Genomic DNA, 115343 nt, shown 5'->3' on the forward strand with positions numbered 1-115343 from the left:
CAATGGGTGGAAAAAGAGTTCCGTTATCCCGACGTCATCTACGACAATACCCGCCGCCGAGGCCATCCGTGGTTCGAGGAAGCGTACCGCAAATTGGAACATGTTCCGATGGGACATACGCTCGGCAGCCGCTCGATGGGCAAAACGAAAGTCTACAATATGATCCGCGGCGACGCAGAACTCAAAAAGCATCTGATCCCGTTCATGACGCTGCGCGATCCGGAAAAAGGGTGGGCATTCATCGAAAAACATAAACGCGTAATTCTCAAGCCGGACGGCGGCTTTATGGGCAGGGACGCGTTTACCGTCGTATTGAAAAAAGACGGGAGCATCGAAATGTCCGATCAGCAGCATCTGCATCGGCTCGACCGGCAGCAAATGCTCGATTTGCTCGCCAAGATGATCCCGCTCAACTACTGCGCGCAAAAAATGATCCGCAGCGTAACGCCGCACGGTTTTCCTTTTCATATCCGCGTGCACGTCTCCAAAAACGGACAAAATCAATGGACCGTGCCGTACAAATCGGTCACGCTGTCATTGATGCCGCAGGTCAAAGTGACCAACAGCGATTTTACGTACCGGGGAACCAGCACCTGGAAAGATTTTCTGCAACAGCAATTCGGCGAAGAAGAAGGCGGGCCGACGGACGAAGCGTTAAAAGAGTACGGCTTGAAGCTGGCGGCGTTTTTGGAAGAGCGGATCGAAGGCGAATTTCATGAAGTGGGGTTGGATCTCGGCGTAGACCGCAAAGGCAAGTTTTGGTTATTCGAAGCCGTGCTCGGCCTGCCGCGTTCGCCTTATTACCAAATGCAAGGCTCGCTTCCGGCGATCGCCTACACGCTGTACGTGCTCAAACGGCATCGCGGGGAAACGGTGCAGGACGCGATTCAAAACGGGGAGGAACGCGAATGAATCGGAAACCTCTGATCGGCATGATGCTGGGATGGGACGTCGGCATTCAATTATTGCGCGCTTGCGCGGTGGCGGCGGCGTATCACGGAGCCGACTTTTACGTTTTTCGCACGTCCGGCATCGGCGAGCATTCCATTAGCGGCATGAAGCTCGAAAACGACGAATGGGTTGACGGCGAGTTTCCGTATCCCGACGCGATCTACGACTATACGCGAAGACGCGGCATTGCCAAGTTTCAAGAAGCGTACCGCAAGCTCGAAGGCATCCCGATGGGACATACCCTCAAAGGGCGCTCCATGACCAAAAGCAAAGTGTACCGCATGATTCAGGGCGATCAACGACTGAACCAAAGCCTGATTCCGTATATGACCGTACGCGACCCGGAAAGTCTCATGACGTTCATCGAGCGGCACGGGAAAGTCATTTTCAAAACGAACGGCGGTTACCTGGGGCGCAACGCGCTGACGGCCGAATTGAAAAACGACGTGATCGAAGTGTTCGACCAACAGTATCTGCACCGATTCGCGCGCGAAGACCTTCCCCGTTTGACAGGGTTGCTGACCGCCAAGCGCTACTTCACGCAAAAAATGATCCACAGCGTCACGCCGCAAGGAAATCCGTTCCATGTGCGCGTTCATTTATCCAAAAACGGCCAAAACCGTTGGACCGTGGCTTTCCATTCGATCGGTTTGTCGCTGACTCCGCACGTCACCGTGACCAACTCCGAGCTTACGTATCGCGGTACCAGCACCTGGGCGCACTTTTTGCATAATCAGTTCGGGGAAAAAGAAAACGGTCCGCTGCACCGGCGGATCGACGATTACGGCCTGCGCTTGGCCGAATATCTGGAATCCGTCATCGGCGGCGGATTTCAGGAAATCGGACTGGATCTCGGAATCGACGAACACAACCGGATCTGGTTGTTCGAAGCCGGAATCGGCCTGCCGGGAACGTCGTATTACCAGCTTCAATTGGCTCTTCCGGCGATGGCGTATACGCTATATTTGCTGAAGAAGAAAAGCTCGTGAGCAATCAAGCCGAGAGCTGTGTTTCGGCAATTCACGTTGCAAGGTCGACTGACTCGACCTAAGCCGACGCTTCCCATGCGGAATCATATCGTTCACGAACTTCAAATCACTAAACGGCAATCGGATTGCATGATTCTGAAGTTGCCGCTGAATCTCAATTAACAGTGATTGATCAATCACACGATCTCTCTTACCTTTCCGTCTTTTCCCTTTAATCCACTCTCCAAATGAAAAAAGACCGCTCCAAGAAGCAGCCTCTACGTGTCGAGAAACTCCAACGTAACCGGAAGCGAGAAGACGGAGAGAAAAATTCAGTTCAAGACGCCTTTGAACTTGGAAAACTTCCACTAAAATTTCATCCGAGTTTTCCAAGTGAGACAGCGAATTGAACGAATTTTTCTCGCAGTCTTCTCGCTTCCCGCACCCACGTAACTTTCTCCACAAGTAGGAAGGCCGCTCCGAAGAGCGGCCTTGTTTTCATTTCCTTCATTTCCCCACCGAAGACAAAAACTTCTCCAGCGGCGCTTTATCCGTGATGCTATGGTTGCAAGCTTCATCATCCATGCAGATATACTGTCCGACCGACGAGAAATTATCCGGCGAACTGCCTTTGAGTTTCACGTTGAAGAATCCCAGTTCCTGATGCCGATTGCAGAACATGCAGAACCCTTTTTTATTCGTCGGCGTGATCCGTCCTTCGATTCCGACAAACTGATCCTGCTGCTCGTACACGATAAACAAACGATTCGTCGCGATATCGACCCATCTCAGATACGTCGTATGCGCGTAATCCAATCGTTCGAGATCCGGAAGTTTAAGCTTTTTCACTTTCGGGAACAGCTTCTGTGCTTGCTTGGCGGTCACTTCGGGAAACGGTACCAGATACGGCTCCAGTGAATTCAGATAATCCTGAACATGCTGGGCTTCTTCTTGATCGGCCAAGCGCTCCAACAATTTTTTCTGCTCGGCGGTCAATTCGTCGAATACGTCCATCGCTTTGCTGACGGCAGTGACTCTGACGGTATCCAGCACTTTGCGATCCGCCACGCTGCGAAGTGTTTTTAGCAGGAAGTTGGCTTGTTTTTTGATCACGTTCAGTTGGTGGTTATGAATAAAAGGTGTTTGATTTTGCATAGCTCTCAGCCCCTTATATGATTTGGAAAAAGATAAGGTGCAAAGCCTGCGGAGTTAAAGATTCATGCTGCTGATTGGAGACTTGCGGCTCTTCGGAACCTCACAAGCTCACATTCGGGGGACGATTACGATTGACCTCGTCGCCCTACACAAAGTCCGCCCCTATTCAGGCTCTGCGTAAGGCCTTTCTAGCAAACGAGCAATCCGGTGCGATCCAAGTTGCCACGGTATAACCCCCAGTGCAAATGATATATCGGAAGTATAGCAGGACTGAAGCTTTCGGGCAATCCAAGGGATTATTACAACTTCATGCAACTTTCCTCCCTATGGCATGCCCGACCAGCACCACCGGAACGATAAGAAATCCGAAGGGAATGCTAATCAGCACATCGTTTAGAGTGATCGGAGACGAAGTGACCATTCGGTATAGCGTGTAGCTTGTGAAAGGAAGAACGAGCAGAAGCGCAGTAACCACTCCCGGCGTGTACATGCGCAGCAGGATCATTTGTCCGACATGAGTGAAGACGTGTAAGAAGAAGATGGTCATGAACGCCAGATAGCCCAGATACCAACTCCTTTCGGCAGCGGCAAACGTCACGACGGTCAGCACCAGCATTTCCAGTAAAACGGCTACGGCAAATTGTGCGCTCGTCGTGTCCAGCAAATGGTCGAACACAGAGGTCAACGGCTTCGGAATCCGGTTCAAAATATATGCTTTTCCTTTGGCCCGAATTGCATGAATCCAGATGATTTCCTCCAAATCATGAATGATGAACATCACCAAGCCCAGCCAGATCAGACCATTTAAACTGACGGATGCGTTAAGGGCTTCCAGCATCGCATTCCCTCCTGTTATCGAACAAACATAATATAATCCAGGCTCACCGGCTCGAAGCCATTTTCCCGCAGCAGCAGATTGATCTGTCCTCTATGGTACTGACCATGCAGCGTGACATGCGCCAAAACATCTCCGACCGAGTTCTCGAACGTTGTGCCTTTGCTGTTGCAATACGATCCGCATTGGACAGCGTCAGATCAGCCAAAAAAGCACGGAAGCCTTGCTCATTCTGCTCCACAAGTTCATCGCAATGAATCAAGTCGATATCCGCCCAGATCGGCAAGCCTGAACTATCGATTCCTTGCAATCTCGTCAGCCATACCCGCTCGGCAAGCAAGATGTGCGCAAATAGCGTTAACGCTTTCCCTCTCATTTCCGTATGGCGCAACGCTTGTAGGATCTCCCGGTTCGCCCAATCCAAATGCTGAAACAGCTTGTGAGTCGTTTGCATGCCCCTCGCCCCTTTTCGAAAAAAATCGCCTCATTCGTAAACTTTCGCTTTCTTGCGTCGATTTCCTTTACATGAATCGTCGGCAAGACCTAAATTTCTATTTTTTTCCGTAAAAGTGACGCTTGACTTGAACTATAGTTTAACAACTAGTATGAACTTGTCGACATATACCATTCAACTTCGGAGGCTTTCAGCATGGAAAACAAATCGATCAGCGAAGCGGGCAGGCGATTGTTTTCGGAATTTCATATGACGCTATCCTCGATCCGCCAATATGTCGCTTGGTGGTCGAAGGCGAACAAACGACGCAGCTGCGGCTCGATATGATGCTGAAACACAGACAAGCGGTGCTGCATGAGATTGAAGAGATCCATAACGCGCTGGATGGAATCAACATCAAGATCGAACGTTATGAAGAGCGCGTGGATCGTTGGAAAAGTAAAGACAATAACTCGGGCATCCCTACGTCAAATGACGATTACATTCATAGAAAAGAGGTTCACTTATGAAACTGACAGGAAATACGATTCTGATTACAGGCGGCGGTTCAGGTATTGGATTGGCTTTTGCGGAGCGCTTTGCAACATTGGGCAATACGGTAATTGTCTGCGGCCGACGAAAAGAAACGTTGACGGAAGCACAAGCTAAAGTTCCCGGCCTCGTGACTTATGCGAGCGATATCTCCACGGAGTCCGGCCGGATTGATCTGTTCAGCTGGGCGACCGCGAACTACCCGGATCTCAATGTGCTGGTGAACAATGCCGGGATTCAACAACCGCTGAACCTGCTCAAGGCGGACACGATCAATTGGAGCGACGTCAGCCGGGAGATCCCGACTAATCTGGATGCACCGGTGCATCTCTCGCTGATGTTCGCTCCGTTTTTCGCGCAAAAAGAAGCTTCTGCGATTGTTAACGTCACTTCTGGTTTGGCTTTTACGCCGCTGGCTGTAGCTCCGCTTTATTCGGCGACAAAGGCGGCTCTGCACTCCTTCACGATGAGCCTGCGTCATCAGCTCTCGGATACTTCGATCGAAGTCATTGAAATTGCGCCTCCGGCGGTGAATACGGATCTGGGCGGAGCCGGACAGCATACGCATGGCGAGCCGCTGGATGCTTTTACGGACGGGATTTTCGAAGGGTTGGAAAAAGAATTGGAAGAGATCGGGTACGGAACGTCGGTGGCAAGGCTGCGCATGTCGCGGGACGAGGTGGATATGTATACGGCGAAAATGCATGAGGCGATGAAGGATCGGTTGGAGGAGTAGAAACGTAAAAGGCTCGCTTTAAGAGCGGGCCTTTAATGTACGTTCTAGTTTTATTTTTTCGATAGCATTGCTGATTAATTTCTTCTGAACACTTAAATCGTCCGGGTTGCGTGGCTCTACATAATGCCCACTGCTAACTTTACGTGCCACAGCATCCAAACTTTCGCGAAGATTTTTTTGGACCATCACGATCACCTCTCGTTTAAGTATGTCTTGGTTTGTTTTTAAGATAAAAACACATGGATTAGCGGCTATTTCGGCGTCTTACTCTGGGGCGGACAGATCTATCATTTCTTATTATTCTTGTTCCCACAGCAACCGTATTTTCGTCTTTCTTATCTATCTCTTTCCGATAACGCAATCTCGCATCTTGAAGCCTTTCGATCAGCGTTTTCCGATGAGTTTTTTCCCCGAAAAGAAAAGCATCTTGAAATTCGCCGAAAAACCATTTCGTAAATCCGATCATCGCAATAATCACCACTACGAAAAGAACACCGACCATCAGCACCCACGTTGCATCTTCCAGCGTTTTCATGGATTCGGATTTAAAAATGAACGTCACATATTGAATCCATAAAGGAAGCGAAAGCGAGATAACGATCCCCCAATTGATCAGGGTCGGATATTTGTTTTTACGCGTCTCGTTTTCATAACCCTCGATCAAAAGCTTCAACTTTTCGTCCGTGTACAAATGATGTTCTTGCAGATAATCTTTCAATAAATCAGCTTGGAGCGTCTCGAATTCCGGAGTTCTCCATACCCCCGCATTCCGTCTCATTCCGTATTCATGCTCTAAAATCCATTTTGCTTTTTCATTCAAGCGCCAGGTAGAGAAAGCAAAGAATAGAATGGAGCCAATAAAACCGAATAAACCAATCTTTAACGCCATAGATTCCTGAACCAAGAGCAATACGCACAAGCCAAAAATCAGCACATATACCGAAATCAAAAATGAAAGGAAAAAGACTTGCATAAGAATATGCCAGGTGCGCATAAATTGAAATACTAGTCGATAAGTCGTTATATTTTTTCTGTAAAAGTCAAATAACGAATCTAACATGCCGACTCCCCGATCTCTCTATGTTTTTCTGTTGATTGCAAAAAAGATATCCGTACGCGCACCCGTTTCGATCACCCTCATCTTTTCCAGCGTAACCGGCAGCTCCCCGAGTCCATCGAACAACTTCTGCCCACTACCCAGCAGCAACGGCATGATCCCGATTTGCAGCTCGTCCACCAGTCCGGCCTTTAACAACTGCTGACCCATGCTCACTCCGCCGACTACGGTAACGTCCTTATCTCCTGCCGCTTGCTTCGCCAATTGAACGGCTTTTTCGATCTCGTCCACGAAGTTAAAGCTGAGGTGTTCGTTCTCTTTCGGCTTTTTGTCAGGAGGGGTATTCGTTACGACAAAGATCGGTACTTGAAACTCATAATCCGCCGCATAATGGTCCGAATCGCCCGCCCGCTCGAAGGTCCGACGCCCCATTATGACGGCCCCGGTGTCCCGAACGGCTTCCTGCATAATCTCGGACTTGCCAAATTCCTGATGATTCGGATACAGCATAGAGATATTGCCGTCCGAATCGCTGATGAATCCGTCGAGCGACATCGTCATGCCGAAGATCACTTTTGTCATGGCCTGCACGATCCTTTCGGGAGGGGTATCGATTATTCTTCGTTCGGGGATTCGGTTTGAGCTTGCTGATTCCGTTCATGACTGCGCAGAACCAGAAAAGTAACCAAACACGCAGTCAAAAAGCTTAATAAGGGAATATACATGAAAAAGATCGGCATAAATACATAATTGGTGTCCGTCCCTTGAATGCCTCGGCTGTTGATGATCCATTGACCGATAAGACCGCCGGGAAGGGCATAGACAACCATCGATACGATAAACGAAAGTACAAACGTCAAGCAGCCCATGCCCTCACTCGTCCTTTTCCGCCTGATCTCGCCGCTCGTCTACTTCACATGTGCAGCGATCGCTTCAATCACCGCACCCCAATCCTCCTCATGCAGCTCATGCCCGCTTCCGGCAAGCTTCAGCAGCTCCGCATGCGGAAGAACGCTTGCCAGATGCTCGCCATGCGCATAAGGAATAATCGGATCTTCTTCGCCGTGGATGACCAATACCGGTACCGTGATTTCGCTCGTTCGCGCCATGTCCGATTCTCCGCCGGCCAACAGAGCATGATTGGTCATGCTGCTTGGACGGTTCGCCCGGTCGAAATCCAACTTCGCCAGCGTAAAAGTCTTTTCCTCGTCAAAAGTATGCTTCGACCCGACCAGCACTCTCGAACGATCTATCGTAAAACGAATAAAAGACTCACGATCCATCAGATCAACCGCTCCCATATTGGCGAAAAAGGTCGCGACCTTCTCTTCCATCGGCGGCAGGTTCGCGGCAAAGTTGGAGGTTGCGAGCAGGATCAAACTCTGAATACGCTCTGGATCACGCAAAGCGATCATCTGTGCCAACATCCCGCCGAGCGACATACCCATAATATGCGCCCGCTCGACGCCGTAAGCCTCCAATACGCTGATCGCGTCGTCCGCCATATCGTCCAGCCCATACCCCGGTTGTCCCGGTTCATAGGTCGTTGAGCGGCCTACATCGCGGTTATCGTAACGAATAACAAACAGTCCTTGAGCGGCTAGTTGAAGGCAAAACTTCTCTTCCCACCAAATCATCGAAGACTGCGCCCCCATGATCAGCAGCAAGGCCGGATGACTCGGATCACCGAAGCTTTCCGTGCAAATTTCGGCGTTTTTAGATTGGACCATTTTCTCGCTCATCGGAATTGCCTCCTTATCAGCGTTGAATTTGTTCAATCGTGATATGTTCTTCCCCATAGCTGTTTCGGATGCTGTATATGCCCATTTCGAATGCTTGCAACAAGACTACAGCTTCGCGGCTTCCCCGGTTTCTCTGTTGCAGATCCGGCAAAAGGCATCTTGTATAATTCTGCGTCATGGCGGCTTCCACCTTGTCCTTAGTCAGTTCTTGCAGACTATGCACCGTATTGATGACCAACGCGGATACTCCGGCAGCGACAATATCTTGGCCGAACGGGGCGGAATGAATAATGCCTTGAGCGATAAAACCGCACAACTTCATCTTGCGATTGTAATAAAACCGGATAATAAACGGATTAGGATTTTCTTCGTCCGACGAATTCATAAATCTGCTCCTTTTTGTTTGACTCCATTAATATCCAATACCCTGATCGAGCAAACCCGAACAAGACGTCGACGAATGCCTGCCCCATTGCTGCAGCGGTCGACGATCGCAACAAGTTACCTCCCTCAAGTCGATATAAAAAACAGCCCCGATCTCCAAATCGTCAAGGCTGCTTCCATACGTTAAATGCTCTTATCTTAAAATTCCGTTCTTATTCGGCCTGTGCGTGTTCCTTCAACTCCGTCGGCAAGCCCGCAGCGCACATCTGCATGCAGTCCGAATGGTTCTCCAAAGCTTCAATAATCGCGGGAGGCGGCTCATGGAAGTTGGTCTCGTAATCGACTTCGCCAAGCTCTGGTCGAGTAGTGTAAGCCAACTGCTCTTTACCTATGAAAAACTGAGCATTGACACCTTCTTTATTGCCTCGCGCGTCGAGTCTGATCCACTGATCTTTTTCACGCAAATAGACGGTGTTCAGCGCATGAATAGCATGGCCGCCTTCAACCGTATCGTCCCACGTCAGACGTTGATAACACATCCCTGCCGGAATGCCCATTCCTCTTAACAACGCGGCCAGCAGATGCGATTTGGCGTAACAAATGCCGTGACCCTGCCGCAGCACCTCGGAAGCCCGGCGTGTGACTTCAGGGCTGCGAATGTCCATGGAATGGGAAATTTCATCGCGCACAAATTCGTAAGCGGCCTGAATCCGTTCAAGTTCCGTAGTTTGATCGAAGGTTCGAATGCGTTCCTGAATGCCGCGATCATGAAAATCCACATGATCGGAAGGCTGAAGATAGGCATCCGGCGAAAGCGTCGATTGCAGCGTGATTGCGTGCATGGTTTGCAAAACTCCTTTTACCGGGGATGGTTATGGATCAAAGCTTAATGGATCTACCTCAGCGCGCTTCGCAAAAAGTCAAGGAAATCGCCCTGCATCGTACCGAGCGGCAGAATCTGCTTCATGATCTGGAACCGCCAGCGCTGGCCTTGAACATTAAATGACCACGAGACGGATAGCCCTTGTTCAAAGCTAAGTTTGGAATCCAGCAGATCGGAAGTCGCAAATTCAGCCTTATGTACAACCTTGGTGACGAGAAAATTCAGGAAAAGGATAATAATCTTCTCTTCATTCATCAATAAGATGGCCTGATTCGTCGTGGCGGACAGGCTTTGTGCTTTGGCGTAGCAGATTTGCATAGAAGACTCCTGATAAGGAGCGGCTAACCGTTGAATTAGTTTTTTATGAATAAATAGCATCGTTCATAGACCTTTCTATAATTAGATAAGATTATTCCGTTTGTCTTTTACCGAATATTGGCCGCAACGGCCTCGCGAATCGATGTCGACCCTTCATTTAATTCTAAATTTGCCGCCCAATTCGAGGTTCATGCAGCAGTTCGGCTAAAGTCGCGGCTACATCCTCCCGAGCGATTTGTCCGTGGAATTCAGCAGGTCCCATCGAAACGGTGCCGACGCCGGGATCGTCAACCAATAAGGACGGTCGAAGAATGATCCAATCCAAGTCGCTGCGGCTCAGCCGGATATCGGCTTTCTTTTTTGCGGCAAAATAATATTCCTCGTCCTCGCTCAGATTGCGTTCGCGCCAGGATTCCGGAAGCACGGACACCAAGATCAAACGTTGGATGCCTGCCTTCCCCGCCGCATCGATCGTTCTTGCCACGCCGTCGTCATCAATCGCCTTGGTCACTTCCCGACTGCCGCCGTTGGAACCTGCACTGAATACGATGACGTCGGCGCTGCCGAATGAAGTCGCCAATTGATCAGCAGGCAGACTTGCAATATCGCCGATCTCCGTTTGAATTCCGCGTGCCGAAAGTTCGGTCTGCTGATCTGCGCGCCGCACGAGCCCGCGTACCGTATCGCCTTTTTCCAGAAGAATTTGCGCCAATAAGCTGCCGATTTTTCCCGTAATCCCGATGATAAAGACGTTCAAATGCTGCTTGTCGCTCATTTTAATCCGTCCTTTCGCATACCTCGCATTGACCCGATTCGTTGCTGCCTGCAGCGAGCAGCGTGCCGTCGGATTGCAGGCCCAGCGTATGCGCGCAGCCTGCGGCGACGGCTACGACGTCATGCCAATCGCCGACTTCGCACTGCCCGTATTCGTTGGAGCCCGCGGCGATAACGGTTCCGTCTTTTCTCAAGCCTACGGTATGATAGCTGCCTGCCGAGACTGTCGATAGATGCTGCCAAGACGCTACCTGACATTGACCCTGTCGGTCAGAGCCTGCCGCGACTGCCGTTCCGTCTGCCTTCACCCCTACGCTATGCAAATACCCGGCGGATATACCTACAATATCGTGCCAGCGATCGGAGTCGGCCAGTCCGTATTGATGATTGCCCGACCTTCTTACCGTGCCGTCCGATTGCAGTCCCAACGTATGCCAATCACCTGCCGCTATCGCTACAATATCGTTCCAGTCGCTGACTTCGCATTGGCCTTCGTTATTTCGCCCGGCTGCAACGACAGTGCCTTGCGCGGTCAAACCGATCGTGCGGCGCCAACCGGCAGCGATCGCGATGATGTCCCGCCATTCGCCGACTGCGCATTGACCTTGCCGGTTCCAGCCTGCGGCAACCACTGTTCCGTCCGATCGCAAGCCGACGCTGTGCGAGCTTCCCGTATTGTTGGCCTTATGCACATTGGCAGCAGCCACGGCAACGATATTCTGCCAGCCGTCGACTTCGCATTCGCCCTGACGGTTGTCGCCGGCGGCGAAGACGGTTCCGTCGGGACGAAGAGCAAGGCTGTGTCGACGGGCGGCAGCGAGCGGGTTTTGAAAAGGGATCGGATTCAATCCGATCAACTTGCGCCATTCCGCAGCAGCCGTGCTATGTACGTTGATCCCGCTATCTTTCGATTCCGTAAACGTTAGCCACTGCCAATCTTCCTCTCCGACAAAAGCGATCCGCGAACCTTTTTCTAACAATTCCATGAAATGATGCGCCAGTATGTACCCATGTCCCTGACCGTCGGCATGACTCAAGTACACGACAGGAGGGTCGTCGCCGCTTTTTACGTCGAATGCTACATAATCGCCGTTTCCTACTTCCATAAAGGCCAGCTTGTCATGCCAGACTTTGTCGTATTCATCCTCGGGATTGGGGAAAACCTGCTCGATGCATTCCCTTTTCCCCTCGTCGATCTGCGGCAGCTGCTGAAGATTCCAATGGATTCGCCCGCTAAAGATATTACGATACGGTTCGGGGAATTTATAATCGTCGGGCATAAACCAACAGAAGCTGAACTCTCCGGCAATATGCAGCAGAGCCTGTTTGAAGCTGCCCGGCAGAGATCGGCCTAATTGATGTTCGACACGTTCGATTTCTTGTTCGGTAGCGGGCGGTCGGATGACCAGTTCTTGAACCTCGCCGCCCAGAGATCGGATAGCCCCGGAAATTGCGTCGATACGCCTTTTGAATTCGGCAAGCGAAAGAATCATGATGTACGCCTACTCTTCTTGTTCATACCGCTTCAAGAAACTTGCGGCAAGCTCGGCTTCCGTCATCTGTACGACCGTTTCGTTTTCCAATGCCAACGCCTCGTCGTCATCCGTCATAGACACGAAGAAGACGATGTCGGTTTTGGATTGACCGTATTTCCTGAATACTGCCTCGTCCGTATCGCGTACGACTTGAACGATAATCTCGATGATTTGGTCTTTGTAATCATAAGCATTGTCGATGTCCTGTAAGATATCACTGATTCCGTTTAGGTGCGTGTCTCCTCCATATTGATACTCGGAACAGCCCCAACGGTAGTAAATTTCGTCTTCCGGAGTGTCGCATAGATCTTTTTGCTTCATTTCCGAGATATGGCGTGCCAACGATTCTTCCGTATTGACCGCGAGGAATAAGGTGCCGAAGTCGCTGTCGGTTCCGAACGCGCAGGCGTAGACTTTTTCGTTTTGCGCTTCTGAAAGGGTGTCGGTAAGATCTTGGAGGAAGTTGGCTTTGAAATGCGTTTCGAATCGAGTCAGAAAATCAGTCATCGGCAGGCTCCTTTTATATAAGCTTCAAATAGTCCGTCGTCTTGGTCAACTCCGCCCATCTAATACCTTGCCAACTCTTAATTCAGAAGTTTACGCTCGTCTGAAACACGCACGCTTTAGGTGTGTTTCAGACGAGCGTAAACTTACTTTTAACGTTGATAAGGTAATGACTGCTAGGAACTTGGCGTAATTCACGGGCGCGATGCCGTAAGTCCCCAAAGAATGTGCGTCATTGATCTCAACCAGCTTCATGTTTCCTTGCGTATCGATTCCGAAATCCAAACCGTAAGCAGCAGGCGCATCGGTGAAGTCTCGAACGGCGCTGCGAATGATGTTCAAGTCCAGTTTGGAATCCCAAGCTCCTTTGTACAAACGGATATCGAGGATCTCGCCGTAACGGATAAAACAGCGCCATTCCGTGACAAAATCGACCGGCTCCGAGCACCAAATCGCGATATCCGTACCTTCTTCAAGCAGTCCGATAAAATCCGCATATTCGCGAACGACTTTTCCGGCGAACTTTCCAACTCTGTTCATCCGCGAAAAGATTTTGAAGCGTCGAGGCCCAAATCTTTCGTCCGAAATAATTCGACAACGAAGCCGGATAATCGATCTCTTCTTTATTTTTGGATACGCCTAACGCTTCGAGCCGCCCTCTCATATTCCCGATTCCGCCGACTACGATATGTTCAGAGTCATCTTCTTCGATATCTTGAAGTTCATGAAACTTGACGATCTCCCAGCCCAGGGCAGTAAAACCTTCGTAAGCAGAGAACACGTTGATGTTGTAAAACTCTCCGTCTTTGTTCGTCTGTATAAAGGCTTTCATGGAAAGCTACCTCTCGTTTGTCTTAAGTTTTTTGAGACATTCATGATTTCACGGCGCTTTTCCGGTTTCTTTTGAAAACATACGCAGCAAAGTATCCGAGCGCGACGACTCCTACAGCAGCCAGACAAGCCAATACCGCACCCCAAGTTATCGTTTGCGTCAGTGCATAGTAAATAAACAAGCCCGTTAAAAATGACGAGATCAAATTTGACAGCATCTTTTTCAACTTCAACAGCTCCTCTCGGCTATTCAGCTCCGCGATAAGGATGCGAAGCTTATACCTTATAGAACGCGTTAGATCTTCCTTTTATCACCTTATCATCATTTGGAAATTTAGGAAATCTAGCAGCTTGGTCATGGGCTAGGAGAGAGAGTAGACGGAAATCTTAATTAATCAATTGCGACAAGCTGCCATTGAGCCTCTTCATCTTCTTCAAAATAGTACGTATAACCTTTTTCTTTTAAGATCTCGCCATCCGGAAATGTAAGATCATGGTCAATACTCACCAGAACTTGTCTACCGTCTTTCAAAACCTCTGAGACTTTTTTGAAATTGTATTCATGCTCCTGAATCATATAATCAAATCTTCCCGAAGCCTCGGGAGCAATCGTTTCATTCAATTTTTTTAAATCTTTTTGGGTAATCGCTTCAAGCGTTGCCTTAAGTTTATCTTTGATATCTTGGTTCCACAGTGGGCTAGAAACGGCTTCCCAATCCACATGAACGCCGGCATCAAATGTACTGGAATCTTGACCTTCTAAATTGTTCGTTTTCGAAGTTGTTTTTTCGGCATGGGTCGCTGGGGGTTCTACGGGAATCTTACTTGTTTTTTGACTTGTCCCACATGCCGTTAATGCACCGACTAACAATAGAGTAGTTCCGATCGTAATACTTAACTTTCGCATATGACGCCTCCTCTAAATAAATAGACGCATTAAATAAAAAAAGGTGCACGTTATAGAGGAAATTTCATCGACCAATGTGCTAGAGCCGATCTTCTCAAGAATCGCAGTTCGGAACTCTTCGGCTGTACACTTTGTATTAGGGCGTATACGAAAAATCAAATAAGGCACCGGGCCTATGCCCGATGCCTCTCGCTCAAACCAATAATGCCTGTTCGATCTGATCCACGATGCCGTTAATCCCCGTCGGCCCGTAACACCCGATCCAAGTCGCGGCATCAACCGGATGGATCTGTTGCGACTCAGCCTTATCCAACATGCCTCGGACGCGCTGCTCAGTCACCGATCTGCCGTCTTGAAGCATTTCGTTGCTCAGCAAAAAGTAATGGCTCGCCTGCACGGCGGGAAGTCGATCCACCGAAATATGATACGCCGTATCCGAAGCATCTGCCACGAATAAAGGCACAGGCAGGCCCAGATCCCGATACAACACCGCACCCGTGCGATGAGCGGCCGAATGTACCCGAACCAGAGAATCGAGCGGACGGATCAAGGCTACGCTTTTTCCCGCAAGTACAGGCGCCAACTCCTCGGACAGCAAAGCCGTTCGTCGCTCATAATCCGCAAGAATGCGCTGGGCATCTGTCCGTTTGCCTGTCAGTTCGCCGAACAATCGCAAAATGGTTTGCCAACTCTCATTGCGTTTGAACATCAGCACGGGAGCGATTCGGCTTAACCGTTCGACATAAGGATCATGAACTTCGGTGCAAATGATCAGATCCGGCGATAGCTTTTCCACGGCAGACAGATCCGGGTATTCATACGTTCCGAGAAGCTCCGTATCTTGAAGTCCGGCCCGGATATACTGCGGAAATTGGACGGATCGGCTCCCCGAACCGACGCTTCCAACTGGAGGCAATCCCAGTGCCAGCAGATGATCGGCGTATTGGATATCGAGCACGGCGATGCGCTGCGGAGATTGCGTAACGGTATACTCGCCCCTCATATGGCAGATCACCGGGCCTTGCGGCGAATCGTAGGAAGAGGCCGTTCGATTTCCAAGCAAAGCCGCTGCATAGTCCGCGTCCGTTTTGGACACTTTGGCAAGCCGGTAATGCAGCGGGGGAATACCGTAAACCTTTTTAAAAGCCCGGCTGAAATAATACGTATCGCTGTACCCGATGCGCTCCGCGATTTCGCCAATAGACGCCTCCGTATGATGCAGCATCCGCGAAGCGTTTTCCATTCGCAGCTGAATCACGTACTCCATCGGTCCCACCTGCTTTTCCTGCTTAAAACGTCGCTGCAACTGTCTGACGCTGCATCCGGCGAGGGCGGCCAGGTCTTTCAGCTCCAACTCCTGACGATAATGCGAGGCGATATAAGATGCGACCACCTCGACAAGATCCGACTCCGCCCCGCCTTGACCGCATTCGTAGTCCATAATCAGCTCGTAGATCATCCCTTGCAGCAGCGCATTGGCGTGAAAATATTCCAACCCTTCGCCGCGGCGCCATTTGGCTATGATTTTTTCCGCGGTCTGTACCCACTCGGTTTGCAGCATCGTGCTTTGGATAAAGGAAATTTGCAGCGGGTGTTTACGGTACGAAGGCAGGTCATGGGACACCCCTTCCAAAGAAGAAGCTTTATAGGTAATCACGATATAATAGAGTTCATCCGATCGGGACGTCAGCGTAAAAGAAGCGCCTTTTACCACATGGCAAGCAAAAGAAGCTCCAATGCGGCACACTTCGCCGTTCATTGTAAGCTCCCCTTCCCCGCCTACCGCCAACAGCAGCAGATTCGAGGTCAATTTGGTTTCGTCAAAGCTAAGCGTATGGCTTGCCTGTAACGTACCGCTATACCCGTCCAGCATCTTGATTGTCGTATCGCTCCATAGACTTGTTTGTTGTTGCAGCGGCATTTTCTCAACTCCTGACAATAGCATCCTTTGCCAACGCAAGCGCACTGGCAATGGTAAGGTTGTTGCTGTTGCCATTTTATTGAGATTTATTCTCAGTGTCAATTTTCGGGCATTTTCGGCAATACTCGTCTGACATTTGATAGTAAAAGCAGCAGGTGATCCGTTCGCTTTTGGCTACCGGGATATCATTCTCGCAGGTCGTGAATCGTGTAAACGGGTTCTTTCTCTGATCGAATGCCGTGCCGGGCGCTTCTTGGGTCAGATAGGAAAAGTCGGCTTGGATATGCGGATTAGGCTGCTCGGCTTCATCCGCATCCGGTGCATATAACGGCCCGATTCGTACCATGATATTTTCCCACAAAATGCTCATGGGCAGCGAAGACACGGTAGAAAGCATCTGTAGCAGCGGAGAGAGTTGAGACGCGAACATCTCCTCGACTGCTTTTTCCCGTTTCGAATTTCGATTGTTCAAAAGGGATTCCGATTGAAGAGCATTAACCGCCAGAAAAGGAAAGCGGGTCGTGGACGGGTCTGCAAGCACGGGATGATACAAAAAGCTGCTGCGCAAATCGAACGAAACCTGCTGCTGATGAAAAGTCATAGCCTTCACCAGCGGAGCGGTCCAGAGATAACCGAGCCGCTTGGCCAACATGGAAGCCGCGACTCTCTTGTTCGGCGCGTCGATATAGGCTTGGAACCATTCGATGTAGGCTCCGCATGCCTTTTTTTCGTACAATTCGCTTAACGCAATAATGCGCACGCTCTGTTCAGGCGGCTCGCCCAGCAGGATCGAATGCTTCTCCGCTGTTTGTTTCCACAACTCGCTTGAGAGGTAACGTTCCATATTAATTCGATCCGAGCAGTGCTTCCGAAGCTTGGTCGATGATCAGGTTGATCGCAAGCGGACCGTAATAAGCGATCCAGAGCGTAGAGTTCACGTCGTAGGTACGGCCTTCTTTTACCGCGTCAAGGGACTTCCATACCGCATTGTTGGCCATGGCTTCGGCTTCTGCGGCGAAAAGTTCATCCGACAGCACGAAGTAACGATCCGCGCCGATCTCGGGAACCTTTTCCATCGAAACTTCGATCGAACCGTCTTCACCGATTTGTTTCGCGAATTCAGGCATATTCAAACCCAGGTCCTGATACAAAATCTGACCGATCCGATGCTCGATGCCGTGCACGCGAATGCCTTCTTTTCTCGGACGAATAACGGCTACCGTCTCATCGCCCAATTTCTCGGTCAGCTGTGCTTTCAATCCGGCCGCTTTTTCTTCGTAAGCCGTGCGTACCTTTTCCGCTTCGTCTTGCTTATCCGTAATCTGCGCGATCGTGGACAGCGTGTCGCGCCAGTCTTCGTAGAAATCAAGCACGAGCGTAGGCGCGATTTTGCTCACGCTCTCGTACTGCTGTTCTTGGAAATCCGTCATGATGATCAGATCCGGATTCAAGGCTGTGATGGCTTCCAGATTCGGTTCGTCGCGCGTGCCGAGCACCTGTACGCCGCTTGTCTGATCGCCCAAATATTCCGGGTAATCGGTGTTGCCGCCCGCGATGACGCTGCCTGCCGGTTTCTCGCCGACCGCCAGCATCTGATCCAAAAACTTCACGTCGAGCACGGCGATCGTTTGCGGCTTGGATTCAAGCGTCAGTTCGCCCTTCATGTGGGTGATCGTGACCGGGTAAGATCCGCCGGATTCCGTATTCGGTTCCATGCTCGTAGGCGCAGGCGTCTCGGTCGATGCCGGCGTTGCCGCAGCCTGGTTGCTATTATTCGCACCTGCTCCGCCGCCGCAAGCCGTCAGGATCAGAACAAAGGCCAACATGCAGCCCATCAGAAATCTCGATTTACGTGCCGCGTAGCCTTTACTTCCGGCCGCTTGCCTTTTTGGTACTTGATTCATGGTGAAGCCCCCTTATGTATGATAATGATTTTCATTATCGAATATATAGGGGAGTATAAAGGATTGGGGCTTGGCGGCGCCATGTACTTTTGCGACATATTGGCCGGACTAAAGCGACAAACAAAATCACCAAAGCGTACGAACGATTCAAAAATCTTTGGTACGCTGCGCTTTTTTCCCAAGAAAATCAATTTCGGCTTGCTTTGAACGTTGTGACCGCAACGGCCAGCTTTTCCCGAGCCTGTTCCAACTCTTCCCCTATTTCCGATTGTTTAAGCGAAGACTCCGCTTTGTTGATCGCGTATTCGAGTGCGCGGAGCGACGAAGCGGTATATTGTCCCTCCTCTTTGCCGATCGGCGAATCCAGCAGCGGACGGGCTTGCTTCAGATCATCTGATAGGCGCATGCCTTCCAAGAAAGCCCAGTAGGCGTTGATCACGTTCGCGGATGCGACGGTCATCTCGTTTTTTCTTACTTTGGCGTCGATCGCGGACTGCATCGCTTTTGCGGCTTTCTCGTAAATTTCCCGCTGCAGCATGACTTCTTTTGCGCTGGACCCGGCATCTGCTATTTTGACGGCGTAATTTTCTTGATACCGCTGCAAAAAGTCGATACTTTTCTGTAATTCAATCGGTTTCCGGTCATTGGCGTCTGCATTGATGGACAAAAAATGCTTGTAAGCGGCCTGTACGCCCGCCTCTGTCGAGTCGGCTGCAAGCTTGGCCTGCGCCTCTTTGATTCCTTTTAAAGCAAATCGTTCAATCTCGTTTAATGCATGTTCGTTTTTGCTGTTCAAAACGAACGCTTTCTCGTACTTCAATATTTTACCGAGTACCTCCGCGCTGCTGACCGTGCCTTTGTTATACCGGTCGATCGACGCCTCCAGTCTGCGCGAAGCGTAGTATATTTGATCCGCAGACGCTTTCGGATCAAAAGCAACCTTATTGGCCCGATGCCGGGCTTGCTTCAACTGTCTAAGCAGGCTCTCCGACGAATACAGGTCGGATGCCGCCGCCGTGCTTAGATTCATCATTCCCAGCTTGATCAAAGCTTTGCGGGAAGCCGAGATCGAATCTTTTTTCGGATCGACCGCGATGACGGGCGCAACGACTTCCGCCTGCACGCTCGCCGCCGAAGCCTGTTGAGCCAATTGACTCGTTTGTCCGTCTTTTTCGGCAGCAAAGACATGCGGCAGCGTATAAGTTCCGCCCGTCGCAGTCGAAACGGCCAATACCGCCAATGACCACTTTTTCCATTTCTTCGAATGTCCTCTGCTCAAACAAACGCCTCCTTTTCTACCGAACCTTTTTCCGATTCCATCTGTTTTAAACGATTCCGGTAAAGTCGAACCTGAAGAGCATTGCCTTATGAAAGAATCTATTATTCTGAACGACTCACAATATCTTTATCAATTCTAAATTTGCATAAGTCGTTTCTGAACATTCAAGATCACCGTAAATCCCGCTTGCATGATTAAATCCGGATTTAATCCAAAACTTCAAAGCCGGCCAATTTTTTAAGGCTACGTTGATCCGAATTTCTTTATATCCCAAAGCTGCTGTAACTGCTATAAATTGATTGATTACTTCTTGTCCAAAGCCTTGTTTTTGAATATCTTTATCGATATACAGGAATTCAAGATATATGGAATCCGTAGACGGGTAACCATGATAGACGCTCAATATTCCTATAATCTTTTGGTCTTCTTGATTTCGAATTGTTTGTATTCTATAATTTTCTATTTTCCCGTCTGGAGGTAAGTTGCCCTTGAAGAAACAATCTTTTATATGCTCTGGATTGTAGCTTTGACCATCCCACTGATTCATATACTTACTTGTTTCATAAAGATCTTGCACCCGCGGAATTTCATCTTCTTTTAAATTGGATATCGTAAGCCTTCGGGAATTCCATTTGTCCGAGATCAGTTTCATGATTTTGTCCCTTCTTCTTTTCACTTTTTCGTTTCTTTCAAATAACGTTCATTATACAAAGCGAGGCGATATCGATGCTTCTGAAGTTGTGTATAGCTTGTTCTTTTTTTCTGCTTATCTTGGGTTGCAGCCCTTCTAAACCGGAAATCCTGGATATCGACGCAACAAAAGTTCAGGCTATTCAAGTGGGTCTCGGAATGAATACGGGGATTGTGCCGGATCAATAGCAGCAAAACACTTTCATTTTAGCTCTTCGATTCTGTTTTCCAAATCTTTTATTGTACGTTCCCATTTCTGATACTCTCCGCTCTCTTCCCATAATTCTTTTAATTCGGATTCCTCCAGTATTCTTTTTACAGCCTGTTTTGCAAGGTCTTTCATATGTATACCTGCTCCGCTATGTTCTTTAATCCATTTCTCCAAATCTTCATTATGTTCGAATTCAGCTTTGATTTCGTGACTAAGTTTCCCATGTAAAGCTGCCCATACTTCGATAGCCCCAAGTGCGCTTGAGGCTGCCTCTAATTCAATATATTCTTCTTCTAAAGCCTGAGTGATAGTGTTTTGAAGAAACTCAATTCCTTTTTCATTGATCAATTCTGTTGCCCAATCCATTGTCTCGTCGTTCTCAAAAATACCGTACCCCCATGCTCCCATTACACACGCTCCTCAAGAATTTGATTTTTTATGTAGCAAAACGACACATCTTAATCAGCGAGCGCACGTTTTATGGTTGCCTTTGCTTCATCGATCGACCTTAGATCATTAAGATCAATCGCCTGCATCATGATCAAAATAGGGATATATATAGCCATCAATCGTGCTAACAGCTTCGTTTCTTCATCAACTTCCCCATATGCGTCGAAAAAGGTTGAACGCGCATCCGGAGGCAAAAAGCTGTACACGACATTCAGGTCGCAAGCAGGATGGCCAATGTTAATGTCTCCCCAGTCGATAATGCCTGAAACTGTTCCGCCCTTATCCACCAGCATATTTTTGAAATGAAGGTCACCATGAAGGAATGTATGCTTTTGCTTCACTTTTTTAGTTGTAAGCCCTTTTAGATAATTTGATAAAGCCAAGTACTCTTCTTCGCTTAAATGAGAGGAAATGTTCGAAAGGAATTGATGCATCTTTTCTTTACGCAGCGCAATATCGGTCAGATTTCGATGATCATGTCGAACTCCGTTTTCTTCGGCGATCCGCACGGGGAATGCATGTAAGTTTTTTAGAAATACAGCAAGCTTTGTCGCCGAAACAGCACGCTGCTCGTCCGTCAATCCGATCGGAAATTCGCCAGATAAATAAGAGTAGCCCAAAAAGGGTGCCGGATAACCATATTTACCTTCCCCAAAAAATAAAGGCAGCGAATATTCAATCGAACAATACTCTTTAAGCTTGGGCAGTATCTTTTTCTCTGTCGTTAAAGAATGAATCGCAACTTCTCTTCTCGGAAATCGGAATACATATTCGGTCCCGACAAGATAAACCGTATTGTCCCAACCGTGGCCTAGCTTTTGTATGCGTTTTGAAGCCAACTGCGGAAACTGATTGCTTATTAATTGGTGCGCTAATTCTTCCGATACTTCCCATTCTGCATCCCATTGATTCGAACCGCCCATATCTTTTTACCTCCATCATTCAAAATCCTACGCATGCCGGACCACAAGTGTATGCCCGAAGCGTGAATACTAGGTTGTACGCAGTCCATGTCTTCTATGAATCACGCCAATAGGTTTTCGATTTGCTTCTTATGATGTTCATCATGATGCACGAATATTTTTAGATATCTTTCATAGGTATAAGGTCGTTTGTCATTGCCTATAAAAAAGTGAATTTCTGAATGTTCTACCTCACGGAATTGGTTGACTAAGTCGGTTCGAGTTTCAATAAAGGTTTTGATCATACTTTCTCTGTCTGTGAATTCTTTAGCCTTCTCGATCGCTTTTAAGTTATGAGTATCATGATCGACGAACCCCGGGAGTTTCACTTGATCTTTTATGTGCGGAAGCATTGTATTTAAAGTGTATGTATCCCAATTCCATAAATGCGTCACGACTTCCTTCACCGTCCACTTTCCAGCAGCGATCGGCTTTTGCCAAGTCACATCATCTATTGATTTTACAAATTCATTAAAACGTTCAAACTGGTCTAATAGTTTCTTGTTCATCTTATTTGGTCCCTCCTAAATTGACTTCGCATAGACTTTCTATAACGTTCCCGTATTCATGAACACGAGAGGCTTAAGGCGAAGAGTCGCTGGGTGGCTGGGCCGCTTAGCCTCGCAGGGTGAATACAGCGTTATCTGATCCCTCACTGCCTGGGTTGTAATCAATTTTCAAAAAAAAGAAAGAGAGAATTTCTTCTCTCCTTCCCTTCTTAAAAAGACAACCATCCATTGGTCCGATAATCATGAGGTACTGGCTTAAAATAGACTTCATTGTCAATGTTGTTCTTGAATTTCATTCTAAATCTTCTTTGAGTGAGCTCTCGAATAGATTTAACTTCGTGATTATAAAAACACTTCGTTCTTCTGTGATTTCGAAATTCATTGAGTTTCTTGATTCGAGGGTCGAAATCTCTTTTGTACCTGATTTGCGCATCCAAATACTTGTTAAACTGTTCCAATTCCCATGCTTCAACTTCATCGTTATCGAACAATAAGATCCCCGGTACTTACTTTATATTTACCTGTTAAGGTACAGAGTAACGTACCTAGAGATCTATAACATAAGGAGGTATCAAGCTATGACCTCGCTTCCATAATGGATTGCTTCCATCTTACAACAAATAGGTTTACATCGAAATATTTGAACTTAGGGATTTCATATGACGTTCCTGTATTCACGACTCAGCATGAATATTATGTTATCAGAAGTTTGATTACTCATTGAATTAACTCTCAAATCAATTTAGGATCTGCCTGAAACCTAGAACAATTTGAGACAGGCTTGAAGAAAAAGATTGGAGCGGTTTTCATGATTCAAAGACAAAATGAGTCTTATTTTTAAAATTTTTATCCAATTAATTCTCCTGGATTATCTAAATCGCGAGAAATATTGATGATAATAATAAAATCAGATTCTTCATCTGATTTAAAAATTTCTATCAATTGATGTACTTCAGCATAATCGTTCTCATATTGTTTTTGACTGCGAACAATTTCTCTAAGAGTATCTGCCATAGAAGTGTTTTCCCAATTAGCAACTGTTAGGTCTATATAAGTCTGAATTTTTTGTATATTCATCTCAAAACCTTAAAGGAAATTGAGCCAGCATAATTGCTGCAACGTTGTATTTGCGGTTCATACTTGTTCCAGTTTGATAGATCTCCAATGCTTTCAATAATATCCTTCATGGGTATTCTCCTTCTTTCAAATCAACGTTGTTGTATTCACGACTCGACGTATGTCGAGTGTCTGGCGAATGCCAGACCAAGGGTGTATGCCCGCAGCATGAATATTTTGTTATGTGTTGCTTCTGTCTTCCTGAGTTACTTTTACAAATTCACTCGTCGACTTATATCTTTCGATTTCTAATCTATTTCTTCTGCTTTACTCTCGCCAAGAGTGCTTGGGTTCTGAGTCTCTTCTGTGAATATAAATTTTACAACTAAGGAGCATATGCTATTTAGAGTGGTCGCTATGATATTGGAAGTATGTGATTTCTTATGTCACACAAAAAGGAATTTTTTTCATTATGGCGAATATACTTTTAGATTCAATAATAACGTAAATGGGGGATAATTTTGAGTTACCTTGATATTGCTACTTCATTAGCCACAAATTCACTTACTCTTTTCGTGGGCACTGGTCTCAGCAAACATCTAACAGATGGGAAAGCTCCTAGTTGGTTAGAATTACTAATAGATTGTGCTACGCGACTAGAAGATCAAAAAGTATTAAAAGATCTTTTTTATAAAGATGATGATGAAATGCTCTCTTGCAAAATGGAACTTACTGTTTGCGCGCAAATTTTGGAACTAGAATATACGAATCAGAAAAAAGATATTCGAGAAGAAATAAAGTTAATTCTTGAAGAAAAAATTAATGAAAACACTATTAATCAAGACAAAGTTAGCGAATTACGTGCATTTTTAGTTAAACATCCTAGCATAAATATTGTGACAACTAATTACGATAACTTATTGAGTGATTATGTACTTGAAGAAAACAGAAGAGTTGTAATTGATGTTGCTACGTTAGCAAAAATAAACAATGGTATAAACATTTATCATATTCATGGAGCAATCATGAAACCTTCTTCGATTATACTGACAATGAATGATTATTTTAAGTTCCAACATAAGGAAAGTTACCTAGCAAGAAAACTCTATACACTAATACAAGAATCAACTGTCGTTATTCTGGGATACTCTCTTGGTGACTTCAACTTGAATAATATATTAAATGAAGTACATAGTACAAAGAACTTATCATATAAAATAAGTGATACTTATTATGTTAGTAGAGATAGTATCGATAAAATATTTAAGAGATATTATCTACACACTTTTGGAATTGATGTAATAGAAAAATGTAGTGTTTCCAAATTATTAAATAGTGTCTCAAAAGAATATCCTCATGCGAAAAGGACTATTGTTGATAAGGCTCCTACACTGCATAAAATCATTAACGGTGAAAGTGATTATTCAGATGTGGCATTAAAAACAAAAGGTTTTCTTCATAGATTAATCTTAAGAGCATCAGTAGTCGGTATCGAGCCAGAAGATTCTGATTTTCAAACATATCTCCTAAAAGTATTGGAAAGAAAAACAGAATTTTGTAAAGAGCTTCATGCGTGGGATCAATATCCACATATAACTGAGTGGCTTATATATTTAGGTACAGTTCTTGATTTTAATAGTTTTGACACTAAGCGATTTAAAGAGGTAATTCGTCATTGTTTAATCAATATGGGAAAAGATTCATTGGGTTATTCATGGGAGTCTTATGAAATTTGGATGACCAAGTGGAATAATCTTAAACAAGTTAACAAGGAATTTATACTACAAGTAATCGCAGACAATAGTTTTACTGCAAGTAGTGGAGTTCACGATTTGAAAAGAAAGTATGATAATTAATATCTTCAAAGATTTTCGATAACGTTTCTATGTTTACGATCCGACGCTTGTTGGATCGTGAACATTATATATGATATTATGCAGTGCTTCTTTCTGTCGTCCTTCGTTACTTTCAAAGATGTACTTCATCGCCCTGCACCTTTTATTTCAATTCTGCTTTCTTCGTCTATCTAGATCTTCAGCCAGCCTCGCCTTTTAAATTGCGTTTAAATTCTCACTCCAAAAGTTACACATAACGTTCCTGTATTTACGACTCGACGTATGTCGAGTGTCCGGCGAACGCCGGATCAAGGACGTATGTCCTCAGCGTGAATATTATGTTATACGAAGGATCAGTCTCCTTTGAATTTATTATCAAATACCAAATCAAGAAAATACTTTTCCATATCCTTTTCCTCTTTATCAAAGATATCGTTTTGGGTAGTTAGTAATTCCCTTAACGCTTGATCTAGACCTTCAGATATATTTTTTAATTCTTCACTGTTACCCTTCAAGCTTGATCCGTGAACTATGGTTGATCTGACATCATAAGTTTTCTTAATAAGATCAAAGTATTTCCTTTTGTCAGATTTATTATTCCCTAACATCAATGCGACTCTTTCAGCAATTCTATAATTCATTTCAGTTTTTGCAGTTGAAAACAAACATTCTAATGCTGTGCAATAATAAACTATTTTCATAGGGAAAATAGAACTACCTCTAGCAGATAAAACAAAATAATGTGCGCGGTCTATTCTAGTTGACTTTTTATTTTTAAAAAATATTTCATCAGTAGGAATTTTATAATCGGTATTTTCATTAAATAAATTTTCTTTTTCGTTGTTTTTGAATTTCTCAATAGCTACACTTAATTCACTATCTTTATACAATGTTTTATCATTACATAAAGTATATTTACTAAAAATTGCTGATAAAGAGGCTTTATAAGTAAATCCATTTTCAATATCATTCTCATACGCAATTAGAAAACCGTCTCTAACATAAATATTATTATCTTTGACTTCCCAAAGTTCTGTAAGAAAACTTTGTACAATTCTCAAAAGGTGAAATGTCAGGTTAGAACCCACTTGATCCATATCTTCTTTAGTTTTTATATGCTCTATTTCATTTTTAACATAACAATAGACTACTCCTTCAAATTCATCTATTGAATGAACACCAACATTATATTTAACTAAATCAGAATTTAATAATTCTTGTATTACTGCTGTTCTATTAGAGAAACGAGCTCTGGGAAAAAATTCAACTCCTTTATTCTTAACGCTCTCGAATTTGAGATTGTGCAGAATTGTTATAAATGTATATTTCAATTTAATCCCTCCTTAACTTTATTTATTATCTATAATTTTTATGTTTCCGATATTTCGTATAACGTTCCTGTATTCACGACTCGACGTATGTCGAGTGTCTGGCGAATGCCAGACCCAGGACGAATGTCCGCAGCTTGAATATTATGTTAGGCGAAAGTACTTCTCCTCGAATATTCTTGAATGAGATCACCAATATTTCATACTTCTTTAACTTTGTAGTTGCAAATAACCCTTGATGAAATCATCTTTATCAATTGAATATAACTATCTAACTCTGATTTAGTTTTATCGAAAGAAACTTTGTTTTTCGTTGGGAATTTCCTGTTAGAATGAGTACATTCACATCTGAAATCAAATAAATGTTTCGCAATTAACGATATATTTTTTATCTCTTCTTCTTTTGAAATAATATTAAGATTTTTTAATTCACTTATTACTTCGTGATTGACCAAAATGAATGCATTATCATGTATATCACCTTTAAAGTATCTTTCGAGTACCATTCTTAATTTTTCTATATCTGTTTTTTTATTATTATATTGATCTACTAATTTGATCATTTTTGAAATATGCTCTTCATTATGCGTCGAAAACCAATTAGAATTCAAAATTTGCTTCACATCTTGAACAAGTTCATATTGATACACTTCATCAAAAATACATTCTAAGATCTGATAAAAGGCTAAGTATTTGAATTCATTGTCATTCATGATCATAGCTCTATAGTAATAGTCCAGCATCTCGTTATCATAAGTTATTTTAACTACCGTATTAGCTATTGAATTTAATGCTTCTGTTTGTTCATATATTATATCATCAGCACTATTCTCATCAGATTCTGGCAAGTCAATTATTCGAAGTTCTACAGAATGCTTATAGGACAGTTCGAACAAAATAGATTTTGCAATAAATAACATGATTTCTATATTTTCAGAATCGTTTATATCAAAGTTCAAATTTTTATTTAAATTATAAATCTTTAAACTGGAGTACCATCCTTTTTCTAAAAACGTTGTATATTTTTGATTCAAATTAATCAACTTTCTAAGTTCTTCAGAGTACGCACTTATCTCATAATGTATCTTCTGTTCATTTGATTTTTCACCTGAAAGATCAACTTCCTCCAATCCATTTCCTAAAATCATATTTTTAATATCTACTAAAACCTCAAAATAGTTTTCTCTATAGCATCCATTAATAGGCATGTATTGACTAGATAAAAAAATTTCTACTTCCTCAAAAAGGTCATTTAAATTTGAATTATCGAATGAGAATTCTATTTCATCATCCCATCTCGGATCAATAATGCTAACGATTTCTGATTCAGTATCAATATCAAATGTCAGTTTAGGATTCATCTTTTTTAATGTCTCTTTTATTATTTCTTCCATACTTCAACCTCCTAGTTATTATCAAGTAGTTTTGCCTAACGTTCCTGTATTCACGACTCGACGTATGTCGAGTGTCTGGCGAATGCCGGGCCAAGGGCGTATGCCCGTAGCGTGAATATTATGTTAAGCGTTGCTTCTGTCTTCTCGAGTTACATTCACCTATATAATTTAATATTCGTTCAAATTCTTTCATGATATATTTCTTATACAGATTATCTTTCTTTTAATTTCTGCTCCCATATGATGTATTGTAAAATTGGAGATTGAAAAAACATTCTATCAGGGAATTTTCTATAGTTATATTGGTGCACACGTTGCTCAATAAACATTTTAATATCAGTTAAATTAATATGATGATATTTATCTGTGGGAAGTTCCTTTTTGTCTGATATAAGAACTTTATGTATTTTATATTTTTTCATTTTTAAATATGATTTATCATTCAATTCATCAACACATAGATTTGAATTTTCTAAAAATCCAAATCGTCCTAAAGCTCTATAAAGATTTTGTCTTTTAAATAACTCCTCTGCTCTATAATTTGGCCCTGTTTTTACTTCACAAATCAATCCTACAATTACGTCTTCTTCAACCTTCATAAATGGTTGAATATCCCAATCATTTTCTTGACCACCAGTTTGTTCATATACGTATGGAAATCGTACCGCTAAAATGTCAGCATCAGAAGTACGATGTTCTTCATCATGATGCAATACAAAATTATTGACAGTAAAGAATCCATTTAGCCTTAAATACCAGTAGGCTAACTCCTCACCATAGTTAATGCTCATTTTTTATTTCCCCTTATCTAAATTATATTAGAATTTTAAGACCAAAAAATATTGTTAATTATTTACAAAAGTTGCGCTTAACGTTCCTGTATTCACGACTCGACGCATGTCGAGTGTCCGGCGTATGCCGGACCCAGGACGAATGTCCGCAGCGTGAATATTATGTTATGTGTTGCTTCTGTCTTCTTGCGTTACCCTCAAAGGTTCCTTCATCGCCGGGCATACTCCGGTTCCGAGTCCACTTCGTCTGCTTTACTCACCGCCGAGCGTGCTTCGATTCCGAATCTGCTTCGTCTGTTTTACTCACCGCCGGGCGTGCTTCGATTCCGAATCTGCTTCGTTTGCTCTACTCACTGCCGGGCGTGCTTCGGTTCCGAATTCGCTTCGTCGATCTCATCAGATCTTCAGCAATTATCAGCTTCTAAATCGCTCTTAAATCTGCCCTTCAGAAGTTACACATAACGTTCCCGTATTCACGACTCAGCGTATGCTGAGTGTCCGGCGAATGCCGGACCAAGGACGAATGTCCGCAACTTGAATATTATGTTATGTGTTGCTCCCTTCTTCCTTGACTTTACAACCTAAATTCTTCAATTCATTTTTGATTGTCAAATATCTTTCCGATCCTAAAAGCAGTTCGTTGTAAAAATACATGTAGTTCCCTGGGTATTCCTTTATTTCTCTTTGATAATCTTTCGAAAGAAGTTCAACATGCTCCCTATAAAAACCTAGGATTGCATCTGTCCTTCTATTTTCCTTAATCGTATTTAAATACGCTCTCAATTCAGTCAATCTTTCTTTCGTATACTCCCAAACTTCGCGAATAGCTGGTTCGCGCAGTGAAAGATAAGATTCTGATCGGGCTTCCCAGTGATTGATAAAAATCTCTTTCTGATCCGTCATGATCTCAAATATAGGCTTCAGAATTTGCAGTTCTTGCTTGAGTCGATAGATCTTAAAGAAAGAAAAAAGTTGGAAAGAAATGAGGATTCACCTCGGTTTGAAAATTTTTTTAATCGCCTTTGGGAGTTACACATAACGTTCCTGTATTCACGACTCGACGTATGTCGAGTGTCCGGCGAATGCCGGACCCAGGACGAATGTCCGCAGCGTGAATATTATGTTAGATGATGTCTATTTTTTGGTTGCTCATCTTTTAAAAATTCAAGTGCTTCTAATATTTTTTTTACATAGTATCTGTTTTTCTTTCCTGTATAAATTTCTGATAGTTCAAATAGATTATGAACATTGAATTTCTTAATATACCATTCAACTAGGTGGTAATTTGTTTTTGGGTCTTCAAACAAACAAGAAATCTCTAAAGAACTCTTATTATAATCAATAAATTCTATCCAAAAACGATATTGAACTTGACAAGGACCAAGAGATAATTTTTGCAGTCTTTTTCGATTAAATATCACACACCATAGAAAAAATAGATATTCAGTTATACGAAAAACGTGTGGACGAAATTCAGATTCCACGAGAATGATCGCTATCGGTAGAAGATCCTTCTTCGTAGTTTGATTGAGAAACCACGAAAGCTGAGTCTGATTCTTGAACCGTTTGATGTTCTTCATGTTTTGCTCTCCTTACCCTATTATCAAAAACAAGACTTATTGTTATAGGAATTGCAATACCGATAATCAAAAAAGTTAGTATTACATTCAATATAAGAAAGTCACCAATGGTTGTTATGATACTTTCATACTCTTTGTTTTCAATCAATGGAGAAACCCAAAGATGTGTTCTATACAATATATAAAAAAAAGCAAAAGATACTACAGTATAGAAAAAAATAAGTATCCCTCTTCTTGAAGACATTACAAAGTCACGAAAATGTGTAATAGACTTGATAAATTTAAAAAGAATGATTCCGAACAGAATTAAAGTTGCTAGCAGAAATTGATTATTATCAAGAAAAAATGTCCATATAAGGGCTAGAATAAATGGTAAAATCATCACATAAAAAATAGAAAAAAGCATACTTTTTATTCTTATAATTTTCTTTTCTCTTTCAACTACTTCATCATCAATATAATCGTCAACAATACTTTCTCCTAAATATTGTGATAAAGAAATATTTAAGTTTGCAAGAGGATAAACAGCAAAATAAATAGGTGTGTATATATCTCTTTTATATTTCATCCAATATAAAGGAATAAAATAAATCAATAATGCTAAAATAATTGGAATTGGTTTTATTGTAAAATTCCATATAATTAAAAATATATTCATGTTTTATCTCCCATAATAATTTTAATAGATTTCATCTAACGTTCCCGTATTCACGACTCGACGTATGTCGAGTATCTGGCGAATGCCAGATCAAGGACGAATGTCCGCAGTGTGAATATTATGTTATAGGATGCACCCTTCTTCTTTGAGAACGCCTTCAAACTAGTTTCTATCACTCTTTATCTTCAATCTTTACTCTGGTTTTTGTTCTTCAAATATTCTTTAGTTTATCTTTCACTGATTTTGTGGGTTTATTAAATCTTGAGATTCTCCCTGTCTTGGATCTTCAATCTGTATCCATTCCAGTCTTCCAAACCACAATATTCTTCGGCTTCCATCAAGGTTTCAAACCAATAATCTTTTGTGCAAGGTACGTCTTCTAAGGTTTCATAGATGAATACGTAGATATCTGGTTCTACTTCATAAATCATCACTTTCTTCACTTCATCTTTAGGATCTACGAAAGCATATTTCCTCATGGGTTTTCCTCTTATTTATGGGGTTGGGTGTTTCCTATAACGTCTTATTCACGAATTTCGCCTAAACTTCGTACAAGCAGTATTTACGAATTTCATAATACACATTCCTACCGTATTATTCACGAACTTCCCAATACACACCCATACCGTGTTATTCACGAACTCAATCTTCTTCCTCCATCCCTCCCAGCCGATCCAAAGGACTTTGAATCCGCCCAATATCTCTTCTACTCACATGCGTATACCTTTCCGTAGTCCGCACGCTCTGATGCCCAAGCAGCTCTTGAATATAACGAAGGTCAATCCCGTTCTCCAACAAATGCGTTGCAAACGAATGCCTCAACGAATGGATGCTGACTTCTTTTTGAATCCCCGCTTGAATCAGCGCTTTTTCAAACACTTTCTGCGCGGAGCGTTCAGTCAGATGCCGCCCTTCTTTTTGCCCCGGAAACAACCACCCGTCTGGCTTTTCCTGTTGGATATACTGATCCAGTACCGCATTCGCTGTTTCGGACAATAACGTCTGGCGATCTTTCCGGCCTTTTCCTTGACGGACCTTCACGACGTTTCGCTCCCGATCACAGTCCTCCGGCCGTAACCTCACCACTTCGCCGACACGCAGCCCCGACGTATACGTCACGATCAGCATCGCCCGATGCTTTAGGTTTTTCACGCTTTTTAATAGACGCGCCACTTCACCGAGCGATAATACATCCGGTAGTTTACTTTCTTTTTTAGGACGCACATAACCGTTAGAGTTGGGACGTTTCAACACATGCCGAAAATAAAACTTCAAAGCACTGATTGCCTGATTCACATAAGCATGCGAAAGGTCTTTTTCCAGCAGTTTTAATGAGTACTTTTGCACGACAGCGTCATTAATTTCCTTCTCGACAAGCAGCACCTCATCGAAAAAACGCTGTACCTGAAGCGTATAAGCTTTAACCGTTTTTCCGCTATAACCTCTCGCTCGAAGCGCGTCTTGCAGCTCTTTCTTCCGATCTGAACTCCATACCTGCGCCTCGTCGACGGGAACGGATGTTAAGCCCTGCTGCCGCAGCTTATTATGATTGTCCACCTGCTGGCGTAAATACGGATCTGCGCTTTTCAAACGTTCATCACACTCAAAAAAATCTTTTGGATATGCATCCAACAAAGCGCTTACGCCTACAACCGTATATGGAATCGTCCAGACCTTTTCATCCGGAATAAATTTTCTGCCCGGCACGGAACGAACCCCTTTCAACTCCTCAGGCCCATAGCGTTCCAGCTTCACTCCAATCGCCTTCTCATCCCTATACGCCAACTCGATCTTCATCTAGTAGCTTGTCAACTCTTAATCATAGGGTTACGTTTGGCTGAAATGCACACGCTTTAGGTGCGTTTCAGCCAAACGTAACCTTACTTTTAGCGTTGACATGGTACCAGCTTGCCTCCTCAAATTTTATCATCATCTGGAATTTTTGGAAATCTGGTTTTTACGCAAAAAAGGACCTCAAGATGGAATTCCATCCTGAGGCCCGATTCTCTCGGTGCCGGTTTGCTTATATCGATTATAATAAAACGATTCTCAATCTTTTGTCCAGAATCAACGGCTGCTTGACTAAAATGCGCCTTATCCGGCCCTTCTCGCTTGATTCGCTTCCTGCGTCGAACCGTACATCCGTCCCGCTTTGATCTCTTTGTTCAAATGCGCTTCGAACACGAACGTTCCGATTGGCAGTACTGAAGCGACAAGCGCCCAAAACAGCTTTTTCATACTCCATTTTAACGCGATAAACGCATGGAAAGCCGCCAAAATGTACAAGACGAATAATGCCCCATGCGCTGCTCCTACGATCGTCACGGCCATATCGACGCCCGCTGCGTATTTCAGCGGCATCGCGATCAGAAGCAGCAGCAGAAACGAGATCCCTTCCAGCACCCCGATCACTTTGAATCTCCCCAATACGGTCTTTAACATGACACCCTCCTCGAATTTGAAGGCGTTTGCGTAAACGGCGGTAAACGCACCGATTCGCTTGCGCAAGCGTCCTTAAATGGTCGTATCTTCCCTATTCTAACGGAACTTTCGTATACTTCTCAACTTTAAAGCAATACATATGTATGGTTAGATATAAGGAGAAACCATCAAGCATCCACCACCTTCGAATCGGAGTGAATCCCATGAAAATGATCCCGCCGCAGCCTTTTACTTACCGAGCCGGAAAACGAGCTGTTTTGCTGCTGCACGGCTTTACCGGAAACACGGCGGACGTACGTAAATTAGGCCGTTATCTGCATGAAAAAGGCTACACCTGCCATGCTCCGCTGTACACGGGACACGGTGGTGCAGCCGAAGAACTGCTGGAGCTGTCGCCGGAAAACTGGTGGCGCGATGCCGAGGAAGGTTATCGTCGGCTGATCGCGGAAGGTCATACGCAAATCGCAGTAGCGGGCGTATCGCTGGGCGGCGTGTTCGCTTTGCGTCTCGGCGTAGAATATCCGGTTGGCGGAGTCGTATCGATGTGTGCGCCAATCGAAGGCAAAAGCGCCGAGGAATTGTTCGAGCGCATCGTCGGCTATGCCAAGCAGTACAAAAGATTCGAAGGCAAAACGACGGATACGGTGCAGACCGAAGTCGAAGCGCTTGAGTCTTTTCCGCGCGAGCAGCTTTCCGTGCTTCAGAACCTGATCTCGGAAACGGGCAAGCAGCTCAAATACATCGAAGCCCCTGTGGCGGTCATGCAGGGAGGATTGGATCAGCAGTTGTATCTGGATAGTGCGACGGTCATCTACGAGACGGTGCCGAATCCGCGAAAAAGTTACAAGGTGTACCCGGAGTCCGGGCATATTTTGACGTTGGGGGCGGAGCAGGCTGAGGTATTTGAAGACGTGTATCGCTTTCTTGAAGCATTAACGTGGGGAGAATCTGAGTAGAATCCTGTTCGTAAAAGAAAGCTAAAGGCTGCGGGGAAAATTCGTTCAAGACGCTGTCTCACTCGGAAAGCTGAATGAAGTTTGTAGGTGAAGCTTTCCGAGTTCAAAGGCGTCTTTTTCTGAATTTTCCCCTTCGCCTGTTTGCTTAATTTCTTGAAAGATCGCTGTTTCTATTACTTAAAATTTAAGACGCAAAGTCTTAATCTCAAAAGCACCGAAAATTAACGTCGTATCTGCCAGGCTGCCGCTGCCGCTTTCGCTAACTTGGACGCTCTGCTCCTCCAGCACCTGCTCCATCAGATCCGTCTCCACGATTTCTTTGCACGGATGTCCGATTGTCAGAACGGCTTCCGCGCGCGTTCCGGCAGTCTCGTACAAGCGCACGATCAGATGATCCGAATCCTCGGCTTTTTTGACAGCTTCCACCATGATATGAGGATGATCGACCGTGATCAGCGAATGACTCGCACCCTTCTTAGCCGCTTGATCGGAGACTTCTCCCTGATCGACGAACGCTGCGAAAGTACCGCCATCGGCCGAAGCGCCTCCCACCGTCAACGGGGTGTTCAGCTCATACCCTTTCCGATACGTCCGCGCCTGCACGAAGTCCCCGGCATGCGGGTACAGCGCGTAAACGAACTCATGCTCCGCGCGGTCCGCGACCGGGTCGGGATAGCCGGGGCTGCGCAGCAGGTTGATATCGAGCATATTTCCTTCCGCGCTGTAGCCGTACTTGCTGTCGCTCAGCAGCGATACGCCGTAATCCGGCTGCGACAAGTCGATGTATTGATGCGCGCAGATCTCGTCCCGGGCGAATTCAATCGCGTTGTTGCGGGTCGTCGGACGTTTCAAATAACCGAATTGAATCTCGCAGTTGACCTGATCCGCCGTCACCTGAACCGGGAACGACGCGCGCAGCATTTTGCCGGATTCCTGCCAGTCGACCTTGCTCTCGAAACGCAGCGTGTCCGCGCCCGCGTCCAACAGTATCCGCTGCGTCAGCGTCGATTGTCCGAACGCATACTGCTGCTCCAGCACCGCGCTTGTGCCTTCGACGGACGCACGGCTGCTGATCAGCTCGAACACTCCGGCGACCGTGTCGCGGTAATCGCGCGCGAAGTCCCAAGCGTCGCCGTCGTCATGATAGACCGTCAGCACGTTGCCTTCCAAGCCCGGCGCGATCGCTTCGCGTCCCGTATCGGCCTGTACCAACGAAACAAGCCCGCCTTTTTCATTGAACTCCGCGCGCAGATGTCGGTTGGCCAATAGCCGTTCTTCGGCGATCAGTCCGGCATTGTATGCGGCCAGCTTTTCCCCGTCCAACCGCTCTGCTCTCTTCAATGACGCAAAGCCCATCGGCGGCACGGTTACCAAGTAACGACGGCCTTCCCGCTCCACGACCTCTTCCCGTTCCCACGGCAACGAGTTGAACGCCAAGCCTTCGCTGTCCTCGACTCCCGCAAGTTCGGCGACCCTCGCCTGAGCTTGCTGCAGCAGCGTCGTCGTCGTCTCGTCCAGCAGCACCGCATACCGCGCCAACGACTCGTCGAACACCCGCGTAATCGACGATCCCGGCAAAATGTCGTGGAACTGGTACAGCAGCGTTTCTTTCCAAATCCGCTCCAACGCTTCCGACGGGTAATCGTCCGCCGTGCCGCCGAGACTCAAAGCCAGCGAAGCCGTGAATTCCAGCTGTCGCAGCGCTTTTTCCATCCGACGGTTGTAACGTTTGTTGCGGGCCTGCGAGGTCAGCGTGCCCTGATGCTTTTCCAGATACAGCTCGCCGCGGTACGTCTCGAAGCAATCCTGCTCGCGTTCCAACTTAAGGAAAAAGTCCAGCGAAGGCTCCTGCACCACAGGCGGCAATCCGAGCAGATTGTGTTCGCGCGTCAGACGTTCCAGATGTTCTTCGCCCGGTCCCCCGCCGCCGTCGCCGATTCCGAACAGCATCAGCGCGTGCTCGGATACGTTTTTGTCGAGGTAAGCCTGTTCGATCTTCGCCAGCGAACGCGGGGCGGCCGGGCCGTTGTACGTGTCTTCCGGCGGCAGATGCGTCAGCACCCGGCTCCCGTCGATGCCTTCCCAGTGGAAGCTGTGGTGCGGATGCGTGTTGTACACGCTCCACGACAGCTTTTGGGTCATCATGTAATCGACGCCGGATTTGCGCAGCAGCTGCGGCAGGCTGGCGCTGTATCCGAACACGTCCGGAAGCCACAACGTGGTAATGTCTTGACCGTACTCCTTTTTGAAAAAGCGTTTGCCGTACAAAATCTGCCGCACCAGCGCTTCGCCGCCAGAGATATTGGTGTCCGGCTCGACCCACATCGCCCCCTGCAGCTCCCAACGCCCTTCGCGCACTCGCTCCCCGATCTGCCCGTAGAGCTTCGGATAATGTTCTTTCATCCATTGATACAGCTGCGGTTGGCTCGCGCCGAACACGTAATCCGGATACTGCTCCATATTGCGCAGCACGGTGGAAAAGGTTCTCGCGCCTTTGCGGATCGTTTCGCGGATCGGCCACAGCCACGCCAGATCGATATGCGCATGGCCGACGGCGCTGATCGTAAGCGTCGGATCGCCGCCTTTTTTCTCAAGTTCCGGACGCACCCGTTCGCTTGCCTGCCGCACGCTGTTTTCGTCGATGACCGACAGCTTGAGCGACGCTTCGTACAGCGCTTGCAGAACCCGGGCGCGGCGGGCGCTTTTTTCCTCCGTCTGCTCCGCAAGCTCGATCAGCACTTCGAAATCGTAGTACAGCCGCCGCGTCTCTTCATGGCAGATCGCGATTTGCGCTTCTTTCATCGTGCCGCCGCTGAAGCCTCCGAACAGATCGTTGCAGCCACCGTCGGCCCAGAGATCGATCGACTGACCGGAGGCGTCGCTGCCGAGCCGGACCACCCTTTTGCCCGGAAGCCCCAGCGCCGTCTCGAACCCGGAGTTGATATTCGTCAGTCCTTGGCGCGGCGAGCCTTGCTCGTCGACCAGACATAGTTCCCCGTTGATATCGATCAGCAGCACGGCTTGGCGGCCGGCAGCCGACTCCGGCACGACGCCTTCAAAATGAAACCAAGCGCAGTCCCAAAGTTTGCCCCAGGTGTCGCCCGGCTGAACGTCCAGACGCTTGCCGGAAGTGCGATTTTCGTAGGCAACCGGCTCCGGCGTCACCCAAGCGGTCGTTTTGAGGAATCCAATCGGTTCGTAGACGGCTTCTCGAAGTCGGTTCAGGATCTTTTTGGCGCGATTCAGCTTGATTTCGGTCGTTTCGTAAGGCATGGCTTCCACTCCTGTTCATGATTGAATTGAAAAAACGAAGGGCCCGGCTGACACTCTGCGATGCTGCATAACTGTAACCATTATATTATTTATATCAAATAGGTCAAATATGCAAAACAAAAAGCCCGTTCTTTTCTTCACCGCAAAGGAGAAGACAAGACGGGCCGATATTGTCGGATGTGGTCTATTCACAGAAAACAGGCGATCGATCAAAAACCGATATTTTTCATCGCTCAAATCCGGCGGGCGGCAGGACCGGTCGATCGGCAAATCACCAAACGGGGATCAAGCCGGATTTGCTCAAACCCGTCCGGTTCGCCGGGCTCTTTTTCGATATGCCGCACCAGCAGCTTGACGGCTTCGACGCCGATCACGTATTCGGATTGGTCAATGTGCGTCAATAGGCCGGATTCGTTGTTCGCGGAAGTCGGATTATCGAAAGCAACGATCGAAAGATGTTCAGGAACGCTCAATCCGGCTTCTCGGGCCATTTCGCGAATCCGTATGCCCAGCGAGCTGTTCAGCGCGATATAGGCGGTGGCGGCGCGGCTTTCGATCATGCGGCGCAGCGGATGCCCGGCGTCGTTCGGTTCCGTCGGCTTGCCGTTTCCTTCAGCGTCGGGCGCAGCGGGATCGAGCCTCAGATCATTGAGGATCATCGCCGGATCGATCAAGGCTCCTTTTTGTTTGAGCGCATCGAAATAGCCTTGAATCCGTTCGTCCACCGACGCCGTCATGAGCGGAGAGTCGCTGCAAACCGCGATGTTACGATGCCCCAGCTCCCATAAATGGTCCACCGCAAGCTTCATCGCCTGTCTTCCGTCCGAGAATACGGCATTCGTCTCGACGCCCGGCAGCAGGCGGTCGATCAGCACGAACGGATAACGCTGCATTTTGAGCAAAATAATCTCTTCATTATAAACCTCGGCATCGACCGGAAAAATAACGAGACCGTCGACTCCCGATTTCAATTCGCGGATCGCTTCCTTTTCCTGCTCTTTGGAGTTATGCGTCAGTACCATGTGCAGCGCGTATCCCTGCTTCTGAAGTTGATCCGCGACGCCCCGAACCAAACGTACCGCGAATTCGTCCGCCAGACTCGGAAACACCAGACCGACCTTCCGGCGATTTTCCGTTTTTTGCGCCGCTCCGACGTCCCGAGCCGATGCCGGAGCAGCGGAATCGTTCAACTGCGCTTCCGGGATGCCCCGCACATACGTCCCCCGTCCCGGAATCCGGTAGATCCATCCTTCCTTCGCAAGCTCCGTCAGCGCATTGACCACCGTGATCCGGCTGACCCCGAACTGCCGCATCAGCTCTTTTTCGGTGGGGATTTTCTCGTCTTCGGTCAATTCCCGCGAAGCGATCCGATCTTTGAAATGGTTCCGAATCCGCAGATATAACGGCTCCCGCTCCCCGCTCACTTATCGGTCAATCCTTTGCCTTCCAAGATCCGCGGCGCGTGCTTGTCGATCCGTGCCTCGCGTGTTTTGGACTGCTTGGGTTCGGTGAAATGCATCAGATAAGCTCTTTGGCGGCCGGGGGTGAGGGCTTCGAAGGCTTCTTTCAGAATCGGGTCGCTTTCGAATCTTTCTTCAAGCTCCTGAGGAGCTGCATATTGTTCCACGGGCTTCATCTCGACTTTGAGTCCGGCTTTTTCCACCTCGATAGCGTCGCTCAGGTAAGCCGCGATCTGCTCGGACTTGGCTTCGATCTCGTCGGCGCTCGTAAAACGCAGCTGGCGCGCGGCCTGCACTTTTTGCGTCTGCTGAACCAGCAAACCTTCGTCGTCCTGCATCAGCGCGCCTTTCATGAACAAGATCGCGCAGTATTCTTTGAAGCCGTGGATCAGGAACACATTGCTGCCGTCGATCGTATAACAAGGCTGGCCCCATTTCAAATCCTCGACGGCTCCGCTCGCCAAAGCCAGGCTTCTCAATTTGACGAACTCCGCCTTCCACTGCTCGGACCGTTCCATGAAAGCATCGACTTTGGGGTTGCTTGGATGTTGGGTCATTGTAGGTTCCTCCATGTTCTGCCGGATAAATGCTACCCTCATTATACATGCCCCGCTTGCGATTCACCCTATAAAAAGAATGAAGAGAATGATAAGGGGACTTGTCCCGATTCGCTTTTTGGATTATTCTAAAACTACAAAGAAAAATATTTTCATAATTTATAAATTATAAAGAAAAATATTTTCATTCATAATCATAGTCTAATTCGGAAAAAGGAGGTTGCCGATGTCTGCTCTCCTCTCGCTTTTACGGGAACAGATCGAGCACTTTTCTCCTCAAGAAAAGCGTCTCGCCGAACATATTTTAGAAAATCCCGAGCATGTGCAGCGTCTGGGCATTACGGAACTGGCGGCGGAATGCGGAACCAGTCCGGCGACGGTTACGCGGTTTTGCAAGTCTCTGCGGTTCAAGGGATTTCCTGATTTTAAAATGCGCCTGATCGGCGAGCTGTCGCGTCCGGCCGAAGCCGGAACGTACCAGGATATCGTCGCGGGAAGGCCGCTGAAGGAAATCGTTCGGGCGATCGAATCGAACCATCTCTCCTCGATTACGGATACGACACGGCTGCTGGATCCCGAAGCGTTGGAACGCGCCGTGACGGCACTGAGTTCCGCGCGGCGCATCGATCTGTACGGGATGGGCACATCGTCGATCGTGGCGCAGGACTTTTACCAAAAGCTGATCCGACTCGGCAAAAGCTGCACCGCGTTCGCGGATTCCCATATGCAGATCACGTCGGCTTCCACGCTGAACGAAGGCGACGTGGCGTTGGCAATCTCCTACTCGGGCGAGACGCCGGAAACGATCGCCGCGCTGCAATGCGCTAAAGATGCGGGTGCAATGACGCTATCGCTTACCCGCTATGGAACCAGTCCCTTGCCGGCTCTCGCGGATATTCCGCTATTCACTTCGTCGCTGGAAGAAGGCGTGCGGCGCGGAGCCATGGCTTCGCGGATCGCGCAGCTGCATGTTATCGATATCCTGTTCACGGGAATTGTCAGCGAAGGCTTCGAAGAATACGTGCCGATGCTCGAGCAGTCCTATCACAATGTCCGCCAGTATCTCAAACCCTCCGGAGGTGCTTAACCATGAATTTGTTGACGTTTCGTACGGAAGAAGACCTGAACCGCGCCGGCGCCGGCCTGATCGCAAGCCTGCTGCAAATCAAGCCGAAAGCCGTGCTGGGACTTGCGACCGGCAGCACGCCGATCGGCATCTATGAAGAGCTGGTCAAGCTGCATCAAAACGGAAGCGTGAGCTTTGCCAGAGCCAGCTCTTACAATCTCGACGAGTATGTCGGATTGTCGGGCAGCCACCCGGCCAGCTACCGCTGCTTCATGAATACGCACTTGTTCGATCTGGTCGACATTGATCCGGCGAATACGCATGTACCGAACGGGCTTGCGGTTGATCTGGAGCAGGAATGCGATTATTACGACGCCATGATCGAAGACGCCGGAATCGATTTGCAGCTGCTCGGTCTGGGGCATAACGGGCATATCGGATTCAACGAGCCGGACGATTCCCTGATCGCGGGCACGCATGCGGCGATGCTTCAGCGGCAAACGATCGAAGCGAATGCGCGGTTTTTCGATTCGGAAAACGAAGTGCCGAAACAGGCGATCACGATGGGCGTCGCGGGCATCATGAAAGCGCGGCAGATCATGCTTGTCGTGCGCGGCGCGTCCAAAGCGAAGATTGCGCGGCAGGCATTGACCGGACCGATCACGACCCAGTGTCCGGCTTCGCTGCTTCAACTGCATCCGAATCTGGTCGTGCTGATGGATGAAGCGGCAGGAGCGTGGGCGAAATGAGCGGAGTTCTGCCGGATCGACAGTTTGCGGAGAAAAAAGGCGTGATCCGCTTCGTCAATGCGCGGATCGTGACGCCGCAGGGCGTGATCGAAAACGGAACCTGCGAAGCGATCGACGGATGGATCGTGTCGGTATCGCCGTCGGGCGGGGAAGACGGCGAGGAAGCGGGCGAAGCGTATGGCGGCAGCGGCCAAGGGCAAGCGGCGGCCGGGGGCATAGAGGCTTCTGCGAAGAGAGATGCAGCCGACATCGTGGCGGCAGCGGATTCTGCGCAGCAACATGCAGAAAGCGGCGGCTCGGCGATCCAGGCGGCAAAAGCCGGGACGCCAAACGGCAGTTCGGCGGTCGATGCCGGAACCGTTCGCGTGATCGACGCGCACGGCGGCTGGCTGCTGCCGGGCTTCGTGGACATCCATGTCCACGGAGGGATGGGCGAAGACTTTATGGACGCCGGGAAACCAGGCGTGCTGGATACCATCGCCAAGTTCCACGGCTCGCACGGTTCCACGTCGATGCTGGCGACGACGATGACGGCAACGCGCGAGATGATCGACGGCGTGCTGGAAGCCGTCTGGGCTTACCGTTTGAAAGGCGAGATGCCCGGCGCGAGCATCGAGGGCGTGCATTTGGAAGGGCCGTTTATCAGCCCGCAATGGCCGGGAGCGCAGAACCCGGAGCATATCTCCGAACCGCGCACGGATTGGCTGGAAGACTGGGAAGCCCGCTTCCCGGGCTTGATTCGCCAGCTTACGCTGGCACCGGAGCGCGAAGGCGCGTTGGACGTGATCGCGTGGCTTCGCGCGAACGGCATCACGGCGGCGTTGGGCCACACCGACGCCAGCTATGAAGAAGTGCTGGCTGCCGTGGAGGCCGGCTTGAACCACGCCGTGCACACGTTTAACGCGATGACGCCGCTGCATCATCGCAAGCCGGGAACGGCCGGAGCCGTGCTCGGCTGCGACGGCATCGTCGCCGAAGTGATCGCGGACGGGATCCATGTGCATCCCGGCGCGGTCAAGCTGCTGGCAAAGGTGAAAACGGACGGCAATCTCGTCCTCGTCACCGATGCCATGTCCGCCGCGGGTCTCGGCGACGGCGATTATTTCCTGGGCGACCTGCCCGTGGTCGTCAAAGACGGCGTCGCCCTCACGCAGGGCGGCGCGCTCGCAGGCAGCCGTCTCACGATGGCGGAAGGCTTCCGCTTCCTGGTTCGCGAGGCGGGCCTCAGCGTCGAACGCGCTTCCGACGCGGCCAGCGGCGCGCCGGCCCGCCAAGCCGGCATCTCCGAGACGACCGGCTCCATCGAGCCGGGCAAACGGGCGGACTTCGTCCTGATGGACGCCTCGCTGAACCTGCGCGGCGTGTGGGCCGAAGGGCGGAAAATCGGGTAAAACTTGTATCCAGCCGTCCGGTTATGGAGACAAACAGTCAAAGAAGCATTCAATCTTCAAACGAATAACAAGCAACAATTAGAGCGTGTACGCAAGCTCGGGCGCAGTGCATTTTGAGCTGCCGGTAGAGTTTACGTACACGCCCTAACAAAAAATTAGTAAAAATAACCGTCGAACAAATAACGGCATATATCCACTTATTTTAATAAAAATCGTCGTTATGCACGAAATAAAGACATATATCCAGTTATTTCGGACTAAACCGGCTAATTGCTCACCATTGGTCTTAATTAAATGGATATTCGCAGTTATTTCAAAAAGCATATTCGACTCATCCGAAATAAATGGAGTTTTGCAGTTATTCAACCGCAATTCCTATCGTTCTTTCGCTTGAAGCTGAACGACATCTAGACACGCCAAAGCCCCCGGACTTCGTACCGTTCCCGGGGCTTTATGCTGGCTGTAAGGCGAACCCAAATATCGTCGCAGTTTTGTTTTCGAACTGTCGAAGCTTTGTTACGTTCACAACCGACTCAACGGATCTGGTCGCATTCGACCCTGCTCGCTTCAGTCACGCCTCTTCATTTCCTCTGCGCTCTCGTTTGCTTTTTGCTTCCGCTTCATCTTTCATTCCTTTTTGCGTTTACGCGTGCTCTCGCTATCCGCATCGCTCAAATATTCGCCTTTCGCGACCTCCGTCCAACGCATTAGCTCATCCCGCACCTTCCGGCGAAGTTCCGCGTTAGGCGGTGCAAGCCGAAATAACTCGGCGTACCACAACCCATCCACCGCCAAACGCAGAATCGTCGCCTTCACCGGATCAACGCCGTCGTTTTCGAGCAGTTTTTGCCATTCTTCGTATTGCACGCGTACCTGATCTAGCAGTTTCGGATCGGTGAACATCGCAGCCGGAAATGCAGCCAGCATATGGCTCCACTCCAACTCCTCTTCCGTCCCAAACGTCGCCCTAACATACGCCCTGCCCCATTTTCCCGCCTGATCGCCTTCCGATTCCGCTTCCCTGTTGAGCTGTACCGTAAAGCCGGTTGTCAGCGATTCGACCAACCCTTCGATCAACTCCTGTTTGCCGGGAAAATGGTATAGCAATCCGCCTTTGCTGACACCTGCCTTTTTCGCCACTGCTTCAAGCGTCATCTTTTCCACGCCTTGCTCGTTGATCACGGCAGCAGCCGCTTCAAGAATCAGTTCTTTTTTTGAATTCTTGTTGGGTTTCTTCATGACTCATCACCGTCCCTATCGCATACTCCCATTATACGATTGCGCGGGACGCTCTGTCAGCCGTATCCTCTTTGCCCGATCCCGATGAAAAATTCAAGAACACCACCCCGCCGATGATCAACATCAAGCCCAACGCACTCAGCAAGCTGAAATCTTCTTTCCATAGCACGACCCCGACTACCGCCGTCAATGCTGTTCCCACGCCTGCCCAGATCGCATAAGCCAAACTCAGCGGCAAGTGGCGCAGCGTCATCGTCAAGAAGAAAAACGCGCTTCCCATTCCAATGATGAAAAAGAGAGCCGGAATCAAATTCGTAAACCCCTCCGTCAACTTCAACATGGTCGTCCCGAATACTTCAAACATAATCGCCAAGCTCAAAAACAAATAGCCCTTCTTCATCTCCGCTTCGCCTCCTTTTTAGTTCGTAGCCAACTTCATGATCACAACGCCGCTGACAATGAGCATAATGCCCAGCGCTTTTTTGGCATTGATTTTTTCCTTATAAAGCAGTACGCCGACAAACGTCGTCAATACCGTTCCCACGCCGGACCAGATCGCATAAGCCGTCCCCAGCGGTATCGTGTGCAGCGCAATCGACAGCATATAAAAGGACAAGCCCATCCCCGCAACCATCGCTATCGAAGGAGCCAGCCGCTTGAATCCGTTGGACAACTTCATCATCGAGCTGCCGAATACTTCAGACACAATCGCCACAGCCAAAAATACGTAAGCGTTCAATTCAGCACCTCCATTTTTATAAACAATTTTCTTTTTCAATTCAATTTAGTATACCGTCTGGACGGTTAACTTTTCAAGCCTAATTTATGATTAAAAAAGTCGGAACCGAAGCTTTGCGCCTCAGATCCGACTGGGTGACTCTTATTCAGTTTATTCGTTGATGTACATTGTCTGTTTGCATTTCCACTTGTCTCTTATCAACGCTAAAAGTAGGATTACGGGTTGCTAAGGGACTTATTCAAAACGAATGCTGCGTCACCGTAAACTGAAATACCACGCCGAAAGGATCACGCACGATGCCGTAACCGCTGCTGAATGAATTTGCGGTCAACGGAACCAATACCGTCGTCCGTTCATCCGAGGTTAATTGCTCATACAGATCTACAATCGTGTCATGATCGCGGGATTGCAGACAAAGCGAAAAGTCGTTCCCTGCACTCCACGCTCTCGTCGTATCCATCTCTTCTTCCGCGATCATGATCTTATTGGCGCCGATTTGCAGCACGGAATGCGTGATCCAATCCTCTTGGCCTGCCGCATGCTTGAAACTCTCGTCCCGCTTCGCCATATCCGCATAGCTGACCTTGAGCAGCACCGCCGCGCCCAGCTTTCGTTCGTAAAATTCGATAGCCTCCGCGGCCTGCCCATGGAGCGAAAGAAAAGGAATTACCTCCGCCTGCATCTCTGCCGCCTTTTTCGCTTGATCTTGGTTTTCGCTCGTATTCATCATTTGTTCCTCCTTCGAATGTGGGTTACACTGGCATCATATCGATAAAAGGTTTCAATTTGTGACACCTATCTCCCGCATACTTTGCTCCATGTTTCGTATTTCTTCCTCTCAAGGAAGCCGACTTTGAAGGAGGTCATGATGAAAAAAGCCGAGCGACTTAACGCCATGCAGCGTTACGCCTACCGTAAACGACATTTTACTTTGCGCGAGCTAATGGACGAATTCGAGATTTCCCGAAGCACCGCCATACGCAGCATTCAATCGCTCGAAGAACTGGGCCTGCCGCTGTTCGCGGAACACGGACGGCTCGGCGGCTATCGGGTGCTCGACACCGCATCGCTACCGCCTGTCTCTTTTACAAACGACGAAGTGCTTTCGCTGTACTTCGCTATGCAGGCGCTGCGCAGTCTTTCCGGCGATCCGTTCCGCGTCTCGTTCGCTTCGATCCACGCGAAATTTCTGGATGTCATATCGGAAGAACAACGAAAGCAGATCGAACATTTCGAGCATCGTATTGCCTTCTACCCCGACGAATCGGCCGAACCCGGCGATTATCTGGAGGAGTTGCTGCAAGCGGCAGTGCGTGGAGAAGTATTGAAGATCCGTTATGCGGCAAAAAAGAAAACCTTGGAACCAAGCGCAGATCGAGCAAAAAACAAACTTGATTCCGCACGCGGTCCCCTGACTCATGTTCATTCTTCTACACGCCGCATCCAGCCGTTCGCCGTCTACGCCGCACGCGGCTACTGGTACTGCCGAGCCTACGATTTGGACAAAAAGGAATACCGCGTTTTCCGCTGCGATCGCGTGTTATCCGCCGAACCAATAATCGACGAACCGATCCCGGACCTGCTTCCTTTCGACCTGCGCGACGCCCACACCTTGCGCCAAACGTCCCCCGAAGCCATCCCTTTTCGCTGCTCCGTCTCTCCCGATTCCGTCACTCGACTCCGTCGCAGCCTATATCCGTCCATGAAACTCGACATCCCGGACGACCCGGCAGCCGATGCCTTACTGTCCGGCACCTATGAACCGCAGGAAACGGATTTCATGCTCGCCTTCTTGGCCGGCTTCGGCTCTACGATCCGCATTCTCGAACCCGATAATCTGCGCGAACAGCTTCGAGATTACTATCTACGATTAATCGAGCAATTATGAAAACAAAAAAACGTGCTCCGTAAAAGAGCACGTTCCGTCTTTGCCTTACCTACCCCAAGAAAAAGTAAAAGAGCAGAGGAAGGTTGTGTGTAGGAGCGGAGCATTCGCCTTTGAACTGGGGAAGCTTCAACACGCGACCGAAACACAACCTCCCGGCGCTCTCCAAACTTTTTCCCGTCCTCTAAACTTTCCCCTTCTCCTCCACCGTCATCGATCGAATGTAGAACGCCCCGAGTACCGAGCAGAGCAGGAACGAGAAGAACGCAATTGCCGCGGCCTGCTCTCTTTCCTGGAATACGCTGAACACCTGCTGCATCGATACGCCCAGCATTTGCGGGGAGTTCGCGCCGATCAGGAACGGTGCGGTGAATGAGCCGATCACGCCCATGAACACGAAGGTCACGGCAACCATGAACGTTTTATACGACAGCGGCAAAATGAACTTCAGGAACAGCGTGAACCGTCCCACGCCTACATCCTTCGCGCTTTCGATCACCGAAGACGGAATCGCGGACAGTGCGGAGCTGAGCAGCATCGTCGTAAACGGGATATTAAACCAGAGATTCGCGATAATGATCCCTTTTTCGTCAAAGATGATCCGCGGCAGCTCCACTCCGATCACTTCCAGCATCCGTGCCAGCCAGCCGTGATTGCCGAGCAGATTGATCAGGCCATAGGTTGCGATTACGCCGGGAATGAACAGCGGAATCATGTACGTTTTTCGGATCAGATCGACCACCGGGCCTTGATTGAAACGCATATAGATCGCCAGCGAGTAGCTGACCAGCAGCACCAGCACGCACGTGATGGCCGTGATGCGCAGCGTGAAGATAATGTTGCTGCGCATCCCTTTGTCGGTAAACAGATAGGCGTACCGGCTCAGATCGTATCCGCCCTCGCCGTTGCTCAGGCTCATGACGAACGATTGAACGATCGGGATAATGACGACGATCAGGAGGATGGCGAAGGAGGGGAGCACCATCGCCAGGCCCAGGATCGACTGCTTGGCTTCTTTGCTCATCGTTCGCGAGGCCCCCTTTCCTCTTCTTTGATCGATCGCGGTTTTCGTACTCATTGCGCGGCGACGTCGCTCTGCCAGCGTTTGTTGATTTCCGTACCCAGATCCCCGATGTTGAACGTACGGAAGCCTTCGGATACGCCTGCGAATTTATCCTGCATGTCCTGCGACATATTCGACAGCTCGATCCCCGGGAAGCCGTTCATTTTATCCACGACAACGGCTTGCGCTTCCGGCGACAGAACGAAATCGAGGAAGGTATTGACCGCTTCTTTCTTGTCGGACTCTTGGTTGACCATCAGATAAGTTGGTCCGCCGTTGAAACCCGGGGTGATTTGCTGCATTTTGATGCTGTCCGGCAGCAGTCCTTCGTTCAACTGCTGAAGCACCATATCCGACCAAGCCGGAATCAGCGATACTTCGCCGTTCATGAGCAGATCGAGCGTGCCTTGGTTCTTTTTCGGATAGATGCCTTCGCCGTACGTGAAAGGACCGATTTCTTTGAGCGTGTTGAAGCCGGCTTCCCACTTCTCCATGACGGACGGATCGGAGTTGTGGATGTCTTCTTCCGGCAGATCCTTGTACACGATCGTTTGCACGAACGAGCTGCCCGAACCGCCTGTCGACGGATCATTGTAGGCGAATTGTTCCGGGTTGGCTTTGATCCAATCGATCAGCTCGTCCAGCATTGTCGGAGGGTTGCTGATCTTGCTGCTATCGTAAGCGAGCACGACGGCGGAAGAACGGTAAGGAATCGCGTAGTTGTCGACGTCCTTCATCACGTTCGCGTCGACTTTGCTCAAGTTCGGAATATCGGAGTCGCTGAGCTGCGTCCAGACGCCGTCTTTCGTTCCCTGCGCGACGGTCGTGATGCTGTCTTCGTACAGATCGATGCCGCCCGAGCCTTTACCGGCTTGTTTGGCTGCCATAATGCGATCGTAGGTCGGTTCCGCGCCTGTACCCGACGGAATATAGACCATCTTCACGTCGATCTCCGGATGCTGTTCTTCGAACATCGGCTCCAGCGAATCCCACAGATCTTTGACGTTCTGGGAGCCTGTGAAGTAGAAGTTAAACGAAGTCGGCTCGCCCGATGCTGCAGCACCGCTGCCTTCCGCCGCCGCAGTCGCATTTTCACCGCTGCTTCCGTTTCCGCAACCTGCCAGCAAAGACATCGATACACCCGCAACAGACAACAACGTCAACCAGGACTTCTTTTTCAACCGCATGAATTTCATCCTCCTCAAATGGCTTTCGCTTCGTCGACCGGGAATCCGGCCGCTTTCGAGATACAGACGCCGACATCTTGACCCGACTGCATATGCTGCACGACTTCTTTGCTTTGAAAAGCGCGAATGATGCCGAACTCGGCCAGCTCCACCGTAACTTCGGCGTAATGCCCCAAAATCATCACCTGCTTGATCTTGCCGGGCAGGATGTTCTCGCCGACGATTTGCTCCCCGAGCTGCACGTCTTCCGGACGAACGGCTGCCGTGATCCTGCCGCGCAGATCCTTATCGTTCGGCAAACGAAGTTTTCCGATTCTGACGCTTCCCTCTTCCGCCACCCCCTCCAGGAAATTCATCTTGCCGATAAAGCTTGCGACATATAGAGAAGCGGGAGCATCGTAAATCTCTTGCGGTTTGGCAATTTGTTCGATGCGCCCGTGATTCATGACGATGATGCGATCCGACAGCGACAGCGCTTCTTCCTGATCATGTGTGACGAAGACCATGGTCAGACCGGTTTTCATCTGGATCTCCCGCAGCTCTTCGCGCATTTCGTGCCTCAGCTTGGCATCGAGTGCGGAAAACGGCTCATCCAGCAGCAGCACCGCCGGTTTGAGCAGCAGCGACCGCGCCAAGGCTACGCGCTGCTGCTGACCGCCCGACAGCTCGGCCGGATATTTTTTCTCGAATCCGGACAGGCGGACCAGCTTGAGCGCTTCGTCCACGGCTGCGCGAATTTCGGCTTTCGGCATTTTTCGGATTTTCAGGCCGAAGGCGAGATTATCGTAGACGGACATATGCGACCACAGATTATAGCTTTGGAACACCATCGAAGTCGGGCGTTTTTCCGGCGGAAGCTGGATGACGCTCTGTCCTTCGATCAGAATATCGCCGGAATCCGGTTCGAGAAATCCGCCGATACTGCGCAAAACGGTCGTTTTTCCGCAGCCCGAAGGCCCGAGCAAGGTGACCAGTTCCCCCTTCTCGATCTCGATGTTGATCCCGCTGACGCCGTCGCCCGTTTTGTAGCGCTTGGCCAGCTCTCGTATGGATAACTGCATGATGAACCTCCTTTTCCTCTATTTCATCTGAAAACCGCTTGCCAGTACGTCCGCACTCACCAATCGCTGCGCCGCGACCAGCAGAATGATCGTCGGCAGCGTCAAAATGATCGAAAACACGGCGCCCGCGCTGCTCGGAAAGTCGGAGATGATTGAGTACATGACGATCGGCATCGTTTTGTAATCGGGAATGCCGACCAAGAACGTCCCCTGCGCTTCGTCGAGCGAATTCAGGAAAGTGAAGATTGAAGCAACCACGATGCCCGGCATCGCCATCGGCAGCGTGACGCTGCGGAACACTTTGAACGGACTTGCGCCGACGTCGCGGGCCGATTCTTCCTGCGCGCGATGGATACTGCGGAATGCGGCCGTCGGAATCCAGGTCATGAACATCAAGACGTTGATCATGTGGATGAGCACGACGCCGAGCAAAGTGTTCATCAGTCCGATCTTGTAGAACAGCACCGCGATCGAGACGTACAGCCCCATTTTCGGAAACGCATTGGTCAACAGGAACGAGAACAGGAATATTTTTTTAAGCGGAAACTGGATTCGGGCAAAGGCATAAGCGGCCGGAATACAAACGACAATCGACAGGATCGTGACCAGCGTGGCAATCAGGAAAGACAGCGAGATCGACGAAACGATATCATCCTTCGCCAGCACGAACTCCCACCATTTGAATCCCCAGACCTGAGGCAGGACGTCCGGGTAATTCCATTTCTCGCTGAACGCGAGTACCAGCAGATTGACCAGCGGGCCTGCGAAAAAGATCGCGAAGATCGTCAGCAAAACGAATTCGACGATCCGCCGCATCCCTACGTGTTTCCAATACCAGAGCATGTGCCGTTCCCCTCTCCTCTCGTTGATCGACGGGCGATCACTTCGCTTTCGTATTCGATCAGGCGCGGCACGTTCTCTTCCCCGCCGATCATCCGATCCAAAATCGCAACGGCGTCCCGACCCAGCCCGGCCGCGTCCACGCTGACGGTCGTAAGCGCCGGATGGTACATGCCGCCGAGATCCGTGTTGTCGTACCCCATGACGGATACGTCTTCCGGCACATGTACGCCATTTTCCAACAGTACCTTCATGGCGCCCAGCGCGAGCATATCGTTGGTGGCGAACAGTGCGGTATAGCTCCCGGAACGGAACTCTTCGTATCGTTCTTCCATCAGGCGCACGCCCGAGTCGAAGCTGGAGTCCGGCGATTCGGCAACTGTCACGATCGAGATCCGGCTAGCGTCCTCGGCTTTTGTCGAAGTTTCATCCACGATCCCATCACTGCCTTGGCCGCTTTGTTTATCCTCTTCGGTGATCATTCTTTTTCCGTCGTCCAGGCTTCCCAACTTGTTCAAAAAGCCCGACAACCGCAGCGAGTGGCTTCGATGTTCCACCGGACCCGCGACGATAAAGAATCTGCGATGTCCTTGATCGTACAGATGCTCGGCCGCCCGCTCTCCGCCTGCTTCGTCATTGCTCACCAGATGCACGACGTCAGGATCTTCCGCCGAACCGTTGACCATAATGTATGGGATGTTGAATTTTTTTACGTAATCGATCACGTTCTTGCGCAAACGGCTGATCAAGATCAACCCGTCGACACGCTGTTCCAGCATATAGTCCATGGAACGTAGTGACATTTCCCGATCGGTTTTGAGAAAAATCGAGTAGCCGAGGTCTTCCGCCGCCATCAATATTTCGTCCACGATCTTGCCGTATAACGTATGCGACACGATCGGAAGTTTGTCGCGGAACACGATCACCCCGATGTTGTAGGTGCGCTTGGCAACCATGGCCCGGGCCACCGCGTTAGGCTTATAGCGCAGTTCCTCGGCCGCTTTCAGCACGCGCTCCCGGACGTCGGGACTCGCGTAGCCGTTGCCGGAAATAACCCGTGAAGCGGTCGATTTCGATACGCCGGCCAACTGCGCGAGCTCCCGCAAACTGTAACTCAGCTTCGTGTCCACTCCGTTCTCTCCTCTGCGCCGTTCATCTCGTCACGCACCGCGATCAGCTTCTCCGGGTCGCGGGTCGTAATGGAATCGACGCCCCACTCCGCAAACCGCCGCATGTCTTCCGTCTCGGCAACGGTCCAGACATACACGGCCAGATCGGCTTGTTTTGCCGCTTCCAAAAGTTCCGGCTTGACCGCCTGATGCGGAAGATTCAATCCGAAGCAGCGGGTCCGGCTCGCTTCTTGGCAAGCCTGCTGCACGGCTTCTGCATAGCTCAGGTTTCGGAAGCTGTCGACTTTGATATTGAGCAGCTTGCGAAGCGCGATACCGGAGCGTTCGGCCAGATCGGCACGTTCGTATCCGCACCCGCTGAGGAATACCCGATCCGTCATCTCCATTCGTTTGACCAAAGCTGCCGTAGGTTCCAGCGCATCATCCGTTTTGATATCGAGATTCATGGTGCGTCCTGCCGTACGAATCCAGTTCAAGATATCCGCTAATTCCAGCATCGGCGTATTCAATACTTCGTTGAGCTCTTCCAGCGTCATTGCCGCCAAACTTCCGCGTTTTCCGCCTGGCAGCGCAATCTCGTCGTCATGCGCCAGTACCGGAACTCCGTCTCGCGTCACGCGAATGTCGTCCTCGTATACGTCGGCTCCCACTTTCAATGCCGCGCAAAGCGATTCCAGCGAATGGGCGGCGTGTCCCATGCAGCCTGTATGAGCCGTGATTAACGGAAAAGCATTCATTAGTCAGCACCTCCTTCAGCCGTGGATTCGAAGTAAACGGCATTGGTAAAAGCGATTCGCGTATGTGCGCCCTGCACGGTTCCCCAAAGCTCGGCGCGCAGCCATTTGCGGGAAAGGTCGGTCGGAAGCACGGGAAGCTCGATAGACGTTTCGAACTTCGGATGAAGCGTGCCTGTATCGTTGGACTGTTGAGTCGAATCGATTACATTCATCACCATTTCTTCGCCCAGGTTGGAGCATAGCTTCAGCTTGAAGATTTGTTCAGCTAGCGACCATTGACCGGGACGAACCGAGAAATCGACCGATAACTTCGCAATGATCGTCGCAGTCACTTTTTCATCCCGTTCATTCATCTTCGTTACAGGCAGCACGGAACCGATTCGATACGAATCGCCTGCGGCCTCCAACACCATCGACAACAGCGGACCGATCGTGACCGAAGCGCGTCCTTCGCGCAGCGCTTGAATCAAGGCAACCTCCGGGATCGCAAAGCTTTCCTGTTCGCTCTCGGATGCGCCTTTTTCGATACCCGCCTGAATGTCCGATCCATCTTGCTTCGCGCAGACCGCATCTTCGACTTCCAAATACGTGACCGAGATCGGCTCATCCGTATCGCTCTGAGCATGCCAGTCTCGACCCGAGGTCGCTGCGATGCGGTAGCCTTCGTTCAGCTTGTCCGTCCATAACCGGTACGCCCGATGGTTGTCGGTCTGGATCGACGGGAAGGTGCCGGACCAGACTTCGATGTAATCCACCGCGTTCCAGTCCCCGATCTCATATTCCCAAAAGCATCCGGTACAAGCCGGGCTGCCGACTCGGAAGGGATGAGCAAGTCCCGCAATCCCTCCAAGGCGATGCACGCTCTCAATCCCCCGGTCGATATCCTGCTGCGTCGCCTGTCGCCAGTCCGCATATTCGCTCAATCCGATCGTCACCATATGCCCGTAAAAGGTCGTCCATTCCATCCCCGGCACAATGGTCAATCCGTACTCCCGCTCAACCTCTTCCTTGCCGACCAACCCGGACATCGTATTATGATCCGTTAGCGCAATGGCGTCGAAGCCCAACTTGGCCGCGCCTTCCGCCAATTCCTGAAGCGTCTGCCGCCCGTCGCTGTGCAGCGTATGGGTGTGCAGTTCGCAAGCGATCCACTTCATGCGTTGGCCTCCTCGGACGTCCAGATTTGCAAGCGGTAATCGCAGATATCGGTCACAATGCAGTGCAGGCTCAGCGTCACGTTCCACGATCCCGCAGCAACCTCGCCCGCTATTAACCCTGGAGAAGCCTCATGCTGCGACACAAAAAGTTCCTGCAAAGGATCATGACGATGGCAAGCTCCGCGATAACCTTGCGCATCATCGAGCGAAAGCGTAATTAGATTTTTCAAAGGCAGATGCCTTTCCACCCGCGCGTTCGCTTGTTCTCTTTGCTCGGGCAATATGTAGATTTCATAACTATCCCGTAGCAGCTTCACCGCTTGTTCCCGATCTTCCAGCACCTTCGGCGCATACTCAAAACGGAAGTTCAACCGGCGGCAGCTTGTATTCAGTTCAAAAGGAATGCGAATATGCGTCCGTGATTCCTCCGGCGTTACGCGCCCTTGCGTATCCAGCAGCTTCAATGCGTTCACCTTGCCTTTCCGCCTTCCGTGATTTGTTATGGATGAGACGCCTCTTTGTGGGAACGGTCCCACATCACATCCCCCATGTTAAAGCCGAAGAATCAGCCCCGTATCAGCATCATGTTAATCTTCTGTAAATACGAAAAAGGCGGTTCTTCTATTTAAAGAAGAGCCGCCTTTTGTGTTTAATTGTCAAACCAAAACACGATCCGCACCTCATCGTCGCTTACGATTCGCCGTTCTTTTTTCAACTGTTCCATCTTTTCGATCATATCAGTCAGGTTGAGATTGATATAGCCGTCCCACTCTTTGTATACTTTGCCTTCGCGTCTGTACTCATCTTCTTTGACGTCCACGAAATGCGACTGATGCTTTTCTCCACGCTGCACTTTGCTCCTGGCATACTCAAATTCATCCGGGTCGACCCACCCTTTGAGCCGCATCAAATCGCCGTATCCGCTTTCCTTCAACTCTCGCAGCGTCAAGTAGGAAGCATGATGGAAATTCACGTTGTTCGGCAAATCACCATAGTTATATTCTTTTTTCAGCAGCGCGTCACGCTCCTCCGGCAGACCTTTCGGTGGAGAAATCGGCGGATAACTGTTATACTCCTCGCTTCCCCGTGCCCCTGCCAGCAGGTAAAACAACCCATAATCCCGACTCCCATCGATTAGATCGACATAATCAAAGCCTTCGGTATCCGTCACCATAATCTCCGGCCAATCATCTTTCCGGTACCAGCGATCGATATTGATCCATTTTTCTTTGATGTAGCCTTCGCAAAAAAGCGTAATATCGCAGCCCATTCGCTTGCCCCTTCCTTTCCTCATTAACGTTAACCCTCTCATTCCATTTTACACAAAAAAAATCCGCTCTCTGCGAAGAGAACGGATTTCCGGCTTGCCCTTTTACTTATTTTCCACCAGGTTCCGCGCGATTTCCGATTTCTTCATATCGTGCTCGACCTGCTCGTCGATATCGTACGGATGGTACATTTCGTTCTCGATCATGTAATCGGCGATTTTCTGATGCGTCTTGATCGCCGTATCCAGTTGGGATTTCAGCACTTTGCGCACCTTCGGCGAAGCTGCTTCGGTGAGCGCCACCGCATACGAGCGCACCGCCGTTTTGGCGGACAACAGCATATCCGTCGCGATCGCCATATCGTCCATCGGCGTGACCGCTTTGACCAGCGTTTCTTTCGTCATCGATTTTGGGGTAGCCATGTGTAATCCCTCCTCAGCTGATTAGAAGTGCTTTCAGTTCGTCGACCGCCTGCGCCGAATTCTCGATGTCTTCTTCGATCAGTGCTTTCAATTTCTCGTCCTGCACCAACCCCGACATCGCGACCGCCTTCGTCACGCATGACGTTTTGAGAATCAACAATTCGTGGATTTCGAGTTTCTCGTGCAGAGCCAATTCCTTCGTTGCCATCTCGACGCACCTCCGAAAATGTTTTGAATGCCTGTTGTTTGTTCTCTGTTTTTGTACCCGCCTGATTGCAAAATAAACAAAAATAAAATTAAACTTTTCCAGTTCTGGTTTCCCGTTTGAAGAAGATCATTCTGGGATAAATATAACGTTTATGCTTTCTTATGTTTGTTCAATGCGGACACTGACCTATTCAAACATTCTACTCTTGCAAGTATTCAAAAAAGAGGTTTCTCGATGAGAAACCTCTTTTCGCTAAACAACTAACTTTCATTAAATCAAATCAGACTTGCTCAGCAAATTTCGTATCATTACAGCAATTTCTGCCCGAGTAACATTGGCTTTTGGTGCCAACATTTTACCACTCCGACCTGTTACAATTTCGGCATTCAGAATGTCAACCACGCCATTCTTTGCCCATGCTGATACATTTTCTGCATCAGCGAAAGGAACAATAAGAACATCTGCATCGGTTGCCTGAAGCTTTCCTTTCAATCCGCTAAGTTGCATGGCTCGAGCGATAATTTGCATGGCCTGCTCTCGAGTAATCTTATCCTGCGGACGGAAAGTTCCATCTTCAAACCCGCTAATAAGACCAAATTCGAAAGCAGTCAAGATCGAAGCGTTATACCAGTCGTTTTCCTGAATATCCTTGAACGGCGCTTTGCCTTCTTGTAGCTTAAGCCCCAGTCCACGTACCATAATCTCCGCGAATTCCGCACGCGTCATGTCTTGAGCCGGGCGGAACGTACCGTCTTCAAATCCATTCACAACCATTCGGGAACCCATGTCGTTGACCGCTTCCTCCGCCCAATGATTTGCGGCATCAGTAAATTGCAATGGATGCCAAACGACCGAGTACGTGCTGTTCGTCAAGCTGTTGATTTCGGCATAGAATTTTCCGTCAATCCGCACAACCTTTGTAGGTACATGGCGTACGGTTCCGTCAGGATCAATGACAACTCCTGTCGTAATACGGCTTGGATCTACTCCGTCCGGAATCGCAATGGTACGTTTTACATATGCATTGAATCGTTCAACGTCAATCGTACGATCTCCATAGGTTGCACGGACAGTAAATTCGATTGCCGGTGCAACGAGGTCAAAGCTCCCTTTCTTGCCGGATTGCTCGACAAGTTGCATCGTATCGACTTTTGGCGTTGCGATTTCGATCTTGATTTTAATATCCTGCAGCTCTACGTTTTGGCCTATTTGAGCAGATATCGAATCCATATTGATCTGCCGTGCCGGTAACGTGTAAGCGGCACGCTCAGTCCGGAGCTCGACCACAGCCTGCGTGCTCTGCATGTTCTTAATCATTCGGCCGTTTAATTCACCAATGACCACATCAGATGTGGCAGTGATCGGAATGGTAATTAAAGCTTCATTCCCTTCAGCGGCAAGACGCTGCTGAAGTTTTTGCTCGTCTACGGTAATTGTTGTAACGGATTGACCGTTACGTTCCGACTTTGCTGCTACACCTGCATTCTCTATCTTACCATTCACCAGAACCTCAACACCTGTAGTTGTTGAGGTTTGAGGAACTGGTGTTTGTGGCATTTGAGTTTGTGGTGTCGAGGTTTGCGGCAATGGTGTTTGTGGTGTCGGGGTTTGCGGCGACGGTATTTGCGGCGACGGAGCCGCGATCGTATAAGAAGCCCTGAATATCGAGCTGGTTAACATGTCATTTTTAACAGCTACAGCTTTAAGGGTCATTGCAGCACTTACAGTAATAGGCGTGCTATAAATCGGGCTGTTTGCTGTCGGCGTGCTTCCATCCAACGTATAATGAATAACTGCTCCATTGGTCAGGCTAGTCAAACTCACTTGAGTTCCTGCTGTCACAGAACCACCACCCGGACTAGCAAATGGAGCCGCTACCTGTCCCTGAGCGGTTACGACTTGCGTCACTGTGAACACTTCGTTAGCCAGGTTGTCTGCCGTAACGGTTACCGTGGCCGTATATATCCCGACCGTCAGTCCGTCTTTGGCCTTGACCGTGAACGTCGCCGACGGCGTCGTACTGTTCAGCGTTGTCGCCGACAGCGGCGACAATTCGAAAGCCGAGGCCTGTACCCCGTTCAGGTTGGCGGCTACGTTTGAAAGGGTGCCTGTACCCGTTCGGTTCACCGTAATGATGTTCGTATCCTGCGTGCCGGATGCATAACCTTCCGTCACCGCATCCAGCGTCTGATCGTCGATTATGCTGATCGTGTACGTTGGTGACGCTGTTACGGCCTGCGTTACCGTGAAGACTTCATCAGCCAGATTATCTGCCGTAACCGTTACCGTTGCCGTGTACGTCCCGGCTGTCAGCCCGTTTTTGGCTTTGACGGTGAACGTCGCAGATGGCATCGTGTTGTTCAGTGTGGTTGCCGACAACGGCGACAGTTCGAACGCCGAAGCCTGGGCGCCGCTTAGATTGGCGGCTACGTTTAAAAGAGTACCTGTACCCGTTCGGTTTACTGTAATGGTGTTCGTATCCTGCATGCCGGATGCGTATCCTTCCGTCACCGCATCCAACGTCTGATCATCGATCGCGCTGATCGTGTACGTGGGTGCCTCTGTTACGACCTGCGCTACCGTGAAGACTTCATCAGCCAGATTATCTGCCGTAACCGTTACCGTTGCCGTGTACGTCCCGACAGCCAGACCATCTTTGGCTTTGACGGTGAACGTCGCAGATGGCATCGTGTTGTTTAGTGTCGTTACCGACAGCGGCGACAACTCGAACGCCGAAGCCTGTACGCCGCTCAAATTAGCAGCTACGTTCGAAAGAGTGCCCGTACCCGTGCGATTCACTGCGACAGTATTTGTATCCTGCGTACCGGATACGTATCCTTCCGTCACCGCATCCAGCGTCTGATCATCGATCGCGCTAATCGTGTACGTCGGTGCAGCCGTCACGACCTGCGTCACTGTAAAGACTTCATCAGTCATGTTAGTGGCCGAAACAGTCACGGTTGCCGTGTACGTCCCGACAGCCAGACCATCTTTGGCTTTGACCGTAAACGTGGCCGACGGCGTGGCAGCGTCCAGCGTCGTCGCCGACAGTGTCGACAATTCGAACGCCGAAGCCTGCACGCCGCTCAGGTTGGCCGCTACGTTCGAAAGTGTGCCTGTACCCGTTCGGTTCACCGTAATGGTGTTCGTATCCTGCGTGCCGGATGCATAACCTTCCGTCACCGCATCCAGCGTCTGATCATCGATTACGCTAATCGTGTACGTCGGCGCTTCCGTTGCATTACGGAAATTTATCGCGTTGATATTATCCACACCAATCGCATACACTCCAACAGAATCAGGCGGAGCTAAAACTCGAAAACCATCAACTCCTTGGAAAGCAGGTACTCCACTGACATTGAAGCTAACCAAGCCTTCGCCAGGAGGTAGATACGAAGCGGGATAAACTAATTTAGTAAGCGTGGCTCCCGCTACAGGAAGTCCTCCTTTGTAACCAAGAAGCTCAACGTTTTTTGCTCCCTCATTGACTCCGCTATCAAAAGTAATATCCACAGAATTGAGATCGAATAAAGTTCCGTCATTCGGAGACAATTGAATTGCAGTTACTTCGATCAATCCTCTATTGGAGGCTCCGTAGGCAAGTACTGTTTGTCCTGTGAAGGCTTCTACGTTTACAGCTGCGTCCAATGCATCATTATCCGCAAACATGCGAAAATCCCAACCGGAATTCACGATATTCGGTACGACATAGCCGTCAGGTTCACTTGCATCTACATTGTTGGCAGGATAATCATCAGTATTACCAAAATCAGTGATGCCGCTAACCGGTTGTGCCGCATATGCAGATGACGTGAACAAACTAAGCTGAACAGGCATGAATAATGCCAATGCTAAAAGAACAACCAAAGCCTTTTTCATACATTCCTCCTATATACCTAAAATGAATTCTTTATTGTCTATTTGTTTATCGTCTAGCGTTTCAACTATCTTTAGCAAATTCTTGTTTTATCACGATACAGCATTAATTTATTAAATGAAGCACTGCTCTTTCATATTAAAGTACATCTTTGAAAATTCTATACATATTCTTTCTCAAATTATTCACATTAGTCCACTACTTTAAAAATATCACCATTCATCGAAGCCGTTCTTCTTCACTCCATAAAATCCGGAAACTAAAAAAAGCTGTCGAAAGTTTCTCGACAGCCTTCCTCCTCAGCTTAAAAGTGAAAAGAACCTTGCTCTTAATTTTGTATTCCCTTGAAAAACATAGGAAGGGAGGTGTGGAGTCGTGTAGGAGCGAAGCGTTCGCCTTTGAAAATGGGAAAACCCCTTATTAGAGTTCAATCAAAGTTTCCCATTTTCAACACGCGACCGAAACGACTCCACTCCGCACGCCCGCCCATGATTTCCCAAGGGACGCGACTTTAAAAGTTTTATTTTACCGACCCGACCATTCCAGCAACAAAGTGCTTCTGCATCAAGAAGAACACCAGTGCCGTCGGAACCGTCGAGATGACGATCGCCATCATAATCATGCCGTAGTCCGGCGCGTAGCCCGAACCCAGGTTCGAGATCAACAGCGGAATCGTCTGGTTCTCAGGCGATTGCAGAATAACGAGCGGCCACATGTAGTTGTTCCAGCTCGACATGAACGTGATGATCGCGGCTGCCGCGTACGTCGTTTTCATCGTCGGCAGATAAATGCGGAAGAACAATCCCAGCTCCGACAATCCGTCCATCCGGCCTGCTTCCAGCAGTTCGCGCGGGAACATCTTGGTACTTTGCCGGAAGAAGAAGATCAGGAACGCCGTGGTGAACGTCGGGATGACGACCGCCGCAGGCGTATCGATCCCGAACGTCGGGAAGAAATTCGTGATTTTACCGAACATCCGGTACAGCGGTACCATCAAGGCTGCGAACGGAATCATCATCGACAGCAGCAGGATCGAGAAGACGATGTCTTTCGCTTTGCTGCGATAGATTTCGAAGCCGTAACCGGCCAGCGACGCGATCAGCATCGCCAGAATCGTCGTCGTGATCGAGATCTTGGCCGAGTTGCCCATGGCATTCCAGATATCGACGCTGGCGGTCAAGTTGCGCAGGTTATCGAGCAGATGCGAACCCGGAATCAGACGCCCTTGCGTAACGTCGACCGATTTGTTCGTGGCGCTGACGATCATCCAGAAGAACGGGAAGATCGACACGAACGCCGCGAGGCTGAGGAACAGATACATGGAGGCTCTTTTCGCCTTAAGCATTTCGATCACCTGCCACTTTGAATTGGATGAACGACAGAATAATAATCATGATTACGATGGAATACGACACGGTTGCCGCATAGCCGAAGTCGGCCGAATATTCGAACGACAGATTGTAGATGTACTGCGAAATGGTGGTCGTCGCGTTACCCGGACCGCCCTTCGTGATGTTCATGACTTCGTCGAACAACTGGAGCGTACCGATCGTGGACGTGATCGACGTGAACAGGATGATCGGTTTCAACAACGGAATCGTAATGCTGAAGAACTGGCGAATCGCCGAAGCACCATCGATCCGGGCTGCTTCATAGATCGACTGGTCGATATTTTGCAGACCCGACAGATAGAAGATCATGTTGTAACCCGTCCAGCGCCACGTGATCGCGATAATGATCGTGACTTTCGCCCAGAACGGATCGGAGATCCACTGAATCGGCGCGTTGATGATATGAATATTCATCAGCATGGAGTTGACCAGACCGTCCGGCGCGAACAGGTACTTGAAGACGATCGAGTACGCAACGAGCGACGTGATCGCCGGCAGGAAGATCGCGGTCCGGAAAAATCCTTTGAACTTCAGATTCCGGTCGTTCAGCAGTACCGAGAAGAACATCGCCAGGATGATCATGATCGGAACTTGGAACAGCAGATAGATAAAGGTGTTGGTAACGGCGGTCAGGAACATTTTATCCGTAAACAGCCGCTGGTAGTTACCGAGGCCGTTAAATTTCATATTGATACCCGTTCCCGTCTGGAACGACAGGATCAAGGCCTGGATCATCGGATAGAAGTAAAAGGCAGCGATCAGGATTACGGCTGCGGCCACGAAGAGCCAGCCGACCAGTCCGCTCTTGAAACGACGACTGCGGCTTGATTGAAACGTATTGCTGTTTTTGCCCGGACCGGCTGCGGTATTTGCGGTCTTCATCCGGCATTCCTCCTTGAAGTTGACATAACAAGATATGGCGGAAGAAGCCCCCGCGCTCGCGTTATGTATTCAAACCCGGCTTGAATACATAACGCGCAGGCGGGAGTTCGCCGCTTGCTTTGGATTGCATGAGAGTAAGTTCCGATAAGAAAGGCCCGGCAAAATTCCGTGTCCTCGAAGGGGTGGGAACGAAATAGCGAAAGTCTGCCGGGCGCCGAAACCGATAAGGGAGAGACGCGGCGCATCGCGCTCAAGCGTTGCGTTCGCGTTCTCCTTAACGCCTGCCTGTTCTTTCTTATTTCAGTTGGGCTTCAGCCTGTGCTTGCGTATCGTTCATGACCGCGTCCACGTCTTTGCTTCCGTTCAGGTAGTTCTGAACTTCCGCGGACAGGATGTCTTCGATTGCGTAAGTGTGCAGACCGAAGTTGACTTTAGGAACTTCCGTTGTCCATTTCGCGAAGTCGGAGTAGATCTTTTGACCGCCGAAGAACTCGTCAGGCTGCTCGTAAGCTTCGCCGCCGGAAGCTGCTTTAAGCGTGCCCAGTACGCCGATTTTGCTGAGCAAGTCTTGATACAGTTCGGCATCCGAACCGAAAGTCGCTGCCATGAAGTCGGCTGCCGCTTCTTGACCGTCGACGTTCATCACGTACCACGAGCTGCCGCCGGAGTTGGACGCGTTGATGGAATTCGCCGTGTCTTTCAGGCGAGGAATCGGAACGACTGCCCATTTGCCGGATTGCGAAGCTTCGGCTTTGACCGAAGGCGTGATCCAGTTGCCTGTAGGAACGGAAGCCACGTCGCCGCTGTTGAATGCTGCCACGAATTGGCTCCAGTCGGAATTCAGCTTCACGATGTCTGCGTCGAACATTGCTTTGTAGGTTTCAAGCGCTTCTTTGAAAGCCGCGTTGCCTGCGATGTTCGGAGTCACGCCGTCTTCTTTCAGGTACCACGAACCGGCCGATTGCAGCATCACGCGCAGCGTGCCGAGATCGTTCGGATCTTGTGTCAGCATCGCTTTGCCTGTTGCTTCTTTGACTTTTTTACCGATTTCGATGAATTGATCCCAATCGATGTTCGTTACGTCTTCAACCGTGTAACCGGCTTGTTCCAGGTAGTCGGTGCGTACATAGAAGCCGGTTACGCCGGAGTCGAACGGAATGCCGTATTGTTTGCCGTCAAAGCTTGTCGGGCCTGCTTTGTAGTCGGCGAAGTCTTCGGCTTTGATCTTGTCGGACATATCGCGGAAAGCATCCGGATACGATTGCAGGAAGTTCTGCGCGCGGTAGTCTTCGATCAAGACAACGTTAGGCAGACCTTTTGTCGTGCCGGAGTTCAGGCCGGTGTTCAGCTTTTGAACGATGTCCGCCTGCGCGTTCTCGACGATGTTAATCGTCACGTCCGGGTGGTCTTTCGCATATTTTTCTTTGGCCAGGTTCAGTGCCGCGATGTTGAAGTTCGGGTCCCAAGCCCAAATGGTGATTTCTTTTTTCTCCGTGTCGCCGCTTCCTCCGCTGCTAGCTGTCGTAGCGTCGCCGCCTCCGCCGCCCGAGCAAGCCGAAAGCATCAATGCGGATGCCGCCAGAGGCAGCAAAATCTTTTTCCAATTTTTCATCTTTTTCTCATCTCCCCGTAGGTGATAGTGATATGACCCTCTTAATCTGTGAAAATCGATGATGTAAGCGGTTGCTTTACGAGAATAATCTTAGCATCGAAAAGCAGGGTCCGGTTAGGAATATCTTTGCACGGAATAGGGAAATCATTGTGTGTCCCTAAAAATGATAGCGTTATCATCGGTAAAAAATTTAGGTTTACGTAAAATTTAAAGTTTTGCTCTGTTGCTGATTTGTTTCATGATCATGTCGCAAAATCAGAAAAAGAGAGCATAAGCTCTCTTCGGGCTGTCGAGAAAGTGGCTTCGGCGCGAGAAGCGAGAAGACTGCGAAAGAAATTCGTTCAATCCGCTGTCTCACTTGGAAAACTAGAATTAAATTTGATAGGGGTTTTCCAAGTTCAAAGGCGTCAACATATCGCTGAATGTTACCGCAGGCTTTCTTCGAAATCCTGTATTTCACTGAATTTCTCTCTCCGTCTTCTCGCTACGTTGGACTTTCTCAAATACGTAGAAGAGAGCATAGGCTCTCTTTTTTATGATTCCTCCGTGATCAGAGGAAGGGTGATTTTGATTTTGGTGCCCTCGCCTTTGCGGCTGTCGATCGACACGCCGTATTCTTCGCCGTACAGCAGCGTGATCCGGTTATGCACGTTGCGGACGCCGATGCCCGTGAACAGTTGCCGTTTGCTTTTCCGGTTCGGCAGCAAGGTTCCGCCTTCCGCTTTGCTCCACTCGCCCACGTCTTCCATGCCGTCGCCGTTGTCGCTGACTTCGCAGACCAATTGGCCGTCCGCTTGAGAAACGAGCACGTAGATCATGCCGTTTTGCTTCTCGTTGAACGCGTGGAAAAAGGCATTTTCGATAAACGGTTGGATGATGAGTTTCGGTACCCGATAGTGCATGCAGTCGGGCGCGGCGAACACGTTGACGCGAATCCGGTCGCCGTAACGGGCATGGTTGATGAACACGTAGTTGCGCATGTTTTCCAATTCCTGCTCGATCGTGATCGTCTCGCTGACGTTGCTGATGGTATTTTGCAGCAAAGAAATCAGCGCGTTGATCGTCTCCGCGGCCGCTTCCTTGTCGCCTTTTTGCACCAAGATTTTGATCGAAGCGAGCGTATTGTACAAAAAGTGCGGATTGATCTGCCGCTGCAGCGCCGCCAGTTCCGCGTTGCGCCGTTCTTTTTGCGTTTCCAGCAGCCTTGCGATGTAGTTATTCAGCTCGTCCAACATATAGTTGTAGGCCCGACTCAGCTCCTGGACTTCGTAGCCTGCCGATTCGGTCACGCGAACGTAGTTGCCGAAGTCTTTTTCCGTGACCGTCGACATTTGGCGGACGAGCACGGTCAGCGAGCGCGTCTGGCGGCGCGTAATAATGAACACGAGCAGCAGCGCCGCTCCGACGATCAAGCCGCCGACCAGCACTAGATCGCGCAAATTGACGATCTTGCCTGCGGCATAATCGCGATCGATCAAATTGACCAGATAAAAGTCGTATTCCGGGATATAGCTGGACAGCAAAATGGAACTGCGACCGAATACGTCGGCGTTCCGTCTGACCACCTCTTCGTTCTCTGCGGAAGGCTCGGCGTATTCCAACAGCTGCGTCGATACGGTCCCGATCTGTTCGGTGCGATTGCTGGACACGATCCGGCCGGAAGCATCCAATATGATGACGTCGTTGCCCGCGCTCGTGAAATTGCCGTAGAAGCGCCGGAATTCGTCTTCGCGAATCGAAATATACAAATCCCCGTAGATAAAACCGGTCGTGCGCTCCATCAAAGCTTTGGAGGCGACGATATACGGAACGGCTTTGCCGTCTTCGCCGCGCTCCATGTCGTATTGATAAATCAACCGCTTCGGCTCGGCCCCCGTGCGCTGGGACAGCGGATGGCCGATCAGCCGATCCTCGGGCACGGGCCAGTAATTGCGATCCGTCGAATAGTTCCGACCGTTCACGCCGACCGCCGTTACGCCGACGCTGTACGCGTCGACGTTGGACTTCACCCTTCTCATCTGTTGGTTCATCCCGAAATACGTCCCCGCCATACGGGTCGAATCCGATTCTCCTCCGCTCAAATACGTTTTGATCGTGCCGTTTTGCGCCGCATAAGCCGAAGCATTGACTACGGAGTCATTAAAAGATTCCATGCCGGTACGAATTTGGTTCAGCACCTTGGAATTGGTGATCCCGAACGTCTCGGTGAACAGTCGCTCCGACATGCGGATGGTAACGAGCGAAGTGACCAGGCTTACGGTCACCGTGCTGACGACCATGACCAGGAACAGCTTGACGAATAGCTGCTGCGCATGGAATCGGCGCCAGTATGCTTTCATGAACGTGCCTCCTTAGCGCCCTGCCGGATGCTGTCTGCGGTATTGACTCGGCGAGAAGCCGGTCTGCTTTTTGAATACTTTGGTAAAATAACCGGGGTCCGAATAACCGACCTGGCCGCTGATTTCGGAAATGCTCAATCCGCCGTCCCGCAACAATTCTTCCGCTTTCGCGACTCGAATCTTGTTCAAGTATTCGCTGAAGCCTTCTTTGTTGTGCGCGGTAAAGTAGCTGGACAGATACGACGGATTAAAATGAAAATGCTTGCCGAGGCCCGTCAGGCTCAACGCTTCGGCATAATGTTCGTCGATATAGGCGAGCAGCTTCTTCATGTTGGCTCCGCCCGGCTGATCGGTGCGTTCGGCCACCTTCGCCTCGGCGCGCCGTATGAAATGCTCCAGCAGCCGCACCGCGGACGGCGCGTCCTCCGCATCTTCGATCTCCCGGAAAAAACCGTATTTGGCTTCGTCCAAATCGGAGGCGTCATACTCCATGTTGCCGAGCAGCGTGATCAGGTTGAAGACGATATTGCCCAGAAACGATTTTAACCCGACGGCCGTGGAACGATGATCGTCTGCCATCTTGGCCGCATACTGCCGCAAATCGCGAAACGCTTCGTTAAAGTGCTCGCGCTTGATCTCTTCCGTAAACCTGCGCAGATCAAAAGCAGGCAGAACTTCGCTCGCAGGCGGCAGCTCTTCCGGCAGCATCAAAACGCGGTCCGGGAAAAAGAACCGCAGTTCCAACAGCTCCCGCATATTGCGATAAGAAGCGCTTAATTCGCGCAGCGAAGCAAAAGCTTCGCCGGCCGCCCAGAATGCGGGGCGCGAGGCTTCTCCTCGCGAATTCTCTTCGCGGCCGGAATCGTTCGACCCGTCTTCCGGCGGCGAAGCGGCGAACTCCGCTTCGGACTCCGCGTGCCGCCGCAGCGCGGCGACCAGTGCTTCGCGGCACCCGGCTTGCAGGCCGATCAGCGCGGCTTCGCTGCCGGTCGCGGCGCCGGAGGCCGCTATAGGCAATGCGTACACGCGCACCGGTCCGTACGGCGCCGCGAGAGGCGCGTCCGGCGTCAGCGCCTGCCGCAGCCGCTCCGCGAGCGGCTGCCCGGATTCGCCGGTGCTTGCGGCAGCACCGGCGGTTTTGCGGCGGGCCGGGCGCAGCCGTCCGACCAGCACGAAGGATTCGTGCGGGAACAGCTCCGCCAGCACGTCGGGCGGAGCGACTTCGTCGGCCTCGTAACCGGACGCCAGCTTCTCCAGCAGCATTTCCGCGTCCGGTCCTTCGCCCAGCCCTTCGCCCGTATAGCGGATAGAAGGAATCCGTTTGGCCGTATTTTGCAAAACGCGCAGCAGCTCCTGGGTTTCCAGCTTCGGTTTTAAAATATAATCGGCAACGCCGTTTTGGAAAGTCGAACGCACGTAATCGAACTCGCCGTAACTGCTGAGCACGACGACCTCGATGCCCGGATGGTTCTTTTTAATCAGGCGGGTGAACTCCTCGCCTTCCATAATCGGCATCACGATATCGGTGAGCACGATATGAGGCTGAAGGCGCTCGATCGCTTCCAACCCTTCACGTCCGTTGGACGCTTCGCCCACGATTCGGAATCCGTGCGCTTCCCAATCCAGATAATGTTTGATGCCCTGACGAACCAATACCTCGTCGTCCACGATCAGAATTTTGCAAATCCGTTCCATTCATGAGCCCCCTTCTCTATGCGTCGACCGCTATAACCGTATCCGTTGAACCTCGCGAGAACCGGTCGACGTGCCATGTTATCTGGTAACGTTTACAACATCGTATCACAAATAATCGGTTCACCTCCAGCTAAACGAAAAGGACTGCCCAAAGGGAAATTCTCCCTTTGCACAGTCCGTGCTCCAAAGACATTACCGATTACGTTTTCGATCGCGAAGATTCCAACATCCCCATGCGTTCCGTAATTTTCATCTGAATAAACGGCTTGACGAACACCGATGCGAGGAAGATATACGACAGTGCCAGGAAGAGCGCGTACAGCCAGAACGTTCCGTCTTTGCCGTACAGCGCTTTGAGCCGATCCGTCGGCCCGCTGTATACCGGACGCCCGGCGGCTTCGTTGTAAGAAAACCAGTAATCATAGTAGATACTCGTCAAAGCCTGCACGTAAAAAACGATCAGCGTCGACACAAGATTAACAATCGGGATAAACGACAGGATCGAACTGGCGATGCCCACGATCAGCCCTACCGCAATCATGACGAACAAAGTCGGGAAAAAGTGGCGCAGCCCAGTTCTCATGATCGTCCCCAGGTTCAACCTTCCGCTGCGCGCCAACGTCGGAAGGAAAAACAATCCCGCGGACACGACCCGAATCAGAATTCCCGCAATGGCGCCGAAAGCAAGCAGTTGGAAAAACCCGACCAGCACGGTCCCCCACTGCTCGCCTGTAATCTCGCTCCCCCCGCCGGCCATCGTTTGGAATCCGTAAATCATCATCACGACAAAATAAGACAGCTGCCCGTACAGCAAAATCAATGCGATGACTGTAGGTAAAGCCGTCAGCAGCAAGTGGTATTTCAAAAAGTCCCAATACCCCGGCATCTGCGCGTAAGTCTGTCTGCTGCGGTCGTAACCGTAAACGGATCGATCGTCCATTTTTGTACTTCCCCTCTGTTTTTGGATGTACTGCCCGACTCTCCGGATTGAACGTCACTTCAACTCTTTATGGACGAACGTATCCGGGTCTTCCTGAATGCGCTGCTCCATTGTAAGCTTCCATTGTTCGGAGAGTTCATTCATGTCGTAAGCGGATTTACTCGTTTGTTGACCCAAGCCAGCCAAAGCCGACAAATCCAGTTTCATGCTGCGCAGCTCGGCCAGAACCTGTTCGCGGGACGCATCGACTGCCGCATCGCCTTCAATCCATTTATTTTCCAATTCATTGGATAGATAATACTCGAAGGCATAGATCGTCCTTACCATTTCAAAAGACGCATACCGGTCCAATCCCTGCAACAAACCTTTCGCCTCGGCCAGCCTCGTTTGCACAATGCCGATCGCGTATAGACTTTCCGGCGCGCCCGCTCCGTCCTCGATCGTATAAATCGCAGCGTTAAGCTGCGAGTCCGCGCTTTGAACGATAGACATCGTCCGGTTGATCCCGTCTGCCACAGCCAATTTTCCTTCCCGATGTTCGGTAAACAACCTAAGATTCAAAGCCAGACTGCCCACCAATAGAATCAAAACCAGACCCAACCTTATATTTTTTCTGTCGCGAATTTGCCTCTTCATGTTAAACCTCCTGTTCAGAACTTCTTCAGCCCCACTTCCCAAAAGCTTTTAAGCCGCCCGTATCGTTCAATCGCTCGTTCGCTCCGCTCCAACGTCTTCCAATCCTGATCCGAGAAAAATTGCCGCAGCTCGCTTTCATCAAAAAAGCGGCGCAAAATCCCTTCGCTTTGATACAAAAAAGGATCGTCTTGCGTCGCCACCGCCCCGTGCTTTACTGCAAGTTCAGCCACGGCATGCACTCGGCACAACAGCAAGCCTCCCGGTTGCAGCGCACGATGAATATCGCCGATAATCCGCAAGGTCGCGCTTCTCGAAAAATAATGCAGACTCAAATCGGCCACTACGGCTTGCAGCGACTCGTTGGCAAAAGGCAGGCCGTCCGCCATATCCAACTGGAGCGTCTTCATGTCCGGCTCCTCCCGCCTAAGCTGCTCCAGCGCTTTTTCCGACAAATCGCAGGCCAGCACATCGAATCCTTGCGCATGCAGCGCTTTGGCGTTATGCCCCAACCCGCAGCCCAGATCGACGATTTTGCCTTTTTGCGGATCGAGCCATGCGGCGTACTTTTCCAGCCAACCGTCATGATTTTCGTGAAAAGGCAGGTCGGCATACGCGGTGTTCCAGTATTTTTTATCCGGCGTGTTCATCATATCCTCCTCGTACTCGGCATCTATGTATCCTCAATCGCTCACCTTTTGCGCATTTTCCAGCAGTCCGTTTACCTCGATCACTTCCACCGCTCCGACGCGCCTCGGGCCTTCCATAAAAAAGCCTTGCACGCCTGCCGAGATCCGCTTCGCATGAACTTCTCGCCGCATGGCCGGAAACAAGACCCACATTCGAGCCGTACCTTGAGCGGGAACGCCAGATTCGGCTTCGAGCAGCACCGCGCCGTTCGCGTCTTCGAACTCGGGATAGATCGCATAAATGCCCGACTGCGAAATATCGTCTCCCGCATAGGAAAAATCGCAGCGGTAGCCTTGAACCGGCAACGTCTTTCTTCCTCCTTCAGCCGCCGGGAAAAATCGATAGCTCACGCGAAAATCATGCGGATAACCGCGCTTTTGCTCATAAGGAATCCACATTCCGGCAGCCTCCTCTCGCCTTCTCGTTTGCGCGTTCGTTTCATAACAACATCTTGCTCAGCACCAAATCGACCCTTTCTTCCACGCTATGTACGCCTTCAATCTTCAAAACGGGGCATTTCAAATCTTCCATCCAGCGTTCGTGAAGCTGCAAGCTGCGGACTTCCTCCCCGGCATGGTCATACAGCGCCGCCCAGTCCAGAAAAGCAATCGACTCTTCGTGCATTTGACCTCCGGGCAGCGACTGTTCGCCATAGCGGTGATATTCCCGAGCTTTCAATCGATTCAACCGCTCCGCTTCGGGCACGTACAGAAATACGACAAGATCGAATTCCGGCTTGAACGCATCGCCCCAACCGCAGACCGCTCCGCTGAGTATCCAGGAATCATGCCGTTTGAGGTCCGACTCCAGCAGCTTCACGCGTTCTTCAAGCGGTCTGACCTCATCGAATTTATGCGCCCAGAAATAATCATCCCCGTCCAAGACGGAATGCGGCAAACGCTCTCCCAGTGCCCGGCCCAACGTCGTGGCTCCCGAACCGGATGCGCCGAAGATATGGATATGGCGGTATGGATTCATAGTCTCCTCCTTATTGATCTGCTTCGACTCCGAAATCCCATCGAAACTGCGCGAACATCAAGGTCATCAGCACGTAGATCGGATAAAAAAACATAACCATGAGCAGCAGCATACCCGCTCCGGGTCCCGGATCTTCGCCCGGATGCATCACCGGCAGCAGTCGTCCGATTGTTCCGGCAAACAAGAAAAAGTACGGAACCCACAAAATCAACAACCATCCGTCCGCGCTATGTCGACCGAGATGCTTGCGAATATAAAAAGGAAACAGGATAAGTCCCAATACCGCCGCAATCAAAAAAGCAATCCAGGGCGCTTTGACGACGATGTCGAGATCAAGTCCCGTGACCCTTGAAATTCGGTACACATTAACTTCGAGCTGCGCGAAAACAACGAGCGGAATACATGCAAGCAGCGCGAACACATTCATTTTGGCGAAGTATTTCAACTTGGCTCTTCTCCCTTCCTGCGACGCAGCAGCGTTTCGACCAGCAGCCAGACCACCGCGACGATCGCGATCCATCCGACGAACAACAGATACGTATTGAGATGGAAAAAGTGGCCGTTCATATGCATGGACTCCCAATTCAAAGAAACCGGGTATCCGCCTTGGGACGCGGTCGTTTGACGGTTAATGAGCGCGGCCTTTTCCTGCAAATGGCGATAACGCGCATGCTGAAGATCGAATCCCGCCGCTTGATGCGCAAACAGCCCAAGCAAAACGAAAGCGAGCGCTAGCGGCGTAAAACGTCTGAGCAAGCGCGCCGCATATAATTGATATAGCAGCACCAGACCTAACGCTGCGAGCGGGATCACCAAAAACCAGGCAAGATTTCCGTTTCCCGAAGGTCGACCGAGTTCGACGTTCATGAGCGACCCCAGCGTAAAAAACAGCCCGATGACGAACAAGTTGACCGCGATCGAGATCGGATGCTTGACCCGTTCGCCAAGAACGCCGACGATCATCCCGACCACGAATAGCGTGATTACACCCTCTATGACAAAAATAAGCATCTTTTCGACCTCGCCTTCCGACCATACGTGCCTCCGCGACAGGTTTCAGCTTCTTTTAATGAATGATTCTTTCTCATCACTTATTCTTCCCTGTTTCTTCCGTATTTCCTCTTTTCGTATTCCGGATCCGACTTCTGCTCTGCCGCGAAAGGTGATCCCGGTTACAAATTATGTGATAATAGGGATCGAAAAGAAAGTCTATGCGAACGTCGAATTAATTCAATTAAAAAAGGAGCGGAACGCACATGTTGGAACATATCCGTAAAAATAACGTGGAGCGGTTTGCCGGGTTCGGCGAGCTGTACGACCGCAACCGTCCTGCGGCCCCGCAAGAGGTTATTCGTCTTTTGGAAACTTATCTCGAAGGAAAGCCGCGCCATGTAGCCGATGTCGGCTGCGGCACGGGACTTTCCACGTTTCTTTGGTTAGGCCGTGCAAAGCAGATTATCGGGATCGAACCGAGCACCGATATGCGGCAAGTTGCCGAAGCCAAACGCCTCGCGGCGGGCAGCCCTGAAGAATTGACGTTCCGCGAAGGCTTTTCGGACGACTTGAAGCTTGAAGACGGCTGGGCCGATCTGATCACGTGTTCGCAGTCGTTCCACTGGATGAATCCGCAGCCTACGTTGTCCGAATTCGCGCGCGTGCTGCGTCCCGGCGGCGTATTCGCGGCTTACGATTGCGATTGGCCTCCGGTGTTGAACGCGGACGTCGAAGCGGCTTATGAGCAGTTGTCCGCCCTCGCGGATCGTCGGGTTCAAGAGCTGTCGCACGAGACCGAACAAGCGCACAAATGGCCGAAGGACGAGCATTTGCGGCAGATCCGGGATTCCGGTCGGTTCCGATACACTCGCGAAATCGTGTTCCATAATCGGGAGACTTGCGATGCGCAGCGATATACCCGCATTGCGCTTAGTCAAGGCGGTACCCAGGGAGCGATTAAGCGCGGCGCTGCAGATGTGCAAGCCGCCGCAGACGACTTCGGACGCCGGGTCGACATGTTTTTTGCAGGAGAAGAAAAAGAAGTGTTGTTCAGCTACCGGATGCGGCTTGGCGTGAAGTAACTTCGCAAGGGGAAAAACCGGTTTCCGAAGATCCGGAAGCCGGTTTGATAGGGGACAAGCCAACCCGGCAGCTACTCGACTCCATCCGAATCCAGCATCTTCACCTCGCCTGTTTGCCCGTCGATTTGCTGGTAGGTTCCCGATTTGGTGCTGGTCACGAATTGCATGCTGATCAGAAACACGATACCCAGGATCAATAAAATCCCAAGTCCTCTTTTCAATGTGCGGCCCATCGTTCTCCTCCTTTTTTTACACTCTGAAATCGCTGTATGCCTTCTATAAAGGATACTTCGCGAATACCGATTGTCTTAGCTTAATATGCAAAGGCCGCTCATACTGCTGGATCTGCTCGATCTCTTCGGCTTGTTCCAAGTCGGGACTGAATTTTCCGCTATTGCTGTTGATGATCCCGTATTTCCCTCGTCCGTTATCCGCCAGAAATACGATATACCGCTTATTCGGTTCCACTTCATGATAACCGTTAATCGCCCAAATTTTCGGCTCCGCGCCTTTCTCTTCGACGATCGCTAACGGTTCGATAAACTCTACCGTTTGGCCTACCGGTCTCGGGCCTTCGTTTTTAATTACTTTTTCCACTTTGAATTCGGTATGGGTATAGAAGCTTTGAATGATTCCGTCATTGTATGAAGTAACATGATGTTCACGCTCTTCGAACGGAAGCAGCGGAGTGCCTACGACGATGACATCCGATCCTTGCTCCAGCGAATCCAGCGTATCGTACATCATTTGATTGCCTTCCAAGACCGCTCGATCTAAGTTCGACTTCGATTCAGTTAATTCGATTGCAGGCAGCTGCTCAACTTTCTTTCCGTCCACAATAAAATAGCTTTTTTCTTCGCCCCTGCCGGGGAACTGTATGATGATCAAAAACACAAATCCCAGGACCAGTAAGATGACCAACCTTCTTTTTAAAATACGATTCAATTCCGTCCTCCTTTCGGCGGCGTACGTCTTATAGACGCGCCCAATCGAAGTTTCGTTGGACAAAAAAGACCGACTCTGCTCAAAGGCTTCATTCTCCCTTTCGCAAAATCGGTCTTTGCTATCATTTTCAATGACGCTTCAAGCCTTCACACAATCCCGTATTTCACCAACAGCTCCCCGAGCACGGTTCCTCAAGCCTTTTTGAGCGATGCGGCGAGTGCGCGTTTCGTCACCTGCGTCATGCGGGATTCCTCCTTTTTTACAACGTCAACGTCTTTCAACCGACCCATCCCAAGCCGCTTAAGGCCGTCCAAAGCCCCGAAACGAGAATCAGCCAGAGCGAGACCTGCTTGAACAAGCGCTCGTCAAAACGGTGAACCGCTTTTGCTCCCAGCCAAGCTCCGACGAACATCGCCGGAATCGTCCATAGCAAAAAGCTGCCCGTTTCCCGATCCAATAAGCCGCCCGCCGCAAACGATACGATACTGACCAGATTAAGCACGACGCCGTTCAGCGCAAGATTGGCACGAAACGCCTGCTTGCTCATTCCCTGATTGGACAAGATCAAGGCCAGCGGCGGCCCGCTGACCGAAATGCTTCCGTTCAACAACCCGCTCAGCAGTCCCGCAGTCAAGAACGCTACTCGTTCATTGCGGATCGGCAGCGATCTGCCAAACAGCATGAGAGCGGCAAACAACGAAATCAGCAGTCCCGTGACTGTTTTCAAAACGTAAGCCTCGACCGCAATCAGCAAATACGTGCCAAACGGCGCCGCAACCACCCCGGCCGCAATCAACAGCCATATTTGCTTGACGTTGATGTCTCGGCGATTCGGTATCGCAACAAGCAGACACACAAACAGGCTGAAAATGACGATGATCGGCACCGCTTGACGCAAAGGCAAAAACAGACTCAGCAGCGGCAACGCGATCAAAGCAAAGCCGAAGCTGGTCAAACTTTGAATAAAGCTCGCGGCGAGAATGATCAACATCGCAAACGCGAGCACGCCGAGTTCGGTCATGACGTTCCTTCCTTCTTCTGGCGATTTACCTGATATCTCATCATAGCGCATTTATCGCGGAAGAAGCACGGGCGGCAGGGGTCTCGGCTGTTTTCAAATCGTCCTGCTTCACGGCGTAGGCCCATTCGCTGCCTTGCGGAATGACCCAGACCAAAGTATCGATATCGGGATCTTTTTTGCCGGTGTAGGTTTGCGCGGTTTCTTTGCCGTCTGCGGTTGTGATTAGCTTCAAGGTGAAATCATCTTTTGCCGAAACCAAGGTCGAAGCTTTCACGGGCAGGCGGTCGCTTGCGATGTATTTCAGCGAACCGGATACGGTTGCGGCGTCGTTAGCTTCGATGGACTGGCCGTTCAGCGTCCAGACCGGAGAAGCGGCGTCGGAAGACGAGTTGGACAATGTCCATGCCGCCGAGCCGCGCTTGTACGTTAGTTCCTTTAGATCGGCGTCGTCCCACTCGAACGGCGTCGTATCGACAAGCGTCGTAATGCTGGGAAGCAGGGAAGAAACCGCGTTGGAATCGATCTGTACCACCGAACCGCCGTCGATACGCGCATAATTCGCGTTTCCGGTCGGAAGATTGTCGCCGATCGCGATCGTGACGACGGTTCCGTTACCTTCCGTCAACGTGATTCCTTTTTTCGCAACGTCAAGGCCGTATCCGCTGACGTCTTCAGGCGCTTCCTCGACGACGCTGCCCTGTTCGGTCGCCGACAGCGTCTCCAGCCAAGAATCGACGGCGTATGGATTGATCGGATATTTTTCGGGTTCGGTAAAGCTCCATTCGTCGTCGTTTTTCACCAGCTGATACGTCAAGTCGCCGTTAGCGATACGAATGCCGGCCACCTTCGAAGTGTCGATCGTCGTTAACTTGGCGGCAGGCGCTTCCTCTTCCTTGCCGAAAATGTTTTGCGACAGCGCGTAGCCCAGACCTCCGGCGAATACCAAGACGAGAATCAAAGTCGGAATATACTTTTTCATACGCGTCTCCGTCTCCACCAGAGCAGCACGCCCGCCAGAACGAAGAGCAGCGGGAACACGATCATCGTGCCGATCAAGATATAGCGCGCCTGCGGCGCGGTCAGATAGGCGGTCTCGTATTGCTGCTGTTCGCGAGCCCGGATCGTCAGGTCGCTAACGTTGCCGCTCAGGTAGTTGATGCTGTTGAGCGCGAAGTCTTTGTTCCCCTGCTCCGCGATCTGATCGTCCGTCAGGAAGAAGGAAGTGCCGAGCAGCACGACTTTCGGATTCCCGTCGGCATCGTCTACCGCGTAACCCAGATACAGAGGTCCGTTCAAATCTTTGCCTTCCGCGTACTCGCTCGTGGATTGCAAAAGTCCAGCCAAATCCGTTTCCCCGTAGCTTTCGGTGGAAGTGCTGAGCAGCGGAGATACGGTCATGCCTTCCGGCGCTTCGGCGGTCGCGTTCAGCGCAACGGACAGATAGGTCATCGGGTAGACTTTGCTTTCGCGCAGCTTTTCGGTAATGGCATGATTTTCATAACTCGGCACGACCGTCAGCGGATCGTAGAGCTGCGTGTTGGTCTTGTCCACCGCGATCGCATGCTGGTCGGTCACGCCGTACTTTTTCATCAGCGCATCGATATTTTTCCAATCGCTTTTCATGTCCGGATTGAAGCCCAGCGACAGGAACAGTTTGCCTTTGCCGTCCAGATACGTCTCGATCAGCTTCAACTCCTCGTCGCTCAAATCGGTTTCCGGCGCGACGATCATCAGCAGGTCCGCATCGTCCGGAATCGCTCCGGCTTGGTACAATTGCAGTTCCTCGACCTCGGTATTATCGGCTTTTAGTCCTGCGGTTAGTTGCGTCAGACGCGACAGCGGGAATTCGCCGTGTCCGGCCAGCACATAGGCTTTATGCGTCTCCGTTGCAATTAACGAATTGAGCGCGCCGGTCAGCTTCGACTCGCCGAGGAAGGTGTACGAACTGCTGTCGCCCGAGCCGAACATTTCCTGGAACGCGATCGTTTGCGTCTTCTCGCCGTACGTCAGCACGATCGAGCTGGAAGACAAATTGTACTGACGCGCCAGCTCCGGCTGCTGCACGAGGCTGTACGCATGCACGTCGAGCTTACTGCTTTTTTTCGCATACTCCCCGACCAGATCGGTAATCTCGCGGGTGACCAATTCGCCGTCGGCATCGTTGTTCGTGAATACCTCGACTTTGATATGATCCGGCAGTTTGCCCAGCACGGTAGTCGTCTGATCGGACAGCGTGTACTGCTTGTTCGTCGTAAGATCAAGTTGGAAGCCGGAGGCTTTGGTGAGGAAAAGAGTCAACAGCACGAACAAGCCGATCGAAGCCAGCGCCACGACGAGCGTATTCGCATGGTGCAACACGCGTTTGGATTTTTTATTCATGATTTACCTCCACCGTTTCCGTTCGATCACCTGAATGCTGAGCACGACGAACAGCACCGCGAGCGAGACATAGAAGATCACGTCGGGGCCGTTGATCACGCCTTTGGTCAGGTTCGAAATGCGGTCCGGCAGCGAAAAAGGCTCGATCCACGCCGACAACGTTTCGTTTTGCGAAGTCATCGAGCCTGCCAACCAGAACAATAGCAGCAACACAAAACCCGCTACGGCGGACACCATTTGATGTTGGGACAACGATGAAGCGAACAAGCCGATCGCCATCATGGACGCGCCCATCAGAAACACCCCGAGCACCGATAGCCAGAGCGTCGTCATATTCAGATTCCCGAACAGCGACATGACGGCCGGATAGGCCAGATTGCAAACCAGCAGCATCATCAGAACGCCGAGCGAAGCCAAATATTTGCCCAGCACGACTTCCGTCACGCTCGCCGGGGAAGTCAGCAGCAGCTCGTCCGTGCCTTGGCGAAATTCTTCGGAGACCAGCCGCATCGTAAGAACGGGGATCACGATCAGCAGCATGAACAGCATATCGCCCAGAATCAATCGGTAGTCGATGATGCTCGGCTGATACGTGACAAAGTCGACGTAGAACATGAAGCTGGACATCAGGATATAGATCGCGAAGGCGAAATACGAGGTCGGGGCCAAAAAATACAGCCGAAGCTCTTTGCCGGAAATGGCTAAAATGCGGTTCACTTCCGTTCACCTCCGATTTCGGCGCCGGACGAATCCGCCGTTTCCGAAGCAGCAGCGTCATCGGAACGATCGAGGGAAGCCGGCTTGTCGGCCAATATAGAATCCTCTGCTGCCGCAGTCGGTTCGGACGTCAGTTTCAAGAACACGTCTTCCAGCGTCAGATTCTCTTTGTGCAGCTCCAAAATCGGCAAATCCGTATCGGCCAGCAAACGGAACAATTCGACGCGGAAATCCTGTTGGTCGCTTGCGGTCAACAGGGCGCGGACAGTGCCGGACATTCGGGTATCGGATAAAGCAAGACTCTCCGTGCTTTCAAGACCCGTCTGTTCAAGCGTCGGAATTTCCGGATCATCGGACGACGCTTTCGACTCCCCCTTTTCGGAAACGCGATCATGCTCCGGTGCTTCCGTGCTTGCAGCCGAGCTGTCCGTGTCCGATCCGTCGACCGCCGGGGAGAGCGCCGGATTCCCGTCCGCTTCCAGCGTTTCCATCCGAATTTCAGCCGTAATGCCGCGCGCTTCCGCCCATCGGCCGAGCACCGTCTCCACGCGCTCGCGTTCGCCGCTTACTTCAAGCGTCACGGCAAAGCGATTCTCCATCCGGGCCCCGATCTCGTCCGGCGCTCCGTCCATCACCAGCTCGCCCCGGTTGATAATCAACACCCGATCGCATAAAGCTCCCACTTCCTGCAAAATATGCGTGCTGAGCAGCACCGTATGATTTTCGCCCAACTCCCGAATCAGACTGCGGATTTCGATGATCTGGTTCGGGTCCAGACCGGATGTCGGCTCGTCGAGCACGAGCAGATCCGGCTTATGGATGATCGCCTGCGCCAGCCCGAGACGCTGCTTGTAGCCTTTGGACAAATGTCGAACCGACTGCCGTTCGCGCCCGTTCAATCCCAGTCGCGATACCATCTCCGCAACGCGAAGCTTTTGCTCCCGTGCCGGTACGCCGCGCAGCTTCGCTACGAATTTCAGATACGAATCGACCGTCAGGTCGGGATAGAGCGGCGGCGTTTCCGGCAGATACCCGATCTTGGAACGCGCTTTCCTCGCTTCATCGTGCACCGACAATCCGTCTACCGTGATAATGCCTTCCGTCGGATACAAATACCCGGTAATCATGCGCATGGTCGTCGTTTTCCCCGCGCCGTTCGGCCCGAGAAATCCGACGATCTCGCCGCGCTGCATCGAAAAGTCGATCTGCCGCACGCCGCGTCCGCCATCGTATGTCTTGCTCACCTGCTTCACTTCGAGCACGCGTCTTCATCCCTTCTTCATTCATATGTACATCCGCCAGACATGCGTCAACACGACGATCGCACGCGTTCGCATCCATCATGCAACGAATTGCCGAATCGCCGTATTGAAGCAAAATATGGCCTTAAGCGGATGTTCAAACTGCTCTTACTATAGGCCGAAAAACATAAGCGAGGCTTAAGCGAAGTTTAGTCAAGGCTTAAAATAATATGTCTAAATTGTGAACACAAAAAAAGCGAACGTCGGATTTATCCGATCGCCGCTTTTTTATATCCTGCTATCCCCTTGTACAAACTGCTACTCTTTGTTATTTTCTTCAGTTTGCTCGACAAATTCCCGAATCAAAACGATCGTTTCCCAACTGAAATGATGCTCCAGATTTGCACTCTCTGTCTCCACGCGCTGCTCGGGCACGCCGATCCGGCTCAAAAAACGTTCTAGCGTTTGTTTTCTTTCCTGCAACTGTTCCCCGGCCTGTTCGCCTTGCGGGGTCAGGAAGATCCAGCCGTATTTTTCATATTCGATATGTCCGGCTTCCGCTAATCGACGCGCCATCTTGGAAGCAGCAGACGGATTGATGGACAAGGCTTCGGCAACGTCCGTCACCCGCGTATACCCCTGCGCTTCGGACAGCCTATAGATCTGCTTCAAATGATCTTCCATTCCGCGTGTCGTCATCTGCTCCCTCCCTTAGATCGAACTGGTCGTCGGCCGAAGTCGTTTTGCCAAAATTCCGTGTTTGGGCGAAACGATAAAGCTGAACATAAATACTACACCTGTCGCAAACGCCATCGAACCGGAGATTGAGGTATCCAGCCATAACGCGATGTAGTAGCCAAATACCGCTGACAAGATACCGAACGCTCCGCTTAGCGCCATCATGACCGCCAGCCGATCGGTCCACAGATAAGCGGAGGCCGCAGGCGTGATCAGCATCGCCACGACCATGATCGCGCCGACCGCGTCGAACGAAGCCACCGTCGTGATCGAGACCAGTCCCATAAACGCGTAGTGCATCAATCCGGCGGGAATGCCCAGGCTGAGCGCCAACGCCGGATCGAACGAGGTGATTTTCCATTCTTTATAAAAAGCGATAATGGCAATCAGCACGATAATCAGCACGATCGACAAGGTGACCACGGCCTCAGGCACTTCGCCGAGCAGCGGAAGCGTCGATTTTTCCCAAGGAATAAACGTGATTTCACCCATTAGCGTATGCTGAATATCGAGATGCGCGTTGCCGGCTTGAGTCGAGATCAATACCACGCCCAGTGCGAAAAACGAGGTGAACACGACGCCGATCGACGCTTCCTGCTGCACGCCCAGCGAATGCAGCCATTGCACGAGCAGCGTCGTCAACAGTCCGGCCGCGACCGAACCGATCAGCATATGGATGCCGCTCAGCTCGCGCGTGACGAGGAACGCGGTCACGATGCCGAGCAGCACGGTATGGCTGATCGCGTCGGCCATCATCGCCATCCGGCGCAGAATCAGCAGCGTGCCGACCAAGCCGCACGAGACGCCGACGAGCGAAGCCGTAAGCAAAATCCATCCGGCGTAACTCATATCGCGTTCCCTCCTTCCGCCGCGCGACGCTCATGTTTCGGCTTCATTAACTCTTTACGCAAACGATGTTGTTGCACGGCTTGGATCACAATGCCTTTGCGGGCTCCGAACGCCAGCGAAATCACGAATAATGCCGCTGCCGACAATACGATAAAAGGTCCGGTCGGCCAGCCGCTTCCGTATGCGCTAAGCACCGTTCCCACAGCGCCGGATACGCCGCCGAATACCGCCGACAAGATCACCATGCGTCCGAACGAGTCCGTCCAATACCGCGCACTGACCGCCGGGGTAATGAGCAGCGCCGCCATCAAGATAACGCCGACCGCCTGAATGCCGACCACGATCACCAGCACCAGACAGAACATGTACAGCGCGTTCATCAAGCGCCCGGACAGACCCAGACCTTTGGCAAACGCGGAGTCGAATAAAAAAAGCTTCCATTCCTTAAAAGCCACGATGGATACAATCAGCACCAGCAACGCAAGCCCTGACATTAACCAGACGTCGCGCTGCACCATCGAAGCGGCTTGGCCGAAAATAAAACTGTCCAAACCGCTTTGCGCCGCTCCCGCCATACGGTTGACCATTGTGAGCAGCATGATCCCGAAGCCGAAAAAGACCGACAATACAATGCCCATCGCGGCGTCTTCCTTGATCCGGCTCGACGAGCGTATCCAATGGATCAGCAGCGCGCCGAGCAATGCCCCGGCTGCCGCGCCCGCCAGCATGACCGGAAGATTTTTTGAGCCGACCAGCGCGAAGCCGATAATGACGCCGGGCAGAGAAGCGTGCGACAGCGCGTCGCTCATTAGGCTTTGTCTTTTCCAATAGGCGAAGCAGCCGATGATTCCCGCCGCCGTACCGAGAATCAGCGTGCCGAGCAGTACCCACTGCGCGTTATGCGAAAGTCCGGCGATCATCATCCGGAAGCCACTCCTTTCCAGCGCAACGTGCCGCCGTAAGCCCGATGTACCTGGCTTTCCGTAAAGGTCTCCGCCGTCGGCCCATGAGCGATTACTGTCCGGTTCAGCAGCAGCACATGATCAAAATAGTCTTCGACCGTTTGCAGATCATGATGCACGACGAGTACCGTTTTGCCGCGGCTTTTGAGCAGGTCGAGCGTCGCCATAATCGCTTTTTCCGTTGCGGCGTCTACCCCGGCGAGCGGCTCGTCGAGCAAGTATAGATCGGCGTCCATCACGAGCGCGCGAGCGAGAAAGACCCGCTGCTGCTGCCCGCCGGACAACTGGCTGATTTGCCGGGAGGCGTACTCTTCCATGCCCATTTCCCGCAGCGCCTGCATAGCTTGTTCGCGATGTTTTTTGCCCGGACGACGCAGCCAGCCGATCCGGCCGTACAAGCCCATCAGCACAACGTCGAGCGCATCGGTCGGAAAATCCCAATCGACCGAACCGCGCTGAGGAACGTAGCCGACGCGAGATTTGACTTTGACGTAAGGAGCGCCGAAAAAAGACACGCTGCCTTCCAGACTCGGATGCAACTCCAATATCGTTTTGAGCAGCGTCGATTTGCCTGCGCCGTTAGGACCGACGATTGCAGTCAACGTACCGGGCTTAACGGTAAATGTCGCGTTATCCAGCACTTTGTTTTTCCGATACGAAGCCGATAATCCCTCTACTTGCAGTACCGATGTCATGCGCTCACTTCCCTTCGGCGCTTAGTGCGTTATAGATCGTGTCGGCGTTGTGTCGGTACATGCCGATATAGGTGCCTTCCGGCGTTCCGGTATCGCCCATCGCGTCGGAGAACAGCTCGCCGCCGACTTTGACGTCGAGACCGCGTTTTTTCGCGCCTTCGATAACCGCGTTGATTGACGCCGGATTGATGCTGCTTTCGACAAAGACGGCGGGTACTTGGTAATCGACCAACAAGTCTACCGTGTTATCGATGTCCGACAGACCGACTTCATCTTCCGTGCTCAAACCTTGCAGCCCGACGACATCAACCCCGTTCATGCGGCCGAAGTAGCCGAATGCGTCGTGGGCGGTAATGAGCACGCGCTTTTCTTGCGGGATTTGCGAGAGCTTGGACTGGGCGTCCGTTTTGAGCGCGTCCAATTGTTCGAAATAAGCGGTTTTGTTGGTTTCGAAGTAGTCGGCGTTTTCCGGCGAAGCTTTTTTGAGCTCTTCCACGCCTGCGCTTAGCGCCTGCTTCCACAGCTCGATATCGAACCAGATATGCGGATCGGTTGCGCCTTCTTCATCGACCAACAGTTCTTTCTTCGGAACCGCTTCGCCGATCGCGGCTACCGGTTTGGTTTTGCCGATTTCTTCGAATACGCGCAGCATATTGGCTTCCAAATGCAGTCCGCTGTATAAAATAACGTCGCCGCTTTCGAGCTTGGCGATATCGCCTTGCGTCGCTTGATACAAATGCGGATCAACGCCCGGTCCCATCAAGCTCTGTACGTTAACCCGATCGCCGCCGATGACCGAGATTGGCTCTGCAATTTGGGCGATGGTGGTAACGACGTTAAGTTTGCCTTCGTTATTTCCTGCGGCATTCGCGGTACTCGCGTTATTGGCATTTTCACCCGTTGCGCAGCCTGCCAGCCAGAGGGCAAGGGCGGTTACGATGAGGGCCATTCCCCATTTTCGGATTCCTTTTGTTTTTGTCACGATTGATCCTCCCTTATCTTTTCTTCAACTAAAATTTTTTACCCAAGGCAAAACTTATGCTTATGTATAAAATAATTTCCTGAGGTGAATTTGTCAATGGCAGAAAAAGAGGGGAAAGTTTCCTCTCGGGAAACACTGTAAGTCCTATTCGGGGGGAAGCTGGGGGCGCTGCGGGAGAAATTCGCTAGTACCTTATCAACTCTTAATCATAGGATTAGGTTCGCCGGAAACCCACGCGCTTTAGGTGGGTTTCCGGCGGGCATAACTTTACCTTTAGTGTTGACAAGGTTCTAGAGCTTCCGCTGTTCGAATCGAATTCCTGATTTCCAAAAGGGAACTTTTTTGGGGAAGGGGAAGAGAAGAAGAGAAAAAGAAAAGCAACGAAGCATGGGATGGCTTGGAATACAGCAAGGTGATTAGAGAGGAGAATCGAAAATGAAGATTCTGTGGGCTGGGCTAACGGATTCTATGTCCTTTAGAAGCCCGAATCAACCCCTGCTGCGATTTTAACGGATCGTAGATCGTATTACCGTTAGGCGTTCATTTTGCTGGTTTTCCTACCAAAATCAAGCCGAATTTCGTTCTAAGCGTCATCTGAATCCGTTAGAATATTCAAAAGCTCAAAAAGGGGCTTTAAGCGTCGGCTCGTTCCGTTAGAGTGCGAATTGGGTATTTGGGGGCCGCTTCAGACACAGGAATATTCGCGGGACAGACAGGCACTTTCCCTGAAAAAATCTTGCTCCATGCAAAAATCCCCGATATTCGCTGGTCGGCGGAATCGGGGTTTTACAACTGTTACGTTTGCAATTGTTTCGGTGCTTCTTCCGCTTCGCGTTCAATGGTTTCCATGGCGGCTTCGAGTTGTTTGCTTTTGAAGTAGTCCATGATCTGTTCCAAATCCTCGCGGTCCAGCAGAACGACGCCGTTGTAGGCGGCGAGTTTGCGGCAGGCTGCGGTGTATCGGCCGGAGGTCAGAACGATTGCGCGCTGGGCGCCGTAGACACGCATGGAACCGTAGACTTCCTGGACGGCGGATAAGCCTACCGGATTGCTCGGGGAGTAGCGTTTGGCTTGAAGCACGGTGCGTTCGCCGTAGCGGTCGGCGAAAATCAGGTCAGCGCCGAAGTCGCCGCTGGTGTTCGTTTTATACACATCCTCGTAACCGAGTTCGGTGAACAGGCGATGCAGATAACGTTCGAAGTCCGATCCGTCGAGCATGCCGTCGATGTCCTTGATCGTAATTCGGCGCGGATCGAGCTGCTTGCGGATTCGGCGTTTGCGCAGAACGATCAGACGCCAGACGATAAGAATCAGCAGCAGCGCTGCCGCGCCGATCAACAGCAACAGTCCGAAGCCGCCTTCGAAGTCAAGGACTTGGGACGGCGTTTCCGAAGTGATCATGAGTCTTCTTCCTGCCCCTCTTTCGCGCGTCGTATCAGCTCCGGCATGATCGGATCGCAAGCAAAGCGCGCTTCCCCCCGATAACCGATGCCGCCGAGCACAAAAGCCAGCACGTCCGCGACTTGATTGTCCGTATCCGGGAATTCTTCGACGATGATCGGAACCAAGCCGCTTTGATTGTCTCCGAACAATACGCACCCGAGCAGTTGAACCATCGTCATGTCGAGCGAGCGGAAATGAAACTCTCCGCGGTTTCGTCCTTCCTCAAGAAACCCGCGAATGAGCTTCCAAGCAGGCATGATATGCTTTTGAACAAGTACCGTGCGCGGCGTTTGACGAACCATTTCCTGATGGACGATGCGCGAAATTCCCGAATCCGAACCGCGAAACAACACGATCTCCCGCACCAGCGTGCACACGCCTTCGACCGGATCGAGATCGCGTTTTCCCAATATTTCGCTTGCTTCAATAATCGGGATAAAGGTCTCCAATACCGCTTCGAATACATGCTCCTTGCCGCCGTAATAATAAGACACCAGCGACAGGTTGGCATCGGCTTCCGCGCAGATCTCCCGTACCGTCGTGGACTCGAAACCTTTTTGCGCCATCAGTTTTTTGGCCGCTTTCACGATTCTCGTCTTCACGTGTTCTTCTTCCTTGCTCATGCCCGCTTCCTCTCCCCGCTAAAAAGAACCGCCGCTTTCGCGGCGGCTCTCTAATACCTTATGCGTGTATCATACCATTATGCCTCGGCAGCCGCCACAATCGGAGGTACCGGAGCCTTGTCGCGGCGCAGTGCCGTGGAAGCAATAATCAGTACAAGCGATACGGCGATAATCAGCAGCAATGCGATAACGTCTCCCGAAGTTCCCGTTCCTCCGAACAAGACGTTCATCAAGCCATCCACCGCATACGTAGCCGGGAAAATGTTGCCGAGCGCCTGGTAGAACTCCGGCAGCAGCTCGCGCGGCATCATCGCGCCGGACGAGACCAGCTGCACCGACAAGACCAAAATGTTGAACAACATGCCTGCCATATCGAACACGAACAGGAACATTTGCGCCATGAACATGAACGTCAGCAGGAACAAGGCTTGGAAGCCCCACAGCGCCAAAAATCCATGAGCCATCTGGCCGCCGAACGCTGCCACGAGCGAGGTGCCCACGAGCGATACGACTACCGACGAAGCCGCCGTAACGATCAGACGAACCGCCATGCGCTGCCAGCGTCCGAAACGAGCGCCCAGCGCTTTCGACGAGATCTGGAAGTTTTGACCCATAATCATCGCGCCGACATACGAAGCCAACACCATCATCATCGGCACCATTTGATTGTTCATGCCTTGCACGACGTTGACCGATTCAATATTGGAAACGACACGTTCGGACATTACGTTTGCTGCGGTCTGAGCGGCTTCTTCCGGCAATTTGGCCTGGCTCGACAGAATGCCTGCCATGCCGTTCGTTACCGCTTGTTTGTTGACCGTCGACGTAATGCTATCCGCGATCGACGTCATCATGTTCTTGATCATCACCGGATTGGATTCGTTGATGAAATAGTTGATCGAAGCCGATTCCTGCGACTGCGCCTTCGACGCGAAGTCCGACGGAATTTGCACGATCATCTGGATTTGACGATCTTGCAGCATGTCTTGCGCTTCAGCCAGACTCATGCCCGTTTGGACGCCGACAGGCAGATTCTGCTGCAAGTTCTCTGCAATCGTTGCGCCCATGGCCTGATCTTCGTTCACGATGGCAATATTCAGACGATCGATCCGATCGTTAATCCCCTGATATCCCGTCATCCACACCACCGTAAAAATCAATTGAAACAAGACAGCCGTGATAATGCCTACTTTCGTCGTCGGCAGCTTGAGGAACGCTTTAAAAATTTGACCCATTCGATGATTCTCCTTTTCTCGGTTACGCTTTTCGCCACCGTTTAAACTACTGTTTAAAACAAACGTTTTAAACTTTGCTTTCGAATTATATATGAAAAAAGAGACAAAGGTCAACAATTATTTTCAATTTTAAATAAGTGAGTAAAACCCCCTCAGTTACGCGATTTTCACGCACAAAAAAAAGCCAGGAGGGACTCAAAACTCCAGACTTTTTTCAATATTTTCTGTTAGACGTCATTATTTTCATTCCACCATTTACCTGCCAAACTTTACTCTGCTTTGACGGTAATATCGTAAATCACAGGCACATACGCGACCGCGTTTGCCGAATATGGATTCGCGGATTGCGGCTCCGTTGCCGCATACGTAATCACGGCTTCCGTATCGGATACGAACTCAATGCTGCGAATCTTCAATCCATGTCCGGTTCCCGGCAAATTGGTGCGCGTAAGCGTGACTTTATTAAACTCCGGATCTATGTTTTCCACCTTGTAGGTGACGGTGACAGTTCCGGAAGAAGCATAACTTTTATTCACCATGCGTTCGGCATAATAGATCATTTCCGCCGCCTCCATACGCGTGATTGCGGCTGTCGGTCGGAAGTTTTTACCGGAGTCGAGCGAAGCTATTTTGGTCATTAACAAGTATTCGACGGCTACCCGATTTTTTGCAGCGATCTGCTTGGCATCGGTAATCGACGTGTATTTACTTACATTGGCGTAGTTTCCCTTTTGCAGCAATCCGAGATAGAGTAACTTAGCAAACTGCTGCCTCGTCGGATTGCCGTTCGCATTCCAGGTCCCGTCGATGACGATGCCCCGTTCCAACGCCGTCTTGAGCGCATCCGTGTACCAGGCAGTCTTCGGTACGGCTGAAAACCATGCGGGCGCATCCGACTTCTTTTTGGCCGAATCCAATCCGATAGCATCCACGATCAACTGCACGGCCTGAGCGTTGGTCAACTTGGTGTTCGGAGCAAATTTGTCGGCACTCACTCCTTGAATCAGACCCTTTTGCTGCAAGGATTGCACGATAGCTGCCTGATTGGCGTCTTTGATATCCGAAAAAGCATACGTCGGTGCCACCCCCAGCACCAAGCTGGCCGCAACGGCTGCCGTCAGGACGCGAGTTCGAATTTCTTTTCCCATGATGATTTCCTCCTCGGCATGGATTCGGCCAACGTCCCCTTCTGCGCGGATCGCATAGGACTGTGGTCCGTATCGCTCTTTTACAATCATACCATCCGAGAAGGCGTAGAATCATAATCCAATCGATTTTTCGGTAAAAAGACCTACGACTCGAAAACGGGTATAATGAAAAAATCAAGCTGCATGTTCAGAGCCGAATCGCGTAATCCCCATTTCGAGAGGAGTTCACCACGATGAAACCCAACTATGTAGAGATCGACTCGATTGAACAATGGTCGACATTACTGGAGCAATCCGACGAGCGTGCCCTGCTGCTGCTCAAACACAGTACAGCCTGCCCGATCAGCGGTGCGGCGTTCAAAGAATTCAAAGTCTACACCCGCAAGCCGAAGCGTCCCATCGTATGCGCACTGGTCAAAGTCATTGAATCGCGTCCGCTCTCCAACGAGATCGAAACGAAGACGGGACTCAAGCACGAATCGCCTCAGGTTTTACTTATTCAGGACGGAGAGTTATTGTGGAGCGCTTCGCATTGGGACATCACGTTCGAGCGGATCGAGCAGCAGGTGAATGATCGGATCGCCAAAAGTTGAATTTGAGAAAAGAAAGGACATATACATGAACGATCAGGAACGTTTGCGCGCGGAATTTGACGCTGAATTTCTCAAAGACCTCGCAACTGCCGAAACCGAAGATGGATCGAAGCAATCGGAGAGTGAAAATGAGTTAGATGTTTTGGCGCCTTTCACGCGATCTGTGATCGAGACCATTCGCAGCATTCCGGAAGGAAAAATCATGAGCTACGGGCAAGTAGCGGCCGTTGCAGGAAGTCCTCGCGGCGCGAGACAAGTCGTGCGCATTCTGCATTCGATGAGCCGCAAATACGGATTGCCCTGGCATCGGGTGGTCAATATTCGCGGCGAGATTGCTTTGGATGAACACGGCGGTGGCGGCGAGCAGCAGGAACGGCTTGAAGCTGAAGGCGTAGAGTTCGGCATTGGGGGTCGGATTGATCTGAATCGCTATCGGTATGAAGCCGATCATGACGCGGATTAAAAAGGCACGGGATCGATCAGGTTGGCGGTAGTATGATCGGCTGATACGCAAGTGCGCGATCCACAATATCTTCCGCCTCCAGATCATCCCAGAAGATGAGATCGGATATGCCGGGCAGCGATACATTAACGGTTAGCAGATCCAAATAATATTCCTGCAGGAAGGCTGCTTGATCTGCGGAAGAAACCTCCGATTGCGCCGATTCCGACTGCTCGATATCATTCACGACGAGCGGAGCGACTAGCGCGGAGATCGCGTAGTCAGGGTCCTGAATCCGCCGAACCAACTCGATCAACTCTGCGCGGGTTACGTGTTGGCTCGGACGCGGTTCAGGCTGTGACAGTCGAAGAGCCAGCTCCGTGCGCGACATGGAATCTTCGTAATTTTGAAAAAGATCCGCTTCTTCATTTCGACCGTAAGTCTCGTTGAGTACGCCGATCTGCTCGTCGGCCGCTTCGCTTGCTCCATCGGACAGCAAAGCTTCAATAGCGCAAATTGCCTGTTCGATCTCTTGCAGTTTCGACAGCGTTAGCGATCGGGGGGTCCATTCCGATCGAAATCTCATGCTGGCTTCCTCCTTATGCAGTTCCATGATCCCGCCACAACAGCTTCGGCACCGCCCGTACATAAATCAACTCGCCGATCAGTTCGATCAGCGTCTGCGCAACGATTACCGCGGCAGCGATTCCCGCCGCTTCACCCGGCAAAGCGAGCGCCAAAGGCAATACCACCAGCGAGTTACGCGTAAATGAGCTAAAAATCAGCGCACGCCCGTCCCCCGCATCCAGACGCATCAGCCGACCCACAACTCGCGCAAGCAGCGGCATAAGCAGCATAAACAGCGCGTAGATCGGCAGCACTCGCAGCACCGGAAGCGGGTCGTCGGCAATTCGTCCGATCTGCGAGGCTGTTACCGCAATCAAGACCAGCGCCATGAACGGCACCGGGATCCAAGCCGCCGCATCCTGCACGCGCGTTCCGATCGAACGACGCGTTCCTCTCCAGACCTCTTTCCCTGCCTTTTGAGCATCCACATCCTGCTTTCCCCGTTTGCCCCACAATTGCGTAAGTATCGCCGCAGCCAACGGCAATACGATAAGCAGCAGGAACGCTTCGACAAAAGGACCGACCTCCATCAGCCCGGCGGCCTTCTTGCCTGCGAACAATCGCAAATACACCGGCAGCAGCACCATTTGCACGACGAACAATACAGGGGTAGCAGCCGTCATCGCTTGCTCGTTGCCTTTACCGAGCGCAGTAAACACGATGACATAATCAATGCAAGGCGTCAGCAGCACCAAGCAGACCCCGATCGTGATCGCTTCAGGTTGCGGGAAAAGAGCCAACAACCCCCATACCGTCAACGGAACAACCACAAAATTCGTCAGCAGCAGCGCAGCGATAAAACGTCCGTTCGCCAGCGCTTCGCGCAATTTCAGAAACGGAATCAAGGTAAACATCCCGTACAACAGCACGGCAAGCAGCGGAGAAATCCAGGCTTCTATGCCTTGACCCCATTGCTCATTAAACAAACCGACCGCAAGACCGACAATCAGCGCGATTGCGTATACGAGGATTTGATTGCGTTCGAGCCATTCTCTTTTTCCCATGGCATTCCGTTCCTTTCATTTCGAGCCTGCTCAGAAAAAGCCGTCTTTTCTAAACGTTATATTTTTCGCATGATTCAGCTTTTTCAACACCGTCGGCTTCTCTTCGATCCGATGATTGACCAGACTCAAATATTCAAGTCGGCGCAAATTCGCGAGTTCATCCGGAAGTTCGGTTAAGCCGCTGTATGTAAGATCAAGGGAGCGAAGCTGTTCGAGTTGTCCGATTTCCGGCGGCAGCTTAGTCAACTTCAATTGTTCTTTCGAAGGGGCTTTCCAGTCCGGCTCGCCGTTCGGGTCAGGGTGGCATCCATTGTAAATCGTCAGGCTTTTCAACGCTTGCGCTTTACCGATCGAGGCTGGAATGCCATCTAAATTACCAGTCCAAATCTTTAATTCCTCCAGATGCGGCAGATCGAACAGGCTATCCGGCAAGTCGGTGATATGTGCGTCGAACAGGTCGATGATGCGCAGGCTGGGGATTTCGTGCAAACGTGCCAACACCCGATCACTGCCCAATTTTTCATAGACAAAGCGATCCGACTCGTGATATTTCGCCAGCTCAAACAGCTCTTCCGCCGAAAGCGGCGATTGACGCTCAACCAGCATGACGCCTCGGAGTGTTTCTTTTAATTCATCGGCTTCCTCCTGCGTTACCCGCAGTTCGCGATATCCTTCATGCGTCACCGTCCAAAGCCAGTCTTCGCCGTCGGGATTTTGAAAACAAAGATCCTCCGGCATCCCTTCACCAATCCAGCCAAGCAGGTTGTCCGCATAAGTTTTGACGATTGCCGCGGCTTGCGGACAGCATAGGCACACGTAAGTCGTTTGATCGAAGGGATAGAAACGATCTTCGGTCCCGATACCTGTCTCCACTCGCGTTTCATAAATGATATAAGGGTCCAACTCTTCCACGATCCGCAGCGGCAACGGCGGTATCTCGTATTCGTCTCCTCCCGGCGGCCTTGTATCCACAAACGAAAACGTCTCGCAATGCGCCATCGCGTAATCGATCAACCGACCATAAGCGTCCCCCGAAGGATTGTTGTAAATGTTCATTCGAAATACCCCCTACTGTGCGGACCGCTATACATTCCGCTGTCACGCACCGTATATACAGACTTCAACTTCGGTAACTTTTTTAATATATCGGGATTCTCGTTTTCCATCAAATTGTCCGACAAATCCAGCCTGCGCAGATTGCGAAGTCCGGCAAAAGATTCAGGCAGTTCCCGCAAACCCGTATAGGTGATCGTCAAAGAACGCAGCCTTTTCAAAAGACCGATCTCCGGGGGCAGCGACGTCAACGCCAGTTGTTCTTTCGGCAGCAGCTTCCATGCTTTCGAGCCTGCCGTGGATTTTTGAGTGTGGGCAACACCCTCCGGGAGTAAGGGAACATTGGTCATTTCGAGAGAACGCAAATTTTGCAAACGGGCGATACTCGCAGGAATACGCTGCAAGTTTCGTGTGCATAACGTTAAATATCTTAATTTCTCTACCGCGAACAAATTTTCCGGGAGCTCTTCCAAAGTCTCGTCATGCACTTCCAGCACGCGGAGCCACGGAAGTTCATCGATCCGATCCAGCGCTTCCGCGGCTCCCGGCCCCATTAGCTCCAGTCGGTCATGCCGATGATGGCGGGTCAGTTCCAGCATATGCAGCGGATCGCGGAAAGCATTGTATTCGATAATAAAAAGGCCCGGTATTTCATGATACAGCTTCTCGACCTCCCCGGGAACGGTATGGATCGTGGCAATATCTTCATGCGAAGTCGCGCCCATCACATACATTCGCTTCTCGTTCCAAAAGCACAAATCTTCCGGCAGCGCCGGATGATTCCAGCCGAACAGATGATTGGTCGTCTTTTTCAAAAACTCCGCCGTCTCCGGGCAGCAGCGGTAATGCCACAAAATATCGTCGTACGAGTAATCCTGATACACGCCGTGCTCATCGTCATGACCGTACTCGCAATGCTCGACCCGCTCCTCGACGAAATAAGGCCGGATCTCTTCGAGAATCGGCCATTCCGGAATCGGCGGCTCGTCCGGCTCCGGAAATCTGCGGATGCGCGGGCCCTTTAGCGAAAACGTGGCGGTGCGAGCCGTCATGTAATCGATCAGTTTACGGTAAGCTTCGCCGGACGGATCATTATAAATCAACATATGCACGTCAATTCCCCCTTTGAAAAAAGAACGGTGGAAACGAAGATTTCGTTTTCCTTTTGGTTTGAATGATTTACATATAGAATAAGAAACAAAGAAGTTGATCAACACTTCACAAATTTCGTGCTTAGGAGAACCATCCATGATTAAATCCCAACGTATCAATCAATTGAAAGAATACGTGTTCGAACACGAGTCCGTCTCGCTGGAAGAACTGGTTCGGCACTTCGACGTGTCGATGAATACCATCCGCCGAGACGTGAAAGACCTGGTCGATTCCGGCGTGTTTCGCAAAGTGTACGGCGGCGTATCGGTCAATCATTCCACGCTCGTCGTGTTCGACGAACGGAAAGACCGCAACTTGACCAAAAAACAGGAAATCGGACGCCTTGCGGCGCAGCATGTGGAAGACGGAGACGTTATCTTCATCGACTCCGGCACGACGACGATCGAAATGTTGCCTTTTATTAGCCAAAAACAGATCACGGTGGTGACCAACAACTTCGACTTCATCCATCAGGCCAAGCCCTATCCGGGACTGAGCATTTTTTCTACGGGAGGCATGTTCGAACGCAAAACCGACTCCTTTGTCGGATTTCAAAGTATCGAGCTGCTCAAAAAATACAATATCAACAAAGCATTTGTCGCTTCCACGGGCGTCTCGCTGACCAACGGCGTGACCAATTCCTCGCCGCTGGAAACGGATATCAAAAGCACCGTCGTGCAAAAAAGCTTGAACGTGTTTCTTCTGATCGACGACAGCAAATTCGACAAGTACGCGCTGACGACCTACTGTTCGCTCAGCGAGATCGACGTGCTGGTCACCAACAGTACGCCGAGCGAAGAGTACGTCAAATACGCCGAAGCGCATCAGGTGAAGATCGTGACGCCTTGATCGGAGTTTATTTTCCGACCTGACGAAATGCTCGTTTTCCGTCTTCAAGCATGGAGGATCACGCATTTGCACACGCAAAAAAAAGCAGACGGATACTTTCCTGCCTAGGAAAGAGTCCGTCCGCTTGATTGGTGCGTTTATCAATAAACGATCCGCACTCTACGCTTTTTATTAATACTGCTTCGCCGTCTTCAGCATCTCCGCCCGGCGCTCGTACGCCGCCTGCACCGCTTGATTCTCCGACACTTCCGCGACGCCGACGTTCCACCAATTGTCATAACCTTCGCTCATCGTTTTCGGCAAAACTTTCATTTCGATCAGCGTCGAGACGGTCTGATTTTTCGCGTCTTCGATCGCCGCTTTTACTTCCTCGGCTGTGTTGGCCCGATACACTTTCGCTCCGTATCCCTCCGCGATCTTCGCGTAATCGATATTCATAACGTTTCCTTCATGGTTGCGGAATTCGCAGTGGAAGCTGCCGCCCCCGTTGCCCATCTGAAGGTTGTTGATGCAGCCGAAACCGGAATTATCGAACAGCATGATATTGATCTTGTTGCCCGTCTGAAGCGCCGTTACCAGCTCCGAATGCAGCATCAAGAAGCTCCCGTCGCCAACCATCGCGTACACCTCGCGGTCCGGTTTGGCGAGACGGATGCCTAGCGCTCCCGCCACTTCGTAACCCATGCACGAATATCCGTATTCCAAATGGTACGTGTTCGGCGCTTCCACATTCCACAGCCGTTGAAGATCGCCGGGAAGCGAGCCTGCCGAGCAGACAACCACGCTTTCTTTGTCCACCGCTTCGTTGATCGCGATCAGCGCCGCCGTTTGCGCAAACTCCGTACCCAGCGCGTCGGCGTATTCATTCAGAATCTCTTGGGAAAAGTGTCCTTTGATTTCTGGATCGAAGCCTTCCCGCTCGAAACGCACGCCGCCCAAGCGATCCCGCTCGGCCTCCCAGGCAGCCTTCAGTTCGGAAATGCGCGTGCCAAACTCGCTTTGATAACCGTCCAACCGTTCATGCAGCGCAGTGATTGCAACTTTTGCATCGGCCACGACGGGTACGCCTTCCAACTTATACCCCTGCATCCGGCTTACGTTGATATTCAAGAACCGTGTCTTTTCAAAATCAAACGCCGTTTTCGATGAAGTCGTAAAATCCGTATACCGCGTGCCGATGCCGATCACCAGATCCGCTTCGCGCGCGATCGCATTCGCAGCCGACGTTCCCAGCACGCCCGTTCCGCCCAAATGGTTGGCAAACGTATACTCGACCGTCGATTTCCCCGCATGCGTCTCGACCAACGGAATATGGTACGCCTGCGAAAAAGCGATCAGCTCTTCGCGCGCGCCGGAATACTTGGCCCCGCCGCCCACCAGCAGCAGCGGCTTTTTGCTTGCTCGAATTAGCTCCTCGGCCGCATCCAGCTCTCGAACGCTCGGCTGAAGTCGATCCATGTAATGCACGCGTTTACGGAAAAATCCCTCGTCGTAATCAAACGCTTCCCCTTCGGTATCCTGACAAATGCAGATCGTCGCCGGACCGCTGCGGGCCGGATCGGTCAGCACTTCGAACGCTCGCAGCAGGCTGCTCATCAACTGCTCCGGGCGAGTAATGCGATCCCAATATCGGGACACCGGCTTCAGCGCGTCGTTGGTCGTCACCGCGAAACTGTATTCCTGCTCGAACTGCTGAAGCACCGGATCGGGCTGGCGCGAAGCGAACGTATCCGCAGGCAGCAGCAACACCGGAAGATTATTCGCCAGCGCCGTAGCCGCCGCCGTCACCAGATTGGCCGAGCCGGGACCTGACGAAGCCGTTACCGCATAGATGCTGCGCCGCAGCTTCTCTTTCGCATACGCGATCGCGGAATGCGCCATGCCTTGCTCGTTTTTGCCCTGGAACACTTTCAAATGCCCCGGGTCCTGCTCTAAAGCTTGCCCAATACCGAGCACGTTGCCGTGCCCGAACACCGTAAAGATACCTTCGACGAAAGGCGTTTCCTCCCCGTCGACGGAAATGTATTGTTGGTTCAAAAACTTAATCAGCGCCTGCGCTGTGGTCAACCGGATCGTATGGCCCATATGGACATCCACCTTTTATAAAATTGAGGTATGAGTAGCTCGACCAACCTTTAGCATTGACAAGGTACCGAGGCCGCGCTGCCGGAAAAGGTCAGGAATGAAGAACCGGCTGATCGGCGATCAAAGCTTCGATCTCCTCCACGCCCGGCATCGCGTCCGACGAACTGTGACGGCTAACCACGATCGATGCCGAAGCGCTGCCGTACTTGAGCGCCGTTTCCAGACCTTTGCCTTGAGCAAGCGCATACAGGAAAGCCGAAGCGTACGAGTCGCCTGCGCCGAATGTTTTGAGTACCTTCGTTTTGTAGGCTTGAGCGCGGTACGTCCCGCCTTCTCGCGTATACGCGTAAGAACCTTCCACGCCGTGCTTGATGACCACGATGCGCGGGGTATGCTTGAACAGCGCTTCCGTCGTCCGTTCGTTGGAACCGCCGACCGCGTTTTCCATAATGTCGTATTCGTCACGCGTGCCGATCACAATGTCCGCCTGCTCGGCAACGAGCGCATAATAAACAGCGGTCTCTTCGGCCGATTTCCACGTATACGGACGGTAGTCCAGCTCGAACACAATCTCCACGCCGTTCTTTTTCGCAAGATGTACCGCTTTGAGCACCGCTTCGCGCGAAGGGCTTTGCGCTAACGCCGTACCGGATACGACCAGCAGATCCGCACGTCGGATATAGTCCTCGTTCACCTCGTCAGGCTTCAAGTAAAGGTCGGCCACATCGTCGCGGTACATCAGGATGCTGCATTCGTCGGGACTTTTGATTTCGGTAAAAGCAAGCCCCGTCTTGTGGCCTTCCTGATCGACAACCATACCAGAGACGTCGATACCCGCCTTTGCCATATAATTGCGGATAAACCTTCCATGCTGATCGTCCGCGATCTTTCCGATAAAGCCCGTTTTCAACCCGAGCTTGGCCGAACCGATCGCGATATTGGCCGGAGAACCGCCGACGTATTTGGTAAACGTCATCGTCTCTTCCATCGGCCGATTGTATTCCGTCGCGTTCAAGTCGATGCAGGCTCGGCCGATCGCGATCAGGTCGAATTTTTCGCCGCTTGCTTCATTAGTCATCGGTTCACAGCTCCTTCGGCTTATTTGCGTTCCAATATCCACTCATGATCCGGGTCGTTATGGAACTTCCAGACTCGCTGCGGACCGGCCATCACATTTAAATAGTAAGACGAATATCCGTCGGGTACGCCTACCGGGTGATAACCTACGGGCACGATCACGACGTCGCCATGCTCCACGGCCATCGTTTCGTCCAGGCTGCGATCGTCCGTGTACACGCGTTGGAACACGAAACCCTGCTGCGGATCGAGTTCGTGATAATACGTCTCTTCCAAAAACGACTCCTGCGGCAGATTGTCCCGGTCATGCTTATGCGGCGGATAGCTGGAGAAGTTGCCGCCTTCCGTGTACACTTCGACGACGAGCAAACTGCTGGCGGAAGGATCGGAATCCGGTAAAATGTTGTGCACGGTGCGCTTGTTTTGATATTTGCCGCGATCCTCGGTTCCGACGTCTTCGGCCTTGATTAGCTTGGTCGGCAGCGGCCGGAGCGAAGGGGAGTAGCAGAGCGCGACTTTTGCCGTCGACTGCCCCTGTACCTTGAAAGACTGGCCGCCCGAGACGAACACGCTATCCGTAGCTTTTCGTTCGAACACGCTCTCTCTCGTCCCGATATTTCCAAAAAAACGCTCGCCTTGCGTCACGTCGATTCGTCCGGTTAACGCCACGATGCAGCATTCGTCGCTACCGAGCGTTTCTTCATATACCGCGCCCGGCGCAAGCTGTATCAACCGGAATCCGACGTACTGCAAGCCCGAATCGTTTTTCATCACTTCTTGTAAAACCTTCGCGTCCCCGCGGCTTTCGTTCAGCGGTTTGCGCTGCAAATGACTGACCACGCCCACTCCTCCTTTGAATCGAAAAATGTTCCGTCGGCTGTAAGCGCTAGTTTATTCGAAAGTCGGTTCCGTATAACGCGCCGTCACCACTTTTTTGCGGGTATAGAAGTCGACGCTGTCTTTGCCGTTGGCGTGCAGCGTGCCGTAGAACGACGATTTCCAGCCCGAGAACGGGAAGAACGCCATCGGAGCAGGGACGCCGAGATTGATCCCGAGCATGCCGGCGTCGATGTTCTCGCGGAAATAGCGGATCGCATGGGCATTGCCCGTGAACAAGCAAGCGCCGTTGGCGAATTCGGACTTATTGGCGATTTCGACCGCTTCTTTCAGGTTTTTAACGCGGATCACGGACAGCACGGGCGCGAAAATCTCGTCTTTCCAGATCGTCATCTCCGGCGTCACGCCTTCGAAAATCGTCGGGCCGATAAAATAACCGTCGTCCGACATGCGTTCGCGCCCGTCCGTGAGCAACGTCGCGCCTTCCTCAATGCCTTTTTCGATATAAGACAGCGTGCGCTGCTTGTTCTCTTCGCGAATGACCGGTCCGAGAAACACGCCGTCGTCGAGTCCGTTGCCCATTTTGACGCCGAGCGTCTTTTCCTTGAGCCGAGCGATGAATTCGTCCGCGATACCCTCTTCCACGGTCAGCACCGCGCAGGCCATGCAACGTTCCCCCGCCGAACCGAAAGCCGCGGACACGACGTTGGTGATCGTATCGTCGATATTCGCGTCGTTCAGCACGATCGTATGGTTTTTCGCTCCGGTGAGGGATTGAACGCGTTTGAGGTTTTCGCTGCCTTTTTTGAACACGTATTCGCCGACGGGCTTGGAGCCGACGAACGACACGGCTTTGACCTCCGGGTGCTCCAAAATACCGTTGACCACGTCATGCGCGCCGTACACGATATTGAACACGCCGTCCGGCAATCCTGCTTCGGTAAACAGTTCCGCCAAGCGTTCGGTCAGCAGCGGCGTGCGTTCGGACGGTTTGAGGATAAACGCGTTGCCGAGCGAGATCGCCATCGGGAACATCCAGCACGGCACCATCATCGGGAAATTGAACGGAGCGATGCCGCCGACTACGCCGAGCGGATACCGGTAGTTCGCCGCTTCGACGTCCGTCGCGATCGTCGCGAGCGAATCGCCCATCATCAGGGACGGCGTGCCGGCCGCAAACTCGACGTTTTCGATGCCGCGCTGCACTTCGCCGATCGCTTCGCTCAAGCTTTTGCCGTTCTCGATCGTGATCAGTCGGGCCAGCTCGTCTTTGTGCGTGCTCAGAAGCTGCTGGTAGTTGAAGAGAATACGAGCGCGGCGCGGAACGGCAACTTTTTTCCACTTCTCGAAAGCAGCTTGGGCAACTTCCGCCGCATGATCCAGATCTTCTCTGGTCGAAAGCGGCACCTGGCAGATCAGTTCTTTCGTAGCCGGATTGTAAACGTTCTCAAATTGCGTCGTTTTGCTTTCTATCCATTGGCCGCCGACGTAGTTCTTCAGTTTTCTTGCCGTAGTCGGAATCGCGCTCATCATTAGGCTCCTCTCGCAGTCGCTTCTGGCTTATGCACCAAAATCGCTGTTACGTTTGGTTATATTTTGATTATGTTTTCATGATATACAACACCATTCTCTACGTCAAGTCTCGATAAAACCGATCAAAATATAATTAACTGTTGATTAACTTGAGCAACAACTTTATAATTCTGCGTATCAACCATACAGGAGAATGCCCATGAAGACAAGACGACTCCGGGATATCGAAACGTATATTCACAGCCGCAAAAATGTCACGTTGGACGAACTGTGTCTAACCTTCGACGTATCCAAAAATACGATTCGCCGCGACATCAACCAGATCCTGCAAAAAGGTTCGATCGAAAAAGTGTACGGAGGCGTCGTGTCGGCGGAAAAGCTGATTTCGTTCGAAAACCGCAACGTCGAGCGTCGAGACGAAAAAGCCGAAATCGGGCGGGCGGCGGCAGAATACGTCGAGGACAACGATCTGATCTTCATTGATTCCGGCACGACTACCTGCAATATCATGAACTTTTTGGATACGGATCGGCATCTGACCATTTTGACCAACAGTCTCGATGTCATCAACGGCGCCGCCTCCATGCCGAATGTTCATTTGCTTGTCGTCGGCAGCACGTATAAGCGCAGCACGCGCTCTTTCGTCGGCGTCGACGATATGCGGGCTTTGGAAAAATACAACGTGAACAAGGCGTTCATGTCCGCGACGGGCGTTAGCCTCGCGCATGGACTGACCAACTCGGATCTGCTGGAATACGAGATCAAGAAGTCGATTGCCAGACGAACCGAAAAGCTGATTTTGCTGGCGGATTCGGACAAGTTCGGACGATCGACGCTGCTGACGTACGCCGCTTTTGCCGATCTGGATGTATTGGTGACTTCAAGCGACCTGCCTGCGGATTACGTGCAGTCGTGCCGCAGCAACGGAATCGTGCTGCGACAGGTGTGACGGAGAATGATTCGGCGGCTCGGCGGCTCGGCGGCTCGGCGGCTCGGCGGCTCGGCGGCTCGGCGGCTCGGCGGCTCGGCGGCTCGGCGGCTCGGCGGCTCGGCGGCTCGGCGGCTCGGCGGCTCGGCGGCTCGGCTAACGGATCGTATGTCCTTTACAAGCCCAAATCAACTCTTTCCGCGATTCTAACGGATCGCATTGCCGTTAGACGCCGATTTCACCTTGTTTTCGATCAAAAACAAAGCAAATTCTGCTCTAAGCGTCACCTCGATCCGTTAAAAATTCAAAACCGCTCCAAAACCCTTCTAAGCATCGTCTCGTTCCGTTAAAACTGCGGCGTGCTTGAAAACTCAACGACGTGCCGATTCCACCGCTTTTTCGCCTTGTCCGATTCCGAGCGCGCAACAAGAACCTCATTCCGGAATAAAGGAATAAGGTTCTTTGGCATTGCACAACGCAGCGAAGCACAAACCCTCAAAGCAGGGGGCGGCTGTATGCACGCTTCCCCTGCTCTCAGTCCCGATGAACCGCTGCGATCCGTTGTTGCCATCATCTACGTTAAGCCGCCTCGTCACATCTGGCCGACTGCCGATCCTTCATACAATGCAGGCTTCTCGTCCAACACAATCTCCTCGCGCTGCCCGCTCTCCTGCGCCTTCACGCAAGCATCCGCCGTCACTGCCGCGATATATCCGTCCCAAGCGGTCGGACCTTGCAGCTCGCCGCGTCCGACCGAATCGATAAAGTCCTGGATCTCGCGGTCGTAAGCCTCAATAAAACGATCTTTCCAATCCATCAGAATGCGCGTGCCGAACATCGCTTCCTTGCGCAGCGAGATCGACGACGGTTCCGGCAGCTTCACGATTCCGTCTTCCCCGATCACTTCGCACTGGATATCGTAGCCGTAACGGCAATTGACGAAAATCTCCGCCGTGATCAGCACGCCTCCGTTCGTCTCCAGCAGCACGACTTGAGGATCGCGCATATGGCTTAAGGCATGACGCGTCTTTTTCGGATAGGAGACCTGAACGGATTTGTAATCGTCATCAAGCAGCCAGTGCAGGACGTCGATCTCATGGATCAAAGTATCGGTAATGGCCATATCGCTCGTATAGTTCGGACCGGATTCCGGGTTACGGTGCGCGCAGCGGATCATCAGCGGCTCGCCGATCACATGCTCGTCGATCGCTTGTTTGAGCTGGACATACCCGCTGTCGTAACGACGCATGAAGCCCACCTGCACCAGCCTTTTGCCGTGCTTGATCTCCGCATCCATGATCCGTCGGCAGCCTTCGGCAGTCGTGGCAAGCGGTTTTTCGCAAAAGACGTATTTGCCCGCTTCGATCGCCGCCAGCACGCTTTGTTCATGCGCAGGACCCCAACTTGTGACCAGCACGGCGTCGAGGTCCCCTTCAGCTAGCAGCGACCGGTCATCCAGATAGACGACCGCGTCCAATTCATACTGCTCCACGACTGCGTTAGCCGCCGCTTCATTCACGTCGGTTACAGCCGTAATCCGTCCCCCGGACAGATTGGATGTGATCCGCCGAATATGATCTCTTCCGATTGCGCCTGTTCCGATAACCCCGATTTTCAATGTCATGGTCCGTTCCTCCCGATATGGATCGATATGAGTTTCTTTTCCGAATCAGACTTGCACACGTTTCAATAATTGACCGTCTATGTAGCGCCGCGCGATCAAAGCATATTCCAACGGGTGTGCCACATCGGGGTCCTGCTCCGCTTCGATCACGATCCAGCCCCGATAGCCATGTTCGAGCAGCAGATCGTAGACCTCCCGAAAATCAATGCAGCCATCGCCCGGCACCGTGAACATCCCGCTCAAGAATGACTGCATAAACGACTTTCCGCTCTCGCGGCAATCATCCAGTACGACCCGGCGCGCATCTTTAAAATGCACATGAGCGATCCGGCCGATGTGCTTGCGCAGCAGCGTCATGTAATCCCCGTCGGACACGAAAATATGCCCGGTATCATACAACAAAGCCACATGCGCCGGATCAGTGCCGCCCATCAGCCGATCGACCTCTTCCAGCGTCTGGACGCCCGTCCCCATATGATGATGATAAACGAGGCGCAGCCCGTATTCTTTTGCAATAACGCCTAGTTCATTCAATCCGGCACACAATTGCTCCCACTCGGCCTCGTCAAAGTTCGGCTTTTCCGCAAACACATTCTGCTTCGTCCCTTGAATGCTTCCCGTCTGCTCCGACACGACGATGACGTCGGCCTGCACTTCCCGCAAATATTCACACTGCTTGCGAAACGGTTCCATGACAAGTTCAATCCCGTCACGAATAATGTAACTGCTGAACCATTGTCCGGCGATCCTCAGATTACGCAGCGCAAGCTCTTTATTCAACACTTGAGCATCCGGGAAAAAACCGCCGACCTCCGTTCCTTCGAATCCTGCGACGACGATATCACTGAGCAGATGCGACAGCGTATTCCCTGCTCCGATCTCCGGCATATCGTCATTCCGCCAACCGATCGGTGCAATTCCCCAACGAATAGGTTGCTCGTTCATATCTCTTCTCCTTTGTAATAGAGGGTAGATTCGTGTTTTCCTATGATGTATTGATTAACTTTTGATTATGTTTGATTATACATTAAGGTTAAAAGCGCTTTCAGTCAACTTATTTCTTAAACTAAATTAAGCCTCCATTTGTATTTAGCACTACTTTTTTGCGCAAAATTTTAAAGCTCTCTACACTCTTGCTTGCATGCCACCGATAAAAAAAACAGCTAAATATACTAGGGCGTGTCTTCAAACCTCGACGGAAGCAGATTTTGCCGAATTTTCGTGCTGAATAAGGAACTTTTCTGAAGCCGTGCCGGGGCACGTCAAGGGAAAGTGACGCGACGTTGCCGGAATCGTACACGCTTTAGGTACGAATCCGGGGCAGCGCCAAAAGGCGGTAAGAGATGCACGTTGGCAGGTTTGAACGCCCTAGAGCGTATACGCAAACTCAACGACGCGCATCTTTTACTGTCTTTGCTTCCTCAACGGGAACCGGACCTAAATCTTATACGGTTCCAGCGGTTCTTCGTCACTCTCCACTGAAGTGCCCCGGCATGACTGCGGAAAAGTTCCTTGCCGAGAACGAAAATCCAGTAAAATTTACACCCGTCGACGTTTGAAGACACGCTCTAATTTATTGAGTTTGCATGCTAACATCCAATCATTTCAGCTTACGGGAGGAACTTCAATCATGAATAAAAAGCATCTGTCGGTCGCGCTGTCTTCCCTACTCATTCTGCCTTTGTTGGCCCAAACCGGCCTGACGAATAACGCGACGGCGGAAGAACCGGATCAGGAAGTCGTGATCGTGTACAAAAACGAAGACGGCAAAGAAGCGGCGCTTCAACAAGCGACGGAAGTCCAACACGAATTCGAAACGCTGCCGGCCGTATCCGCGACGGTAAGTCCGGAAGAGCTGCGCGATCTGGTGAATAATCCGGATATCGATTACGTGGAACGCAACATCCCGTTTCAAATTACGGACATGGAAGCTTACGGTTCGACGCCTGCCGTCAACTTTAACGAAAGATCGAATTGGAATTACAATCAAGTCGCGCCGAATCTGATGTGGGAAAAAGGCTTTACGGGTCAAGGCGTCAAAGTCGCGGTTATCGATTCCGGCATCTCTCCGCATCCGGAGTTGACGATTGCCGGCGGCGTTTCCACGATCGGCGACAGCCCGAACTTCTCCGCGGATTTCTCGGACGGAAACGGTCACGGAACCCATGTTGCCGGCATCATTGCCGCAAACAGCGGAAACGGAATGGTGAGCGGTACAGCCCCGGGTGCTTCCCTGTACGCGGTCAAAGCGCTGGGGGCAGACGGAAAAGGAACGCTGCAAGACGTGCTGGAGGGCATCGACTGGGCGATCGGCCAAAAAGTCGATATCATCAATATGTCGCTGGGCAGCAGCCAAGATTCCCAAGCGCTTCACGACATGGTCGACAAAGCCTACAACAACGGAATCGTCGTCGTGGCTTCCGCCGGCAACAGCGGAACCGACGCCAACGCTAATACGGACACGGTAAATTATCCGGCCAAATACAGCAGCGTCATTTCCGTCGCGGCCGTGGATCGCAACTTGCAGCGCGCTTATTTTTCTTCGACCGGTCCCAAAGTGGATTTCGCGGCGCCGGGAGTCGGCATTTATTCGACCTACCCGAGCAATCTCGGCGGCGAGTATGCTTCGATGAACGGTACTTCCCAAGCCGCTCCCCATATCGCGGGCATTTTGGCCGTATTGAAAGAGCAAAATCCGTCGGCTACGCCCGGCGTTCTGCGCAATAATCTGAAAAATTACGCGGTGGATCTCGGCGCCCAGGGTCGCGACAGCTTATACGGGGACGGATTCGTAACGTTCAAATCGAGTACGGACAAGAATGCTCCGGGCGAGGTGTCGGGAATTTCCCTGGCCTCGGTTGAATCGGACCGTTTGACCTTAAGCTGGACGCCGCCGGCCGATACCGACTTTTCGCGGGTTCGCGTGTATGAAGGGGTCTCCAAATCGGCCGTGAACGTTAACGCAAATAGCTACCAAGCGACCGGCTTGGCTCCCGATACGTCTTATCAGTTCCTGCTTGCCGCAGTCGATATGAACGGAAACGAATCCGACGGAGTCTGGGTCTCCGCCAAAACTGCATCGGCTTCTTCGGCTCCGGCCGATCCGAACGCCGGCGGCAATCCGACTTCCCCGGATCCTTCGACAACCCAACCGGTAACGGGCGTGCCGGATTCGCAGAACACCGCTCCGACAACTTCGCCTACCCTGTCGGATCCGGTACAACAGCCTGCTCCGGCAGAGCAAACTCCGACTGCGCCCGCGCAGCCTGCTCCGGTACAGCAAGTTCCCGCTCCGCAGCCTGCGCCGCCTAGCGCTATTCAATTCCCGGCCGCTCCGACTCCGGCACCTTCCGGCGGCAGCGCGCAAATTCCTTCCGGAGGCGGAGGAGGCGGTGCTCCGATGCCGTCGGGCGGCGGCGCTCCGGCACCTGCTCCCGCTCCGGTAGCCGCAGCTCCGGCGCCTTCGACGCCGACGGTCGTGCCGGCCAAACCCGCGGCACCGAAGCCGGTCGCTTCGACGCCGACACCGAGTCCGGCGCCTTCCGCCCCCTCGGCTTCGCCGATGCCGACTCCGACGGCCGTGCCGTTCTCCGACGTCGCCAAAACGTTCTGGGCCCGCGATACCATCGCCTGGGGTTTTGAGCGTGGCCTGGTCAAAGGCTACACGGACGGACAATTCAAGCCGGGCGCGACGGTAACGGAATCCGAGTTCCTGGCGATGCTGATCCGCGCCTTTGAGCCGAACGTGAAAAACTCGACGTCGGGCACTTGGTCCAACACGTATTACGCTCGCGCCAAACAACTCGGCCTGCCAACGAAAGGCAATACGTCCAAAGCATCGCGCAGCCAGACAATCACCCGCGCTCAAGTTGCCGAGATGTTAGCATCCGCCAACGGGCAAAACGTTACGGGCAACCAAGCGATTCAATACCTGCTGTCCGCCGGAATCGCCAGCGGCAGCAGCAAAGCAAGCAAAACGGTCGCTTCCTTCAAAGGCAGCGCCTCCCTCACCCGCGCCGAAGCCCTTCAGTTCATCAAGAACCTGACGGAAAAAGGTAACGGCAGCCTGGGCTGATCCTTTCGGATCAAGCAAGCCTGTCTGTATCAGATTGAGGTGATACAGAGTACTGGTAAGCGGGTTGCGACACGCATGAAGTGAGCATCAGCATCTGTACGAAGACCACCGACACAGAACCAATCCGATCAATCGATCCACAGCTCCCTACGACTTCCTTCAACAAAAAAGGACTGTTCCAAGCCATAATCACGGCTTGGGAACAGTCCTTTTTGCATAAAACTCAACGGCTCTCGATTCCATTTGTGCGGATAAGCAGCAATTTCTCACCATCAGGTATGATCGGAAGCTAATTCGTGCATATAAGCAACAATTTGCCCCAAAATCTCATCAAACCTATCCCAAAGGCGATAATTATTGCTTTTTAGCAAGAATCGACATCAATCTACCCCAATTCCTTCAAAATTCTTGCTTATCCGCACAATTGAAAATCCAATACCGATCATTCCAGCCAATCAGCGTCCAATTCTGACCCACACATCGGTAACACATTTCCGCGAAACGAAAAAGCTGCCCCCAAACCGATCTCCGGTTTTTGGAACAGCCCTTTCCTAAACCTATCCACAAAGCCCTGTTCCTTAGTGAAGCTTTAGGCGGAGGGAGAAATTCAGTGAAATACAGGATTTCGAAGAAAACCTGCGGTAACATTCAGCAACATGTTGGCGCCTTTGAACCCGAGGAATTGAAGTTTGAATATAAATTCAAACTTCAATTCCCCGGGTGAGACAGCGCCCTGTGAAGCATTTCGAAGAAATGCACTTCGGAAGCCTATGCTTGTAATTTCTCCCGCAGCCGGCCCTCGCTTCCCCCCCGAACAGGATCTCCCTCACTCCGATCTCAACGCGATAACCGGATCTTTCTTCGTCGCCGCTTTCGCCGGAATCAGTCCCGCGATCAGCGTCAGCAGCATACTGCCGAACACCAACACAATGGCATTAACCGGAGACAATTGAGCCAGATTTTGAATATCGATAATGCCGTTCAGCACCTGGTTAATGACCAGCGTCAACGAGTAGGCAATCCCGATTCCCAGCGCTCCCGCCGTGAAGCCGACGATCAGCGTCTCGGCGTTGAACAGACGGGAAATGTCTTTCTTTCTCGCCCCGATGCTGCGCAGAATTCCGATCTCTTTCGTCCGCTCCAGTACCGAGACGTACGTGATGATCCCGATCATGATCGTCGAGACGACCAAAGAGATGCCCGCAAATCCCGTCAGCACGTACGATACCGTATCCAGCATCGTTTGCACGACCGAGCCGATCATTTCGGACAGGTCCGTGTAAACGACTTGGTCATCACCGGATTTACCGTCGTTATAGGCGTCCAGATAAGCCTTCACTTCTTCTTTTCCCGCAAAATCTTTCGGATAGATGTTGATGCTCGTCGGCTCCGTATCCGCGCCCAACGCCTGCAACCTTGCATCCTTCATCGCATCTTCGGCGAAAGGAGCACCCGATACGACATCGCGGTCCGAGTCCTGCTGCGCCGCGGCGATCGCCGAAGTCGAAGCGTTCTCGGTTACGGATTCCGTCAACGCAGGCGTATAAACCACTCCCTCCGACAACAAGCCGCCGGACGACGAGCTATCCGGCTTCAAGCGCAAAATGCCGGTTACGGTCAGCTCGGTCCCTTCGTTTCCGTCATACAACGTTTCATACCCCGCCGCACTCGCGGGAGCGAACAAGCCGCCTGCATCCTCCGTATAATAAGCGTCGTTCGGAATCACTTTGAGCAGCGGTTTGCCGATAAAATCGGTCAATTTGAAATCGGTCTCGCCCGCGCTCAACCCGAGTTTTTCCAAAAAGGCTTTGTCGACTTCGTTATACGAGTTCACCACGATCGCCACTTCGTTCGCGGCGCTCGGGTAACGGCTGCCGTCTCCGATCAGATCGTACATGGAGAGAACGTAACCCTCGTCTCCCGACAATTCCGACCAATAGGTCGGCGCGCTGCTGCCCATTCCCGCCGGCATCGAAGCGGCTGCCCCGCCTGCCGACGAAGAGGTCTCGAACTTGACGACATCGTCGCCGCCTTTGGCAAGCACGTTCATCTCCACGCCGCTGCTGTACGAAACGGCATTGACCGCTTCCGGCAGTTCCTGCTTAAGCTTGGCGATATAATCGAAATATTCCGGCGTCAGCGTATTCACGTGCAATTCGGCTTCCGCAGCGTCTTCAGCTACGCGAAGCACGTCGCCGTCCGGGAACTCGCCTTCGCCCGAACCTCCTCCGCCTGTCAATTCGTCGGGCGGACCGGTCGGAGCGACGATCTGCTGGGGGCCTTTGGTAACCGTGATCGGGAATCCGGCCAACGTCTCCGCTTGCAGCGTCGTGATGTAGTTGGACAATCCGTTCGACAGAGCCAGCACCAGCGCCACGCCGATAATCCCGATACTGCCCGCGAAAGCGGTAATCAGCGTACGGCCTTTTTTGGTCAATAGATTACGGAACGAGAGCGACGTCGCCGTTCCCAGGGACATCGAGGTTTTGCCCACGTTCAGCTTGCCTCCGTCCGCATCTTTCGCTGCCGCGTTCGGCAAAACCGCGACTTCTTCCGCATGTTCGCCGCGTTCGGCGTCGCTCATGATCGGGCGGCTGTCGGACAACACTTCCCCGTCGCGCAAATGGATGATCCGGCTGCTATACTCTTCCGCCAGATCGCCGTTATGCGTAACCATAATGACCAATTTCGTTTTCGAAATCTCGCGCAAAATATCCATGACCTGCACGCTCGTATGACTATCCAGCGCGCCCGTCGGCTCGTCCGCCAAGATGATGTCCGGGTCCGTCACGATCGCACGGGCGATCGCCACGCGCTGCATTTGTCCGCCTGACAGTTGGTTGGGACGCTTATTCAGCTTGTCGCCGAGACCGACCGATTCCAGCGCTTTTTTCGCTTTTTCCCGGCGTTCCGATACGGAGATGCCGGACAGCGTCATGGCGATCTCCACGTTCTGCAAAATGGTCTGGTGGCCGATCAGGTTATAGTTCTGGAACACGAAGCCGATCGAACGGTTGCGGTACGCATCCCAGTCCTTGTCTTTAAAATGCTTCGTCGATTTGCCGCCCAGCGTCAGATCGCCTTCGTCGTAGCGATCCAACCCGCCGATGATGTTGAGCAGCGTCGTTTTGCCGCAGCCCGACGGTCCGAGAATCGAGACGAATTCGCTCGATCTGAACTCAAGCGACACCCCTTTTAACGCATGCACGACTTCCCCGCTATGATACGATTTCTTGATATCCGTTAATCTCAGTTTCGACAATTGTTTTCCTCCTCTTTCCTTCCTCAACCTTATGCGTTCAGCATAACAAGGCCAGTTAAACAAGAAGGCAGGCAAAGGTAAACAAAAGGTAAACCGATGGTTAACAGTTGCTTATTTCTATAATTTGAACCGGTACCCGGCGCCCCATACGGTCTGAATATAATCGGGAGATTGCGGATCGGCTTCCACCTTTTCACGTAAGCGATTAATATGTACGGCTACCGTCTTCAGATCGCCGATCGCGTCCATGCCCCAAATTTGTTCGTAGATTTGCTCTTTGCTGAACACGATGTACGGATTGGACACCAACAGAAGCAGCAGCTCGAATTCTTTGTTTTTAAACTCGATCTCGCGTTCGCGCACGAATACCCGGCGGGTCAGCGGATTGATCCGGATCGGCCCCGCTTTCACTTCGCGTTTGGCGTCCGGCTCCTGGTTTCGCGTCAAGCGTTCGTACTGCGCCAGGTTCGATTTGACGCGGGCGATCAGCTCGGTTGGGGAAAAAGGTTTGGCAATATAATCGTCCGCGCCGAGTCCCAACCCGCGCACCTTATCCGAGATTTCATGCCGAGCCGTGACCATGAGAATCGGGATATCGGTCTTTTCGCGCACCGCCCGGCATAGCTCGTATCCGTTCATGCCCGGCAGCATCAGATCCAGCAGGATCATGTCGTACTCGCCCGTATTGGCCAGACGCAGCCCTTCGTGCCCGTCCGGTGCGATATCCGTTGCAAAGCCTTCAATCTCCAAAAAGTCCCTCTCGATCTCCGCGATCGACATATCGTCTTCAATAATCAGAATTTTTTTCATGACCGTCTTCCACTCCCTTTTCTTTCGGCAACACCATTCGAATGCTCAATCCGCCCGCCGGAGCCCGATGCGCGCTGATATGTCCGCCAAGCCGCTCGATGACTTTGCTGGAAATCGCAAGCCCCAGGCCGCTGCCCAGCTCTGTCCGCTTTCTCGAATCGTCGCTCCGGTAAAAGACGTCGAACAACCGATCCAGCTCGTCCGCTTCGACGCCTGGACCGTTGTCGGTCAAGCGAATCTCGACGGTCTGTTCGCCTTCATTTCCGCTGACGACGACTTGGGCCCGCTGCTTGTCCGTATACTTGAGGCTGTTTTCCAGCACGTTCTGAATCACGTTGCGGAACTGCACCACGTCAATTTTAGCGGCGACATGCGGCAGATTCCCTTCAATCGTGAGATCCAGCCCTTTGGGACGATACTCGGCCGCGAAAACACCGACCAACCGCTCCATCTCGCTGCCCAGATCGACGCGTTCCAGATACAGCGGGAATTCGCCGACATCCAGCTTGGAGAACAAAAATAACTGATTAATAATATGTTCCAGATGTTCGACTTTTCCTTTGATCGTCGCAAAATATTTGGCCTGCATTTGCGGCGTGACGGCGATGCCTTTTTCCAGACCTTCCAAATAGGCTTTGATTGAAGTCAGCGGCGTGCGCAGATCATGCGAAATGCCGGCAATCAGCTCGCGGCGGCTGCTTTCGTTTTTGCGGCGCTCTTCCACCATCTCCGATAATTGGGCGGCCATCTCGTTGAAATCCCGGCACACGTCGGCAAACTCGTCCTGCTTCTCGTGCAAAATCCGATAGGTCAGATTGCCGTCGCGCAGCTGGTGCACCCCTTCGACCAGCGTATCGATTGGTCCCGCGATGCTGCGCACGACGAATCGGGTCAGGAAACGGTTCGTAAAAATCACAATCCCCGTAATCAGCGCCAGCATGAATATCCCCACATACACGGAGCGCTGCGATCTATTCGTCTCGATATTAAAGGACGTATCGGTCAGAGCCAGCGTGTACGGCCCTGCCGGAAAACGATAGATCGCATACCGATCCGTCAGGACGACAGAAGACGCGGATTGCGGCGCACCGATATCCGCCGGCAAGGCGACCGACGAATCCGGCGGATATAGGCGCTGTCCTTCCGAATATAACGAAGCCTGAACGCCCGACTCTCGGCGCTCCCGGTTGAAGTCGCCCAGGATCTGCTCAAGCTGCTGCATGTCCGTTGTCGCAGCCAATTGATTCGATAGCTTTTCCGCTTGGTTCATCCGATTCTGAAGCTGTTCCCCGTTGCTCATAGGAGGGCCTCCGCGAAAGCCGGTAACGCCTTGATAGATCAACAGCATGCAGATCGCAGTGACGATCACCAGCAAAATCGGCAGAATCAGCATGAGAATATTCGATAGGTAGAGACGGCGTTTGACGCTCATTCGCATTCTTTCCTTTCTTGTCTCTTGCTTTCCTTTTGAGTGTAACGCAACCTTGGGCAAAAGACGAATAAGGCCGCGACGCCTGCAACGTTTGTTTTCGATCCGCGCGCCGCCGTCCGTTTTTCCGCACGCAAAAGAACGGGAAAGCGCCTCGGCGACTCTCCCGTTCTTCCTTTTTCCCAACCGATTATTTCTGATTCAGCTTGTCTTCTTCATCCAAAAACGGCTTGTTGACCACGTAATACATGAAGCCCATCAGACCGACGCCGCCGACCAGATTGCCGAGCGTCACCGGAATCAGATTGTGCACGACGCCCGCCATCGAAATCTCCGCAGGGTGGTCAACCACCAGCGCGATTGCGAACGTGCACATGTTGGCGATACTGTGCTCGTAGCCCGAGATGAAGAAGCAGAAGACGAACAGCATCATCGCGAACATTTTCGCTCCGTTTTCCTTCATGAACATCGGAACGAAGAACGCCATGCAGACCAACCAGTTACACAAAATCGCGCGGAAGAAAAGCTCGCTCGTCGGCGCTTCCATCTTGTGCTGCACCACGTTGAGCAGGAAACCGTTGATATCGGGCGAAGCGAACAATCCCGTCAGGAAGATGAAGCCCGCGAAAAAGGCCGCCCCGATGATATTGCCGATGTAGCTCGTGATCCATAGCTTGACCACTTCGATCCATCTCAGCTTTTTGCGCAGCGCCGCGTACGTGTAGTAGAAAGTATTGCCCGTAAACAAATCGCCGCCGCCGTAGGAGATCAGGATGATCGCCGCGCCGAACGTGATCGCCGCCATCGGATACGTGAGCGGGGAATGTTCCAAGTAGAAGAAACTGCCTGTCCGGAACGCCACGATGACGCCGAAGCCGATGAACATGCTTGCCAGGACCGAGCGCAGGATGTAGCGGACGACGCTTTGCTTGTAGATCTTGTGCTTTTTGAGTGCCAGTAATTCAACATTTTTGAGCGCTTCTGTTTCCATGTCGACCTCCGCTTTCGCCTGAGTTTTGTAGAGACTGTAGCCGAGCTACCACGGACTGGGAAATGGGAAAAAGTTCCGCCGATGCGATTGATTTATGCTTAACACGTCCGTTTGCCTTTGAATCATCTCCTCATTGTAACGGAGAGAAGCGGCGGCGGGTATGGGGAAGAAGGATTATTTTGAATTTTAATAGTACAAATTATAGCGGCGTGACATTTAGCTTTATTTGATGCTTTTTGCAGATTTCGTAGAACTCGCTTGAGATGATGGGCTTTAACGCGAGGACATGCGCCAGCATGAAAAACTCGCGGCCGTCCACTTTTTCGGCGTCCAAATAGGCTTTGAATATAACTTTGATCAGTTTTCGGGGCGGCTCGTGCACGGAAGCGGCAATGACCGCTTTGCGGCCATAGTCCGAACGTTCGTAGTCGAAACAATCGATCTCACCCGGAAGGTGCGCGATCCAATAGATTCGTTCGACCGGACGGCCGTTGTGATAGCGCAGGGTTGCCGGAATGAATTGAATGTCCGTTTTTTGCTGCTCCAATAAAGCCTTGAACGCGTCCGATACGATCTTGGCTCCGCCGGTGGTATGAAAGTAGTCGTTTTTGAGATTGCGAATGCTCGAATCCAGCAGGACCTCGGCGACCGTATCGACAGGTAAAAGGGTGTGGATCTGACTGTAATAGGTCTCTAGTTCAGGCATGAAGGTTAAGCTGCCGTCCACGTATCCGCTTTTCGGCAGCTGGGATTCTAAGAAATAATAGTTCATGCGTTTGATCGCTCCTTTCTGCCTGATTCCGTTGTGTTTATTATAAAGAACTTGAATGCAGCAAAAAAGCCGCCTTGCCCGGAAAGGCAAAGCGGCTTAACGCTCATTCGTTTAAAAGGAAATCCTATGCCTGCGCCAATTCCGAAGCCGGCTTCGCCTGACGCTCCTTCGCGTACACGATATACGTCAACAAACTCAGCAGCGCGATCCCGGCCATCATCCATTGCACATAGGAAGGCGGCAGCGCGTCGAGCATGCGTCCTGCCGTGACGGAGAACAATCCCCCGCCGACCGCGCAGCCCGCCATCAAGATGCTGGTGTTGCGCGCGATATTTCGCGGCATCAATGTCTTCGCATAGACGAGCGTGACGACGTAGAGACCCGACAGCGTCAGACCCAGCAAGACGATTAGCGCATAGCCGATAGCCGCGTTACGATTGACCGCAAACAGCGATAGCAGCACGATCATCCCGCCCCAATGGATAAACAGGTATTTGCGATATCCCAGCTTCTCCGCTTCGTATCCCGCGAACATCCGACCCGCGATCATCGCAGCCCAGAACACCGTTACGCTGATCGGAGCCGTAGCCGCGTCCGCCATCCCTGTCTCCAACATTAGCGAAGGCAGATAGTTAACTAAGCCGATATCCGTCGCTCCATAGAAGAAGAACAACAAGATGAAGGCGGGCAGCATCAACGCGCCCGGCGCCCGAAGAATGCGTTTCTTGCTTGCGGACGGGTGATTGGTTGCAGCGGCAGCCACAACAGCGCCCACCGGACCGGATGAAGCCGCACCGGCCGGAACTGCATGTGGCACTTCGGCTTTAAATGCCGGTTTGAACAGCGGTTCGGCGTCTCCGAAGCGAACGAACCGGACAAACAGTGACAGGAATATGCAGTACGCCGCAATACCGAACAGCGCATAATTCCAGAACCCGCTCACGATCAGCATGCCGATCACCAATGGAAGAATCAGCGAACCCACGCCGAAAGCAACTTCCAATCGGCTCATTGCGATCGCCGCATTGGATTGCAAGCCTTCCAAAATGACGGCGGCGATGACCGACTCGATAATGCCGCCCAGGAAACCTGCCAAGGCGAACCCGACTAACAGCAGCGGCCACGACGGCAGGAACGCGATTAGCAGATACGAAGCCGCAACGCCCCAGGCTCCGATATGCAGCATCGTCTTTTTGGACATCCGGTTCGCGAGCCACGGTTGAATCAACATGCCGAAGATCGAAGCGCCAAATTCAATGAAGATCAGTGCGCCGGCATCCGTGTACACACGGTCATACAGCGGCAGCAGCACCGTAATAATCGAAGCGACAGTAACTTTGATGAAACCCATGAGGAGATAAAACAGGCTCCCCATCCAGACTAACTTTTTCAAACGTCGTTCAGTCCTCCTTCAGCTTCTTGCACCTGTAACTTTAAAATAAAGAACGATTTAACTCCATGACCGTCTTTCATATCCAGATCTTACCCAGCTTACCGAAAACGGTTTATATTCAAGTCGAAGGTATTCCTCTTCTTATCCATCTTTTTCGGCCGGACACAAAAAAACGGTCGATTCGGGATCTCCGGATCGACCTCTTCTCATGAAAGATTATACCGAAAATTACTGGTCGGTACAGAGGTTTTCAAGAAAAATATTGTAATAATTTTTAAACTTTCTGAACAGGACTCATATCCGCGAAAGCATTCAGAATTCCACGCAGCATAGCAAAAGATTCCACCGTTCGTTCGCTCTCTTGTACAATGTCCGCCGAGCGTTGAATCGAAGGGGTATCCGGCTTCAAATCGCTCTCCCAAACATCCAGCATGGTGTTGATGCAAGGCGACGAAGTCTCCAAGTGGAACTGCACCGCAAGCACGTGCTCGCCCCATGCGTAAGCCTGATTCGCACAATATTCGGAACCTGCGAGCAAAGTCGCGCCCGGCGGCAGATCGAATGTGTCCCCGTGCCATTGCAGCGAACGGAAGCTGTCCGGCAACGCGGCCAACGCGGGATGTGCTTCATTATTACGATGAATGGTATGCCAGCCGATCTCCTTCAGAGAATGCGGATAGGCACGGCCGCCGAGCAGTTCGGCCAGCATTTGCGCACCGAAACAAATCCCGAAGACTTTGATCTCACGGTCGAT

The 115343-nt window shown here is 51.1% G+C and carries 117 protein-coding genes and 1 pseudogene (2 of these 118 only partly in view); 18 read left to right on the forward strand and 100 right to left on the reverse strand.

What is annotated here, in order from left to right; all coding sequences use genetic code 11:
* Both SACSAC_RS23760 and SACSAC_RS23765 read left to right on the forward strand, forming a co-directional pair.
* Positions 1–912, forward strand: the 3' portion of a protein-coding gene (locus SACSAC_RS23760) for a YheC/YheD family protein (RefSeq protein ID WP_037290907.1). Its footprint begins 165 nt before the window's first position; only the last 912 of its 1077 coding nucleotides appear in the window; its start codon lies off the left edge, out of view; the stop codon is at positions 910–912.
* Entirely contained in the window at positions 909–1940 is a 1032-nt protein-coding gene (locus SACSAC_RS23765) for a YheC/YheD family protein (protein WP_037290908.1), read from the forward strand. The genes SACSAC_RS23760 and SACSAC_RS23765 overlap by 4 nt, the downstream gene beginning before the upstream one ends.
* 486 nt (positions 1941–2426) lie before the next feature.
* On the opposite strand, the gene SACSAC_RS23770 is transcribed toward SACSAC_RS23765, so the two are convergent.
* From SACSAC_RS23770 to SACSAC_RS28810, 3 genes are all read right to left on the reverse strand, one after another.
* A complete protein-coding gene (locus tag SACSAC_RS23770) occupies positions 2427–3074 on the reverse strand; it encodes a FusB/FusC family EF-G-binding protein (protein ID WP_037290909.1) in 648 nt (215 codons plus the stop codon).
* A gap of 307 nt (positions 3075–3381) precedes the next feature.
* Complete coding sequence (locus SACSAC_RS23775; protein WP_037290910.1) at positions 3382–3912, reverse strand: HXXEE domain-containing protein; 531 nt, start codon at positions 3910–3912, stop codon at positions 3382–3384.
* Between the two features lie 14 nt (positions 3913–3926).
* Positions 3927–4037, reverse strand: a complete 111-nt coding sequence (locus SACSAC_RS28810; RefSeq protein ID WP_425414826.1) for a DinB family protein — start codon at positions 4035–4037, stop codon at positions 3927–3929.
* 521 nt (positions 4038–4558) lie between these two features.
* Here SACSAC_RS28810 and SACSAC_RS28695 point away from each other — a divergent pair.
* From SACSAC_RS28695 to SACSAC_RS23790, 3 genes are read left to right on the forward strand one after another with little or no spacing between them, the layout of a single operon-like run.
* A complete protein-coding gene (locus SACSAC_RS28695) occupies positions 4559–4690 on the forward strand; it encodes a hypothetical protein (protein ID WP_281175788.1) in 132 nt (43 codons plus the stop codon).
* The gene (locus SACSAC_RS27415; RefSeq protein ID WP_051507368.1) at positions 4687–4872 is read left to right on the forward strand and encodes a hypothetical protein; all 186 of its coding nucleotides are present in this window, start codon (positions 4687–4689) and stop codon (positions 4870–4872) included. The genes SACSAC_RS28695 and SACSAC_RS27415 overlap by 4 nt, the downstream gene beginning before the upstream one ends.
* Positions 4869–5630 carry an SDR family oxidoreductase gene (locus tag SACSAC_RS23790; RefSeq protein ID WP_037290911.1) on the forward strand — a complete coding sequence of 254 codons (762 nt, stop codon included), beginning with the start codon at positions 4869–4871 and terminating at the stop codon, positions 5628–5630. The genes SACSAC_RS27415 and SACSAC_RS23790 overlap by 4 nt, the downstream gene beginning before the upstream one ends.
* A gap of 18 nt (positions 5631–5648) precedes the next feature.
* Here the strand turns inward: SACSAC_RS23790 and SACSAC_RS28140 are convergent, their stop codons facing one another.
* From SACSAC_RS28140 to SACSAC_RS23910, 25 genes and pseudogenes are all read right to left on the reverse strand, one after another.
* Positions 5649–5819, reverse strand: a complete 171-nt coding sequence (locus tag SACSAC_RS28140; RefSeq protein ID WP_156951084.1) for a hypothetical protein — start codon at positions 5817–5819, stop codon at positions 5649–5651.
* 55 nt (positions 5820–5874) lie between these two features.
* Entirely contained in the window at positions 5875–6690 is an 816-nt protein-coding gene (locus tag SACSAC_RS23795) for a hypothetical protein (RefSeq protein ID WP_051507369.1), read from the reverse strand.
* An 18-nt stretch (positions 6691–6708) separates the two neighbouring features.
* Positions 6709–7269, reverse strand: a complete 561-nt coding sequence (locus tag SACSAC_RS23800) for a dihydrofolate reductase family protein (RefSeq protein WP_037290913.1) — start codon at positions 7267–7269, stop codon at positions 6709–6711.
* A gap of 32 nt (positions 7270–7301) precedes the next feature.
* Positions 7302–7556 carry a hypothetical protein gene (locus SACSAC_RS23805; protein WP_037290915.1) on the reverse strand — a complete coding sequence of 85 codons (255 nt, stop codon included), beginning with the start codon at positions 7554–7556 and terminating at the stop codon, positions 7302–7304.
* A gap of 39 nt (positions 7557–7595) precedes the next feature.
* Complete coding sequence (locus tag SACSAC_RS23810; protein WP_037290917.1) at positions 7596–8429, reverse strand: alpha/beta fold hydrolase; 834 nt, start codon at positions 8427–8429, stop codon at positions 7596–7598.
* A gap of 16 nt (positions 8430–8445) precedes the next feature.
* Entirely contained in the window at positions 8446–8814 is a 369-nt protein-coding gene (locus tag SACSAC_RS23815; protein ID WP_037290919.1) for a ribosomal-processing cysteine protease Prp, read from the reverse strand.
* A 211-nt stretch (positions 8815–9025) separates the two neighbouring features.
* Entirely contained in the window at positions 9026–9655 is a 630-nt protein-coding gene (locus SACSAC_RS23820; RefSeq protein ID WP_037290921.1) for a transglutaminase-like domain-containing protein, read from the reverse strand.
* 53 nt (positions 9656–9708) lie between these two features.
* The gene (locus tag SACSAC_RS23825) at positions 9709–10014 is read right to left on the reverse strand and encodes a hypothetical protein (protein ID WP_245608686.1); all 306 of its coding nucleotides are present in this window, start codon (positions 10012–10014) and stop codon (positions 9709–9711) included.
* A gap of 163 nt (positions 10015–10177) precedes the next feature.
* Positions 10178–10789 carry an SDR family oxidoreductase gene (locus SACSAC_RS23830; RefSeq protein WP_156951085.1) on the reverse strand — a complete coding sequence of 204 codons (612 nt, stop codon included), beginning with the start codon at positions 10787–10789 and terminating at the stop codon, positions 10178–10180.
* 1 nt (position 10790) lies between these two features.
* The gene (locus SACSAC_RS28815; RefSeq protein ID WP_051507570.1) at positions 10791–11645 is read right to left on the reverse strand and encodes an RCC1 domain-containing protein; all 855 of its coding nucleotides are present in this window, start codon (positions 11643–11645) and stop codon (positions 10791–10793) included.
* A gap of 126 nt (positions 11646–11771) precedes the next feature.
* Positions 11772–12281 (reverse strand): annotated as a pseudogene (locus SACSAC_RS28820) (SMI1/KNR4 family protein); the annotation flags it as partial.
* 9 nt (positions 12282–12290) lie between these two features.
* A complete protein-coding gene (locus tag SACSAC_RS23840) occupies positions 12291–12830 on the reverse strand; it encodes a DUF4303 domain-containing protein (protein ID WP_037290924.1) in 540 nt (179 codons plus the stop codon).
* Positions 12831–12920: 90 nt separating this feature from the next.
* Entirely contained in the window at positions 12921–13367 is a 447-nt protein-coding gene (locus tag SACSAC_RS28520; protein ID WP_245608687.1) for an ATP-grasp domain-containing protein, read from the reverse strand.
* A complete protein-coding gene (locus tag SACSAC_RS28525) occupies positions 13300–13659 on the reverse strand; it encodes an ATP-grasp domain-containing protein (protein WP_245608688.1) in 360 nt (119 codons plus the stop codon). The genes SACSAC_RS28520 and SACSAC_RS28525 overlap by 68 nt, the downstream gene beginning before the upstream one ends.
* Positions 13660–13699: 40 nt before the next feature.
* A complete protein-coding gene (locus SACSAC_RS23850) occupies positions 13700–13885 on the reverse strand; it encodes a hypothetical protein (RefSeq protein WP_037290925.1) in 186 nt (61 codons plus the stop codon).
* A 164-nt stretch (positions 13886–14049) separates the two neighbouring features.
* Complete coding sequence (locus SACSAC_RS23855) at positions 14050–14565, reverse strand: hypothetical protein (RefSeq protein ID WP_037290926.1); 516 nt, start codon at positions 14563–14565, stop codon at positions 14050–14052.
* Between the two features lie 193 nt (positions 14566–14758).
* Positions 14759–16486 (reverse strand): helix-turn-helix domain-containing protein, encoded by a 1728-nt coding sequence (locus SACSAC_RS23860; RefSeq protein ID WP_037290927.1) that lies wholly within the window; start codon positions 16484–16486, stop codon positions 14759–14761.
* Positions 16487–16562: 76 nt separating this feature from the next.
* A complete protein-coding gene (locus SACSAC_RS23865) occupies positions 16563–17330 on the reverse strand; it encodes a ferric iron reductase (RefSeq protein ID WP_037290928.1) in 768 nt (255 codons plus the stop codon).
* Between the two features lies 1 nt (position 17331).
* Positions 17332–18390: an ABC transporter substrate-binding protein gene (locus SACSAC_RS23870; RefSeq protein WP_037290930.1), complete on the reverse strand. Its 1059-nt coding sequence runs from the start codon at positions 18388–18390 to the stop codon at positions 17332–17334.
* A gap of 187 nt (positions 18391–18577) precedes the next feature.
* On the reverse strand, positions 18578–19669 hold the full coding sequence (locus SACSAC_RS23880) for a hypothetical protein (protein WP_037290932.1): 1092 nt from the start codon (positions 19667–19669) through the stop codon (positions 18578–18580).
* A gap of 115 nt (positions 19670–19784) precedes the next feature.
* Complete coding sequence (locus SACSAC_RS23885; RefSeq protein WP_037290933.1) at positions 19785–20321, reverse strand: GNAT family N-acetyltransferase; 537 nt, start codon at positions 20319–20321, stop codon at positions 19785–19787.
* Positions 20322–20561: 240 nt separating this feature from the next.
* Complete coding sequence (locus SACSAC_RS23890) at positions 20562–20978, reverse strand: DUF4259 domain-containing protein (RefSeq protein ID WP_037290936.1); 417 nt, start codon at positions 20976–20978, stop codon at positions 20562–20564.
* Positions 20979–21028: 50 nt separating this feature from the next.
* Positions 21029–21943: a phosphotransferase gene (locus SACSAC_RS23895; RefSeq protein WP_037290937.1), complete on the reverse strand. Its 915-nt coding sequence runs from the start codon at positions 21941–21943 to the stop codon at positions 21029–21031.
* A 101-nt stretch (positions 21944–22044) separates the two neighbouring features.
* Positions 22045–22491: a DinB family protein gene (locus tag SACSAC_RS23900; protein ID WP_037290938.1), complete on the reverse strand. Its 447-nt coding sequence runs from the start codon at positions 22489–22491 to the stop codon at positions 22045–22047.
* Positions 22492–23337: 846 nt separating this feature from the next.
* Positions 23338–23568 (reverse strand): hypothetical protein, encoded by a 231-nt coding sequence (locus SACSAC_RS23910; protein ID WP_037290939.1) that lies wholly within the window; start codon positions 23566–23568, stop codon positions 23338–23340.
* Between the two features lie 500 nt (positions 23569–24068).
* Between SACSAC_RS23910 and SACSAC_RS23915 the strand changes: the two genes are divergently transcribed.
* Positions 24069–25403, forward strand: a complete 1335-nt coding sequence (locus SACSAC_RS23915) for an SIR2 family protein (RefSeq protein ID WP_037290940.1) — start codon at positions 24069–24071, stop codon at positions 25401–25403.
* 332 nt (positions 25404–25735) lie between these two features.
* On the opposite strand, the gene SACSAC_RS23920 is transcribed toward SACSAC_RS23915, so the two are convergent.
* The 8 genes from SACSAC_RS23920 to SACSAC_RS23955 all read right to left on the reverse strand — a co-directional run bounded on the left by SACSAC_RS23920 (position 25736) and on the right by SACSAC_RS23955 (position 33575).
* The gene (locus SACSAC_RS23920) at positions 25736–26713 is read right to left on the reverse strand and encodes a HEPN domain-containing protein (protein ID WP_037290941.1); all 978 of its coding nucleotides are present in this window, start codon (positions 26711–26713) and stop codon (positions 25736–25738) included.
* A gap of 197 nt (positions 26714–26910) precedes the next feature.
* Positions 26911–28104 carry a hypothetical protein gene (locus tag SACSAC_RS23925; RefSeq protein ID WP_037290942.1) on the reverse strand — a complete coding sequence of 398 codons (1194 nt, stop codon included), beginning with the start codon at positions 28102–28104 and terminating at the stop codon, positions 26911–26913.
* Positions 28105–28316: 212 nt separating this feature from the next.
* Positions 28317–28895 carry a hypothetical protein gene (locus tag SACSAC_RS23930; protein WP_037290943.1) on the reverse strand — a complete coding sequence of 193 codons (579 nt, stop codon included), beginning with the start codon at positions 28893–28895 and terminating at the stop codon, positions 28317–28319.
* 546 nt (positions 28896–29441) lie between these two features.
* Positions 29442–29798, reverse strand: coding sequence for a hypothetical protein (locus SACSAC_RS23935; RefSeq protein WP_037290945.1), 357 nt, complete (start codon positions 29796–29798; stop codon positions 29442–29444).
* Between the two features lie 570 nt (positions 29799–30368).
* A complete protein-coding gene (locus tag SACSAC_RS28145; RefSeq protein WP_156951086.1) occupies positions 30369–31133 on the reverse strand; it encodes a hypothetical protein in 765 nt (254 codons plus the stop codon).
* Between the two features lie 254 nt (positions 31134–31387).
* Positions 31388–31612 (reverse strand): hypothetical protein, encoded by a 225-nt coding sequence (locus SACSAC_RS23945; protein WP_037290948.1) that lies wholly within the window; start codon positions 31610–31612, stop codon positions 31388–31390.
* Between the two features lie 163 nt (positions 31613–31775).
* Positions 31776–32888 carry a tyrosine-type recombinase/integrase gene (locus SACSAC_RS23950; RefSeq protein WP_245608689.1) on the reverse strand — a complete coding sequence of 371 codons (1113 nt, stop codon included), beginning with the start codon at positions 32886–32888 and terminating at the stop codon, positions 31776–31778.
* Between the two features lie 339 nt (positions 32889–33227).
* Positions 33228–33575 carry a DUF3817 domain-containing protein gene (locus tag SACSAC_RS23955; RefSeq protein ID WP_037290952.1) on the reverse strand — a complete coding sequence of 116 codons (348 nt, stop codon included), beginning with the start codon at positions 33573–33575 and terminating at the stop codon, positions 33228–33230.
* A 203-nt stretch (positions 33576–33778) separates the two neighbouring features.
* Here SACSAC_RS23955 and SACSAC_RS23960 point away from each other — a divergent pair, with 203 nt between their 5' ends.
* Positions 33779–34531, forward strand: coding sequence for an alpha/beta hydrolase (locus SACSAC_RS23960; protein WP_037290954.1), 753 nt, complete (start codon positions 33779–33781; stop codon positions 34529–34531).
* Positions 34532–34708: 177 nt separating this feature from the next.
* Here SACSAC_RS23960 and SACSAC_RS23965 read toward each other — a convergent pair whose 3' ends face one another.
* The 3 genes from SACSAC_RS23965 to SACSAC_RS23975 all read right to left on the reverse strand — a co-directional run bounded on the left by SACSAC_RS23965 (position 34709) and on the right by SACSAC_RS23975 (position 39821).
* Positions 34709–37804 carry an alpha-mannosidase gene (locus tag SACSAC_RS23965; protein WP_037290956.1) on the reverse strand — a complete coding sequence of 1032 codons (3096 nt, stop codon included), beginning with the start codon at positions 37802–37804 and terminating at the stop codon, positions 34709–34711.
* A gap of 233 nt (positions 37805–38037) precedes the next feature.
* The gene (locus tag SACSAC_RS23970) at positions 38038–39228 is read right to left on the reverse strand and encodes a GntR family transcriptional regulator (RefSeq protein WP_037290957.1); all 1191 of its coding nucleotides are present in this window, start codon (positions 39226–39228) and stop codon (positions 38038–38040) included.
* A complete protein-coding gene (locus tag SACSAC_RS23975) occupies positions 39225–39821 on the reverse strand; it encodes a YdeI/OmpD-associated family protein (protein ID WP_037290959.1) in 597 nt (198 codons plus the stop codon). The genes SACSAC_RS23970 and SACSAC_RS23975 overlap by 4 nt, the downstream gene beginning before the upstream one ends.
* A 226-nt stretch (positions 39822–40047) precedes the next feature.
* On the opposite strand from SACSAC_RS23975, the gene SACSAC_RS23980 reads away from it, so the two are divergent.
* Genes SACSAC_RS23980 through nagA form a run of 3 tightly spaced genes read left to right on the forward strand, consistent with a single transcriptional unit; the run spans position 40048 to position 43027 of the window.
* Positions 40048–40908, forward strand: coding sequence for a MurR/RpiR family transcriptional regulator (locus tag SACSAC_RS23980; protein WP_037290960.1), 861 nt, complete (start codon positions 40048–40050; stop codon positions 40906–40908).
* Between the two features lie 2 nt (positions 40909–40910).
* Entirely contained in the window at positions 40911–41636 is a 726-nt protein-coding gene (gene nagB / locus SACSAC_RS23985) for a glucosamine-6-phosphate deaminase (protein ID WP_037290961.1), read from the forward strand.
* The gene (gene nagA, locus SACSAC_RS23990) at positions 41633–43027 is read left to right on the forward strand and encodes an N-acetylglucosamine-6-phosphate deacetylase (protein WP_051507371.1); all 1395 of its coding nucleotides are present in this window, start codon (positions 41633–41635) and stop codon (positions 43025–43027) included. The genes nagB and nagA overlap by 4 nt, the downstream gene beginning before the upstream one ends.
* 627 nt (positions 43028–43654) lie before the next feature.
* Here the strand turns inward: nagA and SACSAC_RS23995 are convergent.
* The 4 genes from SACSAC_RS23995 to SACSAC_RS24010 form a co-directional block, all read right to left on the reverse strand.
* A complete protein-coding gene (locus tag SACSAC_RS23995) occupies positions 43655–44266 on the reverse strand; it encodes a TetR/AcrR family transcriptional regulator (RefSeq protein ID WP_051507372.1) in 612 nt (203 codons plus the stop codon).
* A gap of 31 nt (positions 44267–44297) precedes the next feature.
* Positions 44298–44666 carry a DMT family transporter gene (locus SACSAC_RS24000; protein ID WP_037290962.1) on the reverse strand — a complete coding sequence of 123 codons (369 nt, stop codon included), beginning with the start codon at positions 44664–44666 and terminating at the stop codon, positions 44298–44300.
* A gap of 18 nt (positions 44667–44684) precedes the next feature.
* Positions 44685–45005, reverse strand: a complete 321-nt coding sequence (locus SACSAC_RS24005) for a DMT family transporter (RefSeq protein WP_037290963.1) — start codon at positions 45003–45005, stop codon at positions 44685–44687.
* Between the two features lie 238 nt (positions 45006–45243).
* Positions 45244–45687 carry a VOC family protein gene (locus tag SACSAC_RS24010; RefSeq protein ID WP_037293663.1) on the reverse strand — a complete coding sequence of 148 codons (444 nt, stop codon included), beginning with the start codon at positions 45685–45687 and terminating at the stop codon, positions 45244–45246.
* Positions 45688–45870: 183 nt separating this feature from the next.
* Between SACSAC_RS24010 and SACSAC_RS24015 the strand changes: the two genes are divergently transcribed.
* Positions 45871–46893: a helix-turn-helix transcriptional regulator gene (locus tag SACSAC_RS24015; RefSeq protein WP_245608690.1), complete on the forward strand. Its 1023-nt coding sequence runs from the start codon at positions 45871–45873 to the stop codon at positions 46891–46893.
* A 181-nt stretch (positions 46894–47074) separates the two neighbouring features.
* On the opposite strand, the gene SACSAC_RS24020 is transcribed toward SACSAC_RS24015, so the two are convergent.
* The 24 genes from SACSAC_RS24020 to SACSAC_RS24135 form a co-directional block, all read right to left on the reverse strand.
* A complete protein-coding gene (locus SACSAC_RS24020; RefSeq protein WP_037290965.1) occupies positions 47075–47914 on the reverse strand; it encodes an ABC transporter permease in 840 nt (279 codons plus the stop codon).
* Positions 47915–47964: 50 nt separating this feature from the next.
* Complete coding sequence (locus SACSAC_RS24025; RefSeq protein WP_037290966.1) at positions 47965–49140, reverse strand: extracellular solute-binding protein; 1176 nt, start codon at positions 49138–49140, stop codon at positions 47965–47967.
* 14 nt (positions 49141–49154) lie between these two features.
* Positions 49155–50201, reverse strand: coding sequence for an ABC transporter ATP-binding protein (locus tag SACSAC_RS24030; protein ID WP_037290968.1), 1047 nt, complete (start codon positions 50199–50201; stop codon positions 49155–49157).
* Between the two features lie 18 nt (positions 50202–50219).
* The gene (locus SACSAC_RS24035) at positions 50220–51044 is read right to left on the reverse strand and encodes an ABC transporter permease (protein WP_037290970.1); all 825 of its coding nucleotides are present in this window, start codon (positions 51042–51044) and stop codon (positions 50220–50222) included.
* Positions 51020–52171, reverse strand: a complete 1152-nt coding sequence (locus tag SACSAC_RS24040; protein WP_051507373.1) for a LacI family DNA-binding transcriptional regulator — start codon at positions 52169–52171, stop codon at positions 51020–51022. Before SACSAC_RS24040 ends, SACSAC_RS24035 begins: the two co-directional genes overlap by 25 nt.
* Positions 52156–52908: a glycerophosphodiester phosphodiesterase gene (locus SACSAC_RS24045; RefSeq protein ID WP_037290972.1), complete on the reverse strand. Its 753-nt coding sequence runs from the start codon at positions 52906–52908 to the stop codon at positions 52156–52158. Before SACSAC_RS24045 ends, SACSAC_RS24040 begins: the two co-directional genes overlap by 16 nt.
* Entirely contained in the window at positions 52908–54065 is a 1158-nt protein-coding gene (locus SACSAC_RS24050) for a CehA/McbA family metallohydrolase (RefSeq protein WP_037290973.1), read from the reverse strand. The genes SACSAC_RS24045 and SACSAC_RS24050 overlap by 1 nt, the downstream gene beginning before the upstream one ends.
* Positions 54062–54538 (reverse strand): hypothetical protein, encoded by a 477-nt coding sequence (locus SACSAC_RS24055; RefSeq protein ID WP_245608691.1) that lies wholly within the window; start codon positions 54536–54538, stop codon positions 54062–54064. The genes SACSAC_RS24050 and SACSAC_RS24055 overlap by 4 nt, the downstream gene beginning before the upstream one ends.
* Positions 54539–54714: 176 nt before the next feature.
* Positions 54715–55359: a hypothetical protein gene (locus SACSAC_RS24060; RefSeq protein ID WP_156951087.1), complete on the reverse strand. Its 645-nt coding sequence runs from the start codon at positions 55357–55359 to the stop codon at positions 54715–54717.
* A 78-nt stretch (positions 55360–55437) separates the two neighbouring features.
* The gene (locus tag SACSAC_RS24065; RefSeq protein WP_037290975.1) at positions 55438–55755 is read right to left on the reverse strand and encodes a spore coat protein; all 318 of its coding nucleotides are present in this window, start codon (positions 55753–55755) and stop codon (positions 55438–55440) included.
* Positions 55756–55768: 13 nt separating this feature from the next.
* A complete protein-coding gene (locus SACSAC_RS24070; protein ID WP_037290976.1) occupies positions 55769–55963 on the reverse strand; it encodes a hypothetical protein in 195 nt (64 codons plus the stop codon).
* 270 nt (positions 55964–56233) lie between these two features.
* On the reverse strand, positions 56234–59842 hold the full coding sequence (locus SACSAC_RS27420; protein ID WP_051507374.1) for an S-layer homology domain-containing protein: 3609 nt from the start codon (positions 59840–59842) through the stop codon (positions 56234–56236).
* A 518-nt stretch (positions 59843–60360) separates the two neighbouring features.
* Positions 60361–61185 (reverse strand): carbohydrate ABC transporter permease, encoded by an 825-nt coding sequence (locus tag SACSAC_RS24080; protein WP_037290978.1) that lies wholly within the window; start codon positions 61183–61185, stop codon positions 60361–60363.
* Positions 61178–62113, reverse strand: a complete 936-nt coding sequence (locus SACSAC_RS24085) for a carbohydrate ABC transporter permease (protein ID WP_037290980.1) — start codon at positions 62111–62113, stop codon at positions 61178–61180. Before SACSAC_RS24085 ends, SACSAC_RS24080 begins: the two co-directional genes overlap by 8 nt.
* Before the next feature lie 295 nt (positions 62114–62408).
* Positions 62409–63725: an ABC transporter substrate-binding protein gene (locus SACSAC_RS24090; RefSeq protein WP_037290981.1), complete on the reverse strand. Its 1317-nt coding sequence runs from the start codon at positions 63723–63725 to the stop codon at positions 62409–62411.
* 533 nt (positions 63726–64258) lie between these two features.
* Positions 64259–66064, reverse strand: coding sequence for a sensor histidine kinase (locus SACSAC_RS24095; protein WP_037290983.1), 1806 nt, complete (start codon positions 66062–66064; stop codon positions 64259–64261).
* A gap of 12 nt (positions 66065–66076) precedes the next feature.
* Complete coding sequence (locus SACSAC_RS24100) at positions 66077–67759, reverse strand: response regulator transcription factor (protein WP_037290985.1); 1683 nt, start codon at positions 67757–67759, stop codon at positions 66077–66079.
* A 199-nt stretch (positions 67760–67958) separates the two neighbouring features.
* Positions 67959–68699 carry a hypothetical protein gene (locus tag SACSAC_RS24105; protein WP_037290986.1) on the reverse strand — a complete coding sequence of 247 codons (741 nt, stop codon included), beginning with the start codon at positions 68697–68699 and terminating at the stop codon, positions 67959–67961.
* 54 nt (positions 68700–68753) lie between these two features.
* Complete coding sequence (locus SACSAC_RS24110; protein ID WP_037290988.1) at positions 68754–69335, reverse strand: hypothetical protein; 582 nt, start codon at positions 69333–69335, stop codon at positions 68754–68756.
* A gap of 14 nt (positions 69336–69349) precedes the next feature.
* Positions 69350–69985, reverse strand: coding sequence for a class I SAM-dependent methyltransferase (locus SACSAC_RS24115; protein WP_084778334.1), 636 nt, complete (start codon positions 69983–69985; stop codon positions 69350–69352).
* Positions 69986–70015: 30 nt separating this feature from the next.
* Complete coding sequence (locus tag SACSAC_RS24120) at positions 70016–70420, reverse strand: hypothetical protein (protein ID WP_037290991.1); 405 nt, start codon at positions 70418–70420, stop codon at positions 70016–70018.
* 40 nt (positions 70421–70460) lie between these two features.
* A complete protein-coding gene (locus SACSAC_RS24125; protein ID WP_037290992.1) occupies positions 70461–71000 on the reverse strand; it encodes an AAA family ATPase in 540 nt (179 codons plus the stop codon).
* 10 nt (positions 71001–71010) lie between these two features.
* Complete coding sequence (locus SACSAC_RS24130) at positions 71011–71445, reverse strand: hypothetical protein (protein ID WP_037290993.1); 435 nt, start codon at positions 71443–71445, stop codon at positions 71011–71013.
* A complete protein-coding gene (locus tag SACSAC_RS24135; protein WP_037290994.1) occupies positions 71442–72011 on the reverse strand; it encodes a hypothetical protein in 570 nt (189 codons plus the stop codon). Before SACSAC_RS24135 ends, SACSAC_RS24130 begins: the two co-directional genes overlap by 4 nt.
* A 245-nt stretch (positions 72012–72256) precedes the next feature.
* On the opposite strand from SACSAC_RS24135, the gene SACSAC_RS24140 reads away from it, so the two are divergent.
* Positions 72257–73075 (forward strand): class I SAM-dependent methyltransferase, encoded by an 819-nt coding sequence (locus SACSAC_RS24140; protein ID WP_037290995.1) that lies wholly within the window; start codon positions 72257–72259, stop codon positions 73073–73075.
* A 71-nt stretch (positions 73076–73146) separates the two neighbouring features.
* Here SACSAC_RS24140 and SACSAC_RS28150 read toward each other — a convergent pair whose 3' ends face one another.
* From SACSAC_RS28150 to SACSAC_RS24215, 16 genes are all read right to left on the reverse strand, one after another.
* Entirely contained in the window at positions 73147–73308 is a 162-nt protein-coding gene (locus SACSAC_RS28150) for a hypothetical protein (protein WP_156951088.1), read from the reverse strand.
* Between the two features lie 43 nt (positions 73309–73351).
* Positions 73352–74020 (reverse strand): hypothetical protein, encoded by a 669-nt coding sequence (locus SACSAC_RS24145; protein WP_037290997.1) that lies wholly within the window; start codon positions 74018–74020, stop codon positions 73352–73354.
* A gap of 277 nt (positions 74021–74297) precedes the next feature.
* Complete coding sequence (locus tag SACSAC_RS24150; protein ID WP_051507375.1) at positions 74298–75041, reverse strand: sulfite exporter TauE/SafE family protein; 744 nt, start codon at positions 75039–75041, stop codon at positions 74298–74300.
* 40 nt (positions 75042–75081) lie between these two features.
* A complete protein-coding gene (locus SACSAC_RS24155; RefSeq protein WP_037290998.1) occupies positions 75082–76020 on the reverse strand; it encodes a DUF4340 domain-containing protein in 939 nt (312 codons plus the stop codon).
* Positions 76017–77420, reverse strand: a complete 1404-nt coding sequence (locus SACSAC_RS24160) for a GldG family protein (protein WP_037291000.1) — start codon at positions 77418–77420, stop codon at positions 76017–76019. The genes SACSAC_RS24155 and SACSAC_RS24160 overlap by 4 nt, the downstream gene beginning before the upstream one ends.
* Before the next feature lie 3 nt (positions 77421–77423).
* Positions 77424–78137 (reverse strand): ABC transporter permease, encoded by a 714-nt coding sequence (locus SACSAC_RS24165; protein WP_037291001.1) that lies wholly within the window; start codon positions 78135–78137, stop codon positions 77424–77426.
* Positions 78134–79399, reverse strand: a complete 1266-nt coding sequence (locus SACSAC_RS24170; protein WP_037291002.1) for an ABC transporter ATP-binding protein — start codon at positions 79397–79399, stop codon at positions 78134–78136. Before SACSAC_RS24170 ends, SACSAC_RS24165 begins: the two co-directional genes overlap by 4 nt.
* 297 nt (positions 79400–79696) lie before the next feature.
* Positions 79697–80077 carry an iron dependent repressor, metal binding and dimerization domain protein gene (locus SACSAC_RS24175; protein WP_037291004.1) on the reverse strand — a complete coding sequence of 127 codons (381 nt, stop codon included), beginning with the start codon at positions 80075–80077 and terminating at the stop codon, positions 79697–79699.
* A gap of 12 nt (positions 80078–80089) precedes the next feature.
* Complete coding sequence (locus tag SACSAC_RS24180) at positions 80090–80965, reverse strand: metal ABC transporter permease (protein ID WP_037291006.1); 876 nt, start codon at positions 80963–80965, stop codon at positions 80090–80092.
* The gene (locus SACSAC_RS24185) at positions 80962–81888 is read right to left on the reverse strand and encodes a metal ABC transporter permease (RefSeq protein WP_037291007.1); all 927 of its coding nucleotides are present in this window, start codon (positions 81886–81888) and stop codon (positions 80962–80964) included. The genes SACSAC_RS24180 and SACSAC_RS24185 overlap by 4 nt, the downstream gene beginning before the upstream one ends.
* Complete coding sequence (locus tag SACSAC_RS24190; RefSeq protein ID WP_037291008.1) at positions 81885–82622, reverse strand: metal ABC transporter ATP-binding protein; 738 nt, start codon at positions 82620–82622, stop codon at positions 81885–81887. The genes SACSAC_RS24185 and SACSAC_RS24190 overlap by 4 nt, the downstream gene beginning before the upstream one ends.
* Positions 82623–82626: 4 nt before the next feature.
* A complete protein-coding gene (locus SACSAC_RS24195; protein ID WP_037291009.1) occupies positions 82627–83571 on the reverse strand; it encodes a metal ABC transporter solute-binding protein, Zn/Mn family in 945 nt (314 codons plus the stop codon).
* Positions 83572–84399: 828 nt separating this feature from the next.
* A complete protein-coding gene (locus tag SACSAC_RS24200) occupies positions 84400–85005 on the reverse strand; it encodes a restriction endonuclease (RefSeq protein WP_037291010.1) in 606 nt (201 codons plus the stop codon).
* Positions 85002–85670, reverse strand: coding sequence for a TetR family transcriptional regulator (locus SACSAC_RS24205; protein ID WP_051507376.1), 669 nt, complete (start codon positions 85668–85670; stop codon positions 85002–85004). Before SACSAC_RS24205 ends, SACSAC_RS24200 begins: the two co-directional genes overlap by 4 nt.
* Before the next feature lie 77 nt (positions 85671–85747).
* A complete protein-coding gene (locus SACSAC_RS24210) occupies positions 85748–86905 on the reverse strand; it encodes a YhgE/Pip domain-containing protein (RefSeq protein WP_037291011.1) in 1158 nt (385 codons plus the stop codon).
* 269 nt (positions 86906–87174) lie between these two features.
* Positions 87175–88053, reverse strand: a complete 879-nt coding sequence (locus SACSAC_RS24215; protein WP_037291013.1) for an S-layer homology domain-containing protein — start codon at positions 88051–88053, stop codon at positions 87175–87177.
* A gap of 233 nt (positions 88054–88286) precedes the next feature.
* Here SACSAC_RS24215 and ytxJ point away from each other — a divergent pair, with 233 nt between their 5' ends.
* Together ytxJ and SACSAC_RS24225 are read left to right on the forward strand one after the other, a co-directional pair.
* On the forward strand, positions 88287–88646 hold the full coding sequence (gene ytxJ, locus SACSAC_RS24220) for a bacillithiol system redox-active protein YtxJ (RefSeq protein WP_037291014.1): 360 nt from the start codon (positions 88287–88289) through the stop codon (positions 88644–88646).
* Between the two features lie 142 nt (positions 88647–88788).
* Positions 88789–89109, forward strand: coding sequence for an MGMT family protein (locus SACSAC_RS24225; protein ID WP_037293669.1), 321 nt, complete (start codon positions 88789–88791; stop codon positions 89107–89109).
* Positions 89110–89125: 16 nt separating this feature from the next.
* Here the strand turns inward: SACSAC_RS24225 and SACSAC_RS28530 are convergent, their stop codons facing one another.
* From SACSAC_RS28530 to SACSAC_RS24245, 4 genes are read right to left on the reverse strand one after another with little or no spacing between them, the layout of a single operon-like run.
* Positions 89126–89674 carry a hypothetical protein gene (locus tag SACSAC_RS28530; protein ID WP_051507377.1) on the reverse strand — a complete coding sequence of 183 codons (549 nt, stop codon included), beginning with the start codon at positions 89672–89674 and terminating at the stop codon, positions 89126–89128.
* Positions 89675–89687: 13 nt separating this feature from the next.
* Complete coding sequence (locus SACSAC_RS24235) at positions 89688–90719, reverse strand: arsenic resistance protein (RefSeq protein ID WP_037291016.1); 1032 nt, start codon at positions 90717–90719, stop codon at positions 89688–89690.
* A 30-nt stretch (positions 90720–90749) separates the two neighbouring features.
* Positions 90750–91775, reverse strand: a complete 1026-nt coding sequence (locus tag SACSAC_RS24240) for a leucine-rich repeat domain-containing protein (protein ID WP_037291018.1) — start codon at positions 91773–91775, stop codon at positions 90750–90752.
* On the reverse strand, positions 91772–92878 hold the full coding sequence (locus tag SACSAC_RS24245) for a leucine-rich repeat domain-containing protein (protein WP_245608762.1): 1107 nt from the start codon (positions 92876–92878) through the stop codon (positions 91772–91774). The genes SACSAC_RS24240 and SACSAC_RS24245 overlap by 4 nt, the downstream gene beginning before the upstream one ends.
* A gap of 142 nt (positions 92879–93020) precedes the next feature.
* Between SACSAC_RS24245 and SACSAC_RS24250 the strand changes: the two genes are divergently transcribed.
* The gene (locus SACSAC_RS24250; protein WP_037291020.1) at positions 93021–93773 is read left to right on the forward strand and encodes a DeoR/GlpR family DNA-binding transcription regulator; all 753 of its coding nucleotides are present in this window, start codon (positions 93021–93023) and stop codon (positions 93771–93773) included.
* 171 nt (positions 93774–93944) lie between these two features.
* Here SACSAC_RS24250 and iolD read toward each other — a convergent pair whose 3' ends face one another.
* The 4 genes from iolD to iolA all read right to left on the reverse strand — a co-directional run bounded on the left by iolD (position 93945) and on the right by iolA (position 99302).
* Complete coding sequence (iolD, locus tag SACSAC_RS24255) at positions 93945–95858, reverse strand: 3D-(3,5/4)-trihydroxycyclohexane-1,2-dione acylhydrolase (decyclizing) (RefSeq protein WP_037291021.1); 1914 nt, start codon at positions 95856–95858, stop codon at positions 93945–93947.
* A gap of 91 nt (positions 95859–95949) precedes the next feature.
* Complete coding sequence (gene iolC, locus SACSAC_RS24260; protein WP_037291022.1) at positions 95950–96936, reverse strand: 5-dehydro-2-deoxygluconokinase; 987 nt, start codon at positions 96934–96936, stop codon at positions 95950–95952.
* 20 nt (positions 96937–96956) lie between these two features.
* Positions 96957–97775, reverse strand: coding sequence for a 5-deoxy-glucuronate isomerase (gene iolB / locus SACSAC_RS24265; RefSeq protein WP_037291023.1), 819 nt, complete (start codon positions 97773–97775; stop codon positions 96957–96959).
* A 51-nt stretch (positions 97776–97826) separates the two neighbouring features.
* Complete coding sequence (gene iolA, locus SACSAC_RS24270; RefSeq protein ID WP_211251377.1) at positions 97827–99302, reverse strand: methylmalonate-semialdehyde dehydrogenase; 1476 nt, start codon at positions 99300–99302, stop codon at positions 97827–97829.
* 202 nt (positions 99303–99504) lie between these two features.
* Between iolA and SACSAC_RS24275 the strand changes: the two genes are divergently transcribed.
* Both SACSAC_RS24275 and SACSAC_RS24280 read left to right on the forward strand, forming a co-directional pair.
* Positions 99505–100254, forward strand: coding sequence for a DeoR/GlpR family DNA-binding transcription regulator (locus tag SACSAC_RS24275; RefSeq protein WP_037291026.1), 750 nt, complete (start codon positions 99505–99507; stop codon positions 100252–100254).
* Positions 100218–100583, forward strand: a complete 366-nt coding sequence (locus tag SACSAC_RS24280; protein ID WP_037291027.1) for a hypothetical protein — start codon at positions 100218–100220, stop codon at positions 100581–100583. The genes SACSAC_RS24275 and SACSAC_RS24280 overlap by 37 nt, the downstream gene beginning before the upstream one ends.
* A 242-nt stretch (positions 100584–100825) precedes the next feature.
* Here the strand turns inward: SACSAC_RS24280 and iolG are convergent, their stop codons facing one another.
* Complete coding sequence (gene iolG / locus SACSAC_RS24285; RefSeq protein ID WP_037291028.1) at positions 100826–101857, reverse strand: bifunctional inositol 2-dehydrogenase/D-chiro-inositol 1-dehydrogenase; 1032 nt, start codon at positions 101855–101857, stop codon at positions 100826–100828.
* 45 nt (positions 101858–101902) lie between these two features.
* Entirely contained in the window at positions 101903–102802 is a 900-nt protein-coding gene (iolE, locus tag SACSAC_RS24290; RefSeq protein WP_037291029.1) for a myo-inosose-2 dehydratase, read from the reverse strand.
* 685 nt (positions 102803–103487) lie between these two features.
* Between iolE and SACSAC_RS24295 the strand changes: the two genes are divergently transcribed.
* Entirely contained in the window at positions 103488–105932 is a 2445-nt protein-coding gene (locus SACSAC_RS24295) for a S8 family serine peptidase (protein WP_037291030.1), read from the forward strand.
* Positions 105933–106758: 826 nt separating this feature from the next.
* Here SACSAC_RS24295 and SACSAC_RS24300 read toward each other — a convergent pair.
* The 7 genes from SACSAC_RS24300 to SACSAC_RS24330 all read right to left on the reverse strand — a co-directional run.
* Positions 106759–109194, reverse strand: coding sequence for an ABC transporter ATP-binding protein/permease (locus SACSAC_RS24300; RefSeq protein ID WP_051507378.1), 2436 nt, complete (start codon positions 109192–109194; stop codon positions 106759–106761).
* A gap of 117 nt (positions 109195–109311) precedes the next feature.
* The gene (locus tag SACSAC_RS24305) at positions 109312–110004 is read right to left on the reverse strand and encodes a response regulator transcription factor (protein ID WP_037291031.1); all 693 of its coding nucleotides are present in this window, start codon (positions 110002–110004) and stop codon (positions 109312–109314) included.
* Positions 109982–111436, reverse strand: a complete 1455-nt coding sequence (locus SACSAC_RS24310) for a sensor histidine kinase (protein WP_051507379.1) — start codon at positions 111434–111436, stop codon at positions 109982–109984. Before SACSAC_RS24310 ends, SACSAC_RS24305 begins: the two co-directional genes overlap by 23 nt.
* 187 nt (positions 111437–111623) lie before the next feature.
* Positions 111624–112424, reverse strand: coding sequence for a formate/nitrite transporter family protein (locus SACSAC_RS24315; RefSeq protein WP_037291032.1), 801 nt, complete (start codon positions 112422–112424; stop codon positions 111624–111626).
* A gap of 199 nt (positions 112425–112623) precedes the next feature.
* Positions 112624–113196: an imm11 family protein gene (locus tag SACSAC_RS24320; RefSeq protein WP_037291033.1), complete on the reverse strand. Its 573-nt coding sequence runs from the start codon at positions 113194–113196 to the stop codon at positions 112624–112626.
* 124 nt (positions 113197–113320) lie between these two features.
* Positions 113321–114589, reverse strand: a complete 1269-nt coding sequence (locus SACSAC_RS24325; protein ID WP_156951090.1) for an MFS transporter — start codon at positions 114587–114589, stop codon at positions 113321–113323.
* 274 nt (positions 114590–114863) lie between these two features.
* Positions 114864–115343: the 3' portion of a type 1 glutamine amidotransferase gene (locus SACSAC_RS24330; RefSeq protein WP_245608692.1), read on the reverse strand. Its footprint extends 261 nt past the window's final position; 480 of the gene's 741 nt are visible here — the last part of the coding sequence; its start codon lies off the right edge, out of view — the gene reads right to left on this strand; the stop codon is at positions 114864–114866.

The organism is Saccharibacillus sacchari DSM 19268, from assembly GCF_000585395.1.
Classification (GTDB): Bacteria; Bacillota; Bacilli; order Paenibacillales; family Paenibacillaceae; genus Saccharibacillus; species Saccharibacillus sacchari.

Excerpts from the sequence above, each read along its gene's own strand:
- SACSAC_RS23975 (WP_037290959.1), bottom strand. The coding sequence starts at position 39,821 with ATGACCCAACATCCAAGCAACCCCAAAGTCGATGCTTTCATGGAACGG.
- SACSAC_RS24140 (WP_037290995.1), top strand. The coding sequence starts at position 72,257 with ATGTTGGAACATATCCGTAAAAATAACGTGGAGCGGTTTGCCGGGTTC.
- SACSAC_RS24315 (WP_037291032.1), bottom strand. The coding sequence starts at position 112,424 with ATGGAAACAGAAGCGCTCAAAAATGTTGAATTACTGGCACTCAAAAAG.
- iolE (WP_037291029.1), bottom strand. The coding sequence starts at position 102,802 with ATGAACGAGCAACCTATTCGTTGGGGAATTGCACCGATCGGTTGGCGG.
- SACSAC_RS24125 (WP_037290992.1), bottom strand. The coding sequence starts at position 71,000 with ATGAATCCATACCGCCATATCCATATCTTCGGCGCATCCGGTTCGGGA.
- iolA (WP_211251377.1), bottom strand. The coding sequence starts at position 99,302 with ATGAGCGCGATTCCGACTACGGCAAGAAAACTGAAGAACTACGTCGGC.
- SACSAC_RS23965 (WP_037290956.1), bottom strand. The coding sequence starts at position 37,804 with ATGCCTTACGAAACGACCGAAATCAAGCTGAATCGCGCCAAAAAGATC.
- SACSAC_RS23775 (WP_037290910.1), bottom strand. The coding sequence starts at position 3,912 with ATGCTGGAAGCCCTTAACGCATCCGTCAGTTTAAATGGTCTGATCTGG.
- SACSAC_RS24205 (WP_051507376.1), bottom strand. The coding sequence starts at position 85,670 with ATGAGCAAGGAAGAAGAACACGTGAAGACGAGAATCGTGAAAGCGGCC.
- SACSAC_RS24195 (WP_037291009.1), bottom strand. The coding sequence starts at position 83,571 with ATGGCCCTCATCGTAACCGCCCTTGCCCTCTGGCTGGCAGGCTGCGCA.
- SACSAC_RS28695 (WP_281175788.1), top strand. The coding sequence starts at position 4,559 with ATGGAAAACAAATCGATCAGCGAAGCGGGCAGGCGATTGTTTTCGGAA.
- SACSAC_RS24000 (WP_037290962.1), bottom strand. The coding sequence starts at position 44,666 with ATGAAGAAGGGCTATTTGTTTTTGAGCTTGGCGATTATGTTTGAAGTA.
- SACSAC_RS24295 (WP_037291030.1), top strand. The coding sequence starts at position 103,488 with ATGAATAAAAAGCATCTGTCGGTCGCGCTGTCTTCCCTACTCATTCTG.
- SACSAC_RS23820 (WP_037290921.1), bottom strand. The coding sequence starts at position 9,655 with ATGCACGCAATCACGCTGCAATCGACGCTTTCGCCGGATGCCTATCTT.
- SACSAC_RS24210 (WP_037291011.1), bottom strand. The coding sequence starts at position 86,905 with ATGGGTCAAATTTTTAAAGCGTTCCTCAAGCTGCCGACGACGAAAGTA.
- SACSAC_RS24030 (WP_037290968.1), bottom strand. The coding sequence starts at position 50,201 with ATGCAGTTATCCATACGAGAGCTGGCCAAGCGCTACAAAACGGGCGAC.
- SACSAC_RS23840 (WP_037290924.1), bottom strand. The coding sequence starts at position 12,830 with ATGACTGATTTTCTGACTCGATTCGAAACGCATTTCAAAGCCAACTTC.
- SACSAC_RS24180 (WP_037291006.1), bottom strand. The coding sequence starts at position 80,965 with ATGAGTTACGCCGGATGGATTTTGCTTACGGCTTCGCTCGTCGGCGTC.
- SACSAC_RS24320 (WP_037291033.1), bottom strand. The coding sequence starts at position 113,196 with ATGAACTATTATTTCTTAGAATCCCAGCTGCCGAAAAGCGGATACGTG.
- SACSAC_RS24120 (WP_037290991.1), bottom strand. The coding sequence starts at position 70,420 with ATGTGGATTCCTTATGAGCAAAAGCGCGGTTATCCGCATGATTTTCGC.
- SACSAC_RS23865 (WP_037290928.1), bottom strand. The coding sequence starts at position 17,330 with ATGGAACGTTACCTCTCAAGCGAGTTGTGGAAACAAACAGCGGAGAAG.
- SACSAC_RS28525 (WP_245608688.1), bottom strand. The coding sequence starts at position 13,659 with ATGAAAGCCTTTATACAGACGAACAAAGACGGAGAGTTTTACAACATC.
- SACSAC_RS24150 (WP_051507375.1), bottom strand. The coding sequence starts at position 75,041 with ATGACCGAACTCGGCGTGCTCGCGTTTGCGATGTTGATCATTCTCGCC.
- SACSAC_RS24185 (WP_037291007.1), bottom strand. The coding sequence starts at position 81,888 with ATGATGATCGCCGGACTTTCGCATAACGCGCAGTGGGTACTGCTCGGC.
- SACSAC_RS23860 (WP_037290927.1), bottom strand. The coding sequence starts at position 16,486 with ATGCCGCTGCAACAACAAACAAGTCTATGGAGCGATACGACAATCAAG.
- SACSAC_RS23805 (WP_037290915.1), bottom strand. The coding sequence starts at position 7,556 with ATGGGCTGCTTGACGTTTGTACTTTCGTTTATCGTATCGATGGTTGTC.
- SACSAC_RS23935 (WP_037290945.1), bottom strand. The coding sequence starts at position 29,798 with ATGACGGATCAGAAAGAGATTTTTATCAATCACTGGGAAGCCCGATCA.
- SACSAC_RS24020 (WP_037290965.1), bottom strand. The coding sequence starts at position 47,914 with ATGAGCAAAGAAGCCAAGCAGTCGATCCTGGGCCTGGCGATGGTGCTC.
- SACSAC_RS23815 (WP_037290919.1), bottom strand. The coding sequence starts at position 8,814 with ATGAATTCGTCGGACGAAGAAAATCCTAATCCGTTTATTATCCGGTTT.
- SACSAC_RS28150 (WP_156951088.1), bottom strand. The coding sequence starts at position 73,308 with ATGGGCCGCACATTGAAAAGAGGACTTGGGATTTTATTGATCCTGGGT.
- SACSAC_RS23980 (WP_037290960.1), top strand. The coding sequence starts at position 40,048 with ATGTCTGCTCTCCTCTCGCTTTTACGGGAACAGATCGAGCACTTTTCT.
- SACSAC_RS23900 (WP_037290938.1), bottom strand. The coding sequence starts at position 22,491 with ATGAACAAGAAACTATTAGACCAGTTTGAACGTTTTAATGAATTTGTA.
- SACSAC_RS23895 (WP_037290937.1), bottom strand. The coding sequence starts at position 21,943 with ATGGGCGGTTCGAATCAATGGGATGCAGAATGGGAAGTATCGGAAGAA.
- SACSAC_RS23810 (WP_037290917.1), bottom strand. The coding sequence starts at position 8,429 with ATGAGCGAGAAAATGGTCCAATCTAAAAACGCCGAAATTTGCACGGAA.
- SACSAC_RS24015 (WP_245608690.1), top strand. The coding sequence starts at position 45,871 with ATGATGAAAAAAGCCGAGCGACTTAACGCCATGCAGCGTTACGCCTAC.
- SACSAC_RS24310 (WP_051507379.1), bottom strand. The coding sequence starts at position 111,436 with ATGAGCGTCAAACGCCGTCTCTACCTATCGAATATTCTCATGCTGATT.
- SACSAC_RS23830 (WP_156951085.1), bottom strand. The coding sequence starts at position 10,789 with ATGAGCGACAAGCAGCATTTGAACGTCTTTATCATCGGGATTACGGGA.
- SACSAC_RS24250 (WP_037291020.1), top strand. The coding sequence starts at position 93,021 with ATGATTAAATCCCAACGTATCAATCAATTGAAAGAATACGTGTTCGAA.
- SACSAC_RS24110 (WP_037290988.1), bottom strand. The coding sequence starts at position 69,335 with ATGAAGAGGCAAATTCGCGACAGAAAAAATATAAGGTTGGGTCTGGTT.
- SACSAC_RS27420 (WP_051507374.1), bottom strand. The coding sequence starts at position 59,842 with ATGAAAAAGGCTTTGGTTGTTCTTTTAGCATTGGCATTATTCATGCCT.
- SACSAC_RS24115 (WP_084778334.1), bottom strand. The coding sequence starts at position 69,985 with ATGATGAACACGCCGGATAAAAAATACTGGAACACCGCGTATGCCGAC.
- SACSAC_RS23960 (WP_037290954.1), top strand. The coding sequence starts at position 33,779 with ATGAAAATGATCCCGCCGCAGCCTTTTACTTACCGAGCCGGAAAACGA.
- SACSAC_RS24135 (WP_037290994.1), bottom strand. The coding sequence starts at position 72,011 with ATGCTTATTTTTGTCATAGAGGGTGTAATCACGCTATTCGTGGTCGGG.
- SACSAC_RS24025 (WP_037290966.1), bottom strand. The coding sequence starts at position 49,140 with ATGCGGTTGAAAAAGAAGTCCTGGTTGACGTTGTTGTCTGTTGCGGGT.
- SACSAC_RS23890 (WP_037290936.1), bottom strand. The coding sequence starts at position 20,978 with ATGGGAGCATGGGGGTACGGTATTTTTGAGAACGACGAGACAATGGAT.
- SACSAC_RS23925 (WP_037290942.1), bottom strand. The coding sequence starts at position 28,104 with ATGGAAGAAATAATAAAAGAGACATTAAAAAAGATGAATCCTAAACTG.
- SACSAC_RS24215 (WP_037291013.1), bottom strand. The coding sequence starts at position 88,053 with ATGGGAAAAGAAATTCGAACTCGCGTCCTGACGGCAGCCGTTGCGGCC.
- SACSAC_RS24080 (WP_037290978.1), bottom strand. The coding sequence starts at position 61,185 with ATGCTTAAGGCGAAAAGAGCCTCCATGTATCTGTTCCTCAGCCTCGCG.
- SACSAC_RS23910 (WP_037290939.1), bottom strand. The coding sequence starts at position 23,568 with ATGAATATACAAAAAATTCAGACTTATATAGACCTAACAGTTGCTAAT.
- SACSAC_RS23855 (WP_037290926.1), bottom strand. The coding sequence starts at position 14,565 with ATGCGAAAGTTAAGTATTACGATCGGAACTACTCTATTGTTAGTCGGT.
- SACSAC_RS23795 (WP_051507369.1), bottom strand. The coding sequence starts at position 6,690 with ATGTTAGATTCGTTATTTGACTTTTACAGAAAAAATATAACGACTTAT.
- SACSAC_RS23770 (WP_037290909.1), bottom strand. The coding sequence starts at position 3,074 with ATGCAAAATCAAACACCTTTTATTCATAACCACCAACTGAACGTGATC.
- SACSAC_RS23930 (WP_037290943.1), bottom strand. The coding sequence starts at position 28,895 with ATGAGCATTAACTATGGTGAGGAGTTAGCCTACTGGTATTTAAGGCTA.
- nagA (WP_051507371.1), top strand. The coding sequence starts at position 41,633 with ATGAGCGGAGTTCTGCCGGATCGACAGTTTGCGGAGAAAAAAGGCGTG.
- SACSAC_RS23790 (WP_037290911.1), top strand. The coding sequence starts at position 4,869 with ATGAAACTGACAGGAAATACGATTCTGATTACAGGCGGCGGTTCAGGT.
- SACSAC_RS24095 (WP_037290983.1), bottom strand. The coding sequence starts at position 66,064 with ATGAAAGCATACTGGCGCCGATTCCATGCGCAGCAGCTATTCGTCAAG.
- SACSAC_RS28530 (WP_051507377.1), bottom strand. The coding sequence starts at position 89,674 with ATGAGATTTCGATCGGAATGGACCCCCCGATCGCTAACGCTGTCGAAA.
- SACSAC_RS24035 (WP_037290970.1), bottom strand. The coding sequence starts at position 51,044 with ATGCTCTGGTATTGGAAACACGTAGGGATGCGGCGGATCGTCGAATTC.
- SACSAC_RS24175 (WP_037291004.1), bottom strand. The coding sequence starts at position 80,077 with ATGACGACACGCGGAATGGAAGATCATTTGAAGCAGATCTATAGGCTG.
- SACSAC_RS24105 (WP_037290986.1), bottom strand. The coding sequence starts at position 68,699 with ATGGACGATCGATCCGTTTACGGTTACGACCGCAGCAGACAGACTTAC.
- SACSAC_RS23870 (WP_037290930.1), bottom strand. The coding sequence starts at position 18,390 with ATGAATCAAGTACCAAAAAGGCAAGCGGCCGGAAGTAAAGGCTACGCG.
- SACSAC_RS24305 (WP_037291031.1), bottom strand. The coding sequence starts at position 110,004 with ATGAAAAAAATTCTGATTATTGAAGACGATATGTCGATCGCGGAGATC.
- SACSAC_RS24155 (WP_037290998.1), bottom strand. The coding sequence starts at position 76,020 with ATGAAAAAGTATATTCCGACTTTGATTCTCGTCTTGGTATTCGCCGGA.
- SACSAC_RS24085 (WP_037290980.1), bottom strand. The coding sequence starts at position 62,113 with ATGAAGACCGCAAATACCGCAGCCGGTCCGGGCAAAAACAGCAATACG.
- SACSAC_RS28520 (WP_245608687.1), bottom strand. The coding sequence starts at position 13,367 with ATGAACAGAGTTGGAAAGTTCGCCGGAAAAGTCGTTCGCGAATATGCG.
- SACSAC_RS28145 (WP_156951086.1), bottom strand. The coding sequence starts at position 31,133 with ATGAATATATTTTTAATTATATGGAATTTTACAATAAAACCAATTCCA.
- SACSAC_RS24275 (WP_037291026.1), top strand. The coding sequence starts at position 99,505 with ATGAAGACAAGACGACTCCGGGATATCGAAACGTATATTCACAGCCGC.
- SACSAC_RS23825 (WP_245608686.1), bottom strand. The coding sequence starts at position 10,014 with ATGCAAATCTGCTACGCCAAAGCACAAAGCCTGTCCGCCACGACGAAT.
- iolC (WP_037291022.1), bottom strand. The coding sequence starts at position 96,936 with ATGACTAATGAAGCAAGCGGCGAAAAATTCGACCTGATCGCGATCGGC.
- ytxJ (WP_037291014.1), top strand. The coding sequence starts at position 88,287 with ATGAAACCCAACTATGTAGAGATCGACTCGATTGAACAATGGTCGACA.
- SACSAC_RS23765 (WP_037290908.1), top strand. The coding sequence starts at position 909 with ATGAATCGGAAACCTCTGATCGGCATGATGCTGGGATGGGACGTCGGC.
- SACSAC_RS24160 (WP_037291000.1), bottom strand. The coding sequence starts at position 77,420 with ATGAATAAAAAATCCAAACGCGTGTTGCACCATGCGAATACGCTCGTC.
- SACSAC_RS23800 (WP_037290913.1), bottom strand. The coding sequence starts at position 7,269 with ATGACAAAAGTGATCTTCGGCATGACGATGTCGCTCGACGGATTCATC.
- SACSAC_RS24065 (WP_037290975.1), bottom strand. The coding sequence starts at position 55,755 with ATGGCTACCCCAAAATCGATGACGAAAGAAACGCTGGTCAAAGCGGTC.
- SACSAC_RS24045 (WP_037290972.1), bottom strand. The coding sequence starts at position 52,908 with ATGAATGCTTTTCCGTTAATCACGGCTCATACAGGCTGCATGGGACAC.
- SACSAC_RS24235 (WP_037291016.1), bottom strand. The coding sequence starts at position 90,719 with ATGGGAAAAAGAGAATGGCTCGAACGCAATCAAATCCTCGTATACGCA.
- SACSAC_RS23885 (WP_037290933.1), bottom strand. The coding sequence starts at position 20,321 with ATGAAACTGATCTCGGACAAATGGAATTCCCGAAGGCTTACGATATCC.
- SACSAC_RS24050 (WP_037290973.1), bottom strand. The coding sequence starts at position 54,065 with ATGAAGTGGATCGCTTGCGAACTGCACACCCATACGCTGCACAGCGAC.
- SACSAC_RS23995 (WP_051507372.1), bottom strand. The coding sequence starts at position 44,266 with ATGAAGAAACCCAACAAGAATTCAAAAAAAGAACTGATTCTTGAAGCG.
- SACSAC_RS24060 (WP_156951087.1), bottom strand. The coding sequence starts at position 55,359 with ATGAGGAAAGGAAGGGGCAAGCGAATGGGCTGCGATATTACGCTTTTT.
- iolG (WP_037291028.1), bottom strand. The coding sequence starts at position 101,857 with ATGACATTGAAAATCGGGGTTATCGGAACAGGCGCAATCGGAAGAGAT.
- SACSAC_RS24200 (WP_037291010.1), bottom strand. The coding sequence starts at position 85,005 with ATGATCACTTCGGAAACGCCGTCCCAAGTCCTTGACTTCGAAGGCGGC.
- SACSAC_RS24100 (WP_037290985.1), bottom strand. The coding sequence starts at position 67,759 with ATGGAACGGATTTGCAAAATTCTGATCGTGGACGACGAGGTATTGGTT.
- SACSAC_RS24010 (WP_037293663.1), bottom strand. The coding sequence starts at position 45,687 with ATGCAGGCGGAGGTAATTCCTTTTCTTTCGCTCCATGGGCAGGCCGCG.
- iolD (WP_037291021.1), bottom strand. The coding sequence starts at position 95,858 with ATGGGCCATACGATCCGGTTGACCACAGCGCAGGCGCTGATTAAGTTT.
- SACSAC_RS24090 (WP_037290981.1), bottom strand. The coding sequence starts at position 63,725 with ATGAAAAATTGGAAAAAGATTTTGCTGCCTCTGGCGGCATCCGCATTG.
- SACSAC_RS23945 (WP_037290948.1), bottom strand. The coding sequence starts at position 31,612 with ATGAGGAAATATGCTTTCGTAGATCCTAAAGATGAAGTGAAGAAAGTG.
- SACSAC_RS24240 (WP_037291018.1), bottom strand. The coding sequence starts at position 91,775 with ATGAACATTTACAACAATCCTTCGGGGGACGCTTATGGTCGGTTGATC.
- nagB (WP_037290961.1), top strand. The coding sequence starts at position 40,911 with ATGAATTTGTTGACGTTTCGTACGGAAGAAGACCTGAACCGCGCCGGC.
- SACSAC_RS27415 (WP_051507368.1), top strand. The coding sequence starts at position 4,687 with ATGATGCTGAAACACAGACAAGCGGTGCTGCATGAGATTGAAGAGATC.
- SACSAC_RS24190 (WP_037291008.1), bottom strand. The coding sequence starts at position 82,622 with ATGACATCGGTACTGCAAGTAGAGGGATTATCGGCTTCGTATCGGAAA.
- SACSAC_RS24070 (WP_037290976.1), bottom strand. The coding sequence starts at position 55,963 with ATGGCAACGAAGGAATTGGCTCTGCACGAGAAACTCGAAATCCACGAA.
- SACSAC_RS23955 (WP_037290952.1), bottom strand. The coding sequence starts at position 33,575 with ATGTTAAAGACCGTATTGGGGAGATTCAAAGTGATCGGGGTGCTGGAA.
- SACSAC_RS24245 (WP_245608762.1), bottom strand. The coding sequence starts at position 92,878 with ATGTTGATTTATAATGATCCGTCCGGCGAAGCTTACCGTAAACTGATC.